Source organism: Flavobacterium gyeonganense (genome assembly GCF_029625295.1).
Taxonomy (GTDB): Bacteria; Bacteroidota; Bacteroidia; order Flavobacteriales; family Flavobacteriaceae; genus Flavobacterium; species Flavobacterium gyeonganense.
This window is the reverse complement of sequence record NZ_CP121112.1, coordinates 1903155-2018497: the sequence shown is the minus strand read 5'-3', so window position 1 is coordinate 2018497 and position 115343 is coordinate 1903155. Positions and strand designations below refer to the sequence as shown.

At 35.0% G+C, this 115343-nt stretch carries 100 protein-coding genes and 5 pseudogenes (2 of these 105 cut by a window edge); 45 read left to right on the top strand and 60 right to left on the bottom strand.

The genetic code is table 11. From position 1 onward, the window contains the following. Nucleotides 1–513: the beginning of an Nramp family divalent metal transporter gene (locus P5P89_RS08735; RefSeq protein ID WP_278011576.1), read on the bottom strand. Its footprint begins 1356 nt before the window's first position; only the first 513 of its 1869 coding nucleotides appear in the window; its start codon is at nt 511–513; its stop codon lies beyond the left edge, outside the window. 73 nt (nt 514–586) lie between these two features. Beyond that, entirely contained in the window at nt 587–979 is a 393-nt protein-coding gene (locus P5P89_RS08730) for a Fur family transcriptional regulator (RefSeq protein ID WP_278011575.1), read from the bottom strand. 96 nt (nt 980–1075) lie between these two features. Between P5P89_RS08730 and P5P89_RS08725 the strand changes: the two genes are divergently transcribed. From P5P89_RS08725 to P5P89_RS08685, 9 genes and pseudogenes are all read left to right on the top strand, one after another. Next, nucleotides 1076–1429: a MerC domain-containing protein gene (locus tag P5P89_RS08725; RefSeq protein WP_278011574.1), complete on the top strand. Its 354-nt coding sequence runs from the start codon at nt 1076–1078 to the stop codon at nt 1427–1429. 10 nt (nt 1430–1439) lie between these two features. Beyond that, a complete protein-coding gene (locus tag P5P89_RS08720) occupies nt 1440–2345 on the top strand; it encodes an NAD(P)/FAD-dependent oxidoreductase (RefSeq protein WP_278011573.1) in 906 nt (301 codons plus the stop codon). Between the two features lie 106 nt (nt 2346–2451). Then, nucleotides 2452–4740 carry a TonB-dependent receptor gene (locus P5P89_RS08715; RefSeq protein ID WP_278011572.1) on the top strand — a complete coding sequence of 763 codons (2289 nt, stop codon included), beginning with the start codon at nt 2452–2454 and terminating at the stop codon, nt 4738–4740. A gap of 40 nt (nt 4741–4780) precedes the next feature. Further along, complete coding sequence (locus P5P89_RS08710) at nt 4781–5245, top strand: thioredoxin family protein (protein WP_278011571.1); 465 nt, start codon at nt 4781–4783, stop codon at nt 5243–5245. An 18-nt stretch (nt 5246–5263) separates the two neighbouring features. Then, nucleotides 5264–6424 (top strand): lycopene cyclase family protein, encoded by a 1161-nt coding sequence (locus P5P89_RS08705; RefSeq protein ID WP_278012002.1) that lies wholly within the window; start codon nt 5264–5266, stop codon nt 6422–6424. A gap of 162 nt (nt 6425–6586) precedes the next feature. Then, complete coding sequence (locus P5P89_RS08700) at nt 6587–6997, top strand: BrxA/BrxB family bacilliredoxin (RefSeq protein WP_269233972.1); 411 nt, start codon at nt 6587–6589, stop codon at nt 6995–6997. 282 nt (nt 6998–7279) lie between these two features. After that, nucleotides 7280–8639: pseudogene (gene trhO, locus P5P89_RS08695) on the top strand (oxygen-dependent tRNA uridine(34) hydroxylase TrhO). 289 nt (nt 8640–8928) lie between these two features. Next, nucleotides 8929–10170 (top strand): annotated as a pseudogene (locus tag P5P89_RS08690) (peptidase U32 family protein). After that, nucleotides 10170–10400, top strand: a complete 231-nt coding sequence (locus P5P89_RS08685; RefSeq protein WP_278011570.1) for a ferredoxin — start codon at nt 10170–10172, stop codon at nt 10398–10400. Before P5P89_RS08690 ends, P5P89_RS08685 begins: the two are co-directional and overlap by 1 nt. Before the next feature lie 57 nt (nt 10401–10457). On the opposite strand, the gene P5P89_RS08680 is transcribed toward P5P89_RS08685, so the two are convergent. Genes P5P89_RS08680 through P5P89_RS08660 form a run of 5 tightly spaced genes read right to left on the bottom strand, consistent with a single transcriptional unit; the run spans nt 10458 to nt 14367 of the window. Then, on the bottom strand, nt 10458–11213 hold the full coding sequence (locus P5P89_RS08680; RefSeq protein ID WP_278011569.1) for a hypothetical protein: 756 nt from the start codon (nt 11211–11213) through the stop codon (nt 10458–10460). Nucleotides 11214–11261: 48 nt separating this feature from the next. After that, nucleotides 11262–11804 (bottom strand): hypothetical protein, encoded by a 543-nt coding sequence (locus P5P89_RS08675; RefSeq protein WP_278011568.1) that lies wholly within the window; start codon nt 11802–11804, stop codon nt 11262–11264. 19 nt (nt 11805–11823) lie between these two features. Beyond that, nucleotides 11824–13161 carry an ankyrin repeat domain-containing protein gene (locus P5P89_RS08670; protein WP_278011567.1) on the bottom strand — a complete coding sequence of 446 codons (1338 nt, stop codon included), beginning with the start codon at nt 13159–13161 and terminating at the stop codon, nt 11824–11826. A gap of 23 nt (nt 13162–13184) precedes the next feature. Beyond that, nucleotides 13185–13769, bottom strand: coding sequence for an ankyrin repeat domain-containing protein (locus P5P89_RS08665; protein WP_278011566.1), 585 nt, complete (start codon nt 13767–13769; stop codon nt 13185–13187). Next, complete coding sequence (locus P5P89_RS08660) at nt 13750–14367, bottom strand: ankyrin repeat domain-containing protein (RefSeq protein WP_278011565.1); 618 nt, start codon at nt 14365–14367, stop codon at nt 13750–13752. Before P5P89_RS08660 ends, P5P89_RS08665 begins: the two co-directional genes overlap by 20 nt. A 359-nt stretch (nt 14368–14726) precedes the next feature. Here P5P89_RS08660 and P5P89_RS08655 point away from each other — a divergent pair. From P5P89_RS08655 to P5P89_RS08630, 6 genes and pseudogenes are all read left to right on the top strand, one after another. Then, nucleotides 14727–16111, top strand: a pseudogene (locus P5P89_RS08655) (PSP1 domain-containing protein). Continuing rightward, nucleotides 16095–16580, top strand: coding sequence for a gliding motility lipoprotein GldH (locus P5P89_RS08650; RefSeq protein ID WP_223682724.1), 486 nt, complete (start codon nt 16095–16097; stop codon nt 16578–16580). The pseudogene P5P89_RS08655 and the gene P5P89_RS08650 overlap by 17 nt, the downstream one beginning before the upstream one ends. Nucleotides 16581–16582: 2 nt before the next feature. Further along, a complete protein-coding gene (locus P5P89_RS08645) occupies nt 16583–18892 on the top strand; it encodes a penicillin-binding protein 1A (protein WP_223682725.1) in 2310 nt (769 codons plus the stop codon). Nucleotides 18893–19060: 168 nt separating this feature from the next. Further along, complete coding sequence (locus P5P89_RS08640) at nt 19061–19762, top strand: CoA transferase subunit A (protein WP_278011564.1); 702 nt, start codon at nt 19061–19063, stop codon at nt 19760–19762. 104 nt (nt 19763–19866) lie between these two features. Then, nucleotides 19867–20522: pseudogene (locus P5P89_RS08635) on the top strand (3-oxoacid CoA-transferase subunit B). 54 nt (nt 20523–20576) lie between these two features. Next, entirely contained in the window at nt 20577–20873 is a 297-nt protein-coding gene (locus tag P5P89_RS08630; RefSeq protein ID WP_278011563.1) for a hypothetical protein, read from the top strand. Between the two features lie 71 nt (nt 20874–20944). Here P5P89_RS08630 and P5P89_RS08625 read toward each other — a convergent pair whose 3' ends face one another. From P5P89_RS08625 to P5P89_RS08575, 11 genes and pseudogenes are all read right to left on the bottom strand, one after another. Next, nucleotides 20945–22549 (bottom strand): fumarate hydratase, encoded by a 1605-nt coding sequence (locus P5P89_RS08625; RefSeq protein WP_278011562.1) that lies wholly within the window; start codon nt 22547–22549, stop codon nt 20945–20947. A gap of 70 nt (nt 22550–22619) precedes the next feature. Next, nucleotides 22620–23366: a hypothetical protein gene (locus tag P5P89_RS08620; protein WP_278011561.1), complete on the bottom strand. Its 747-nt coding sequence runs from the start codon at nt 23364–23366 to the stop codon at nt 22620–22622. A gap of 18 nt (nt 23367–23384) precedes the next feature. Next, complete coding sequence (locus tag P5P89_RS08615) at nt 23385–24824, bottom strand: nucleoside recognition domain-containing protein (RefSeq protein WP_278011560.1); 1440 nt, start codon at nt 24822–24824, stop codon at nt 23385–23387. A gap of 120 nt (nt 24825–24944) precedes the next feature. Continuing rightward, nucleotides 24945–27017 (bottom strand): prolyl oligopeptidase family serine peptidase, encoded by a 2073-nt coding sequence (locus tag P5P89_RS08610; protein WP_278011559.1) that lies wholly within the window; start codon nt 27015–27017, stop codon nt 24945–24947. Nucleotides 27018–27197: 180 nt separating this feature from the next. Continuing rightward, on the bottom strand, nt 27198–28274 hold the full coding sequence (locus tag P5P89_RS08605; protein ID WP_278011558.1) for a winged helix DNA-binding domain-containing protein: 1077 nt from the start codon (nt 28272–28274) through the stop codon (nt 27198–27200). Nucleotides 28275–28361: 87 nt separating this feature from the next. Next, nucleotides 28362–29074 (bottom strand): annotated as a pseudogene (locus P5P89_RS08600) (3'-5' exonuclease). A gap of 87 nt (nt 29075–29161) precedes the next feature. Next, nucleotides 29162–29386 (bottom strand): hypothetical protein, encoded by a 225-nt coding sequence (locus P5P89_RS08595; protein WP_278011557.1) that lies wholly within the window; start codon nt 29384–29386, stop codon nt 29162–29164. Between the two features lie 23 nt (nt 29387–29409). Further along, nucleotides 29410–29886 carry a methylated-DNA--[protein]-cysteine S-methyltransferase gene (locus P5P89_RS08590; protein ID WP_278011556.1) on the bottom strand — a complete coding sequence of 159 codons (477 nt, stop codon included), beginning with the start codon at nt 29884–29886 and terminating at the stop codon, nt 29410–29412. Nucleotides 29887–29998: 112 nt separating this feature from the next. Further along, nucleotides 29999–30814 (bottom strand): NAD-dependent epimerase/dehydratase family protein, encoded by an 816-nt coding sequence (locus P5P89_RS08585; protein ID WP_278011555.1) that lies wholly within the window; start codon nt 30812–30814, stop codon nt 29999–30001. Between the two features lie 83 nt (nt 30815–30897). Beyond that, a complete protein-coding gene (locus tag P5P89_RS08580) occupies nt 30898–31347 on the bottom strand; it encodes a GNAT family N-acetyltransferase (RefSeq protein WP_278011554.1) in 450 nt (149 codons plus the stop codon). Further along, the gene (locus P5P89_RS08575) at nt 31335–32234 is read right to left on the bottom strand and encodes a LysR family transcriptional regulator (RefSeq protein WP_278011553.1); all 900 of its coding nucleotides are present in this window, start codon (nt 32232–32234) and stop codon (nt 31335–31337) included. The genes P5P89_RS08580 and P5P89_RS08575 overlap by 13 nt, the downstream gene beginning before the upstream one ends. Nucleotides 32235–32381: 147 nt before the next feature. Between P5P89_RS08575 and P5P89_RS08570 the strand changes: the two genes are divergently transcribed. Continuing rightward, a complete protein-coding gene (locus P5P89_RS08570; RefSeq protein WP_278011552.1) occupies nt 32382–32777 on the top strand; it encodes a rhodanese-like domain-containing protein in 396 nt (131 codons plus the stop codon). A gap of 53 nt (nt 32778–32830) precedes the next feature. On the opposite strand, the gene P5P89_RS08565 is transcribed toward P5P89_RS08570, so the two are convergent. The 5 genes from P5P89_RS08565 to P5P89_RS08545 all read right to left on the bottom strand — a co-directional run bounded on the left by P5P89_RS08565 (nt 32831) and on the right by P5P89_RS08545 (nt 38790). Beyond that, nucleotides 32831–35242, bottom strand: a complete 2412-nt coding sequence (locus tag P5P89_RS08565; protein WP_278011551.1) for a M20/M25/M40 family metallo-hydrolase — start codon at nt 35240–35242, stop codon at nt 32831–32833. Nucleotides 35243–35251: 9 nt separating this feature from the next. Continuing rightward, a complete protein-coding gene (locus P5P89_RS08560) occupies nt 35252–35599 on the bottom strand; it encodes a hypothetical protein (RefSeq protein WP_163396300.1) in 348 nt (115 codons plus the stop codon). 94 nt (nt 35600–35693) lie between these two features. Then, nucleotides 35694–36713: a hypothetical protein gene (locus tag P5P89_RS08555; RefSeq protein ID WP_278011550.1), complete on the bottom strand. Its 1020-nt coding sequence runs from the start codon at nt 36711–36713 to the stop codon at nt 35694–35696. Between the two features lie 34 nt (nt 36714–36747). After that, entirely contained in the window at nt 36748–38277 is a 1530-nt protein-coding gene (locus P5P89_RS08550; RefSeq protein WP_278011549.1) for a bifunctional GNAT family N-acetyltransferase/carbon-nitrogen hydrolase family protein, read from the bottom strand. A 78-nt stretch (nt 38278–38355) separates the two neighbouring features. Next, a complete protein-coding gene (locus tag P5P89_RS08545; protein WP_278011548.1) occupies nt 38356–38790 on the bottom strand; it encodes a hypothetical protein in 435 nt (144 codons plus the stop codon). A gap of 237 nt (nt 38791–39027) precedes the next feature. Here P5P89_RS08545 and P5P89_RS08540 point away from each other — a divergent pair, with 237 nt between their 5' ends. Further along, nucleotides 39028–39351 (top strand): single-stranded DNA-binding protein, encoded by a 324-nt coding sequence (locus tag P5P89_RS08540; protein ID WP_269233935.1) that lies wholly within the window; start codon nt 39028–39030, stop codon nt 39349–39351. Nucleotides 39352–39419: 68 nt separating this feature from the next. On the opposite strand, the gene P5P89_RS08535 is transcribed toward P5P89_RS08540, so the two are convergent. The 10 genes from P5P89_RS08535 to P5P89_RS08490 all read right to left on the bottom strand — a co-directional run bounded on the left by P5P89_RS08535 (nt 39420) and on the right by P5P89_RS08490 (nt 49726). Next, nucleotides 39420–40112, bottom strand: a complete 693-nt coding sequence (locus tag P5P89_RS08535) for a DUF2461 domain-containing protein (RefSeq protein WP_278011547.1) — start codon at nt 40110–40112, stop codon at nt 39420–39422. Nucleotides 40113–40201: 89 nt separating this feature from the next. Then, the gene (locus P5P89_RS08530; protein ID WP_278011546.1) at nt 40202–40381 is read right to left on the bottom strand and encodes a hypothetical protein; all 180 of its coding nucleotides are present in this window, start codon (nt 40379–40381) and stop codon (nt 40202–40204) included. Nucleotides 40382–40461: 80 nt separating this feature from the next. Further along, complete coding sequence (locus P5P89_RS08525) at nt 40462–40980, bottom strand: ferritin (protein WP_269233932.1); 519 nt, start codon at nt 40978–40980, stop codon at nt 40462–40464. Nucleotides 40981–41058: 78 nt separating this feature from the next. Further along, nucleotides 41059–42537: a hypothetical protein gene (locus P5P89_RS08520; protein WP_278011545.1), complete on the bottom strand. Its 1479-nt coding sequence runs from the start codon at nt 42535–42537 to the stop codon at nt 41059–41061. A gap of 50 nt (nt 42538–42587) precedes the next feature. After that, nucleotides 42588–43217 (bottom strand): chloramphenicol acetyltransferase, encoded by a 630-nt coding sequence (locus P5P89_RS08515; protein ID WP_278011544.1) that lies wholly within the window; start codon nt 43215–43217, stop codon nt 42588–42590. Continuing rightward, complete coding sequence (locus P5P89_RS08510) at nt 43217–43924, bottom strand: HAD family hydrolase (RefSeq protein WP_278011543.1); 708 nt, start codon at nt 43922–43924, stop codon at nt 43217–43219. Before P5P89_RS08510 ends, P5P89_RS08515 begins: the two co-directional genes overlap by 1 nt. Before the next feature lie 72 nt (nt 43925–43996). Continuing rightward, nucleotides 43997–44878, bottom strand: coding sequence for a DMT family transporter (locus tag P5P89_RS08505; RefSeq protein ID WP_278011542.1), 882 nt, complete (start codon nt 44876–44878; stop codon nt 43997–43999). Between the two features lie 87 nt (nt 44879–44965). Next, nucleotides 44966–46387, bottom strand: coding sequence for a hypothetical protein (locus P5P89_RS08500; protein WP_278011541.1), 1422 nt, complete (start codon nt 46385–46387; stop codon nt 44966–44968). A 134-nt stretch (nt 46388–46521) separates the two neighbouring features. Next, nucleotides 46522–48657, bottom strand: a complete 2136-nt coding sequence (metG, locus tag P5P89_RS08495) for a methionine--tRNA ligase (RefSeq protein WP_278011540.1) — start codon at nt 48655–48657, stop codon at nt 46522–46524. 181 nt (nt 48658–48838) lie between these two features. Next, nucleotides 48839–49726 (bottom strand): 3-keto-disaccharide hydrolase, encoded by an 888-nt coding sequence (locus P5P89_RS08490; RefSeq protein ID WP_278011539.1) that lies wholly within the window; start codon nt 49724–49726, stop codon nt 48839–48841. 246 nt (nt 49727–49972) lie between these two features. Here P5P89_RS08490 and P5P89_RS08485 point away from each other — a divergent pair, with 246 nt between their 5' ends. After that, on the top strand, nt 49973–50200 hold the full coding sequence (locus tag P5P89_RS08485; RefSeq protein ID WP_073485872.1) for a CDGSH iron-sulfur domain-containing protein: 228 nt from the start codon (nt 49973–49975) through the stop codon (nt 50198–50200). Nucleotides 50201–50247: 47 nt separating this feature from the next. Here P5P89_RS08485 and P5P89_RS08480 read toward each other — a convergent pair whose 3' ends face one another. The 3 genes from P5P89_RS08480 to P5P89_RS08470 all read right to left on the bottom strand — a co-directional run bounded on the left by P5P89_RS08480 (nt 50248) and on the right by P5P89_RS08470 (nt 52362). Further along, nucleotides 50248–51147: a PhzF family phenazine biosynthesis protein gene (locus P5P89_RS08480; protein WP_278011538.1), complete on the bottom strand. Its 900-nt coding sequence runs from the start codon at nt 51145–51147 to the stop codon at nt 50248–50250. A gap of 76 nt (nt 51148–51223) precedes the next feature. Continuing rightward, entirely contained in the window at nt 51224–51781 is a 558-nt protein-coding gene (locus P5P89_RS08475) for a YdeI/OmpD-associated family protein (protein WP_278011537.1), read from the bottom strand. Nucleotides 51782–51783: 2 nt separating this feature from the next. After that, complete coding sequence (locus P5P89_RS08470) at nt 51784–52362, bottom strand: YdeI/OmpD-associated family protein (protein ID WP_278012001.1); 579 nt, start codon at nt 52360–52362, stop codon at nt 51784–51786. Between the two features lie 285 nt (nt 52363–52647). Here P5P89_RS08470 and P5P89_RS08465 point away from each other — a divergent pair, with 285 nt between their 5' ends. From P5P89_RS08465 to proC, 10 genes are all read left to right on the top strand, one after another. Continuing rightward, entirely contained in the window at nt 52648–52815 is a 168-nt protein-coding gene (locus tag P5P89_RS08465) for a hypothetical protein (RefSeq protein ID WP_278011536.1), read from the top strand. A gap of 66 nt (nt 52816–52881) precedes the next feature. Then, nucleotides 52882–53424: a DMP19 family protein gene (locus P5P89_RS08460; RefSeq protein ID WP_278011535.1), complete on the top strand. Its 543-nt coding sequence runs from the start codon at nt 52882–52884 to the stop codon at nt 53422–53424. 84 nt (nt 53425–53508) lie between these two features. Next, nucleotides 53509–55062 carry a patatin-like phospholipase family protein gene (locus P5P89_RS08455; protein ID WP_278011534.1) on the top strand — a complete coding sequence of 518 codons (1554 nt, stop codon included), beginning with the start codon at nt 53509–53511 and terminating at the stop codon, nt 55060–55062. Nucleotides 55063–55153: 91 nt separating this feature from the next. Next, the gene (locus P5P89_RS08450) at nt 55154–56074 is read left to right on the top strand and encodes a hypothetical protein (protein WP_278011533.1); all 921 of its coding nucleotides are present in this window, start codon (nt 55154–55156) and stop codon (nt 56072–56074) included. Between the two features lie 188 nt (nt 56075–56262). Next, entirely contained in the window at nt 56263–57534 is a 1272-nt protein-coding gene (gene serS / locus P5P89_RS08445; RefSeq protein WP_278011532.1) for a serine--tRNA ligase, read from the top strand. Nucleotides 57535–57619: 85 nt separating this feature from the next. Further along, nucleotides 57620–59401 carry a tetratricopeptide repeat protein gene (locus P5P89_RS08440; protein ID WP_278011531.1) on the top strand — a complete coding sequence of 594 codons (1782 nt, stop codon included), beginning with the start codon at nt 57620–57622 and terminating at the stop codon, nt 59399–59401. Nucleotides 59402–59483: 82 nt separating this feature from the next. Then, nucleotides 59484–59816, top strand: coding sequence for a DUF4286 family protein (locus P5P89_RS08435; protein ID WP_278011530.1), 333 nt, complete (start codon nt 59484–59486; stop codon nt 59814–59816). An 89-nt stretch (nt 59817–59905) separates the two neighbouring features. Next, the gene (rsmA, locus tag P5P89_RS08430) at nt 59906–60691 is read left to right on the top strand and encodes a 16S rRNA (adenine(1518)-N(6)/adenine(1519)-N(6))-dimethyltransferase RsmA (RefSeq protein ID WP_278011529.1); all 786 of its coding nucleotides are present in this window, start codon (nt 59906–59908) and stop codon (nt 60689–60691) included. Further along, a complete protein-coding gene (gene mgtE, locus P5P89_RS08425) occupies nt 60675–62024 on the top strand; it encodes a magnesium transporter (protein WP_163396326.1) in 1350 nt (449 codons plus the stop codon). The genes rsmA and mgtE overlap by 17 nt, the downstream gene beginning before the upstream one ends. A 99-nt stretch (nt 62025–62123) precedes the next feature. Continuing rightward, nucleotides 62124–62909 carry a pyrroline-5-carboxylate reductase gene (proC, locus tag P5P89_RS08420; RefSeq protein ID WP_278011528.1) on the top strand — a complete coding sequence of 262 codons (786 nt, stop codon included), beginning with the start codon at nt 62124–62126 and terminating at the stop codon, nt 62907–62909. A 54-nt stretch (nt 62910–62963) separates the two neighbouring features. On the opposite strand, the gene P5P89_RS08415 is transcribed toward proC, so the two are convergent. Together P5P89_RS08415 and nhaA are read right to left on the bottom strand one after the other, a co-directional pair. After that, complete coding sequence (locus P5P89_RS08415; RefSeq protein WP_278011527.1) at nt 62964–63464, bottom strand: hypothetical protein; 501 nt, start codon at nt 63462–63464, stop codon at nt 62964–62966. A 28-nt stretch (nt 63465–63492) separates the two neighbouring features. Further along, nucleotides 63493–64635: a Na+/H+ antiporter NhaA gene (gene nhaA, locus P5P89_RS08410; protein WP_278011526.1), complete on the bottom strand. Its 1143-nt coding sequence runs from the start codon at nt 64633–64635 to the stop codon at nt 63493–63495. 163 nt (nt 64636–64798) lie between these two features. On the opposite strand from nhaA, the gene P5P89_RS08405 reads away from it, so the two are divergent. The 3 genes from P5P89_RS08405 to P5P89_RS08395 all read left to right on the top strand — a co-directional run bounded on the left by P5P89_RS08405 (nt 64799) and on the right by P5P89_RS08395 (nt 66622). Then, entirely contained in the window at nt 64799–65746 is a 948-nt protein-coding gene (locus tag P5P89_RS08405) for a 2-hydroxyacid dehydrogenase (protein WP_278011525.1), read from the top strand. Between the two features lie 206 nt (nt 65747–65952). Continuing rightward, nucleotides 65953–66324, top strand: a complete 372-nt coding sequence (locus P5P89_RS08400; RefSeq protein WP_278011524.1) for a DUF805 domain-containing protein — start codon at nt 65953–65955, stop codon at nt 66322–66324. Between the two features lie 16 nt (nt 66325–66340). Then, nucleotides 66341–66622: a TM2 domain-containing protein gene (locus P5P89_RS08395; protein ID WP_278011523.1), complete on the top strand. Its 282-nt coding sequence runs from the start codon at nt 66341–66343 to the stop codon at nt 66620–66622. Between the two features lie 54 nt (nt 66623–66676). Here the strand turns inward: P5P89_RS08395 and P5P89_RS08390 are convergent, their stop codons facing one another. After that, nucleotides 66677–68485 (bottom strand): GNAT family N-acyltransferase, encoded by a 1809-nt coding sequence (locus P5P89_RS08390; protein WP_223682775.1) that lies wholly within the window; start codon nt 68483–68485, stop codon nt 66677–66679. Between the two features lie 114 nt (nt 68486–68599). Between P5P89_RS08390 and P5P89_RS08385 the strand changes: the two genes are divergently transcribed. Together P5P89_RS08385 and P5P89_RS08380 are read left to right on the top strand one after the other, a co-directional pair. Beyond that, nucleotides 68600–69361: an exodeoxyribonuclease III gene (locus P5P89_RS08385; protein WP_278011522.1), complete on the top strand. Its 762-nt coding sequence runs from the start codon at nt 68600–68602 to the stop codon at nt 69359–69361. A gap of 204 nt (nt 69362–69565) precedes the next feature. Next, nucleotides 69566–70507: an OmpA family protein gene (locus P5P89_RS08380; RefSeq protein WP_223682777.1), complete on the top strand. Its 942-nt coding sequence runs from the start codon at nt 69566–69568 to the stop codon at nt 70505–70507. A 74-nt stretch (nt 70508–70581) separates the two neighbouring features. On the opposite strand, the gene P5P89_RS08375 is transcribed toward P5P89_RS08380, so the two are convergent. The 10 genes from P5P89_RS08375 to P5P89_RS08330 all read right to left on the bottom strand — a co-directional run bounded on the left by P5P89_RS08375 (nt 70582) and on the right by P5P89_RS08330 (nt 78603). Then, nucleotides 70582–71751, bottom strand: coding sequence for a beta-ketoacyl synthase N-terminal-like domain-containing protein (locus tag P5P89_RS08375; protein ID WP_278011521.1), 1170 nt, complete (start codon nt 71749–71751; stop codon nt 70582–70584). Between the two features lie 101 nt (nt 71752–71852). Further along, a complete protein-coding gene (gene bioA, locus P5P89_RS08370) occupies nt 71853–73124 on the bottom strand; it encodes an adenosylmethionine--8-amino-7-oxononanoate transaminase (protein ID WP_278011520.1) in 1272 nt (423 codons plus the stop codon). A 108-nt stretch (nt 73125–73232) separates the two neighbouring features. Beyond that, on the bottom strand, nt 73233–73850 hold the full coding sequence (bioD, locus tag P5P89_RS08365; RefSeq protein ID WP_278011519.1) for a dethiobiotin synthase: 618 nt from the start codon (nt 73848–73850) through the stop codon (nt 73233–73235). A gap of 180 nt (nt 73851–74030) precedes the next feature. After that, nucleotides 74031–74648 (bottom strand): hypothetical protein, encoded by a 618-nt coding sequence (locus P5P89_RS08360; protein ID WP_278011518.1) that lies wholly within the window; start codon nt 74646–74648, stop codon nt 74031–74033. Further along, nucleotides 74638–75141, bottom strand: coding sequence for an RNA polymerase sigma factor (locus P5P89_RS08355; protein WP_035652894.1), 504 nt, complete (start codon nt 75139–75141; stop codon nt 74638–74640). The genes P5P89_RS08360 and P5P89_RS08355 overlap by 11 nt, the downstream gene beginning before the upstream one ends. A 7-nt stretch (nt 75142–75148) precedes the next feature. Continuing rightward, a complete protein-coding gene (locus P5P89_RS08350) occupies nt 75149–76012 on the bottom strand; it encodes a TraB/GumN family protein (protein WP_278011517.1) in 864 nt (287 codons plus the stop codon). An 87-nt stretch (nt 76013–76099) separates the two neighbouring features. Beyond that, on the bottom strand, nt 76100–76297 hold the full coding sequence (locus P5P89_RS08345; protein WP_278011516.1) for a hypothetical protein: 198 nt from the start codon (nt 76295–76297) through the stop codon (nt 76100–76102). Nucleotides 76298–76332: 35 nt separating this feature from the next. Continuing rightward, nucleotides 76333–76530 carry a hypothetical protein gene (locus tag P5P89_RS08340; protein WP_278011515.1) on the bottom strand — a complete coding sequence of 66 codons (198 nt, stop codon included), beginning with the start codon at nt 76528–76530 and terminating at the stop codon, nt 76333–76335. 222 nt (nt 76531–76752) lie between these two features. Then, entirely contained in the window at nt 76753–77889 is a 1137-nt protein-coding gene (locus tag P5P89_RS08335) for an aminotransferase class I/II-fold pyridoxal phosphate-dependent enzyme (protein ID WP_278011514.1), read from the bottom strand. Between the two features lie 75 nt (nt 77890–77964). After that, complete coding sequence (locus tag P5P89_RS08330; RefSeq protein ID WP_278011513.1) at nt 77965–78603, bottom strand: NAD(P)-dependent oxidoreductase; 639 nt, start codon at nt 78601–78603, stop codon at nt 77965–77967. A 306-nt stretch (nt 78604–78909) separates the two neighbouring features. Here P5P89_RS08330 and P5P89_RS08325 point away from each other — a divergent pair, with 306 nt between their 5' ends. Together P5P89_RS08325 and P5P89_RS08320 are read left to right on the top strand one after the other, a co-directional pair. Next, the gene (locus P5P89_RS08325) at nt 78910–79785 is read left to right on the top strand and encodes a hypothetical protein (protein ID WP_278011512.1); all 876 of its coding nucleotides are present in this window, start codon (nt 78910–78912) and stop codon (nt 79783–79785) included. A 1-nt stretch (nt 79786) separates the two neighbouring features. Continuing rightward, nucleotides 79787–79993 (top strand): helix-turn-helix domain-containing protein, encoded by a 207-nt coding sequence (locus P5P89_RS08320; RefSeq protein ID WP_135222187.1) that lies wholly within the window; start codon nt 79787–79789, stop codon nt 79991–79993. Between the two features lie 65 nt (nt 79994–80058). On the opposite strand, the gene P5P89_RS08315 is transcribed toward P5P89_RS08320, so the two are convergent. The 7 genes from P5P89_RS08315 to P5P89_RS08285 form a co-directional block, all read right to left on the bottom strand. Continuing rightward, nucleotides 80059–80340 (bottom strand): F0F1 ATP synthase subunit delta/epsilon, encoded by a 282-nt coding sequence (locus P5P89_RS08315; RefSeq protein WP_278011511.1) that lies wholly within the window; start codon nt 80338–80340, stop codon nt 80059–80061. Between the two features lie 95 nt (nt 80341–80435). Then, the gene (atpD, locus tag P5P89_RS08310) at nt 80436–81947 is read right to left on the bottom strand and encodes a F0F1 ATP synthase subunit beta (protein WP_163396342.1); all 1512 of its coding nucleotides are present in this window, start codon (nt 81945–81947) and stop codon (nt 80436–80438) included. Between the two features lie 236 nt (nt 81948–82183). Further along, a complete protein-coding gene (locus P5P89_RS08305; RefSeq protein ID WP_278011510.1) occupies nt 82184–83737 on the bottom strand; it encodes an SGNH/GDSL hydrolase family protein in 1554 nt (517 codons plus the stop codon). A gap of 73 nt (nt 83738–83810) precedes the next feature. After that, nucleotides 83811–86639, bottom strand: coding sequence for a TonB-dependent receptor domain-containing protein (locus P5P89_RS08300; protein ID WP_278011509.1), 2829 nt, complete (start codon nt 86637–86639; stop codon nt 83811–83813). Nucleotides 86640–86934: 295 nt separating this feature from the next. Beyond that, nucleotides 86935–88782: a glutamine--fructose-6-phosphate transaminase (isomerizing) gene (gene glmS, locus P5P89_RS08295; protein ID WP_223682069.1), complete on the bottom strand. Its 1848-nt coding sequence runs from the start codon at nt 88780–88782 to the stop codon at nt 86935–86937. Nucleotides 88783–88792: 10 nt separating this feature from the next. After that, nucleotides 88793–90538, bottom strand: coding sequence for a BamH family beta-barrel-assembly machinery protein (gene bamH, locus P5P89_RS08290; protein ID WP_278011508.1), 1746 nt, complete (start codon nt 90536–90538; stop codon nt 88793–88795). Nucleotides 90539–90559: 21 nt separating this feature from the next. Further along, on the bottom strand, nt 90560–91366 hold the full coding sequence (locus tag P5P89_RS08285) for a glycogen/starch synthase (RefSeq protein ID WP_223682071.1): 807 nt from the start codon (nt 91364–91366) through the stop codon (nt 90560–90562). Between the two features lie 78 nt (nt 91367–91444). Between P5P89_RS08285 and panC the strand changes: the two genes are divergently transcribed. The 5 genes from panC (at nt 91445) to P5P89_RS08260 (ending at nt 97353) form a co-directional block, all read left to right on the top strand. Then, nucleotides 91445–92323, top strand: a complete 879-nt coding sequence (gene panC / locus P5P89_RS08280) for a pantoate--beta-alanine ligase (protein WP_278011507.1) — start codon at nt 91445–91447, stop codon at nt 92321–92323. 14 nt (nt 92324–92337) lie between these two features. Beyond that, nucleotides 92338–92688, top strand: coding sequence for an aspartate 1-decarboxylase (gene panD, locus P5P89_RS08275; RefSeq protein WP_223682073.1), 351 nt, complete (start codon nt 92338–92340; stop codon nt 92686–92688). Nucleotides 92689–92852: 164 nt separating this feature from the next. After that, nucleotides 92853–94010 (top strand): alpha/beta hydrolase, encoded by a 1158-nt coding sequence (locus P5P89_RS08270; protein ID WP_278011506.1) that lies wholly within the window; start codon nt 92853–92855, stop codon nt 94008–94010. Further along, entirely contained in the window at nt 94010–95371 is a 1362-nt protein-coding gene (radA, locus tag P5P89_RS08265; RefSeq protein WP_278011505.1) for a DNA repair protein RadA, read from the top strand. Before P5P89_RS08270 ends, radA begins: the two co-directional genes overlap by 1 nt. Before the next feature lie 17 nt (nt 95372–95388). Continuing rightward, nucleotides 95389–97353, top strand: coding sequence for a transglycosylase domain-containing protein (locus P5P89_RS08260; protein WP_278011504.1), 1965 nt, complete (start codon nt 95389–95391; stop codon nt 97351–97353). Between the two features lie 193 nt (nt 97354–97546). Here P5P89_RS08260 and P5P89_RS08255 read toward each other — a convergent pair whose 3' ends face one another. Both P5P89_RS08255 and P5P89_RS08250 read right to left on the bottom strand, forming a co-directional pair. After that, nucleotides 97547–98296, bottom strand: a complete 750-nt coding sequence (locus tag P5P89_RS08255; protein ID WP_278011503.1) for a LytR/AlgR family response regulator transcription factor — start codon at nt 98294–98296, stop codon at nt 97547–97549. Continuing rightward, the gene (locus tag P5P89_RS08250) at nt 98293–99999 is read right to left on the bottom strand and encodes a tetratricopeptide repeat-containing sensor histidine kinase (protein WP_278011502.1); all 1707 of its coding nucleotides are present in this window, start codon (nt 99997–99999) and stop codon (nt 98293–98295) included. Before P5P89_RS08250 ends, P5P89_RS08255 begins: the two co-directional genes overlap by 4 nt. A gap of 307 nt (nt 100000–100306) precedes the next feature. Here P5P89_RS08250 and P5P89_RS08245 point away from each other — a divergent pair, with 307 nt between their 5' ends. Further along, complete coding sequence (locus P5P89_RS08245; protein WP_278011501.1) at nt 100307–101467, top strand: vWA domain-containing protein; 1161 nt, start codon at nt 100307–100309, stop codon at nt 101465–101467. Between the two features lie 22 nt (nt 101468–101489). After that, the gene (locus P5P89_RS08240; RefSeq protein ID WP_278011500.1) at nt 101490–102125 is read left to right on the top strand and encodes a murein L,D-transpeptidase catalytic domain-containing protein; all 636 of its coding nucleotides are present in this window, start codon (nt 101490–101492) and stop codon (nt 102123–102125) included. Nucleotides 102126–102180: 55 nt separating this feature from the next. Here the strand turns inward: P5P89_RS08240 and P5P89_RS08235 are convergent, their stop codons facing one another. Further along, nucleotides 102181–103218 (bottom strand): aldo/keto reductase, encoded by a 1038-nt coding sequence (locus P5P89_RS08235; RefSeq protein WP_278011499.1) that lies wholly within the window; start codon nt 103216–103218, stop codon nt 102181–102183. Nucleotides 103219–103763: 545 nt separating this feature from the next. Here P5P89_RS08235 and P5P89_RS08230 point away from each other — a divergent pair. Further along, a complete protein-coding gene (locus tag P5P89_RS08230; RefSeq protein WP_278011498.1) occupies nt 103764–109664 on the top strand; it encodes a T9SS sorting signal type C domain-containing protein in 5901 nt (1966 codons plus the stop codon). Nucleotides 109665–109738: 74 nt separating this feature from the next. Here P5P89_RS08230 and P5P89_RS08225 read toward each other — a convergent pair whose 3' ends face one another. Beyond that, nucleotides 109739–110200, bottom strand: a complete 462-nt coding sequence (locus tag P5P89_RS08225; RefSeq protein WP_278011497.1) for a regulatory protein RecX — start codon at nt 110198–110200, stop codon at nt 109739–109741. A 300-nt stretch (nt 110201–110500) separates the two neighbouring features. Here P5P89_RS08225 and P5P89_RS08220 point away from each other — a divergent pair, with 300 nt between their 5' ends. Continuing rightward, complete coding sequence (locus P5P89_RS08220; RefSeq protein ID WP_278011496.1) at nt 110501–114589, top strand: glycine-rich domain-containing protein; 4089 nt, start codon at nt 110501–110503, stop codon at nt 114587–114589. A 374-nt stretch (nt 114590–114963) separates the two neighbouring features. Continuing rightward, on the top strand, nt 114964–115343 hold the start of the coding sequence (locus P5P89_RS08215) for a T9SS sorting signal type C domain-containing protein (RefSeq protein WP_278011495.1). The gene runs 442 nt beyond the window's last position; only the first 380 of its 822 coding nucleotides appear in the window; the start codon lies at nt 114964–114966; its stop codon lies beyond the right edge, outside the window.

The following is a 115343-nucleotide window of genomic DNA, read 5'->3' as shown; positions in this document are numbered from 1 at the left end:
TCCAATAATCGCTACCAAAGCAATAATGAACGCTTCCATCTTTTTAATTCCTTTATTAATAAGGAAAAGCAATAAAAACGTATCTAAAACAGTAATTAAAACAGCTTCTAAAAGAGGAATCCCAAAAAGTAAATTAATTCCGATGGCCATTCCAAGAACTTCTGCCAAATCACAGGCGGCAATAGCAATTTCAGCCAGAAAATATAAAATGTAGTTAATCGGTTTTGAATACGTTTCTCTCGAAGCCTGTGCAAGATCACGCTGTGTTACGATTCCAAGACGTGCGCTTAAACTCTGCAGCAGCAAGGCCATTAAATTGCTCATTAGCAAAACCCAGACAAGAGCATACCCAAACTGACTTCCTCCTGCTATATCAGTTGCCCAGTTCCCCGGATCCATATAGCCCACGCTTACTAAATAGGCGGGACCTAAAAAGGCAAGAATTTTTCTAAATCCTGTTTTTTTATTTTCGGTTGCAACCGATTCATGAACTTCCTCTAATGATTTTGACATTCGTAAAATATTGATTTTCCAAATATATATAAAAATTACTTTAGAATAACAATATTTTTAGACAAGCCTAAAATTAAATGTTAGAATTTAAACAATTGGGGCATAAACCTGATAAGGTAAAATTTATATCATTGACTTTATAATTGTGAGGCATAATATAACTTGGTTTCACATTTTCAAGGCAGGTGATTTCAAGACATTTTTCACAGCTAAAATGCGCGTGATTATGAATATGAACCCGCTGTGCATGATGATTGCATTTTGCATATTTTACAGTGCCGTCAAGGTCAACAATTTTATGGACCACATCATCATTTACGAGACGGTCTAATATCCTGTAAACAGTAACGCGATCGCATACATCTTCAATTTGTTTGTAAATTTCCGTATGGGACAGCGCAGTTTTGGATTTTCCAAAAATCTCTAAAACGGCCGTCTTTGCTGTAGTATTTCTTGTTGTTTTCATTTTTTATCGAAATAAAAATAGTATCGCAACAATGTTGCGATTTGGTTTTTATGTGTATATTTGCAACAAAATTGCATTAAAGCAAAAGTAAGTTAAATGAAGAAAATTACAACACCTTTTTACGATTTTTTAGGAATGTCAACTGCTGCTCTTTGTTTAATGCATTGTTTGATTTTCCCGCTGTTAACAATCCTTCCTTTGGGGCTAAATCATGATCCTGTAATTGATTTAGTATTTGCTTCAATTGGGTCTTTTGCTATTTTCAAAATTATAAAAAAATCATCGGTTTTAGTGTCTACGATTTTACTTGTTTCGATGAGTTTGATTTGGATTAGTATTTTAGGTGAGATGCTATTTGACATTCATGTTGACTTCATCTATTTCGGAGGAATAGGAATGATCATCGGGCATTTATTGAATTACAAATTGCACAAAAAACAACATCATTAAAAATTAGATTATGAATCAGAAAAATTTTGAAGTGGTTATCATTGGAGGTAGTTACAGCGGGTTGTCAGCAGCAATGAGTTTAGGGCGTTCTTTGCGTCAGGTTTTGGTTATTGATAGTGGTTTGCCTTGTAACAGACAAACACCGCATTCTCATAATTTTATCACGCATGATGGCGAAACTCCGGCTGCAATTTCGGCTAACGCCAGATTACAAGTCGGATTTTATAAGACTGTTCAGTTTTACAAAGGGATTGCTATTGATGGCGCTAAAACACCAAATGGTTTCGAAATTAAAACAGAATCAGAAGAACTCTTTATTTCCAAAAAGTTATTATTCGCAACAGGAGTTAAAGATTTATTTCCGGAGATTAAAGGTTTCGAAGAATGTTGGGGAATATCTGTTTTACATTGTCCGTATTGTCACGGTTATGAAGTCAAAAATAAAAAGACAGCTATTGTTGCCAATGGCGAAATGGGGTTTGAATATGCAAAACTGATTTCGAACTGGACAAAAAATCTTGAGTTATGTACGAACGGAAAATCTCAATTAAATTCGGAACAAACACAAATTCTTAAAAATCATGGTATTTCGATTTTGGAAGGAGAAATAGATTCTTTCGAACATACTTTAGGCTATATTTCAAATATTGTTTTCAAAAACGGAGAAAAGATTGCTGTAAAAGCCGTTTATGCAAGACCCCCATTTGAGCAGCATTGTCCATTACCGCAAACTTTAGGCTGTGAACTTAACGAGCAAGGATTGATAAAAGTCGATTTTATGCAGAAGACATCAGTTTCTGGTATTTATGCAAGTGGTGATGCTACAACTCAAATGCGTTCTGTGGCTTTGGCTGTTTCTTCCGGATCTTTTGCAGGAGCAGCCATCAACAAAGAACTTATTGACGAGAAGTTTTAATAATCTTTTTTAACGGATTGAAATTGAAATGTTTTAAAAAACTTATTTCATAATAATTATTTGTAAAATTTAATTTTTAGTTTTGTCTAAATTTAATTTTATAATAATGAAATATTTATTTTTGACAATATTAATAATTTCAACTAAAAGCATTTTTTCTCAAAATATTTCCGGAAAAGTAGAAGGTTTTTCCTCTATTGACCCAGAAATTACTATTCGTTTACTGAATACTGACTTTAAAACTCAAACGGATTCCTTAGGATTTTATCAACTCCAAAGTATTCCAAAAGGAACTTATAGAATACAAGTGACCTTGACGGGATTCAAACCTCAAACCCAAAAGATTTCAATTGTGGACGAACAGGATTTAATTTTGAATTTTGAATTGCAGGAAGACAAAAACGAATTGAATGAAGTGGTGGTTTCAGGAACTTTAAAACCTGTAAAACGATTGGAAAGTGCTGTTCCTGTTGAGGTTTATTCACCGGTTTTCTTCAAGAAAAATCCAACGCCAAGTATCTATGATGCGCTTCAGAACATCAATGGAGTCCGGCCTCAGCTCAATTGTGGTGTATGTAACACAGGCGATATTCACATAAACGGTTTAGAAGGTCCGTACACTTTAGTTTTAATTGATGGAATGCCAATTGTTAGCAGTCTTTCGACAGTTTACGGATTATCCGGAATTCCGAATTCTCTGGTAGAACGAATTGAGATCGTAAAAGGTCCGGCATCTTCTCTGTATGGAAGTGAAGCGGTTGGCGGACTAATTAACATTATCACCAAAAATCCAACAAATGCTCCGGTCTTTTCTGCGGATTATTTTACAACCACTTACTTTGAAAGCAATCTCGATTTAGGAATGAAGTTCAATGCCGGAAAAAAAGCCATTTCAATTTTAGGAGTCAATTACTTTAATTACGATCAGGTTATTGATAAAGACCACGATAATTTTACCGATGTGACGCTTTCAGAACGGATTTCAGTTTTTAATAAATGGAGTTTTCAGCGAAATAATAATCGGTTATTTACCATCGCAGCCCGCGGAATGTATGAAGACCGATGGGGCGGAGATGTACGCTGGGAGAAGAAATACCGCGGAGGTGATGAGATTTACGGTGAAAGCATATACACAAAAAGAGGAGAATTGATAGGAAGTTATCAATTGCCGTTTGAAGAAAAACTAATGCTTTCGTTCTCCGGAAACGTACATTATCAGGACAGCCGTTACGGAATAACATCGTATATCGCGAACCAGAAAATTGGTTTTTTGCAATTAACGTGGGATAAAAAATTAGGACGTAACGATTTACTTGCCGGAATTGCCAGTCGTTATACCTATTATGACGATAATACTCCTGCAACCAAAGAAGCTGAAAGCACCTGGCTTCCCGGAGTTTTTGTTCAGGATGAAATTACGTTTTCTCCAAAAAGTCAGGTTTTGCTGGGTATGCGTTACGATTATAATTCTATTCATGGTTCGATTTTGACACCAAGGATAGCCTATCGATTTAAAGCCAATGACAATACAATTTTCAGGTTAAACGCCGGAACAGGTTTTCGGGTTGTGAATTTATTTACTGAAGATCATGCAGCATTAACCGGCTCGCGGGATGTTGTGATTGCGAATAATCTGAATCCGGAGCAATCTGTAAATGTAAATCTCAATTACATTCAGAAAATTAATTTCGGAAACGGAACTTTTATGGGAATCGAAACAACGGCTTTTTATACCAGATTCAGCAATAAAATCATTTCAGACTACGAAAGTGATCCAAACAAAATTATTTATGACAATATTGATGGTTATGCTATAAGTCAAGGAATCAGCACTAATGTAGATCTTAATTTGCCATCGGGATTAAAATTTATTGTGGGAGCAACGCTTTTAGACAACAAAAATGTTGAAAACGGGGTTTCTGAAAAACCTTTTCTAACTGAGAGTTTTACCGGAACATGGAGCGTTTCCTATAAAATTCAGCCTTGGCATTTGTCAATGGATTATACTGGAAATGTGTACAGCCCCATGAATTTGCCTTTGTTGAGTGAGTACGATCCCAGAAGTCCAAAATCACCCTGGTACAGCATTCAGAATATTCAGTTTACCTATTCCGGATGGAAGAATTTTGAAGTGTACGGCGGAATCAAGAATCTTTTGAATTTTACACCAAAACAGAATAATCCGTTTTTGATTTCGAGAGCGAATGATCCGTTTGATAAAAATGTGCAGATATCAGACGGAACTGCTATTGGTATTAATGGTAAAGTGGTTCCTCAGGGCCAAATAATTGACACTCCAGACAATCCATACGGTTTAAGTTTTGATACCACTTATGTGTACGGACAAAACCAGACTATTCGTGGTTTTTTTGGGTTGCGATATACTTTCAGATAAATGCAGATGTCTTGAAAGTATTCGATATAAAAACAAACAAATGAAAAAGCTAGCCATAATTATCTTCTTTCTCGGAATCACCTCAACAGGATTCAGCCAGATTCAAAACAGAACATTTGAAGCAATAGATAGTTTACAGCAGATTCAAAAGCGAAAAATCATTGTTTTTATCCATACAGACTGGTGTCAGTTTTGCCAACATATGAAAAATACAACTTTCAAAAATCAGGAAATTATTCAAAAACTGAATTCAGATTTTTACTTTGTAGGCTTGAATGCTGAGGAAAAAAGGAATATAAAGTTTAATAATCACATTTTTAAATTTCAGCCAACAGGTAATCAAGTTGGAGTTCATGAACTGGCTTTGCAGTTAGGAACTATGAACAACCAGATTGTATATCCGGTTTTATGTGTTTTGAATGATAAAAACGAAATCATTTTTCAATACAATAATTACCTCAGCCCAAAAGATTTTAAACAGCTTTTAGAAAAAATGAAAGAATAAAATTGCTTATTTTTGAGAATGGATTCTCCTCAAATCAAACATTTCAATTACATTTTTACTGGAACAGGCCTTGCAGCTCTGATGACCGTTTATAAAATGGTTTTCTCCGGAAAATTTAGTGATAAATCGATTTTGCTGTTAGACCACAATTCTAAGAAAACCAATGACAGAACCTGGTGTTTCTGGGCGGAAGAGGAAACCGTCTGGAAATCGGTCATCTCCAAAAAATGGAATTCGGCTTTGTTTGCGAATGAAGGTTTTAGACGAAATTTAGATTTAAAACCCTATCAGTATAATCAAATTCGGGGATTGGATTTTTATAACTTCGTTTTCGAATTACTTTCCAAACAAGACAATATTACTTTTATAAACGAGAAAGTTACCGATATCAATGAACTCGAAAACCATGTTTTTATCGGTACGGAAGAAAACAGATATACTTGTGATTACCTGTTCAACAGCATTTATACGAAGGCTTTCGCCGAAAGGCAAACAAAATATCCTGTTTTACAGCAGCATTTTGTAGGTTGGTTTGTAAAAACTGAAAAAGAAGTTTTTAATCCTGAAGAAGCTACTTTTATGGATTTTTGTGTGGAACAAAGAAAAAATACACGTTTTATGTATGTTTTACCAAATTCTAAAACCGAAGCTTTGGTAGAATATACATTGTTTTCAGAAAATTTGCTTCCGAAAGAAGAATATGAAAAAGAAATTGAAATTTACCTGAAAAAACTCGGCGTAAGCCAATACAAAATTCAGGAAGAAGAGCAGGGAAGTATTCCAATGACCTGTTATCCTTTTTGGAAAAGAAACACCAAAAGAGTCCTCAATATCGGAACTGCTGGTGGATGGACAAAAGCCAGTACAGGTTATACATTTAGAAATTCGGATAAAAAATCTTCGGCATTAGTTAATTTTCTTCAGGGTTCTAATTTCAAGATGAAAGATTTTTATAAAAAAAGTAGATTCTGGTTCTATGATTTATTGCTTTTAGATATTCTTCACAGAAATAATGAATTAGGAAGTTCTATTTTTTCTTCTTTATTCAAAAATGGAAAACCATGTCTGATCTTTAAATTTTTAGATGAAGAAACGAATCTGATTGAGGATTTGAAAGTGATTTTAAAATGTCCGAAAATGCCCTTTATAAAAGCTTTATTTAGGACTTTAATGAAATGAAAAACAGGTTTTGTCACCTTAGATTTGAACTTTTAATTTTATGACTTTTAAACTTTCGACTTCATCAATCGAACTATAACAAAACTTTATACTTCAAATTAAGTAGTTGCGTTGAAACTTTGTAACTTTGCAGTTGAAAAGTAAAATTTAAAAAATAAAAATATGTATCCAGAAGAAATGGTAAAACCAATGCAGGCTGAATTGACCTCTGCAGGTTTTCAAGATTTACATAGTGCAGAAGCTGTAGATAATGCTATCAAAGCTGAAGGTACCACATTGGTAGTTGTAAATTCTGTTTGCGGTTGTGCAGCAAGAAATGCGCGTCCGGGAGCAAAAATGAGTTTAGAAGGTGCTAAAAAACCAGATCATTTAATCACTGTTTTTGCTGGTGTTGACAAAGAAGCTGTTGATGCTGCAAGACAACATATGTTTCCTTTTCCTCCATCATCGCCATCTATGGCTTTGTTCAAAAACGGAGAATTGGTTCACATGTTAGAGCGTCACCATATCGAAGGTCGTCCTGCAGAAATGATTGCTGAGAATTTACAGGATGCGTTTAATGAATTCTGTTAATTTTAAAGGTTTGAAATTATATGAAGACTGTCTATTTATTTAGGCAGTCTTTTTTATTAGGAGCTATTCCGGCTGTCCACTATATCTTTTGTGCCTCCCGATAGCTATCGGGACCGCACAAAAGGATGCCGTTTCCATCCGGGCTAAAAAAATCAAAATGCTAAGAACTTTAAGTTTTTCAGCAATTTTAAAATCTTAGAAACTCAGAAGCTTTGCCACTTAGAACCTTTTTTCCTAACTTTGCGGCTTCAAAAAATATTCTCAACTTAAACTGTTTATAGCATGCAACTGTATAACACCTTAAGCGCAGAAGAAAGGGCCATCATGATCGATGATGCCGGTAAACAACGACTAACGTTGTCTTTCTATGCGTATGCCAAAATTCAAGATCCTAAAAAATTTCGCGACGATTTATTTGTAGCCTGGAATAAGCTCGATGCTTTAGGCCGAATTTATGTTGCCACCGAAGGAATAAATGCTCAAATGAATATTCCGGAAGAAAATTTGGAAGCTTTTAGAGCGACTTTGGAAGTTTACGATTTCATGAAAGGCATACGTCTGAACGAAGCTGTCGAACACGATGATCATTCGTTTTTGAAACTCACAATCAAAGTGCGTGATAAAATTGTTGCTGACGGTCTAAATGACGATACTTTTGATGTAACTAACATAGGTGTTCATCTGAAAGCTAAGGAATTCAACGAAATTCTTGATGATCCAAATACAATTGTAGTCGATTTTAGAAATCATTACGAAAGTGAAGTGGGACATTTTAAAGGTGCTATAACTCCGGATGTTGAAACTTTTAGGGAGAGTTTGCCAATTATCAACGAACAGCTTAAAGACCATAAAGAAGATAAAAAATCTGGTCATGTATTGTACCGGGGGAATTCGCTGCGAAAAAGCCAGTGCGTACTTCAAACATCAGGGATTTAAAAACGTTTATCAATTAGAAGGCGGAATCATCAACTATGCGAAACAGCTAAAGGAAGAAGGGCTGGAAAGCAAATTCATCGGGAAAAACTTTGTGTTTGATAATCGCTTAGGCGAAAGAATTACAGACGATATCATTTCGCAATGCCATCAATGCGGAAAACCTTGTGATAATCATACCAATTGTGAAAACGATGGCTGCCATTTATTGTTTATTCAGTGTGATAAATGTAAAGCCGCTATGCAAAACTGCTGTTCTGCGGAGTGTCTTGAAGTTGTAAATATGCCTTTGGTGGATCAGGTAAGATTAAGGGCCGGAAAACAGGTAGGAAATAAAGTTTTCAGAAAAGGAAAATCAGAAAATTTGAAATTCAAGCATTCTGGAGACTTGCCAGAAACTGCTTTAGCAACTGCACAAAAAAGCGCAGATATTCGCCAAAAGGTAAAAATCAAAAAAGTATTGCTTGGAAAAGCAGAGCATTATTACGTCAAAGCGCAGGTAGGACAATTTACAGTTGAAAATAACGAACTGAATGCAGGCGACAAAATTTTAATTTCAGGACCAACAACCGGTGAACAGGAATTGGTATTAGAAAAATTAATTGTAAATGGAGCAGAGGCTCAATTTGCTAAAATGGGAGATAAAGTTACTTTTGAAGTTCCATTCAGAATCAGATTATCGGATAAATTGTATAAAATTGTAAATTAGCGGTTTTTAAAACCCTAATTTACAATGTCTCATTCTTTTCCCAAATTATGGATGTATGCCTATAATCTTACGGGTTTGGAAATTCGACTATCTGTAATGATAAAAAATACCACAATATTTTATAACATAGCCCACAGTTTCAACTGTGGGCTATTTTAGTTACTACAAATAAATTTTAAATATAGACTATGATATAAATCATAGGAATCTAATCTATACCCACATTATTTTTGTCATTTGTTAGACGACTAGCTTCAGAAAACATATCATTTGAATAATAAAATCAAAAATGACAATTAACAACAAAATCGAACTCATGGCTCCTGCAGGAAATTTTGAGTCGCTTCAGGCTGCTTTAGATAATGGCTGTGATTCTGTATATTTTGGTGTTGAGCAACTCAACATGCGTGCAAGATCGACGGTTAATTTTACAATTGAAGATTTAAAAGAAATCGCTAATCGTTGTGAGGCCAAAAACGTTCGAAGTTATCTGACTTTAAACACTATTATTTATGATCATGATTTATCGGTCGTGAAAACATTATTGAATAAAGCCAAAGATGCGAATATTACGGCAGTAATTGCATCAGATCAGGCTGTAATTACTATGGCAAGATCGATTTGAATGGAAGTTCATATTTCAACCCAATTGAATATAACTAATATCGAAACCATTAAATTCTATAGTTTATTTGCCGATACGATGGTTTTAAGCCGTGAATTGAGTTTGCGTCAGGTAAAGAAAATCACAGAACAAATTGAAAAAGAACAGATCAAAGGACCTAACGGAAATTTGGTAGAAATCGAAATCTTTGGTCACGGTGCTTTATGTATGGCGGTTTCGGGAAAATGTTATTTGAGCCTGCATTCGCATAATTCCTCTGCGAATCGTGGTGCCTGCAAGCAAAACTGCCGAAAAAAGTATACCGTTATCGATCAGGAAACTGGTTTTGAAATAGAATTGGATAATGAATACATGATGTCGCCAAAAGATTTGTGTACATTGGATTTTCTGGATCAGGTAATTGATTCCGGAATTCGGGTTTTGAAAATCGAAGGACGAGGAAGAGCACCCGAATACGTGGCAACAGTTATTAAAACCTATCGCAAAGCTATCGATTCCTATTACGAAGGTACTTTCTCGAAAGAGAAAACAACAGTTTGGATGGAAGCTTTAAATACGGTTTACAATCGTGGCTTCTGGTCAGGTTATTATCTGGGTCAGGAATTGGGAGAATGGAGCAGTATTTCGGGTTCAGCAGCAACTCAGAAGAAAATTTACGTTGGAAAAGGAACACATTATTTTCCAAAAGCCAAAGTTGGGCAATTTAAAATAGAAGCTTACGATATAAAATTAGGTGATAAAATACTGGTAACCGGACCAAGTACCGGAGCTGAGGAAATGATTATCGACGAAATGTTTGTGAATGATTTTACCGCAGAAAAAGCAACAAAAGGTGACGATTGTACTTTTAAATTGCCATTTAGAATCAGAATGTCGGACAAACTCTATAAAATTGTTGAGGCGTAATGGTAATCATCACTTTACAAAGAGACAAATGCATCGGCTGTAATTATTGTGTGGAAATGGATCCGGTTCATTTTCAAATGTCAAAAAAAGACGGAAAATCTGTTTTACTTCATTCGCAGAATTCGAAAGGCTTTTTTACTTTAAAATCACCAAATCATGGAATTGCAGAAAGCTGTGAACTGGCCGCAAAAGCTTGTCCGGTTAAAATTATTACCGTTAAGGAAACGTAATACTATACTTTAAAAGCAAACCCTATTTTGTATGGCTACAGAATAGGGTTTTTATTTTTATTCGCTGGAAAAATCAAGTTCATCAAAATCTTCAATTTCAGACAACTTAATCAGTTTTGTTCTACTGATTTTAGTTTCTTTTTTCTCAAAAATTTCATCGTCATCATAAGTGTTTTCATTGATGTTTTGGTTTACGATTTTTTTGCGTGTCAGGAAATTGATACTGATCTCAGTGAGAACAATTGGTCCACGGTTACTGCTTCCATCGTAACCAATCAACTCTAAATCATTATTTTGAAGCCTAAATGTATAAGACCAATATCCATATCTGCCGTGACTGTAGTTAATAAATAGTTTGTTCTTATCGATTTGAAAGTCGAGTTCAGGGGCATAATAAACACCGCCATCTTCGTTTTCTGAAGAAAAACAATTATAATTTTTAACCGCTAATTCGTAGCCGCCTTTTTTATTTAGAAGTACCATAATTCCTCTGCGATTTCGATCTAATTTACCCCGATATTCATGTGTAATAATTTTACTTTTATCTGTACCTTTTATAATTAATACACAATCTTCTAATCCGTCTTTATTCAGATCGCCGTAAATTGTGTCAAAAGGCACATGGTTTTTAGGTATAAAATCGGCAAGATTCTTTTTGACTTCGATAGCAGGTTCTTCGACTTCGGGAATCTCTTTTAAATCGACAACTTCTGCTTCCGGTGATTTTTTATTCGTTTTAGAATCTTTATTACAGCTATTTAATAGATTAAGCAGGAGTATTGTTATAATAGCTAAGAAATATTTCTTACTCATGTCAGGGAATTTTTGTTTTTATGATGAGATTAAATCTTCCGCTTATTATTAAATGCCAAATTTTGCATCAATATGATGCTTTTCGGCATAGGCTTTTCCTACAGCCATTAGTTTAGCAAATTTAGAATCAGCTTCAGTTTGAGTTGCAGCATCAAAATCAGCTATTGCTTTTTGAATTTGTTCTGGTGAACGCTTTTCATCCTTCATTTTAGCAATTGGTAAATAACCTTCTTTTTGTTTAGCAATTACATAAGAAAATAAATCTTTTGAAGCCTGAAGAAGATCTTTATTATCATCGTCTTCTGTTATTTCATTAATTTTTTTCAATTGAATTTCTAAATTTGAGATATCGTATTTAAAAGCATCCTGATAAGAAGAAGGAATCATCTTTTTTTGGTTTTCATCATAAACCTGAGGCTCAGATTCCAGCTTATTGCTGATTTCTTTGCCGCCAAATCGGGATAACAAATTCGAATTTAAAACTGCAATATCAAAAGTTTTCTCGGGTGATAAATTGCTGCAGGAAGTACAAATTAGACTTCCCGCGATTACTACTAGAAATAAGATAGCAGTATTTAAGATTTTTTTCATTTTTAATTCTGTTTATTATTTATCCTTTTAATATTTTGCTTTTCTCGCTTTCAAATTCTTCCGAAGTCAGAATTCCGGCATCTAAAAGTTCTTTTAAATCCAGTAATGCTTTTTTCTTTGCTTCCATAGCATTTCCTGAATCTGTTTTTTGCGGTTCTTCTTTCTGAATTGGTGTTACAACCGTTCCCGAAGGTGCATATTTCAGAATTAGTTCTGTGATTTCATTAAAACCTTTCACGTTTGAATAATCAATCGCTTTTTGTTCTTTTACGTTTACAATTGAAGCATCGGCTTTGTTTTCCAATAAATATTTTACCACATCTTTTTTTCCGTTGGCTGCGCTGTAATGCAAAGGCGTATTTCCGGATTCGTCCTGAATGTTGATGTTTGCCCCGGCTTCAACCAATAATTTTACCATACTTAAATTACCTTTTTTGGTGGCAACATGCAACAAACTTTCTCCGCCATATGTATAAGAACTGTTAAGTGTAAAGCCAGAGTCATTCGAAATAGTAGTCGCACTAACAATCCAATCAAGGTAGTCGTTCATAGAAGAAGTGTCCTGAGCGACAGGTTTGCTGTAATTAACATCAACTCCGTTTTCTAAAAACAAGGAAACAATCTCCTTTTGGTTATTCGCGCAGGCGTACCAAATAGGTGAATAGCCATTATTGTTTGAAGTGAAAACATCTGCGCCTCTTTCGACTAATACTTTCGCCAACATTCGGTTCGTTTCATAACAAGCAATTAAAAGCGCATTTTCTCCCGAATGATTCATGTGATTTATTGCTGCACCATTATCCAAAAGCAAGGTCACCATCGGAATTGATTTGGTATAACAAGCGTATAACAAAGGCGTATTTCCTTGTTTATCTGTTACATTAATATCAGCTCCTTTATCTAAAAGCAATTGGATAATTTCACGGTTTAATTTTGCAGAGGCCAATAATAATGGAGTTTCTCCGTTGTTGTTCAGTAAATTAACGTCAATTCCGGCTTCAAGCAACTTTGTTGCAATTTCAATTTGAGCTGTCTGAACGACTAAATGCAAAAGGCTGTTTCCGTATTTGTCGTTTTTGGTAATTTCTGCACCATTTTCTAAAAGATATAAAGCGGTTTGTTTCTGTTTTTGAAGACAGGCAAAATACAAAGGTGTTTCTCCCTGATGGTCTTCGTAATTAATATCGGCCCCGTCTTCGGTCAGGATTTTTACAATATCCAGATACCCTCTGTGAGCGGCATAATGAATTGCGGTTCTTCCTTTTTCGTCCGTATATTTTACATCTACTTCTTTATTCTGAAGAAGCAATTCGGCTATTTTTCTGTTCCCGTTTTCGCAGGCAATTATAAATGACATTGACATGTATGAGAATTTTAAGTTTATTGTTTCATCAAAAGTTCTACCGTTTTAATTTTCAGATTATCTCCTGAAGCAAGCATTAAGGCAGTTTCATCTTTATCATTAGTAATCGAAATATCGGCTCCCTGTTCTAATAGTAATTTTACTTTTCGGTAGGTTTCTTTTGCCATTTCTGCATCATAGTTGATGTTGTAAGCGCAGACTTTATGTAAAATGGTATTGCCCTGATTGTCTTGTTCATTCACATCCAAAGAAACATTTTCTAAAACTGATTTCAGAATGTCTGATTTCTTTTCGACAATAAAATCAATTCCCGATTTGGGCTGCCCGTAATATTGTGCACAAAAGTTTACATCAGCGCCATCAGACAACAATCTCTCTAAAAACCTGATATCACTTTCCGAACCAGAAACAGAAATGATAAAATTAGTCAATAATGTCCGGCCGTCTTTGTTCACAATATTAAAATCAGGTGAAGAAAATGACGCTAAAGCATCGTACATGTCATAAGAAAACTGCTCCGCAACAGCGTAATAAAAAGCAGTGTTATCCTGATTGTCTGTTTCGTTTGCATCCGCACCATTTTCAAGTAAGAATAGAATCAATTCTTTTTTTATTTCTTTTAACCGCTGATATAAGCGGAGTAGCGCCAACAATGTTTTTTTCGTTAATGTCAACTCCACTTTCAAGAAGCGATTTGATGTATTCTTTTACTTTCTCGGTATCTAAACCATAAGTATTTATTGTTTTGAAGATTAAATTTTCGCCGGCATTGTTTTTATATTGTGTATTTGCACCGAAATCATCAATCAGGATTTTGACTATTTTTGGAGAAATACCTTTTTCAAGGAAATATCCCAGCAAAGTCTGATCGCTTATTTCGTCATTCAGATTATCCATTTTTGACATTATTTCTTTGAAAAAAGAAATCGATTCTTCGTCATCTTTCAAATAAAGGCTCAAAGGAGCAAAAATCGATTTGTCAAAACTGTCCAGCTCGTAAATATCAGTTTCGATAATGCCGGCTTTTATTAATTTTTCTATAAAATCAATTTCTTTGGCTTCAATTATTTTGGCTGAGATTTGAGAAAAATTGTTTTTAAGATATTGTTCATTAAATTTTTCTCCGTTATTTAAAGATTCTCTGGCCTCGTCAAATTTTCCCTGAAAAAGGAAATTTTCAATCTGGTTTTGTGTTTGCATTTGAATATATTTTAAAAAAATTAAAGTTTAGTTTCAACTCATATTTTGTTTGTAATTATGGACTTCACAAACGATGCTGTAAGATAAAACATAAAACTCACAAATATATTTCAGGATAAAAATTAAAAATTACATTTTAACCCATAAAACATGCAGAATACAATTTTTAAACAAAAATATCATAAACCTAAAGAGACTTGATAGCTGAATTATGAAATAAGGGAGAAAAATAAAGAGTGATATTTATTTAACAACCCTTTAGTTTTAATCCATAAAATGCAAACTAAAAAAAATACTATCTTTACCGATCAAACGTTTATGAACTTAAGTTGCACTTTTGCAACACTACATATATAATTATGGCATGTACAAGTTGTTCAACCTCAGATGGCGGCGCACCAAAAGGTTGTAAAAATAATGGGACTTGCGGCACCGACAGCTGCAATAAATTAACGGTTTTTGACTGGCTTTCAAACATGAGTCCGTCTAATGGAGAAGCAATTTTCGATTGTGTTGAGGTTCGTTTTAAAAACGGACGCAAGGAATTTTTAGAAATACAGAAAAATTAACTTTAAGTATTGGTGATATTGTAGCAACTGTTGCATCGCCAGGACATGATATCGGAATTGTTACCTTGACAGGAGAATTGGTTAAAATTCAAATGAAGAAAAAGGGAGTAAATCCGGATAGTAACGAAGTACCTAAAATTTACAGAAAAGCATCTCAGAAAGATATCGATATCTGGTCTGTGGCACGTGATCGTGAAGAACCAATGAAAGTTCGTGCACGTGAACTGGCAATTCAGCATAAATTAGAAATGAAAATTTCGGATATTGAATTCCAGGGCGATGGGTCAAAAGCAACATTTTATTATACAGCAAATGACCGTGTCGATTTTAGAATGCTGATAAAAGATTTTGCTAAAGAATTTAGTACGAGAGTTGAGATGAAACAGGTGGGTTTTCGTCAGGAAGCAGCCCGTTTAGGCGGAATCGGTTCTTGCGGAAGAGAACTTTGCTGTTCGACCTGGTTAACAGATTTCAGAAGTGTCAATACATCGGCGGCTCGTTACCAGCAGTTATCATTGAATCCGCAAAAATTAGCAGGACAATGCGGGAAACTAAAATGCTGTTTAAACTATGAGTTAGATACTTACATGGACGCATTAAAAGATTTTCCGGATTATGATACTAAACTTATTACGGAAAAAGGTGATGCAGTTTGTCAGAAACAGGATATTTTTAAAGGATTAATGTGGTTTGCTTATACTAATAATTTTGCAAACTGGCATGTTTTGAAAATAGATCAGGTAAAGGAAATTATTGCCGAAAACAAACAAAAAAACAAAGTTTCTTCTTTGGAAGATTTCGCTATAGAAGTAACTTTAGAACCTGAAAAAGACTTTAATAATGCAATGGGTCAGGAAAGTTTAACCCGTTTTGACCAGCCTAAAAAGAAGAAAAAACCAAACCGCAAACGTAAACCAAATGCTGAAGCGGCTACTGTTGGTGCTCCACAGAAACCACCACTTCAGGAAAAAAATACCAATAACGCGAAACCTGCCGGAAATAATAATGCGAACAATGGTAACAATTTGATTAAACCAAATAACCCAAATAAGCAAAATCATAAGAAAAAGCATAATTCGAATAAAAACAATGCGAATAAGCCAAATTCAAATGAGAATAAACCAGCTGAACCAAGAAAACCCATAATTATTACTAAAAATGAGAATAAAAAATAGCGGAATTCTTTTTTTGGCAGCTATACTTCTTTTTTCATGTGATAAAAAAAGAGTATTTGATGAGTACAAATCCGTTGGAAGTGCCTGGCACAAAGACAGCATTGTAACCTTCGATCTGCCGGTTTTAGACTCCACAAAACGATACGATTTATTTGTAAATGTGCGTGACAACAACAATTATCCTTTCAGTAATTTGTTTTTAATTGTAGCTATCGAAATGCCAAACGGATTTACGAAAGTTGATACATTAGAATATCAAATGGCAAATCCTGACGGAACGCTTTTAGGAAATGGTTTTTCGGATATTAAAGAAAGCAAACTGTATTTAAGAGAAAATGTTAAGTTTAGGGGCAAATACAAGGTGCACATCAAACAAGCCGTAAGACAATCAGGAAAAATCCCGGGAGTTCAGGAATTAGAAGGTATTACAGATGTAGGTTTTAGAATAGAACAAAAAGATCAGAAATAGTTATGGCTGCTAAAAAAAACAATCAAACAAACAGTACAAAGGATATTAAATACTATCAAAAAAAATTCTGGAGAATCTTTGCTTATGGATTATTAGGTGTTTTGGCCTTTTTTCTATTTGCGTCATGGGGGCTTTTTGGTTCGATGCCTTCTTTTGAAGATTTAGAAAACCCGGATTCTAATCTGGCTACTGAAATCATTTCCTCTGACGGAGTGGTAATTGGAAAGTATTTTAAAACCAATAGATCGCAGCTTAAATATTCAGACTTACCAAAAAATCTGGTAGATGCTTTGGTTGCTACGGAAGATGCTCGTTTTTATGAACATTCCGGTATTGATGGACGTGGAACTTTGCGTGCAGCTTTTTCTCTGGGAACTAACGGAGGAGCCAGTACCATAACCCAGCAATTAGCAAAACAGTTATTTCACCGTGGAGGGTCCAGCTTTCTGCCTTTTAGAATAGTACAAAAAATAAAAGAGTGGATTATTGCCATTCGTCTGGAAAGACAATATACCAAAAATGAAATTTTGGCGATGTACTGTAATGTATATGATTTTGGTAATTACGCAGTTGGGGTAAGTTCAGCTGCTCAAACCTATTTTTCTAAAGATCCTAAGGACTTAACTATAGACGAATCAGCAATTTTAGTTGGAATGTTTAATAATTCATCTCTTTACAATCCGTTGCGAAATCCTGAAGGAGTTAAAAACCGTCGTGATGTGGTATTGGGCCAAATGGTGAAAGCCAAGATGATTACGGAGGCTCAAAAAGAAAAATATAAGGCATTACCAATAGCTTTGAAATTTAAATTAGAAAGCCACCGTGAGGGTATGGCAACTTATTTCAGGGAATATCTTCGTGATTATATGAAAAAGTGGATGGCAGACAACAAAAAACCGGATGGATCTGATTATGATATTTATAAAGATGGTTTAAAAATCTACACCACTATTGATTCAAGAATGCAGGCCCATGCCGAAGAGGCGGTTGCAGAACACATGAAAAATTTGCAACAGCAGTTTTTTATTGAAATGAAGACCAATAAAAATGCTCCTTTCGTAAATATTACAAAAGCTGAAACCGACAGAATCATGATGCAGGCTATGAAGAATTCTGTTCGTTGGGCTCAGATGAAGGAAATGGATAAGAGTGAAGATGATATTATTGCATCTTTCAAGGTAAAAACAAAAATGAGAGTCTTTACCTGGAAAGGAGAGCGCGATACTACCATGACACCATTGGATTCTATTCGTTATTACAAACACTTTTTGCAGTCGGGCTTAATGGCGATGGAACCACAAACAGGTGCAATTAAAGCATGGGTTGGCGGAATCAATTATAAATATTTCCAATACGATCACGTAGGGCAGGGAGCAAGACAGGTAGGATCTACTTTTAAACCATTTGTGTATGCGACAGCTATTGAGCAATTGAATATGTCTCCTTGTGATTCTATTTTAGACGGACCGTTTATGATTCGCAAAGGACGCCATCACGTAACAGAGGATTGGGAGCCAAGAAACTCTGATTACAGATATCGCGGAATGGTTACTTTAAAACAAGCTTTAGCAGCTTCAATCAATACCGTTTCTGCAAAATTAATTGACAGAACAAGTCCGGAAGCTGTTGTAGAACTTACACGAAAATTAGGTGTTAAAACTGAAATTCCGGTGCAGCCTTCCATCGCATTAGGAGCTGTTGATATTACTGTTGAAGATATGGTTGCCGCATACAGTACATTCGCAAATCAGGGTGTGTATGTAAAACCTCAGTTTTTAAGCCGTATTGAGAATAAAAGCGGGGAGGTTATTTATGAACCAATTCCAGAATCGCATGACGTTTTAAATAAAGATATAGCGTTTGCTGTAATCAAGTTGCTTCAGGGAGTTACAGAAACAGGCTCGGGTGCACGTTTGCGTACGCAGGGCGGAGGTAACGGAGACAATCGCTGGACAGGTTATCCATATATGTTTACAAATCCTATTGCGGGTAAAACCGGTACAACACAAAACCAGTCTGATGGATGGTTTATGGGAATGGTTCCAAATCTGGTTACCGGAGTGTGGGTAGGCTGTGAAGACCGTTCAGCACGTTTCAAAAGTTTAACTTATGGTCAGGGAGCTACAGCTGCATTGCCGGTTTGGGCTTACTTTATGAAAAAATGTTATGCTGATCCGGCACTTCAGGTTTCAAAAGCAGAATTTGAACGTCCGGCAAATCTTTCCATTAAAGTAGATTGCTATACCAGACCTGCTGCTGTGGTAAAAGATTCCACTCAGACAGAACAAAATACAGATGAGTTCGAACTATAGTTTTAGCTTTTTTTAAATATGAAAATATCCTTTTGTTGATATCTTAAAGTAGATAAACACAAAAGGATATTTTTTTGATGTATTTAGATTTATTTTTACGAAATCGTTATAATTCAATCTAAAAATCTTATTTTTATCAAAACTACTCAGTAATAAAGACAGTTTGTTATGATTACAAAAAAAGTAAACAATGTCCAGGAAGCTATAACAGGTATCGAATCCGGAATGACCATCATGTTTGGCGGATTTGGTCTTTGCGGAATTCCTGAAAATACCATTGCAGCCTTAGTTAAAACCCAAATTTCAGATTTAACCTGTATTTCCAATAATGCAGGTGTTGACGATTTTGGTTTAGGATTGCTTCTTCAGAAGAAACAAATCAAAAAGATGATTTCCTCTTATGTTGGTGAAAATGCGGAGTTCGAACGTCAGATGCTTTCGGGTGAACTTGAGGTTGAACTCACACCACAGGGAACTTTGGCAGAAAAATGCCGTGCAGCCCAGGCCGGAATTCCTGCTTTCTTTACTCCCGCAGGTTATGGAACAGAAGTCGCTGAAGGAAAAGAAGTACGTGAATTCAACGGTAAAATGCATATTATGGAAGAAGCTTTTAAAGCCGATTTTGCCATTGTAAAAGCATGGAAAGGAGATGAAGCCGGAAACCTGATTTTCAAAGGAACAGCCAGAAACTTCAATGCCTGTATGGCAGGTGCAGCAAAAATTACGATTGCTGAAGTCGAAGAATTAGTTCCTGTTGGAACTCTGGATCCGAATCAAATTCATATTCCCGGAATTATGGTGCAGCGTATTTTTCAGGGAGAAAAGTTTGAGAAGAGAATCGAACAACAAACAGTACGACAGAAGAATTAGATAATAAGATAATTTGTCAATTAGATAATTCTTTACGCATGTTTTAAAATTATCTAATTATCAAATTGACTTATTGGCACATTTAAAAATTTGACACATTAATTATGGCACTTAGTAAGGAAGATATAGGAAAACGAATTGCAAAGGAAGTTAAAGACCGTTATTTTGTCAATCTTGGTATCGGGATTCCGACTTTGGTGGCGAATTACGTAAGAGATGATATTTCTGTTGAGTTTCAAAGTGAAAATGGAGTTTTGGGAATGGGGCCTTTTCCTTTTGCGGGAGAAGAAGATGCCGATATTATCAATGCGGGAAAGCAAACGATCACTACGCTTCCCGGAGCGAGTTTTTTGATTCGGCTTTTAGTTTCGGAATGATCCGAAGCCAAAAGGTTGATTTAACAATTCTGGGCGCTATGGAAGTTTCTGAAAACGGTGATATTGCCAACTGGAAAATTCCGGGCAAAATGGTAAAAGGAATGGGAGGCGCCATGGATTTGGTGGCTTCTGCCGAAAATATTATCGTTGCCATGATGCACGTGAACAAAGCAGGAGAATCAAAAATCCTGAAAAAATGTACTTTGCCATTAACCGGCGTAGGCTGCGTTAAAAAGGTCGTAACGGAACTTGCGGTTCTCGAAGTAACAGAAAAGGGTTTTAAGCTCTTAGAACGAGCGCCAGGTATTTCTGTCGAACATATCATTGCTTCAACGGAAGCTGATTTGATAATTGAGGGGGAAATTCCTGAGATGAGGTTTTAAAAGAATCTTTTCGCTTATTCCTTAATATTGGGTATTTTCAAAACACAAAATTAAATGAAAACATTTTTTATTTTAATATCATTTCTATTTCTGACCAGTGCAGATGTAATACATAAAGATACACGCTTAGAAATTGATAGTAATGGAAATATAATTGGTTTGCCTAAAGAATTTAATCCCGCGAAATTTGACTGGAATAAGAAAAAATTGAGAATAAAGAATAGAGAAGTGATTTTCCCAAAATGCATGAATTACTACTTTGCGCAAAATAAAAACACGAAACTGAACTTATCAGCTTCCTGGTATTATTTGATTCATGGTTGGGATAGTAAATGTGCTTTTAGGATATAAAAATACCGTAAATTCAATAGAATTATGAATTTACGGTATTATAAAAAGTTAATCTGTAATTAAACTAAGCTTTACAGATTCTCAAAGAAATCATTTCCTTTATCATCTGTAATGATAAATGCTGGGAAATCTTTTACAGTGATTTTTCGAACAGCTTCCATTCCTAATTCTTCAAAATCAACTACTTCTACTTTTAAGATATTGTCCTGAGCCAAAATAGCGGCCGGACCTCCGATTGAACCCAAATAGAATCCGCCGTATTTGTTGCAGGCATCCGTAACTTGTTTCGTACGGTTTCCTTTGGCCAGCATCACCATACTTCCGCCATGTTTTTGAAATTCATCCACATACACATCCATACGACCGGCTGTTGTTGGTCCAAAACTTCCTGAAGCCATTCCTTGAGGAGTTTTTGCAGGCCCTGCATAATAAACCGGGTGATTTTTAAAGTATTCCGGCATTGGTTTTCCGGCGTCTAATAATTCTTTAATCTTTGCATGCGCAATATCACGTGCCACAATAACAGTTCCGTTCAGTTTTAAACGAGTTTTGATAGGGTATTGTGATAGTTTTGCTAGAATATCGGCCATTGGCTGATCTAAATCGATTTCAACCGGAGCTTCTAAATGTGGTGCTGTTTCCGGTAAAAACTGTTTTGGATTCGTTTCTAACTGTTCAAGGAAGATTCCGTCTTTTGTAATTTTTCCTTTAATATTTCTATCTGCAGAACACGAAACGCCTAATCCAACCGGGCAGGAAGCTGCGTGACGTGGCAAACGGATCACACGAACATCATGCGTAAAATATTTTCCGCCAAACTGAGCTCCGATTTCGCTTTCCTGACAGATTTTCTGAACACGTTCTTCCCACTCTAAATCACGGAATGCCTGACCGGCCATATTTCCTGAAGTAGGGAGATTGTCGAAATAACCTGCAGATGCTTTTTTAACCGTAGCCAGATTTGCTTCCGCAGAAGTTCCGCCGATTACCAAAGCCAAATGATAGGGAGGACAGGCAGAAGTTCCCAAATCTTTGATTTTTGCACGAATGAAAGCATCAAGAGATTTGTCGTTTAATAATGATTTTGTTTGTTGGTACAAATAGGTTTTATTGGCAGATCCGCCTCCTTTTGCCATGAATAGAAATTCATATGAAGTTCCTTTTTTAGCATAAATATCAATTTGTGCCGGAAGATTTGAACCAGAATTCTTTTCTTCAAACATCGAAATCGGTACAATCTGCGAATATCTCAAATTACGTTTTTGGTAGGTGTTGAAAATTCCTTTGCTTAACCATTCAGCATCATCAGCACCGGTAAAAATGCTTTCGCCTTTTTTGGCCATAACGATTGCAGTTCCGGTATCCTGACAGCTTGGCAATTGCCCTTCGGCAGCCACTGAAGCATTTTGAAGTAAATTATAAGCCACAAAACGATCATTATCTGTTGCTTCCGGATCGTCGAGAATATTTCTTAGCTTTTGTAAATGTGTTGTTCTCAACATGAACGAAACATCTGTTAAAGCTTCTTCGGCTAATAATTCTAATCCTTTTGGGTCAACGGTTAAAACTTCACGTTCTCCAAATTGTTCCACTTTTACAAAATCTGAAGTAATTTTGCGATATTGAGTTTCATCCTTTAGAATAGGATAAGGATCCTGGTATATAAAATCAATCATTTCTTGGTTTTTTGGCAAAGTTAAAAATTATTTACCTAAGAAAGAATTTGAATTATAAGTGTTTCGGAGTTTATTGTTGGTTATGAAACTCATTAAAGCTCATCTTCTTTTCAAAATAAGGTTTATCTTTTGCTGAAAGAAGTTTCTTTTTCCAATGAGTTCCGTTTAGCAAAAATGAAATGGAATCAGAATAGGTTACAATTCCGGAATCTTCATTGCTATCATCTCCGGGTTCAAATGAAACTGTCTTGCAATAAAAACTTTCAGGATCTTTTCCTGATGCATTGCTTACAAATTCAGTCCACGTTCCCCAACCGCTGTCTGACATCGATTGCCATTGATGAACAAGCTGTAAATTATGGTTTTTCAAATAGTACAGATAATTTTCATGCGTATAACCGCAGGCAGGATATCCAAAACCAATTTGTATAAAAGAAGAATTTTTGCCTGATGCATTAGTCAAACCTGAAGATCCTCCCCATTGGGCACCTTTCTCGTAATTGGTAATAGTGATTCTTGAAGACGTGATTTTGGTTTTATTCTGATAAAAATCAAGTCTGAATTTCGATGTTAGGATACTGTCCTTATCGGCTTTCAGTTCTGTCAAATTTGCCAGAATATGAGTGAATTCGGCATTTTTTTCATTTGAAAGGAAAATGGTATCTGTTCGTAATATATTTTCTTCTGTTTCTGGTTTATCAGTAACAGTGGGAAGTTCTTTTGCTTCAGCAGAATTTACATCTGCAATCAGACTTTTTTTCTGTTCTTTATGACAGCTTGCGAGAATCAATAAGATAAAAAGATGTTTAATTTTCATATTTAAAATCTCCAAATTTTAAAAAAACCAGGTCGCCACAAAAATAGCCGTAATCACACAAATCAAATCCACCAAAAGCATTGTACCAAGAGCATAGCGTGTATTTTTAATATTTACCGAACCAAAGTAAACCGCGATCACATAAAACGTACTTTCGGCGCTGCACTGGAAAATACTGCTCAGTCTTGCCGTTAAGGAATCGGCGCCAAAAGTATTCATCGAATCAATCAAAAATCCTCTCGATCCCGCAGAGCTGAAAGGGCGCAGCATGGCTACAGGTAGTGCATTAGTAATTTCTTTGCTCACTCCCATATTAGAAAAGATAAATCCGATAGCATCACTGATAATTTCGAACAAACCGCTATTTCTGAATAACGAAATCGCAACCAGCATTCCCAAAACATAAGGAAAAATAGTAACTCCGGTTTTAACGCCGTTATTAGCTCCTGTTACAAAAGTGTCAAAAACAGTCGTTTCGGCTTCTTTGAATTTTTTTTCATGGGTAAATGAAAAGATCAGAGTGAAAGCGATTATTGCAATTAATATTAATCCCGATAGGTTAGAAGTGAAATAGTTTTTTCCAATTAAATCCAGATGGTTCACATACATCAATAATCCAATAATAGCCGAAATTAAGGTCATTAAACCAATAAGCAGCGAAGCGCTTTTAAAATTGATTTTTTGTTTTACTCCCACAATCAGGAAAGCAGCAATGGTTCCGATAAATGATGTAATAATACAAGGCAGCATTACATCAGCAGGATTGCTGGCGTTGGCTGCAGCACGATACCCAATAATCGAAGTCGCAATCAAAGTTAAACCCGAAGCGTGAAGGCACATAAACATAATCTGTGCATCACTCGCTTTGTCTTTTTCGGGATTTATCTCCTGTAAACTCTCCATGGCCTTGAGTCCAAATGGTGTTGCAGCCGAATCCAATCCTAAGAAATTTGCAGCAAAGTTTAAGGTCATGTACGATATCGAAGGGTGATTTTTAGGAATAGTTGGAAACACTTTTACAAATACCGGACTCAGGACTTTAGCTAAATTTCCGGAAGCTCCCGAAACGATTAAAAGTTCCATTAACCCACAGAAGAAAGCCAGATAGGCAATCAATGGCAGAATTAAATCAACGAGAGTATTTTTACAGGTTGGCAATAAACCATCTGATTTTTGAAGACCGCTGTAGATTTTTACAGTCTTGTTTTTGTAAACATAAGTCGTGTCAGAATTTAGGGTGTCACGGTTGACAATCATGGTTTGCTCCGGAGCAGTTTTAATGCTGTCTTTGATGAAAGCGGGAAGTTGTTCAATGTATTTTTCAGAAACCAAAATGGGATCATCCTTCTTTCCATTCAAAACAGAATCAATCGTATAGGTATTCGCAGTAAATAAACTCACCACAATAAAGACAATTGAAGAAATAAAAATCGTCAACCAAAATCTGCTTAATACCATAAATTATTTTTTTTGTAAATGTAATTATTTTAGAAGAAAATAATAAACCGCAGATTAGTAGATTTTAAATTAAATAATCTGCCAATCTGCGGTAAATGTTTCTATTCGTTAATATGTGCATTATACTTTTAGTTTTTTCCATAAATAGGAATAATATAAAGCATAAAATTTAGCTCTTTGCTCGTTGGTTGAAGAGCCGCCATGTCCGCCTTCAGTATTTTCGTAATAGTAAATTTTATCACCTATATCAATCATTTTAGCAGCCATTTTTCTGGCATGACCCGGATGAACACGATCATCTCTGGTAGAAGTCATAAAGAATACTTCCGGATATTTGGTGCCTTTATTTACGTTTTGATAAGGGGAATACTTTTTAATAAAATCCCAATCACTAGTGTCAGGGTCTCCATATTCACCCATCCAGCTTGCTCCGGCTAATAATTTGTTATAACGTTTCATATCTAACAACGGAACCTGACATACAACTGCATTGTATAAATCAGGACGCTGGGTAAAAGCAACTCCCATAAGTAATCCACCATTACTGCCTCCCATAATGCCTAAATGTTTACTGGATGTAATTTTTTTTGTAATTAAATCTTCGGCAATTCCATGAAAATCATTGTAAATATTTTGCCTTTTTTCTTTCAATCCTGCCTGATGCCATTTTGGTCCAAATTCTCCACCACCTCGAATGTTTGCTAATACAAAAACGCCTCCTTTGTCTAACCAGGCTTGGCCGATAACGCCAGAATAAAAAGGTTGTTCTGAAACTTCAAATCCACCATAAGCATTTAGTAGAGTTGGATTATTTCCGTCATATTTAATGTTTTTTCCCGCAATCACAAAATATGGAATCATTTCACCATCTTTCGATTTCATTTTAAATTGTTCCACTTTGTACTTGCTGCCATCAAAATATGCAGAAAGGGATTTTACCTTTTGAACTGTATTGTTTTTTGCATTAGCACTAAATAAAGAAGTAGGAGTGAGGAAGTTTTGATAATTAAAATAGTAATCATCACCAAATTCATCAGTTGCTACGATTTCGATTGTTCCAAATTCAGGAGCATTGGTTTTGGCTCTATTCCATTTACCATCTGTGTAAGAATAAGAATAAAGCTCACTTTTTACATTGTTTAAAATGTTCATTAACAAAAAGTTTTTGGTACTTGAAATTTCCGAAATGCTACTGTAAGCATCCGGTTCATAAATAAGCTGCAAGTCTTTTTCTCCTTTTAATAATGAAGTAAAATTGAGGCTAATAGCAGAACCTTGCTTGAAGGTTTTGCCATTAACTGTCCAATCTGATTTTAAATTTATTATTGCCTGATTATTTAATATTGCACTAAAATTAGCATCATCAGGAATATCCAGTTTTACCAATTTATCGTTAACCATTACAAAAGATTTTGAGGTGTAAAATGTTTCTCCTTTTCCAATAAAAAGATAACTCTTTTCACCATCCCGAATTAAGTATCCATTATCCGAAACATCGGCAACATCTCCTTCAAATATTGTTTTTGCTTCAGATAATTTGGTTCCTCTTTTCCATAATTTAACAACTCTTGGATAACCAGAAGAGGTCATGCTTCCTTCGCCAAAATCGGTTCCGACAATTAAAGTATTTGCATCAAAGTAACTGACACTATTTTTAGATTCTGGAAGTGAAAACCCATTTGGAATAAATTTCTTGGTAACTGCATCGAATTCTTTAACCTCAACAGCATCACCACCACCATTAGAAAGGCTTACTAAGAAGCGGTCATACTTTGGATACAAACCTTGTGCACCCTTATAAACCCATTTAATATTATCTTGTTTGCTCAAAGCATCAATATCTAAAAGTGTTTCCCAGACAGGATTTTTACTATAGTAACTTTTCTTGGTTGTTCTGCGCCAAATACCTCTAACATGCTCGCTATCTTGCCAAAAATTATAAATATAATCTCCAAAAACTCCTGGGTAAGCAATCTTATCTGTATCGTTTAAAACAGCAAGACTTTTAGTGTAGATATCTTGATATTCACTTTGATTAGTAAGAACGTCTAACGTGGCTTTGTTTTCTTTTTCAACAAAATCCAATGCTTTTTTTCCGTCGACTTCTTCCAGCCATAAATAAGGATCTTCCTGAGCGGTCATAGTGTAGATATTCGTTAAGAGGAATAAAAATGCAATTATTGATTTTTTCATTTAGTATTTATTTTTGTAAGTAGTTCGTTAGGATATAATTAAAAGCTTTACTATTTAAATTCAAATATAACAAAACCATTCTGAAAGAATAAAATCTTAACAATTCTATTAATTATAAAAGAGCATTACAAAAGTAGTTTCGCAGTCAAAACAAATGAGTTACTTAAATCATTATGAATTTTATTCAATAAAAATTTTCGTTTCCAGATAATTTTCAAAAGATTTTATTCCTTCAAAAAGTAGTTGCTTTTTGTTCATTTCGGTTTGATTAAAAAAGTCGGTTTCAATTTTGACATGATCTTTTTTGATGGTTCTTTTCCAGGTTCCGATTACTTTTCCGTTTTCTACAATTGAAGGTTTAAAAATGCCGTTTTTGGTAAAAGCTTTTGCTTGATGCTCTAATAAAATGGAAGATTCGCGGTTTTTATACGAAATCAAATACTCATCAAAGGCAGCAAGAAAATGGATGCTTTCGCGGAAATTATCGGGATTAGAATAATTTTTTCCGAACCAATACTGCTGATTATCAATAGCGAAACTGTTCAATTGCAACGAAATGGTATTAATTACGGATTTGCAAATTGTTGCAGAAAAACCGGACCAATGTGAAAAATCTGAGGCTGTTGCCGGACCACGGCTTTCAAAATAAAGTTGTGCAAGTTTAGCTAAAGCTTCTTCTTTGGTTAATTTGTTTTTTGGTTTAGGAACTCGTTCTTCCAGTAACGCATACGTCATTTTTTTGCCTTTCATTTTGCCATTGCATACTAAACCATCTAATTCAGCATACATCATGATCAGGACAGGACTTAATTTATAATCGCCGGAAAACGTTTTGACATTCAATTCCTTTATGATTTCTTCCCGGGTTAAATGATTGTTTCCGGCCAATATTTTTTCTATTGCTGAGTTAATCTTGTCAAATTCTTTTTCGTCACAACCATATTTTTTCGTTTCGGCAAGAATAATACGTTTGACCTGTGGTCCGGAAAGATCGAGCATCCAGTAAATATCTTCTGCAGCAACCAAATGCCAGGTTGGTCGTAAAATATGGGTACGGATTATTTTTCCGGAATTAATGGCTTCTTCGATTTCCTTTTCAGTAGCATCACACCTGGAACCAATCGCCCATTTTGCCATTGCATAATCCTGAGCCTGTATGGCACCAAGATGCCTGACAATTTCCTCTGGCGAATAAGCATTGGTTTTGTGTAATTTTTGGGAAGCAAGCCTAAGATTTGAAATTTCCTCGTGTGTCATTTGAAACATTTTTTAAACCATATAAGTTATGTAAGTTCATTTAAATTTTGCATTTCAAAATCTTAGTAGCTTAGTATCTCAAATAAACTATACATGAATAATTTCTTCCTCAATCAATAAATCTTCCCTGCGTAAGCGAAGGAAAATCTGCGCGACAGCAATCGTATCTTTTTCACAATAGGTTACGATTCGGTCAATGTCTTTTTCTACATAAAAAACGTGTGCCACCTGGCTTCCGTCGATATCACCTTTTGGAGAAGGAACTCCGAGGATTTTAGTCAGTAATTTTAAAGAAGTAAAGTGTTTATAATCACCAAACTTCCATAATTCTAAAGTATCCAGATGCGGAATTTCCCATGGTTTTTTGCCAAATAAATTCAGTTTGTCCGGAATTGCAATTTGGTTGATAATCATTCGGCGTGCGATAAATGGTATATCAAATTCTTTAGCATTGTGTCCGCATAAAAGATGCTGAGGCTGATTGAAATGATTGTTCAGCAGATTATTAAAATCTTTCAGGATCTTTTTTCATCCCCAAAAAAAGAAGTTACCCTGAAATTCCGAATATCTCCTTTGATCGTAAAGTAACCAACCGAAATACAGATTATCTTTCCAAACTCAGCCCAGATTCCGGCACGATCGTAAAATTCTTCGGGAGTAAAATCGTCTTTCCGCTGATATTGTGTTTTTAAATCCCACAGTGACTGCATTTCTGCATCGAGTGAATTAAAGTTTTCTTCTTCAGGAACGGTTTCTATATCAAGAAATAAAATGTTGTTGAGGTTTATTTTTTCAATCATTTTTTTGGAGACTTCTTAGATATTTGATGGTTAGACTTACTTAGATTTTTTTTACAAATATGCATAAAATTCTTACTATTATTAAATTTATTTTATGAATTTACAATTAACACCTAGCTTATCTGCTTCTTCTAAGAAATATTTAGATAAATTTTCATCAGCAATTTCCAGAATTATTTGAATGTCATCTAAAAGATTATCTAAATTAGTTTTAGCTTCTTTCAAACCTAATCCTAATATTTCATTTTGCAACTTTACAAGTGAAACTCCTTTTAAACCTTCTCTCCAGCTTTCCATAACTATTTTTGCCATAATGAATGGGTTATAAATTGTAACTAAAACAAACTTTGCTGTGCAGTCGGGCTTTCGTGCTCCAAAAGCCATTTTTTACGCCATATTTCTCCGGCGTAACCCGTAAGGGAGCCGTTCGTGCCAATAACCCGATGGCAGGGAACCACAATCCAAAGCGGATTTTTGCCATTTGCAGATGCTACAGCCCGAATCGCTTTTATATCTCCGAGTTTTTTAGTCTGATCCATATAGCTGACTGTTTTTCCGTATGGAATCTCGAGCAAGACTTTCCAGACTTTCTGTTGAAATTCAGTGCCTTTTGGGTTTAGTTTTAAGTCGAAATAGGTTCTTTTACCCTCGAAATATTCGTTTAACTGCGAAACAGCTTCACTCAGAACTTCAGGAATGGTTTCTGAGACTTCGTTTGTGCCAACATCTGAAACAGAAATTACTGAAATACCATTTGTATCACCAATAATTTTGGTGATACCGAGAGGCGAATTGATATAAGCTGTTTCCATGAATTTAGTTTAAACACAAAGTTCGTAAATGTTTTTTAATCATATAAGTTATATAAGTTCAGTTAAGCTTTATGCAACTTTGCTTTATATGAACTTATATAACTTATATGGTTCAATAATTTTCCAGTTTAAATAGATAATCCAAAACGGTTTCAATTTTTTTGCTTGAAATAACCTTTTTAATTTTAGATTTTTCAGCGCTGAAATTCGGTAAAATAAGGTTTTGTTCTTTCGCTTTTTGCGTATAGTAATCTTCTCTTGTTGGATGAAATGGCGCAACCGCATTAAAAACATCATTCCATTTAGATTGGTTTATGATTTCTTCAATGATGCTGATGCAATCGTTTTGATGAATCAGGTTTACGGGAGCATCTGCATTTGCTAAGTTTTCTTTTCCGGATAATGAAGTAACAGGATGACGATTCTCTCCAATTAATCCGCCAAAACGCAGAATTGTGGTTTCAAAACTTTGATTTTTCTGTAGCATTTTCTCTGCCAAAAACAATTGTTTACCACTTTCAGTTTCCGGATTTGGAGTTGTTTCTTCCGTAATCAAATCGTTTGCATCTCCATAAACTGAAGTTGAACTTATAAAAAGCACTTTTTTGACGGATGATTTCTCTACAAACGGAATCAGGTTTTTGATTTTTTCGACAAAAACTTTCTTTTCAGAATCCGGATTGACAGCTCTCAGTTTTGGTGGAATATCAATAATCAGGACTTCGCTTTCTGCTAAAAAAGCATTGATGTTTTCAGAAACACTTTCGCTTTCAAGCGCAACTAAAAACGGATTTATCCCGGCTTCTTTTAAAATCGGAAGTTTATTCTCTGAAGTTGTGGATCCGTTTACTGAATTTCCTTTTTCAATTAATCTTTTTGCCAGAGGAAGTCCGAGCCATCCACAACCTAATATGCTTATTTTTATCATTTGTATGAAAGTTCAAAGCTATAAAGGTACAAAGTTGTAAAGGATGATTTTACTCATGAAAATGATTTCTTTTAATCGTAAGATTACAAATCCAGAAAAAAACAAACCTTGTCTTTCCCTTTTGCACCAATTCTGTGGTAGAATTTTATTGCCCTTTCGTTAAATTGGGGTGTACGCCACTGCATGTTCACGCAATTTTTCTCTTTTCCGATTTCTTTTAGTTTATGGATGAGAACCTCTCCAATTCCAAAATTTCGGGCATTTTCTTCTAAAAACAGACAATCCATGTACATATAATATCCGGCACTCCAGGTTGAAAAATCAAAAGTATAGGATACATAACCAACGATTGTTTGTTTTGCAGCAACAACTAAACAAAACAATTTAGGATTTTCATTAAAAAGTTCTTTTTTCAAGCCCTCTTCTTTTCCTTCAGGATCATAATCGGCTTTCTCGAATTCAGCATGTTTTTGACAGAGAACAACTAATTTTGTCAGATCGGCTATTTCGCAGTTTCTTATTAAATATTCCATTGCAGATTGATTTCGTTTTGTAGAAAGTTAATAAAATGATTGAAATAGTCCGGGTAATTTTCATTTGCTCTTGTGGCGATAAAGTGTTTTCTCTTTAAGCCATTTTTTCCAACTTTAATTGCTTTGATCGGACTGGATCTCAAGTGAGGCTGAACGGCCCATTTTGCCATTGACATTACACCCATATCGGCTTTTACCATTTCAAGGGACGCTTCTGTTAAAGGCATTGGGGTTATTTTCTTTGGAGTCACTTTGGCTGGAGCCAAAAGAAACTGATGAATCGTAACGGTTTCCATAGGGAGCGAATGAATAATCAGATGTTCATTGATAAAATCTTCTGCCACAACATACTTTTTATCTGCCCAGGTATGATTTTCAGAAACAACCATCATAACCTCGTCCTGAAAAAGTTCGGTGTATTTTATATTGCTGTCTTTAATCGGATCACTTATAATGGCGATATCAATGGTGTTGTCTAAAAGTTTCTGCAACGGAATATGAGTTGCTTCAATCACTATTTTCAGCTCCACATTCGGATACAAAAGATGAAACTGCTTCAAAACCGACGGAAGCCAATGATAACTAGAGAAACACTCCGTACTGATTCTAATTTCGCCATATTCCCCAAAAACCATTTGTTTAATCTGGGTTTCGGTTTCTGTGAGTTTGTTCAGGATTTCGTTGGCGAGATCGTAGATTTTTTCGCCTGCTTTGGTCAAAACCAGTTTTTTATTGGTTCGTAAAAAAATGGCCGTTCCTAATTGATATTCTGCTTCCTTGAGTTGATGACTTAGTGCAGATTGTGTCAGATGAAGTTTGTCGATAGCTTTGGTAATGCTTCCTTCTTCGACAATTGCTTTTATCAATTTTAAGTGACGTATTTCCATTTTTAATCATTTGATACACAAAGAAACAAAATTTTAGACTGGCTTTTGTATGAAAAAAAGTAATGAGATTTATGAATTCTTTTCGTTTTTATAAGAATGTAAACCATTCTAATTTTGAAAAACAAAAAACTTTAAAATACTAAAATAATGGAAGCACAAATTAAGCATTACGAAAATAAGCTGGCCTTTGAAATGGATCCGTCAGATTTATTTGAAGCCCTGAACAATGGAGAAAAAATAGTTGTAATGGATGCCCGAAGAACTTTTGGTTATGAGAAAGAACATATTCCGAACGCAATTAATATTCCTCATCGGGATATGAATTTAGAATCAACAAAACATTTGGATAAAGATGTTTTATACGTGACCTATTGCGACGGAATTGGCTGCAACGCTTCGACAAAAGGGGCTTTAAAAATGTTGAGACTCGGATTTAAAGTGAAAGAATTAATTGGCGGACTGGAGTGGTGGAAGCTCGACGGATATGCAACTGAAGGCTCAGAAGGAGCGAAAGGCGGACTGAAGATTGAATGTGTCTGTTAAATATAAAAAAGGCAGACTGTTTTGATAAGTCTGCCTTTCCTTTTTAGAAATCACTATTGATTGATTACTTCTTTCTTAATTTTCATTACTGGTGGCAGACTATCTATTTTAACGGTTGCACTGTCTGTTACAGGAGCGGTTTCTATAGGTTTTACCGGCGGTGAATATCGTTTTATTTTCTGCTGAACCAAAACAGCATCATTCAGAACAAAAGGTGTTGGCATCATCCAGTTGCTTCTTGGTTTGATATTGAACAACGGATTGGTCATTAAATCGAAAGAGCTTTCAATCATATCCATATCAAAAACAGATGATTTATTGATGATGAATTCCATTACAAGAGGTTCGTTTCCTACCACATAGTAGCATAAGATTTTGCTGTCCTTTCTCTCCAAAAGGTTTCCTTTTTCTACGGAAGCCGAAACGCCATTGGCTTTAAAATTGTAAAAAGACATTTTTGGATTGGCATAAATATCGTAACGGTTGACTTTACGGTTTGGTGTAATTTTTATTTTAAGATATCTTTTGCTTCCTATTACACTGTCTCTTACAAAGGAAATAGTTGGCTTTGGAACTTCTATTTTAGGAGCAACAGCACTGTAAGTAAAAGGGGTGTTGTATTTGCTGGCTATTGGAAGACCGTTCAAACCAACTGCTTTCTGATTTATATTCCCAAGATATGATTTGGTCCAGTCGTCGAGGTTAGTATCATAAGTAGTCCATACAGCAGAATTTTTGTCGGCATTATAAACGTATAATAAACTGTTTGATTTTGCTTTTCCAGGTTCATAATCTGAATTTACACCCGCATATACAAAAAAGCTGATCGACAGGATGAAGAAAAGCATGGTCCAGATTCCCTTTCTTACAAAAGATCCAAATACAGGAAGCAGTAATCCGAAAAGTAAAACAGTTAGTACGGCACTTCCGTAAAGGATTTTTAAACCTAAACCAATTGGAAACATCACAATAAACGGTGCCACAATTGCCAGAGCCGGAATACTGAATAATAAATTCAAACCAACGCTGTAATGATGAGTGAAGACAAAAATTCCCAATAAAAGAACTCCAAAATACACCGGGATAATCAGGAAGCCTGCTCCCGTTAATTGATTGGCTAAAACAATATTGATGATAATCCATAACAATAACGGCGCTACGAAATGATTCATCGTAATTTTTTCTTCAGAAAAATGATGGTAAAAAGCAAAACAAATCGCAATACTAAGTGTTACAAATGCCCCAATGTACGCGTGCCCATTGTAGGTAAAGCCATTTAGTAAATCAGAATACTGCGGATAAATCTGCAGAATGATTTTCCATCCCAAAAAGGTTACAAGACCGGCAATGATGATGGAACCTAACAAAGGAACAAATCCTTTAAAAATTTCCCTGAAAGAAATGAGATGTTTTACTTTTCCAACGAAAATAAAGAAAACAAGCAGTCCTAAAGCAATAACGCTCATTGGGAAAACCCATGAAAAAGGATAATTTATAAAGAATCCGAATGGAACATTAAAATAAACATTGTCTTCTGTTGTGTGAGTAGAGTTTAAATCAATATTAGAAAAGTATTTTAAAAGTGGCATCAAATAAGATCCCTGGTGTGTTAATGTGGTTTTGTTTAAATGCTGAATATCGTCTTGCTGCGTGTGGTAATTGTAATGGCCATCGATGAAAGCAAAATTGAAACCCTGAATATTTCCCTGTTCCCTAAAAACGGTTAAATCGGTGTCATTTGGAAGCATTTTGTAAATGCTGTACATCAGGGAGTTTGAAACAGGATACTTTGTTTTGGCATTCGAAAATTCTTTTACAAGTCCTTCGTTTCCTTTGTTGGTTTCCATCAGCATGTAGCTTGGGCCAGAAGAGCCTCTTGCTTCAAAATTTAAGACAAGTCCAACATCTTTTGCCCATGGGTGTTTATTGACGAATAGGGCTGCGCCATTTAAACCTAATTCTTCAGCATCAGAAAAAAGGATAATGATGTCGTTTTTATGTTTTTCGTTAGCGTATAAAAAGGCTCGAACACCTTCAAGTATTGTAGCAACTCCCGAAGCATCATCACTCGCTCCTTTAGAAAAAGAGTGCGGTGCGCTGTCATAATGCGAAAGCAACAATAAGGCTTTTGAACTATCAGTTCCTTTTATACGCGCCAGAATATTTTTGGATTTTACCAAAAGACCTTTGTCGTTCAGGGTAAAACCTTCCTGAACCGAGGTTTCGAGACCAATTCTGTTTAATTCCAGTTTAAGGTAATTGGCAACTAGTTCATGATTGGTTGAGCCAACAAAATGGGGCTTTTGGGCTATAATCTGAACCTGATTTAGTGCTCGTTCAGTTGAGAATTCAGCAAGCGCTTCTTCATCTTTAGAGATATACTGGGGCATCATTGAGGCATAAATGATGACCAGAATTCCTAAGACTCCTAAGAAAGCCAGAATTGAAGTAGGATTTTTTTTCATATTGTGGTATTAAATTTCTTTTTTTACGAGCATAAAATAATCATTGTCCAAAGACCGATATCCCTGATCGTATAGAAAATAGTAGGTATTACCTGTTTTGGTCTGCAAGATATTGGTAAAGAAATCAAAATCAAAACCTTTATTGAGCATTTTTTCCCTGGTTGCCTTAGATTTTCCTTCTGTGTTTAATTCAGACAAAATTCGGTAATTTTTACGGAGTTTATTATTCACATTCCGCATAAAGTTGGTACTATCCTTGTTTATTTTATTATTGTAAGCATTGCGGCAGCTGTCTGAGCAGAATTTTTTGTCTTCCCGGCCTACAATTTTCTCAGCGCACTCGAGGCATGTTTTCATAGATCTGTCTTAATTTGAATAGGCAATTTGGTTTTTATTTTAAGCGAATGAATGTTTTGTATTTGTTGTCAGGGCTATGACGAAGTATTTTGTCTTACCAGGTTGTAGTATCATCGTAATCAGGTTTATCTAAATATTCAATAACAAAATCACTCATTTTAGGTTTTAATTCTTTATACAGTTCATCATAAACTGGTGCTTTGTATTTATGAATCGCCTTAAAAACATATTCTTCATTAGCTTTAAAATATGAAGTATCAGGATAATTTTTTTTGTCTAATAATTTTTTTAACAGTAATAAACTTTTATTGTTTTGGTATTTTGCAATTGCACGGCAATAATATTTTAAATCTTCATAAGAAAATTGTTTTCTCTTTGTTATTACTGAATTAAAATACTTATCAAGTACTGAAAAATAAATCTCAACCGGATTTTCTTCAATTGCTTTAAAAATCCAATCCTCACAAGGGTTTTCCAGTTTATTAAAAATGCTTTTTAAAAATGCTAAATCTTGTTTTTTCTTAAATTTAGATAATGCATAACAAGTACCTATCTGATCTCCACATCTGTCCGTTTTTAATTTTGATCTTTGTTTTATTATCGAATAATATTTTTCATTAGCTTCTATATCTACAATCATCCAATTTGAAACATCTAAATAAGGATGTTTCAATAATACACTATCTACTAAAATCCTTTTTTGAACCTTAGTAAGTTTTCTACTGTCTTCAGCCTTTCTAATTAGTAAGTCTGAAACCATAAAATCATCGGCAGCATCTTCGTAATACCACCACGTAATTTTCGTTGTATCACTTAAATGACATAAAAGAATTTTAAAATAATCTTTATCATTTTTGTTAACCAATGTTCTGTACGCTATGACCCTTAACACAGGATCTTCACATTTAAGAAGTTTTAACAACTCTTCTTTTGTACAATTTTTAGTTATATAATTTCGTGCAATTGTATCACGTGATGGCAGTTGTTTTTCTGATGCCAGCTTTTTAAGATGAATTTGTAGTTCAGGCCTAAAATCCGAAATCGAATTCGGATAAGGATCTCTTCCACAACTGAATAATACTAAAACTATAAAAAGAAGCATTATTTTTTTCATAATTTGTCTGTTGGTTTATATAAAGTAAATTTCATTACTGATTTAATTTTTTTATTTCATACAAATCGTTTCTTCTATCTTTCAGTGTATGGACACTTCCATGCTCATGCAATTCTTTGAGTAAATTCAGATCTACATCTACAATCAATGTCATTTCTGTATTTGGAGTCGCTTCGGCTTTGATACCGTTGCTCGGAAAAGCAAAATCCGAAGGGGTAAAAACAGCAGCCTGTGCATATTGGATGTCCATATTATTTACTTTCGGAAGATTCCCTACACAGCCTGCAATCGCCACATAACATTCATTTTCAATGGCACGTGCCTGCGAACAATGTTTTACACGGGTGTAACCATTTTGTGTATCGGTCAAAAAAGGAACAAAAAGGATATTCATGCCTTCATCTGCCAGTAATCTTGGAAGTTCCGGGAATTCGACATCATAACAGATCAGGATTCCGATTTTACCACAATCGGTGTCAAAGGTTTTAAATTGGGATCCTCCTTTCATTCCCCAGTGCACCACTTCATTTGGGGTAATGTGAATTTTGGTATACATTTCAGAAGTCCCGTCCCTTTTGCACAAAAAGCCGACGTTATACAAATTGCCATTTTCTAAATAGGGCATACTACCGGTAATGATATTGATGTTGTATGAAATAGCCAATTCCTGAAAACGCTTTCTGATCGGGTCAGAATAGCGGGCGAGCTCCCTAATAGCTTCTGCTTCTGATAAATGATTGTAATCTGCCATTAGTGGCGCAATAAAAAGTTCCGGAAAAAGAGCAAAATCGCTTCCATATCCTGAAACCACATCGATAAAAAATTCTGACTGTTCGAAAAATTCTTCCAGATTATTCAATTGACGCATCTGCCATTGTACAAGACCCAGACGAATGACGCTTTTTTCGAGGTTAATTAGTTTTGGACTTTCATCATAATAGACATTGTTCCATTCAAGAAGTACAGCAAATTCTTTTGATTCTTCGTCTCCTTCCAGATAATTTTTCATAATACGCAAAACGTGAAAATCATTGCTCAGCTGAAATGAAAGCACCGGATCGTGTAATTCTTTGTGTCTTACTTTATCAATATAATTTTTTGGCGTCATTTTTTTTGAATGCTGGGCATAATTCGGAATCCTTCCGGCAAAGACAATAGCTTTGAGATTCAATTGCTCGCACAATTCTTTTCGGGCATCGTACAAACGTCTGCCCAATCGTAATCCTCGGAAATTAGGATGAATAAAAACATCAATACCGTATAAAATTTCCCCATCTGGATTATGGGTAGAAAAGGTATAATCTCCAACAATCTGCCTGTAATTGTGCCTTTTGTCTACTAATTTTTCATCAACAATAAGGGATAATGCAGAGCCAACCACTTTGCCATCTACTAAAATTACCAGTTGGCCTTCTGGAAATATAGAAAGCAATCTTTCAATATCATTTGCTCTCCAATAAGAATTGGCCATATCCGGATAAGATTCGACCATAGAGTTTTTGAGTTCTTTATAATCTTCAAATTTTAAATTTCGTAATTCTACTTTGTTGATTTTTGTCTGCATGTATGTTTGGTTTTGCTCTGTTTTCAATTTAGAAATTGAAGTATAAAAACTGAATTTATTATTAAAACTGACTAAATATTAGGAACTGCCATATGTTATTTCCTGATCTCTATAAATAAAATAGAAAAGTAATGAAGCGTTGGTTAAGCAAAGAATCAAGCCATATCTGATTTCTGTCAAAAATGGAAACGATAAAGCTAATGCGATTAAAGATGTTATAATTATAAAAAGATTTATAAGGCAAAAGAATATCAGGTTATAATGTTTTCGTAAAACGCAAATAAATATGGTTATATTAAGAAACATAATTGCTGTAAAACCTGAGAAAACCGGTTCAAAAGACATTGCTAAATCATAGCCACTCAATGAAAAATCTTTTTTGGTTTTTTGAAACGCAATCTCCTTTTCCTGATTCGTTTTAGCAGCCGAATAAGATTTTATAAATCGGGAACTTTTAATATTTTCATCTGAACACATTTGAAAAAAAGGCAAAAAGAAAATTAGCAAGCTCATAGTTGCTAAAAATCTAATGATGGATTTTCTCTTGTTTTCTAACTGCATTTAATGTTCTAAATAGTATATTTCTCTCAAATATACTAAATTAATTTCCATTTACAAACGGTTACAAACAGTTACAACCGAAAGTAAATAGTTCATAACCGACTAATTTTTGAGACTCGCCACATCTTTGCATCGTTGAATTTGACGAACGATTCAATTTATATAAACCTTTAAAAAATAGTATACGCCATGAAAAACAAAGTACAATTAATCGGTAACGTAGGTAATGACCCTGAAATCAAAACATTAGACAGCGGAAGAAAATTAGCGCATTTAAGTATTGCTACCAATGAGAAATACACTAATGATAAAGGTGAAAAAGTGGAGCAAACCGAATGGCATCGTGTTACTGCCTGGGGCAAAACGGCCGAAATTATCGAAAAATATGTAGTAAAAGGAAAAGAAGTCGCCGTTGAAGGAAAACTGACACACAGAAGCTATGACGATAAAAACGGAGAGAAACGTTACGTTACAGAAATTGTGGTAAACGAAATTTTACTGCTCAGCAAATAAGATTTCAATTGTTGGTTAAACCCGACAGGCTTTAAAAAACCTGTCGGGTTTTATTTTGAAAACAAATTTTATAATATCGAATCGCCATTTATATCAGTTGTCAGTACCTCGCTCATATAATCAAAAAATGGTCTCATGTTTTTGAATGTGTCTAAAGCCTGTTTTAAGAAAAGCGCGTTCAAGACTTCTTCATCTGTAAAACGTTTGATTACCAAAAATTGTTTGAAACGGAGGAGGTCAATTGCGGGATGATCTACATCAAAGCCTGCTGGTTTTGTTTTGAGTTGCTCTCCTTGTAAAGTTCCAAAATTACTGATGAAAGATTTTGAATTTAAAATTTTCCGAAACGTTTCCGGATCCTGGGCAAATTCAGTTCTAATCCTCTTTAGATCTGCCGCATTAGGTCCCCAAAAACCACCTGCAAAAAAGCTGTTTCCTTTTTCAAGATGAAAATAATAACCGCCTCGTCTTGCTGCTGTTGCACGTGTATAGCTGCCTCCCCAAAATGTTTTAAAAGGTGTTTTGTCTTTAGAAAAACGAATATCACGATAAATTCGGTACACACTTTTTTTACCAGATTTGGTTTCCAGGATATCAGTTTTAGAAAGTTCCTGTAATAAAGCATCTGCAAAAGCTTCAATATGGCTTAATTCAGTTAGATATTCCTGTTTATGTGCTTCAAACCAGGGTTTGTTATTGTTTTCTTTGAGCAGCTGTAAAAAATCAAGAGCAGATTGTGGAATTATGATTTGGTTTTTCATATAAATTTTAATGTCTTTTAAAATCAGAAAGGAACCGCAATTTAAACTAAAAAACCCACCAAAGAATCTGGTGGGTTTCATATGTATTGTTAAGCAGTCTTTTTTAATAAATCAAACATAGGACAGCGTGAGCAGCGTTTCTTTTCACTTTTTTTATATTTCTCACAGCAAGAAGATTTACAGTTTTCAATCTTCTTAAATTTATCAAGGATAGCTGCGTTTTTCTTTTTATCCTTTTTCTTATCCTTGTCTTTTTCTTTCTTGCTCAATTTTCCTCTGTATTAAAAAACAGTGACAAATATAAACAGAAAATATTATTTTTATATATTCTAAATAAACTTTAACGTTTTTATTTTGGGTTAATAGCAATTGAACTTGTAACAGTTAACTGCTGAATATCACGGTCAAACAAGTAAAGCCCACCCTTATCTTCACCAATTAAGTTGATTTTGTCCAAAATAGATTTAGCTGTAGCTTCTTCCTCGATTTGTTCAGAAACATACCATTGTAAGAAATTGTGAGTAGCATAATCTTTCTCTTCAAAAGTGATGTGTACCAATTCGTTAATCGATTGTGAAACAAAAAGTTCGTGATTGTAAAGCTCCTCAAACATTTCTTTAAATGTAGAATAGGAAATTCTAGGTGCTTTTAGATCAGTAACCTGAGCGTGTCCGCCACGTTCGTTAACATACTTTACCAGTTTAAGCATATGTGCACGTTCTTCATCAGACTGGGTGTACATAAACTGGGCGATTCCTTCTAATCCGTGTACTTCGGCCCAACAAGCCATTGAGAGGTACGTTTGTGAAGATTCTGCTTCTATGCGAATTTGTTTGTTTAAAGCCGTTTCAATATTTTTTGATAGCATAATGTGTGTCTTTTTTTGTAAAATTAACGAAAAAAATTCAAACCATTTTTGTTACTGAAAAACATAAGACCATTTCGGTTAATTCTTAGAAAATTTTAAGTTCTCAAATTGGTAAGGTTTTGAAAGAGAGGCTCTATTGATGATTGGATTTCTTTCTTCATAATAAAATCCGTCTGTAAATTTCCGCATGATGTATTGTTTTGAAGCCACATCGTAATAGCCTAAAATGTAATACTCTTTTAGTTTAATAATATTTTGCAGCGAAATATTTTTATTGGTACTTAAATAATAAAAAACATTATCAATAGCCAAAGGTTCTGATTGTTTGCTGTTTACAAATTCTAAATCCTGATTAAGCATCGCGTCAAAATAGGCCATTTTACTTTGGTACTCGGAATAACCGCCATATCCATTATCAAAAAAATCTGCCAATAAGTTGCTCTGTATATAATCGTAACCTGAAATCTGATATTCTGCAAATCCGCCAAAAGAGACGGAGGTGTTTTTATGGTTTTTAAAAACGGTTATTCCTGCGTTTAGTGTAGAAAGCTGTTTTAAAAATTTCTCGGTCGTTTTTATTTGTTGAGGCTTTTTATCGTTTATCTGTAGAAAGAAAGGCGAATTTTTAAAACGGATTGAGTCTTTTTTTGAAACAGAGATACTTTTTAACGTTTTTTCTGAATCAAAATCTTTGATGTTGAATAAAAATTCCTCTTTAGAAGTTTTGATTTGAAGGATTTTATTTTCGTAAATGAAAGAATTAGAGGATCTGGATTCCTTGTCAGATAAGGGCTGAATAAAGTTTTTCTCGGTAATATTTGTGGTGGTCAGGTCAAGATCTAAAACCTGGGTCTTTTTCAGGCTGTAATCAAAACTCAAAAAGAGATGACCCTCTGAGATATACATTTTGGTTTTATGAACTGTTTTGTCTAAAGTATTAAAACTATCAGGATCCATTTTTTCAATAGGATAATATCGGATAACGGTATTAAAAGCCAAATTTTGTCCTTTATCATTCTGAAACAGTATTCCGGATAAATCGAACATTTTCACTTCAGCTTTTCCGTTATTAAACTCATAAAGTAGCAGACGCTGTTGATTTGTTTCCTTACACAGTATATAAAACATATTGTTTTTTTGGAAAGTGGTTATAATGTATTCAGTAGTTGTAGGCAAATCAAAATTTAAAGCCCTTGAAGTTTTGGTTTCAGGAAAATATTTAATGATTCTGATGTTTCTTAAATTATCGGTTGCCCAGTAAAGCAGTGGATTTCCGTCATCGCTGATACTATGTCCTATTAAAGATCTGTTTTCTGCCATTTTTATAGAATCAGTAAATTGATACTTTAAGAACAGCGATTTATTGTATTTTAAGATATTGATGAATTTATCATCGGATGCAAAAACATAAATATCATTGGTTTTTACATCTTCAGTATTCAGGACCTGACCATTTTCTAAAGGTCTGTTTAAATTTAAGGCAAAAGAATTTAATACCGTCTGACTTAGCATGACAGTATTATAAAAGACACACAAAAGAAATAGCAGTTTTTTCATATGTTTTTGCTTTCAAAAATCATTCCAAATATTTGTTTATCAGTTTGTTCCTAATGGTTCATCAATTCCTGAAAAAGATCAACAAACTGACCTACGTGCAAGCCATCCATTAATCCGTGGTGGACATGTACAGACATTCCCATGGTTTTTTTTCCGGTTTCTGAAATCATCATTTTTCCAAAAGAAATTTTAGGGCAGCTGTCCGGATAAGAATAACTTCGTGCGTGCGAAATCGAAGTAAAATTTAACCATGGAATTGCCGAAAAGTGAATCAAATTATCATCATCAAACGATCTTGTAAAAAGTCCCGTGGTATTTTGGATCCGATCAATTTCTGCATGAGCATTCTTTTCAAAAATCTTAAAATCAGGATTATATTCAATTAATGAAAACCCGAAAGTATCATCTTTACGGCCAATAGTAGCCGATGCATCTACACGATCATTAATGTAAATCTGATTTTCAGCAATTCGGTATTTAAAATTTTCAATCGAATTTACCGCTACCAAGGTTTTATGCAGGTAAAAGATAAAAAAAGAAGTTTTTAGGTTTTTAGCGGTTTGATAAGCTTTTGTACAATTAATTTCGACAGTAATGCCAAAAAAGGGTTCTTCCATTTTACTGAAATGTTCAAAATGCTCTTTTCTATTCCAGTTTTCTAAATCTAAAAGGGTTTTCATTATACTAAATTAGGAACAACTTCTGTTATTTTTTCAAATGAGCTAAAATGCTCGTGTTCTACTTTATGATTGATTTTCTCATGCTCCCATGTGGTATGAAACGGAATATGAACGGCATATCCGCCAATTCCTAAAACCGGCAATACATCTGATTTTAAAGAATTTCCAATCATCAAAAATTCATGTGCCTGAATGTCCAGACGCCCTAGCAATTTTTGATAATCAATTTCCTGTTTGTCTGACATTACTTCGATATGGTGAAAATAATGCCCAAGACCTGAACGGTGTAATTTACTGTGCTGGTCTTTTAAATCGCCTTTTGTAGCTACGACCAGTTTGTATTTTCCGTGCAAAGCCTGTAATGTTTCTTCGATTCCGTCTAAAAGTTCGATAGGTTTTTCCAGCAGTTCTTTTCCGTATTGGATGATTTTTTCAATGACTTCAACCGGGATGGTATTGTTAGAAATTTTCATAGCTGCTTCAATCATAGATAAAATATACCCTTTGATTCCGTAGCCGTACAAAGGCAAGTTGTCTATTTCAATTTTAAATAACTCCTGCGAGATTCCCTGATGAGAAAGATAATCTTCCATCAGGGCGCAAAATTTATGTTCTGTTTCCTGGAAGTAAGATTCGTTAACAAACAAAGTATCATCGGCATCAAATGCGATTACTTTTAAATTGGGTATTTTATTTCTATGTAACATGGTATATTTTGTTTCAAGTTTGAAGTTTTCTTTGTTTCACGTTTCTGATAATAAAATCAAAATCTTCAATTTTTAAGAAAACAGTTTCTTTAATATAATTGTCTTATCGTAAAAAGTAATCCGGATTCCAAAAAGTAAAATGATTCCTCCTAAAACCATTTGTAAAGTTATTTTTTCTTCCAAAAACAACCAAGCTAATATTGAAGTAATTACTGCCTGACTTAACAAACTAAGCGAAACTCTTGTAGCACGCATATGCTGTGTTGCATAACTAACCGAAAGCCACGCACACAACTGGCAGATTACAGCCTGTAATACTAACACAAACCAGCCTGTATCTGAAAATCCAGTAAAAGGCTCATTTAAAGCATAACACAAAATTCCCAAATAAATACTCGAAGCAATTAAACTGATTGTCATGAAAGTTAAAACATCAATCTCAGAAAGTATATTTTTGCTGACCAGAAGATAAATTGAATATAAGATCCCGGATAAAACAGCAAACAGAAAAGCCTGATCGAAATTCAATTCCACGAAAAATTTAAAGCCAACCAAAGTCACCATTCCGAATAAAGAAACTACAGTTCCAATCCAAAAGTTGGTCGCAGGTTTTGATTTCAGAAACAAAAAAGAACCAACACCAACCCAGACCGGAGACAAATTTGTCAATAAAGATGCCTGAGTAGCACTCGAATCCTGAATGGAAATATTCCAAACTGCAACATCTGAGGCGAACAAAATTCCGCAAAGTGCTGCTAAAAGGGTGAATTTTAACGTTGGAAGTTTAAAGTTTTTACTTAAAAGCACATAAGGCAAAAGCAAAGTAACTGCAAAAAACATCCGGTAAAAAGCAGAGATTAATCCGGGCGTTAGTTTCAGTTTTACCAGTATCGGAAAAATAGAAATGCAGAGAATGCCGCAGATTAAAGCCAATCTTGGTTTTGTAAGTTTCATATTGTTTTATTAGTCGAAATGTAAAATTAGTATTTTGAAAGTGTTATCAGAAAAAAACTCCCGAGTTGCTAAATCGGGAGTTCTTTATTAATCTGCAAATTTTCTAAAGATGTATTCTTTTGTTTTATTATCGTAATATCCCAGATAGTAATCATCTAATTTGAATAAAATCTGTGATGAAATAGTGACGTTTTTATCAAAAAAACTACTGATTTTATCAGATGCCAATGGCAGTAATTTTCCTTTAATACGGTTTCCTGCACTATCAAACAATCCTTCGGTTTTAACTACTCTTCTGTTAGAACTGGATGTAAAATCTTCCATTGATGTACTAAATACGATATCTTCAGTAAGCCCAAATTCATTTATTGTAGTCAGGTCGGCTGATTGTTTTAACTCCGATACACCTCCAAAAGTAATAAATGTATTTTCACCAGTCTTATAACAGGAAAGACCCAAAGATAAACTGTTTGCTTTAAGAATAAACAGCGGACTGCTTGCCAAAGTTCTTTTGCCTCTTAAACTGCCGCCCTGCTCAAAAAATTCAGAATTTTTAAACCCAATTGGTTTCGTTGAATTGGCAAAATATTCTTTTAAAACGTTGTCCTCTAAATCTTTTATTGTGAAATAAATAATGCCTGATGAGGTTTTTAGCTGATATAATTTATTATCAAAATAAAAGGAATTTGAATTTAAAAATTTTCTATCGCCAACCAAATATTGCTTTTTTATCATCTTTTCGGTAGCAGTAAAACTTTGTAAGTCAATTAAAATCACCTGAGTAAAATCGATGTTGGTGTCAAGAGTGATTACAAGTTGCTTATCGTTCAAATAGCATTTTCTTTTTTTGGCAGCATCTATTAATGATGTTTGATTTTCAACATTGATATTTTGTAAAGAGAAAGGCGCCTCAAAAGGGAGTAAACTTTCGGAAAAAGCCGTATATAAATCTGATTTTTTATAGTCTAATGTGAAAAAATGAAAACCTTCTGTGGTAATCTTTTTTTCGGTATAATTGCCGTCGCTGTTAAAAACATAGAGTTTGAAGATATCACTGTCTTCTACAACTGTCAGGATGTAAAAGTTTTCGTCCTGACTGAATTTTTGTATAACTTTTTGGTTTTTTAAAACCAGTTTACATTCTTTGAGGAGACTTTCTCGACTATTAGGATTAAACACTTGGGAAAAAATGGTTTCATAATTATTAGATGACCAGAATAATCTTGTATTGCCATTACTGCTATTATAACCAATTATATTAGTGTATGTTTTAGGATTCGGTCTTTTATCCGTGATGCTGTCTGTAATTTGCATCTTTTCATTCAGGTAGATAGCTTTTATTTTTACTGAGTCCCTCACAAACAATGTAACTGCATTTTTTTTGGGATCAGCAATTTGAAAAACAGTACTACTTTTTTTCAATTCCAGAGGTATCGAATTTATAATTTCCTGTGCGAAAGCCGATATATTTATGAGAAGTAAAAAGCTTAAACAAATTGTTTTTTTCATGATTTGTTTTTTTTAGTTTATTAATTTGCGAATACTATATTTTTTTAGATATAATAAGTTCAGACCTTTAAAATGAAAAGCGTGAATCAATTATGTCTAACTGATTCACGCCATTTTATTTTATTTATAAAACTTTAGTTTACAGTCGATCCGTTTGGTGCATCAGCATCCGGATTTACAAATACCAGTTTTCCTTCGGCATTTGTTGTCATCAGGATCATTCCCTGACTTTCAACACCACGCAATGCTCTTGGAGCAAGGTTTGCTAATACCGAAACACGTTTTCCGATGATTTCTTCCGGAGAAAAACTCTCCGCAATTCCGGATACAATCGTACGAACATCGATTCCTGTATCTACTTTTAACACTAAAAGTTTATTGGCTTTTGGCATTTTTTCTGCTTCAAGAATAGTTCCGATACGGATATCCATTTTCGCAAAATCCTCAAACTGAATCAAATCTTTTTGAGCTTCAGGCTGTTTGCTTTCGGCAAGATTAGCGGTTTTTGTTGCTTCCAATTTATCTATTTGTTTTTGTATTTCTTCGTCTTCGATTTTAGCGAAAAGTAATTCCGCTTCTCCAATTTTATGACCTGCGGGAACTAAATCTGAGTTTTCAGAGATATCATTCCAACCTAATGTTTTATCCAAAATAAAATCAGTAGCACCAGGATGATTTTCTTTTAGGAATTTACTGAAACCTTCAAAATGCTCTTTTAGATCACTCAATTTCAGAATCCCTGAAAGTTTAGCTGCTGTAAAAGGCAAAAATGGTTCAGCCAAAACGCTCAGAGCAGCTGCAATCTGCAACGCAACATACATTTGAGTTTTTACACGCTCCGGATTGTCTTTCATTACTTTCCATGGCTCCTCATCAGCAAGATATTTGTTTCCTAAACGGGCCACATTCATCAATTCACCCAAAGCTTCACGGAATCTGTAACGCTCAACCGAACTTGAAATTACAGCCGGATATGCTTTTAATTCGGCTAAAGTTTGTTCGTCAACTTCTGAAAATTCGTTTGGTGTTGGAATAACTCCATCATAATATTTGTTGGTTAAAACCACAACACGATTAATGAAGTTTCCGAAAATGGCAACTAATTCGTTGTTATTTCTTGCCTGAAAATCTTTCCAGGTAAAGTCATTATCTTTTGTCTCAGGAGCGTTTGATGTTAAGGCATAACGCAAAACGTCTTGTTTTTCCGGAAATTCTTCTAGATATTCATGTAACCAAACCGCCCAGTTTTTAGAAGTCGAAAGTTTATTTCCTTCCAGATTCAAAAACTCATTTGCAGGAACATTATCTGGTAAAATATAGCTTCCTTCTGCTTTAAGCATTGCCGGAAAAATAATACAGTGAAAAACGATATTGTCTTTTCCGATAAAATGAACCAGTTTGGTGTCCTGGTCTTTCCAATACGGTTCCCAGTCTTTTCCTTCACGGGCAGCCCATTCTTTTGTAGAAGAAATGTAACCAATTGGCGCATCAAACCAAACATATAGTTTTTTTCCTTCGGCACCCTCAACCGGAACATCAATTCCCCAGTCAAGGTCACGTGTTACGGCGCGAGGCTCTAATCCGGCATCAATCCATGATTTTACTTGTCCGTACACGTTCGTTTTCCAGTCGTTTTTGTGACCTTCCAAAATCCATTCACGTAAGAAAGCATCATAACGATCCAAAGGTAAAAACCAGTGTTTCGTTGATTTCAAAACTGGAGTTTCTCCGGTAATGGTCGATTTCGGATTAATCAGATCGGTTGCATTCAAACTCGAACCGCATTTTTCGCACTGATCACCGTAAGCTTCCGGATTGTCACATTTCGGACAAGTACCAACTACAAACCGATCTGCCAAAAACTGATCTGCTTTTGCATCGTACAATTGTTCTGTAACTTCTTCAATAAAATCACCGTTATCATACAAAGTCCTAAAGAATTCCTGAGCCGTATCATGATGAATTTTAGCCGAAGTTCTGGAATAGTTATTAAATGATATTCCGAAATCAGCAAACGATTTTCTGATAATTCCGTCATATTTATCGATAACTTCCTGTGGTGTAACGCCTTCTTTTTTAGCTTTCATCGAAATGGCAACACCATGTTCATCACTTCCGCAAATAAATGCGACATCTTTTCCCTGCAGTCGAAGGTATCTCGAATAAATATCAGCAGGCACGTAAACCCCCGCCAAATGTCCAATATGGATTGGTCCGTTGGTGTAAGGCAATGCTGCTGTAATAGTATATCTTTTTGGATTCTGTATCATGATTCTATTTTATTGAGTGCAAAAATAAGCAATAGAATTATTATTTGAAGCTATTTCCCGCTATCCGTTGCAATCTTTTGCTTTTTAAAGGAAAAAGCAAAAGGATTTTCACTGCAAACGAAGTTCACTGAACTCCACTGAAAATATAAATTAAGTGAAGTAATCGGGGCTAAGAAATGATCTATTTAAAATAATTTTCAAACTCAGCAGGCATTTTGCTTATTGATTTAATTTTGATGTTTTTATAGTAAACTTCGCAGGCTTCACTTTGCAATTGTATCTTTCCTTCGGTTAGAGGCATGAATTTTTCACCATCAAAATAACGGGAATTTTGCAAAACCATGACTACTTTGCCGTTAATGATATGAAGACTTTTACCTTCAAAGCAAACCAATTCTATTTCTGTCCAGCCGTTATTAGGTGTCTCAGCTTTCATTTTTCGCATGCAAAACCCGGTATTTTCAGTATGTGTCCCAAACGGAAGAAATGGCTGGTCCTCATCGGCAACAGCATTCATTGATCCTTCCGGAAGATAGGCTTTGATATCAATTGCTGAGTTAGCGATGTTCCAGTAATCGCCAAAATGGCCTTCCATTATTTGGAATTCCTGTGATAACATCCAGGCACGCCAGTAATCTACGCCCGCTTTGCCCTGCGAATGATAAAGTACTCCGGCATCCTTCAGTTTTTCGGTTCTGGGCTCCCATTTTTTATTTCCAAATTTGACTTTCAGCTTCAGGCGATAGTCTTTGAAATCTTCTTTGGTAAAGACGCAGCCATAATATTCGCCTGAAACTTTAAGGACAGGTTCTTTGTTTTCCTGAATCACCGTAAACATATTGTTGACATTTTTATTATAGCCAACAGGTGGTATTTCGTTTCCATTAACATCAGTTGGGACTTTGCCGGAATATCCGTTTTTGTGTTTGTAACTTAGATACATTTCCCATTTGCTGAGGTTGTTGTCCAGTAAATTTATCCAGCCGTCTTCGAATGAGTCTGTTTTGTTGGTTACAGAGGTAAAGCTAAAGAGAAAGGCAAATGCTATTAGAATGGAGTATTTTTTCATAAATGGTTTGATAGTTTAGATAAAATGATTTCTCAAATCTACAAAATAATGTCTCAATGAAATTGTGTTATTCATTCAAAATCAGATCCATTTCTACAATTTATCCTAATCATCAGCAGTCCTAATCTATTGGAAATTGAAATACATATTTTAAATAGAACCAGTTTAAACTAACATTAGAAGTAAAATCTTCAAAATATATTTCGCAATCTTTGTCATCCAAAAAAACAGCAAAAACAAATTTTTATGAGCAAGACAAAACTTATCATCAATAAAAACGGATCAATCAAAATTGAAGGTGATTTTGAAATTATGGATCCGGAAGGAACTCTTTACGGACTTCAGGGAAGATCAGCATTAGGCCTTTGCCGTTGCGGATTATCAAATAACAAACCATTTTGCGATGGCGGGCACAGAAATAACTTCGAACATGATTCTGTAGCGTTTGATTTGCCTCCGATGAAAACGAATTAAGAATATTCATGTATAAAAAAAAGCGACATCTTAAAATGCCGCTTTTTTTATATATAAAGTTCCCCTTTCATTGTAATAATCGAAGAACCGCCAACCAAAATATCATTTTCACGATTCATTACTTCAATTATAGAAGGCTGATTCAGCTTAACTCCTTGTAGAATTTTATATTCCTGATTGGGTTTTGTGTATTTCTTTTGAGTAAGGAATCCAATTAAAGGCCCGGCAGCAGTTCCCGTTGCAGGATCTTCATTGATTCCAATTACAGGGTTGAAGAATCGGGTTTCGGCAATGTTGTCATTCTGATCTGAAATAGTAAAACAATAAAACCCGTCAGAATGGTATTCTTTCGAAATCTCGATTAAAAGTTTATTGTCAGGAAGAATTTCGTTCAGAATCTGGCTGTTTTTTACAGGGACCATCGTATGGGCAACTTCTGTTTTTACAATTGTCGGAACAAAGGCATTCACATCTAAATCCTCAATTTTTAAACCAAGGGCTACCGCAATTTTATAAGTTGGGATTTCCTGTTGGATAACTGCTGATTTTTGATGCATCTGTACCACCGGATATTGTGTAACTGGATCAAAACTTACGGTTACCGGAATCGCAGAATGTTTCATGATCACAAAACGAGTGCTTTCTGATTGCTCTTCAAATATGGGCATTTTTTTAAATAAGGCGCCACAGACTGCACCCAGCAAATTATGTCCGGCACCGTCTATTTCAATTCCGGTTGGGGTAAATGAACGAACATTTAATGCTTTTTGCTCTTTTGAATAATAAACAAATGAAGTTTCAGAGTAGCCAAATTCTTTAGAAATATCCTTATAAGTTTGAAGGTCTAAATTTCCATTAGTAAAAACAACAGAAAGAGGATTTCCTTTATAACTTTCGTTTGAGAATACGTCTAAAACATAATATTCAAGGGCTTTTCTTTTTTTCATTGTTATCTTTTATGAAACTTTTGCAGTGAATAAAGTTACTATTTGTTTGCTGACGACAGGTTTTTTTAAGTTTTTTTTATAAAATTCGTTTGTGCTCTGCACTTGCAGTTATCGCCTTTTCAAGTCTTGATCTTTTGGTTTTTTCCTGTTTGGCACTCATAATAACATGAATCACAACTCTTTTATAAGATGGTGCCTGCTTTTCAAAAAAATCCCAGGCAGGTTTATTGGCTTTGAACAGTTTTTCTAATTCAGGATCGAGAATATAAGCTTCTTTTTCATGTGAATAAATTCCGGATCTTTCTTCAGATTTTAATTCGAAAGCTTTTTTCCCTGCTTCGGTCATTAATCCGGCTTTAGTGAGCTGTTCGACTTTTTTAATATTGATAACACTCCAGATACTCGATTTTTTTCTTGGTGTAAACCGAATCGAATAACTTTCATTGTCGATAGTTTTTCTAATACCGTCGATCCAGCCAAAACAAAGTGCCTGATCTACAGATTCTGACCACGACATGGTTGGTTTTTTGGTACTCACTTTATAGAAACCGACTACTAATTCGGTTTCGGTTTGGTGATGTTTTTCAAGCCATGCCCTGAATTTTTCCTGGGTTGGGAAGAAGGTTGCTTTCATATTTAGTCATTTAATCCTTTCCCGTTAAGAATGTGCGGAATGGCTTTTTCAATTCGTGACGCTCTGGTTTTAGATTGTTTGGGTGCCGAAAAATGGAGCATATAAGCTCTTTGACGCCCTGGAGTCAATGCTTCGAAAGCGGTTTTTAAATCTGGATTTTCATCTAATTTGGTTTGAAATTCTTCGGCAACAGTGAATTCTTCCGTCTTTTTGAATTCAAATTTTAAACCTGCCTTTTCTACTTCAACAGCTTCATAAATATAGGTTTTCAGGGCAGGTTCCAGTTCAGTGATTTGCTGGATATTGGTAAACCGGATCTGGCGTGCCGACTGTACATTAGCAGTTTGCTGCACCAGAATACGGTCTGTGTCTTTTAACAAGGCACCTTTGAAAAATAAAAGCGCGCAATATTCCTTAAAATCATGAATTAAAACGATGTTGTTTTTTTGAAAAGTATAACAGGGAACTCCCCATTTCAATTCTTCGGATAGCTGGCAGTCCAGAACAATTGTTCTTAGTTTTTCGGTTTCTTTCTGCCATTTTTCGTTTTTACTAAAATAAAAATCAACTTTAGGATTCATTTGATTTCCTTGTTTAAAGTCTGTAAAAGGTTGTATTGTCTGCATAAACAAAAATACGAATAAATAGGAAATGGTTTAATGAGGAAATTGCGATTGTCTAATGCATTAATCTTTAAAACTAAATCTTCTTATGAAAACGAGATTGCGTTAGGGATAGAGGCGATATCCTTTTGCCGGCGAAGCAAGACAAAAGATAAAGCCGAAAGCCTGGCCCGGAGGGAAACGCCCAAAATATATTACCAATCGTATCATTATTTACCCGAAATTTGCAAAAACATTTGTATCATGGCTAAAGGACCTGAAAAAAACACTAAAAACAAGGCGCTGCATACTAAACTGCTAAACCGCAAAAAAGCTAAACTTCAGGAGGAGAAAAAACAACGAGCCTTACGTTTGAAAGCCCTGGTTGTCAAAATGAATAACGAAAAGAGTAATGAAGGGGAAAACATATAGATCAGAATGTTTCTCTCCTGTTTTATTTTAACCCAACTTTGCAAACAATCCTTAAACACAATTAAAATGGAAGAATTCGGCAGAATACTAGTTTCAGAAACGGCAATTAACGGTGGTAATCCGCAGGATATAATCAATTCTAATATTTCGGTAATCAATTTAATGCGCGAAGAAGGCGTTGATGACGAATTTATTCATGAAGATGCGTTATTGAGTTATTACCTCGATTATTACACTTCAAAATATACCGAAGGGAACTTTGCTAAATTTGTATATGATTCCCGATGGAATAAAGAACTTAATGAACTTATCGAAGAAGGTCTTGCGCTGATTGGTGCCGAAAAACATTTAGAATTATTTCAGGCGCAGGCAAAAAGGGTTAAATTACTGAGCAGTGTGAAAATTGGTAAATTCTTAAACGGCAAATTTGAAGGGGTTAATCCAACAAGGGATTTGCTGAATAACAATGCATTTTTCGACTTGGATGAAAATCTAACTGAACTCAATGCAAATTTCTTAAAAAACCATCCGGACTTTGATGTTCTTTCTGTAGACGATATGTTTGCTGTGCTGGAAGAATTTACAGGACATGAGATTAAGCGTTCCTAATTGTATATTTCGATTAGGGTTATTTTTATTGTATTCAACTTTCTTGTAAATTCGCTATCAGTGAATTAGTTATTAAAAGCCAAAATGAAATACTCATATTCCGCGATTTTCCTGATTGTATGGTTTTTTAGCTTTCGGTTAGGTTTTTCTCAAAATAAAATCAGTCTTTTTTCAGAGATTAATTACAATTCGATTCCGTCTGTTTCTTTAAATGAGTATAAATCGGTTCAGGAACGTGATAAAAAGTTTCAAAATCCCAACATTGCTTTAGGAGTTGCGATTTCTGGCGGAGGTTCAAGGGCACAATTTTTTAGTATGGGTGTGCTTTTAGGATTAGAAGAAATTAACGAAGAGAATTCCCAACGTAATTTTTTAAACGAAATCGATTATTTCTCAACGGTTTCAGGTGGTTGTTATTCGGCGGGTTATTATTTAACGATCCTGAAAAATAAATTGTATCAGGGGCACCAGTCTTTTAATGAATTTTACTTTTCCAAAGCCGATGCTTACAAGGATTATGTCAATAAATCGGCTAGTATTTTATCTCTTCTCAATAATAATAAAAACGAAAAAGGCGATAAAATTTCCATGAGCCAGCAACTGGATCTGGAGGTTTTACAATATGACTGCACAAATCCTGACAATCCTGATAAATGCAAAACCCAGATGCTTTTGTCTGATTTTTTTATTCCGAAAGAAAGCAGCAAAGCCCCTTATTTACCAATGATGATTGCCAACGGAACAGCCTATAATAACGGAGAACGGATTGCATTTATGCCTCATGTTATAAGAGGACTCAATATAAATTCGTCCCTAGCTCCCAATAAAGCTACGGTTTGTTTAGACGAAAATGAGGTAAACGATGGTTACGAGTTTCCGCTTACTTATGGAATAACGGCGAGTTCTGCTTTTCCGGGTGTGCTTCCGAAAACGAAATTCGGAATCAAAGGACAAAATAAGATTTTATGTATTATTGATGGAGGTGCTTCAGATAATACGGGGTATAAAACATTACTGGAACTCCTTCATAGTGATAGTAAGGTAAATGATAAAAACAAAAAAGCACTATTTATTGATTGTCTCGGCCAGGGAAAAAAGGAGCCTTACATAACTGACGAAAAAATCAAATTGATTTCATTGCTCGAAACGACTTCTTTATATACGGTTCAGACCCGATATATGACTTTTGACAGGGATATTGAAAATGCATTTGAGAGATATAAAATACCTGTCTCAAATTATCAGATAATTGGCTTTACCACTCTCAGAGACCATTTGCTGAAAATGAAAAAGGATGAATCATATCAAACAATTATGGCTGAACTAAAAAATGCTGATGATGATTACAGTAATTGGTTAAAATTTTATGGAAAATTCAAACACGATTTAGTAGAACAGTTTGGCGAACTTAGTTTTACACGAGACAAAGATGGCGAAATAATCCTGGCCACACTTACTCATAACAAGTTTAACGAATTGACGGCAGCCAACATTCTGATCTTATATGAATTTGCTTCTCATGTTGAAACCAAACTAAAAATAACACCGGAAGAAAGAGAAATGCTCTTGTTGTCCGGACGGTTAGCCACTTTTTTAAAAACCAAAGAATTAAAAAATCTGCTGACTGAAAATAAGTAGTTGATGAATAAAGATGTTTGCCAAATTTATTTTTTAATGATGTTGTAAGAAAATTATATATTTGGAAGCCCTAATTCTAAAATCAACAACGATGAAAATCAAAACCTGCTTAATTCTCATTGGCACTTTTTTATTTTTAAGTTCCTGCGAAAAAAATAAAAACAAAGCCATTGATGAAAAGGCCAATCTGGCAGCAGATGTGCAGTCTGAAAATGTAAAATCAAAACCAGTCGAAAAGCTTATTTTTAAAGACAATGAAAGTATATTGCTGTCTGAAGAACTGGATTTGAACCTCTTAAAAAAAGCAGCTGTCAATTTAAATATCAAATATTCTGATTTACGAATCAGCGAAACAACTTCTGTTAGTTATAATAATGACATAGCCTTTTTTGTCATCACTTATGTGGTTGATACGGAGGAGCACGGTCATGAAACAGAAGAATATGATTTGGGAGATTATCTCGAAAGAAAATACCTTTTTGTCAATAAAGCAGATGGAAAAATCATTGCTCAGGAAACAGATCCTAATCTGAGCTATAATGAAAATGAAGCAATGCAGTTTTCGAAAACATATATTCTCAAAGATTTGATTCAGTTAAACGAAAATATAACCGGAGTTGCATTTTATACTGAGGAAGCTTCAGGAAGCCGTGTAAACTTATATTCCCAGCAAAAATTTACGATTCTTGCATTGGTAAACAATAAAATTAAAAAATTGTTATACGAATATCCTATCCGGAAAACACAAGGCGATTCAAACGGCGGAGGCTCTTTTGAATTGGAAACTTTAGAAACAGGTTTAATAGTTTCTGATGAAGAAACAAACGGTTTTCGGGATTTAATAGTTTCAAAAAACTTTTTGTATGAAGTCGCTGTAGAGGCTGATGAGGATATTGGTACCGCTGAAAAATCTACTATCAAGACAAAAAAAGAATCCGAAAGACTAAAATACAATGGTCAGATTTATGTGTTTAAGAAAGATGACCGATATAGATTTCTGGATTATGATTAAAGATTTGATTTCTAAATTTTAGTTCCTTAACAAAAAAACTTCGCGAATCTTTGCGTGACCTTCGTGCAACTTTTGAGAAACATCCTTTAAAATACATTCTTTCCCCTAAAACTTTGTCGCAATCTTAGGAAACATTTCCTTAAATTTGCTTCCGTTATAAAAAATACAATAGTTATAAAAACCAAGCTATGTTACAAATCGCATTTATTAGAGAAAATCAGGAGAAAGTAATCAGGGCTTTAGCAAAACGAAATATCGATGCTAAAAGCGTTGTGGAAGAAGTGGTGCAACTAGACGAAAACCGTCGAGCTGCTCAGGTAGAATTAGACAACACTTTATCTGAATCTAATAAATTGTCCAAAGATATAGGCGAATTAATGAAAGCTGGCGAGAAAGCCAAAGCGGCAATCTTAAAAGAAAAAACGGTTTCATTAAAAGAAAAAAGCAAAGAACTGGGTGAAAAAGCAGAAGCTTTAGCAGCTGAGCTGACCAATAAATTATACACTTTGCCAAATCTTCCGGCTGATATTGTTCCAGAAGGAAAAACGCCGGATGACAATCTAAATGTTTTTGAAGAAGGAGATATTCCGGTTTTACATGAAGGTGCACAGCCACACTGGGAACTGGTAAAAAAATACGATATCATCGATTTTGAACTGGGTGTAAAAATTACCGGAGCAGGTTTCCCGGTTTACAAAGGAAAAGGTGCCCGTTTACAGCGTGCCCTGATCAATTATTTTTTAGATAAAAATACAGATGCAGGTTACAACGAAGTTCAGGTGCCGCATTTGGTAAATGAAGCCTCTGGTTACGGAACAGGACAGTTACCGGATAAAGAAGGGCAGATGTACCATGCAACTGTTGATGATTTGTATTTAATTCCGACAGCTGAGGTTCCGGTTACAAATTTATTCCGTGATGTGATCTTAAACGAAAGTGATCTTCCGATTCTTCACACGGCTTATACACCATGTTTCCGTCGTGAAGCAGGTTCATACGGAGCACACGTACGAGGATTAAACCGTTTACACCAGTTTGATAAAGTAGAGATTGTACGTGTTGAGCATCCTGATAAATCTTACGAAGCCCTTGACGGAATGGTTGAGCATGTAAAAAACATTTTGCAGGAATTGAAATTACCATACAGAATTCTGCGTCTTTGCGGTGGCGATATGGGTTTCACTTCAGCATTGACGTATGATTTTGAAGTGTTTTCAACGGCTCAGGACCGTTGGTTAGAAATTAGTTCTGTTTCTAATTTCGAAACATTTCAGGCAAACCGCTTGAAATTACGTTTCAAAGACAAAGACGGAAAAAATCAGCTGGCTCACACACTTAACGGAAGTTCATTAGCCCTTCCACGTGTTTTAGCCGGAATTTTAGAAAATTACCAAACACCGGAAGGAATTGTAATACCTGAGGTTTTACGCCCTTACTGCGGATTTGATATTATAAACTAATTTTAGTAATTTAGGATTAAACCTAACAGGCTTTTAAAACCTGTTAGGTTTCTTAATTGTTAAAATCCCACATTAAAAACTGAATATGAAAAACATCTGTATCTATATCGTTTTGTTGTGGTCTTCCTTTACATTTTGCCAAAATGAGCAGCTCGCTCAGTATTATTACGATAAAGGCGATTTCGAAAAAGCAAAAATCAGTTATGAACAGCTTTTAAATGCTTCACCATCTAATACACAGTATTTTTTAAGAACAGTTGAATCGTATCAGCAATTGCAGCAATTTGCTAATGCTGAAAAAATGATTCAGGATCGGTATAATCGTTACAAACAAGGTGTTTTTTTAGTAGAATTGGGTTATAATTTTCAATTGCAGAAAAACGAATCGAAAGCCAAAAATTACTACGATCAGGCTATTGAAAAAATCAAAACGAATCCTAATGACGTTTATGGAGTCGGGAATTCTTTTGAGAAAAAAGTTTTATTGGAGTATGCTTTAAAAGCCTATCAAACTGCGATGCAGGTACAGCCGAATTACAATTTTAATTTTCAGATTGGAATGTTGTACGGACAGTTGGGAAAAACGGATCTGATGATTGATCTTTTGTTGACTGAATCTTTTAAAAATCCACAGAATACGAATCTGATTCAGACACAATTATCGCGGTTTATGAATGGTGAAACTGATAATACTTCTTTTAAGGATGCGATGCGGAAAGCTTTAATCCTGAAAACACAACAAGATCAGGATGTATTCTGGAATCATTATCTGAGCTGGTTTTATGTGCAGCAAAAAGAATTCGCAAAAGCTTTTATTCAGGAAAAAGCGATTTACAAACGTGAATCGGAATCTTTAATAAGCATTGTAAATTTAAGTCAGTTTGCACTAAATGAAGATGATACTGAAACAGCGGCAGAAATTTTAAATTTTATTCTGCAGAATACAAAAGATCAGGATTTGCTGATCCGTACGAATGCGAGTCTGATGCAGATTAAAATTGATAAAGCATCAGAAATAGATTACCCTGCAATTAATACTGAGTTAGAACATTTGCTTGCAACTTATGGAGTAAGTCCTTTTACCTTATCTTTGCAAATAATTCAGGCGCATTTCCTGGCTTTCAATCTGAAAAAGACAGAAGAAGGAAAGACCATTATAAAAAAAGCTTTAGAACTCAATTTAAACGAGTACCAGAAAGCAGATGCGAAAATGGAACTGGGTGATATTTTGCTTTTGGAAGAAAAGTTTAATCAGGCACTGATTTACTATTCGCAAATTCAGTTGGATTTAAAAAATGATGTAATGTCGCATGAAGCAAGTTTAAAAGCGGCCAAAACAAGTTATTTTAAAACCGATTTTGAGTGGGCTTTAAAACAATTCAAAGAATTGAAATCGGCCAATACACAATTAATAGCGAATGATGCCCTGGAATATTTTTTACTGATCAATGACAACACAGTTGCCGATTCGACACAAACTGCTTTGAAGCAATTTGCCAAGGGTGATTTTCTGCTTTATCAGAATAAAAAACAGGAAGCTATTACACAATTTCAAAACATTCTAAAGTCATTTAAAGGACAGGAAATCGAAGCTGTAACAATGTTGCGTTTAGGGAAAATCTATGAAAGTCTGAAAGATTATAATTCGGCTTTAAGCCAATATCAGCAAGTGATTGACCATCATAGCAATGGAATTTATGTAGATGAAGCACTGTTCTTTGCTGCAGAAATTTACAACGATGAACTGAAAGAAACAGAAAAAGCAAAACCTTTGTATGAGAAGGTAATTTTTAATCATCAGGACAGTATTTACTTTGTTGATGCAAGAAAAAAATACCGCGAATTGAGAGGAGATAAAAATTTATAAAATAGATTTTTGGATCATTAGAAGATTAGATCATTACAAGTCTAACAGTCTAAGAAGTCTAACAATCGAACAATCTAAAAAAATGATTATTTACAACGTTACCACCAATATACACGAAAGCGTTCATGACCAATGGTTAAATTGGATGCAGGAAAAACATATTCCTGAAATTCTGGCTACAAATAAGTTTTCATCGGCACGAATTGTAAAAGTTCTGGTTGAAGAAGAGATGGGCGGAGTTACTTATTCTGTACAATACACAACAGACAGTAAGGATACTTTAGAAAAATACTATTTGGAGGATCAACCAAAATTTGATAGAGAAGCTTTAGAATTGTTTGCGGATAAGATGCTTTCTTTCAGAACAGAATTGCAGGTTATTTCAGAACATTACGATTTCGACTTTAAGTCTTAATTCAAAAAGTTTGAAAATAAAGCTTTAAGCCTTTAGTCTTCGCTGCAAAAAGAATACTTTTGCACCCTCGTGGCAAAACAATAAAGAAAATGGAAAAAGTAAAAGCCAAAAAACATTTAGGACAGCACTTCCTTAAAGACGAAAGCATCGCAAAAGCAATTGCGGATACGTTGAGCTTAAAAGGATATGATGAGGTTTTAGAAATAGGACCAGGGATGGGTGTGCTTACTAAATATTTACTTGACAAGGAGGTAACCACACGAGTAATTGAGATTGATACTGAATCTGTTGCATATCTCGACGCCAACTATCCAAAATTAAAAGATAAAATCATTTCAGAAGACTTTCTGAAATACAATATAAACCAGATTTACGAAAACAAGCAGTTTGCCATAATTGGTAACTTTCCTTATAACATATCTTCTCAGATTGTCTTCAGGACATTAGAATTCAGAGATCAGATTCCGGAATTTTCCGGCATGTTTCAAAAGGAAGTTGCAGAGCGAATCTGCGAGAAAAAAGGATCAAAAACCTACGGAATTCTGTCTGTACTGGCACAGGCTTTCTATGATACTGAGTATTTGTTTACTGTTGACGAAAATGTTTTTATTCCTCCGCCCAAGGTGAAATCGGGTGTGATGAAAATGACCCGAAAGGAAGATTACAGCCTTCCTTGCGGTGAAAAGTTGTTTTTTACGATAGTGAAAACGGCTTTTCAGCAAAGACGAAAAACATTACGTAACAGTTTGAAAACATTAAATTTATCAGATAATTTGCGGGAAGATACTATCTTTGATCTTCGACCAGAGCAACTTAGCGTTGATGAGTTTATTGTTTTGACTCAAAAAATAGAAGCCGATGGAGTTCAAAGTTAGCAAAGAATTAATCCAGCAATTAGAAGAGCATATTGTAAATAAAAATGACAATGAACTTGAAGTTTTATTGAACGATTTGCACCATGCCGATATCGCCGAAATCCTGGATGAACTGGATTTTGACGATGCAACCTATATTTTTAAGGTTTTAGATAGTGATAAAACCGCTGAGATTCTTCTTGAATTAGAAGATGACCTGCGAGAGAATATCTTAAGCCGACTCTCACCAAAAGAAATCGCCGAAGAGCTTGATGAGCTTGAAACGAATGATGCAGCAGATATTATTGCCGAACTTTCGCAGGAAATTAAAGCTGAGGTAATCTCAGAATTAATTGACGTTGAACACGCAAAAGATATTGTTGATTTGTTGCGTTATGACGAAAATTCTGCGGGAGGTCTGATGGGTAAAGAGCTCGTAAAAGTAAACGAGAACTGGAATGTGTTGACCTGCGTGAAAGAAATGCGTATTCAGGCCGAAAACGTATCCAGAGTACATTCGATTTATGTGGTTGATGATGAAAACCGCTTAAAAGGAAGATTATCTCTAAAAGATTTACTGACTTCTTCGACCAAAACCCAAATTGGAGATGTGTATATCCGAAAACTGAATTTTGTAAACGTAGATACCGAAGATGTTGAGGTAGCCCGTATTATGCAAAAATACGATTTGGAAGCGATTCCGGTTGTAGATGAGCTTGGACGTTTAGTGGGAAGAATTACAATTGATGATATCGTAGACGTAATCAAAGACGAAGCTGATAAAGATTATCAATTGGCAGCAGGTATTACCCAGGACGTTGAATCAAATGACAGTGTTTTAGAATTGACAAAAGCCCGTTTGCCATGGCTTTTAATTGGTATGGTTATCGAAATTGTGGCTTCTTTTGTTTTGAAAGGAAATGAACAGACATTTCAAAAATATTCGACTTTAATCATTTTTGTTCCTTTACTTTCTGCAACGGCAGGAAATATTGGTGTTCAGGCGTCGGCAATCGTGGTTCAGGGTTTGGCAAACGGTACTTTGAAAGATTTTAGCAGAGGATATTTTAGTAAAGAAATCTCAGTTTCAATGATATCTGGAAGTATTATTTCATTGCTTTTATTAGGGTATCATTCGATTATGTACCAACAGTATTTAGTTGGGCTGGCCATTTCGATTTCAATGATTGTGGTAATATTATTTGCTGCAACATTAGGAACCCTTGTACCGCTTTTTTTGCATAAAAATAAAATAGATCCCGCTATCGCGACAGGACCATTTATCACCACAACCAACGATGTATTTGGAATTATGCTCTATTTTGGAGTAGCCAAATTGATTCTGGGTTTTTAATTTTTCCAACAAATTAACAGCTTGCAGTGATTTAAGATCTTAAAAATCTGTGTAATTTGTGGCTTAAAAAAACACGCTATTAATCAGCAATAAATAAGCATGAAAGTACATATTATTGGAGGAGGAAACCTCGGGGTTTCTGTTGCCGTTGGGATTGCCAAATTTTCTAAAAACAATGAGGTTACTGTTACCAGAAGAAATACTGCGAGTATTCAGTATTTAACAGAATTAGGAATTACAGTTTCATCTGATAATAAGCATAATATTCAGGAAGCCGATGTGGTTATTCTGACTGTAAAACCGTATCAGGTAGATACTGTTCTGGCAGAGATTTTACCAGTAATTTCAGGAAAAACTATAGCATCTGCAGTAAGTGGTTTGTCTTTGGAAATGCTTCAGTCAAAAACGAATAATGAATTTCCGGTTGTGAGAATCATGCCGAATATAGCAGCTCAGTTTGGTGAGTCAGCGACTTGTATTTCATTTCCTGAAAAAGATAAGGAAAAAGCTTTACCAATTGTAGATTTGTTTCACGACTTAGGAACTGCTCCCGTAATTGATGAGAAACTAATGGACGCAGCGACTGTTTTAGGCGCCTGTGGTACGGCTTATGCTTTAAGATATATCCGTGCTTCAATGCAGGCAGGAATCGAAATTGGATTTGATTCTCAGACGGCTTTGGCCATTGCTGCACAAACTGCAAAAGGAGCCGCAAAAATGTTATTAGAGGAAAAAGTTCATCCTGAACAATTAATCGACCGTGTTACTACGCCTCAGGGATGTACAATCGTAGGTCTTAATGAAATGGAACACAATGGTTTCAGTTCGTCTTTGATCAAAGGAATCAAAACTTCTTTGAAACAGATTAAAGGACTTTTAAAATAAAAATATCAAATTTCCTGAAATTCCAAATTCCAATTTTCTGTTGGGATTTGGAATTTACTTTTTAACCAATTCAATATATTTTGCATCACATTCTCCAAGTTTGGTGTAGTAATTCATAGCATTTCCATAATTCTGCAGGGTTAGGGTATCTTTTTTATAAGCAAAACCGATTCCGATTGGTATTTCTAATTCTTTGTTTATCTTTTTAGGATCCGAAATAGTATCTGTTTCATCTTGATGACTGATATCCCCTTCGTATTCATCCCATTCAATACCTTCTAAAACCAAATATTTTTCTCCTGATTCATTAGTAGAGAAAGTGGCCTTGCCTGTTAATTTTCGGTTATTCGTTTTTAATACATAGGAATAACCATTACTGGCTTTTGCTATTTCTACAGAAATACCACATTCATCGCCTTGATAAATTCCCACTATTGATTCCTCATTTTTAATTGTTTCAAGTGTTGCAATAGTGCCATTGTTGTTTTTAACCGGAATTGATATCTCTTTTTTGTTTTCGCACGCAAAAATTATCAATACTGAAAATGAAAACAACAGGAAAGGAGTTTTTTTAATTTCATAACTAAGTGTTTTTTTGCGCTAAAATGTATTTCAAATAAATAAATCCAAAAATCCCTGAAAGCAGTGATGCAATCAGAATGGCTATTTTCGAAAAAATAATGGTTTCAGGATCTTTAAATGCTAAAAATGTAATGAAGATAGACATCGTAAAACCAATGCCGCCCAACATTCCGGCACCCAGAATATGAGTCCATTTTAATTTTTTGGGTAAAACACATAGGCCAGAGTTTACTCCAATAAAAGAAAAGAGTAGGATGCCCAAAGGTTTTCCAACAACCAATCCTAAAATGATACCAAAGGTATTGGGGTGGTTGATGCCTTGATGCCAATCAGACTCTATAATAATACATGTATTGGCAACAGCAAATAAGGGTAATATAAAAAAGGCAACAGGTTTGTGTAGAAAATGCTGTAACTTGTACGATGATGTTTTTTCGCTTCCATCCCCAAAGGGAATTACGAAAGCTAGGATTACCCCTGTAATGGTGGCGTGTACTCCAGAACTAAGCATAAAATACCACATAATAAATCCCCCAATCAAATAAGGAATTAGATTATGGATTTTCATTCGATTCAAAATAAATAAGAGAATCCAGATTCCAAGTGCTATTCCAAGATTAAAAAAAGCTATAGTAGAGGTATAAAAAATAGCAATAACTATTATGGCTCCCAAATCATCAATGACTGCCAATGCTGTTAAGAACACCTTTAATGATACAGGGACTTTATTTCCTAAAAGCGATAAAATTCCGATTGCAAATGCAATATCTGTGGCCATTGGTATTCCTGCTCCGTTTTGTGTTTCAGTTCCGTAATTTAAAGCCAAAAATAATGCCGCAGGAATTAACATTCCTCCAAATGCTGCTATTATTGGTAATGACGCATTTTTTATGCTGGATAATTCACCATGGTATATTTCACGCTCCAGTTCCAATCCAATCAGTAAAAAAAATATTGTCATTAATCCGTCATTAATCCAGTGTGTGATGGAATGTCCGCCCAGATCTTTTTCCCAAAAAGCAATGTATTCTGTGCTAGATGATAAATTAGCAATTGTAAGTGAAAGAACAGTCACAAATAACAACAACAGTCCACTTGATTTTTCGTTTTCAAAAAAGGCGTTAAAGGTCTTGGTCAATTTCATTTTAGCAGTTTATGTGTATTAAAATGTTTCTGAAGTATCGGCAATGTTGTTTTTCAAAGTTAAAAAAAATTAATCCAATAAAAAGATATAGTGTTTTGTTTGGTCTGTGCAGATTACTAAATAAAAGAATAAACTGTATTTTTGTTCATCTAAATTTTAAAATATGAGTATAAAAATTCTACATATTGACAGTAATCATCCCATTCTTTGGAAGCAATTAGAAGAAGCGGGTTTTAAAAACCATGCCGATTTTACCTCTTCAAAAGAAGAAATCGAAGCTAAAATTCAGGATTATAACGGAATTGTAATTCGAAGCCGTTTTAAAATCGACAAACAGTTTATTGATAAAGCTGCCAATATGCAGTTTATTGCCAGAGTTGGTGCGGGTCTTGAGAGTATCGACTGTGATTACGCACTAGAGAAAGATATCAATCTTATTGCCGCTCCGGAAGGTAATTGCAACGCTGTTGCAGAACATACTTTAGGAATGATTTTATCCCTTTTTAATAAACTAAATCAGGCAGATAGTGAAATCCGATCAGGAGCATGGAACAGGGAAAGCAACCGTGGTCATGAACTTGACGGGAAAACGGTTGGGATTATAGGATACGGAAACATGGGAAAAGCCTTTGCTAAAAAATTAAGGGGTTTTGATGTTGAAGTCTTGTGCTATGACATTGCTGATAATATGGGTGATGAAAATGCAAGACAAGTTTCGTTAGAGGAATTACAGCAAAAAACAGATGTTTTAAGTCTACATATTCCATGGACACCGGATACAGACAAAATGATCGACCTGAATTTTATTAATGCATTTGCAAAACCAATTTGGATTATAAATACTTCACGCGGTAAAAACATCGTTACTGCAGATTTAGTGGAAGCAATGAAGGCTGAGAAAGTTTTAGGAGCAGGTCTGGATGTTTTGGAATATGAAAAATTATCTTTTGAAACACTTTTTCAGGATAAAAATACACCCGAAGCTTTTCAGTATTTACTTGATGGAAGAAAGGTCATTCTTACACCTCATATAGCCGGATGGACATTTGAAAGCCATGAACGTCTGGCTCAGGTTATTGTAGATAAGATAAAAGCAATTTATGCAAAATGATTAATCCCTAAATTTATTAGCTTCTGGCTTTTTAAAGTTTTAATAACGAGTTTTTTCTTCTAAATTTAATCGGGATAATTAGTTTTCTATATTAATTTTTAATAATATTGTTTCTGTTTTTTAGAGAATGAATCTAAATAATTTTTTTAAAACTGGAGTAACCGAAAATCCAAAGAGTAGGAATTAACAATTAATTTGATTTTATTATGATTGAATGGTACAAAAAGGTAGTTTTTGAAAACTATGCGAATTTTAACGGTCGTGCAAGAAGAAGCGAATATTGGTACTTTGCTTTATTAAATGTTATTATTAGTATAGTTTTAGGCTTCGTTCTGGGCTTTATTTCACCAACTCTAGGACTTGCTGCCAATCTTTATAGCTTAGCTGTATTAATTCCTTCAATAGCAGTTGCTATTAGAAGAATGCATGATGTTGGAAAAAGCGGATGGTACATTCTTATACCAATTTATAATTTGATTTTGGCATGTACAGAAGGAGAAAAAGGTTCTAATGAATATGGTCCAGATCCAAAAAATGATTTTAATGAAATCAACGAAATTGGAAACGTTGAAGGATAATTAAATAATTATAAAAATGGAAACTAAAAGACCAACAGAAGACTGGAATAATCCTCCAGCTCGTAGAGAAGAAAATAAAAAAGTTCTAGCAGGAGTCCTTGGTATCGTATTAGGAGGATTTGGTGTGCATAAATTCGTTTTAGGCTATACACAGGAAGGAATAATTCAATTAGTAGTAACTTTAGTTACTTGTGGAATGGGAAGCTTAATTGGTTTCGTTGAAGGAATTATCTACCTGACTAAAACAGACGAAGACTTTTATCAGACCTATCAGGTTGGTAAAAAAGGCTGGTTCTAAAATATAAAAAAACCCATTTCAAGCGAAATGGGTTTTCTTTTTTATAGGTTTTTCTTAGCTAATATCTTCTTTTTCAGATAATTTTCGTTCCAGTTCGATCTGAAACTCTTCGATAACTGGTTTCATTGTACTTTCCGGAATATCTGCAATCCTTATGTACATTAAGCCGTCTACAGCGTTATTGAACAGAGGATCTACATTAAATGCCACTACACGTGCATTTTGTTTGATGTACTTTTTAATCAGAACAGGTAAACGTAAATTTCCAGGTTCCAGTTCATCAATAATTTTGTCAAATTTATTCAGGTCTGATTCCGCTTCATCAAAAATAAAGTCTTTGTCAGCATCTTTCAGCTTTACCTTATAAGCCTTTTTCGGATGGATATACTGCGCGATATACGGATCATAGTAATTGGACTTCATAAACTCAATCATTAACGATTTTGAGAAGTCAGAGAACTGGTTACTGATGCTTACTCCGCCCAGCAAATATTTGTGTTCTGGGTAACGCAAGGTCGTATGAATAATTCCTTTCCACAATAAAAATAGAGGCATCGGTTTTTGCTGATAATCTTTGATGATAAAAGCACGGCCCATTTCTATGGAATTATGCATCATGTCGTGCAGTTCAGGTTCAAATCTAAAAAGGTCATTAAGATAAAAACCTTCGAGCCCATATTTTGGATAAATTTCAGAACCTAATCCCATTCGGTAGGCGCCGGCAATTTTTTTAGTATCCTCATCCCATAAAAACATGTGATGATAATACTGGTCAAACTGGTCTAAGTCGATAGATTCATTCGTTCCTTCGCCAACCTCACGGAAAGTAATTTCACGTAAACGTCCAATTTCATGTAAAATATTCGGAATTGATTTTGCTGTGGCAAAAAAGACCTCATAATTTTTACTTTGCAATAAACGACAGTCACTATTTCTTAAAGCCTGAACTTCATCAATCATTTTTGCTTCATTAGCAGCAGTAACAATCTTTTTAGGCGCTTTCGTAATTTTTAAATTAGATGTATCCAGTAATTTATGTTCCTTTTCGAAAGGATTAGCCAGCATGTAAGTTTTCTTTCTTAAAAACTCAGAGTATTCTTCGAACGATTCGATTTCATTTTGTTCGTTTACCGAAATTGGTTTTCCAATACGAACCTTTATTACACGGTCTTTTTGTGTAAGAAGTTCTGATGGTAATTTTGCTGTACGTAAAGTATCATCAATTTTAGAAAGCCAATAGAATAATTTACTGTTCTTAGCATGAAAATAAATCGGTACAACCGGAACTTTTGCTTTTCGGATCAGTTTGATAGCGCCTTCTTCCCATGGTTTGTCAACTACGAGTTTTCCGTCTTTGTAAGTCGAAACTTCGCCGGCAGGGAAAATTCCCAAAGGTTTTCCGTCGCTTAAATGACGTAAAGTTTCTTTAATGCCTATTACACTCGATTTTGCATCCTTATGATTTTCAAAAGGATTAACCGGCATAATGTATTTTTTCATCGGGATAATTCTGTGTAATAAGAAGTTGGCGATAATCTTGAAATTAGGCTCTCTTTCAAGCATCAGTTTCAAAAGTAAAATACCATCAATTCCTCCAAGCGGATGATTTGAAATCGTAATGTAAGCACCATCTTTAGGCAGACGCTTTAAATCTTCTTCAGGAATTTCGAATTTGATCTCCATCTCATCCAAAATACCGTTTAAAAAAGCAACATCTTCTAAATGTTTATTGTGATCGTAAATTTTATTGAGGGTGGATATTTTAAGAACCTTCATGAGAATCCAGCCTGAAAAAGTACCGAAAACTCCGTACTTGTCAACATTTATTGCCTTTGCAACTTCTTTCGCGGTAACTAAACCCATGTACTTTTTTAATTTATTAGAACAGCGAACAAAGATAACAAAAAACTCTACTTTTAGCGTTTGTTATGTAAACTTTCAGCATTTTTATTACTTTTGAAATTCTAAAAAAATCCAATGAAAATTATTTCTTATAACGTAAACGGAATACGCGCTGCTATTTCAAAAGGCTTTATTAACTGGCTTCAGCAGGCCAATCCTGATGTAATTTGTCTTCAGGAAATTAAGGCTACACAAGAGCAAATTCCAACAGAAGAGATTACAGCTGCAGGCTATCCCTATCAATATTATTATCCGGCAACTAAAAAGGGATATAGTGGTGTAGCCATTTTATCTAAAATAGAACCTAATCAGGTTGTTTACGGAACCGGAATTCAACACATGGATTTTGAAGGCCGTAATCTGCGTGCCGATTTTGATGATGTGTCTGTAATGAGCCTGTATCTGCCATCAGGAACGAATATCGAAAGATTAGACCATAAATTTATGTTTATGGATGATTTTCAAAACTACATAAATGAGTTAAAATTAACCATTCCTAATATCATAATTTGCGGAGATTACAATATTTGTCACGAAGCGATTGATATTCACGATCCGGTTCGAAACAAAACCGTTTCAGGATTTTTACCTCAGGAACGCGCCTGGCTTGACGGATTTATGAAATCCGGTTTTATCGATAGTTTCCGCCATTTCAACAAAGATCCGCATCATTATACGTGGTGGAGTTACCGCGCAGGAGCCAGAGGAAATAACAAAGGCTGGCGTATCGATTACAATCTGGTAAGCCAGCCTTTAGAGCATAGGTTGAGACGTGCCGTTATTCTTCCGGATGCCATACATTCAGATCATTGTCCGGTTTTAGTCGAAATCGAGTAATTCTGGTATTGTTATTGTTACACAAAGGCGGGTTCTAAGTTCAATGATTGGTTAGTAAAGTTTAAGGAGCTAATTCCTGCTTTCCACTGCAATCTTTGTGGTTTTAAAGAAAAACTACAAAGGATTTACGTTTCAATCAGGGCTAAGACATCACGGTAAAAAGCACATTTAAAGAATAATAACCTAATTATAAATACCATAAAAATGATTAAAAAAGCCTCACTTGGATTGCTTGTTCTGGCACTTTCAACGTCTTGTGTTTCCAAAAAAATCTACAACGACCTTGAAACAAAATATTCAGACTTAAAAAAAGAAAACCGTTCTATTGCTGATGAAAACAGCGAATTAAAAAAAGCAAAAAGTCAGTTAGAATTAGACCGTGATAAATTAACGAAGGACTTAGCAAGTGCAAAAGATGATTTAGCAAAACAAAAAGCTGATCTTGCCGCGGCACAGAATAAATTCAAAGTTTTACAGGATTCTTATAATGCACTGGAGAAAAATAGTAACGATGCGTTAGAGAAAAACATGAATAAAAACCGTGATTTGCTGGCTGAATTAGAAGCTAAATCAAAAAAACTGGCTGAAGAGCAGGCTCGTTTAGATAAAACCGCAAGTCGTCTGAATGAACTTGAAGCTATGATTGCTGCAAAAGAAGAGGCAATGAGAAAGCTAAAAGAAACATTATCTAAAGCTTTAAATGGTTTCGAAGGGAAAGGACTTACAGTAGAGCAGAAAAACGGAAAAGTGTATGTTTCCATGGAAAACAAATTACTTTTCAATTCAGGAAGCTGGGCAGTGGGTTCTGAAGGCAGAAAAGCGGTTGTAGAGTTAGGAAAAGTATTGGGCGACAACCCTGATCTTTCTGTTTTGATTGAAGGACATACTGATGATGATCCTTATGCAGGTTCAGGACCAATCGCAAACAACTGGGATTTATCTACTAAAAGAGCGACTGCTATTGTAGCTATTTTAAGTGAAAATGCTAAAATCAATAAACAAAAATTAACTGCTGCAGGGCGTAGCGAATTTTCTCCTTTAGCAAGTAATGCTACTCCTGAAGGAAAAGCTAAAAACCGTCGAATCGAAATCATCTTAACACCAAGATTAGATGAAATTGCCGACATGCTAAACAGCATCAACTAAGCTGAATACTATAACATTCAAAAGGCTCAGAGTTTTAACTTTGAGCCTTTTTTTATTGAAATGATTTTATAAGTTTATGCTTTTTCAATCAAAATACTCACTGCATTTCCTCCAAAACCAACGGCATTGATTAGCACCTTTTTTATGGATTTGGTCTGATTTTGAGCTTTTGTAAACGGGACATTGATAAACTTGTCATGTTGTATCATTAAAAGAGCCAGTTCTAAACTTAAAATTCCTGAAGCGCCAAAAGTGTGACCGATTTTCCATTTGTTGGTAGTCAACAATGGTACATTTTCTCCGAATACTTTTTCGATTGCACGCAGTTCTGTTAAATCGCCTTTTATGGTTCCGGGAGCATGCATGACAATTACGTCTATATCTTTTAAATCAGTTTCTTTTAAAGCCATTTTCATCGATTTCTGAAAGCAGTCCGCTTCTGCAGAAATCGAAATATTATGCTCGAGGATTTCAGTTGCATATCCAACACCTGTTATGTACGCTATTGCATTTTCTGCTTTGCCAGCTTCCATACAGCAAACTCCGGCTGCTTCACCCAAAATCATGGTGTTTTGTGTTTTTTCAAAATCAAAAGCCAGGTTAGGCCATGCTTCTTCATTTTGATCAAGACGCGAATATATTTTTAAAGCCCGCATCTGAGCAATCGTAAAATCGGTTAAGGGGGCTTCACTTCCGCCAACTAAAAACTTATCTGCCATTCCTGATTTGAGCCATGCAACACCATTTAAAATTGCATGAAGGGCCGTAGAGCACGTTATGGAATGCGAAATTTCAGGACCTGTACTTTGCAAATCGTGTGCAATCCAGGAAGAAATATTTCCTAAAGTCGTGGTAGGCGAGGCGAGAGTCTGCGCTTTTCCAGTGTCGACATATTCTTTATAATGTTTTTCGAATAAATCGGTTGCCCCGCGTGAAGAGCCTATGTTGATTCCGAATGTATCTCCTGATTTCCAGCCTGCCTGCTTAACAGCTTTTCGCGAAGCAGCTAGAGCAAACAAAACAGAATCATCCAGAAATTTATACTTAGAATCTGATTCCCGAACTTCATCTATAATTTGTTTGGAATCAGCTTCAAGTGCTGCTACAGAAGTTTCCTGCTGATCTAAGAATTGCTGCGAAAAGCAATGCTGATCGTTAAGGTATTTTTTCCAGACTTCTTCAGCATTATTTCCTAATGAAGAAATAGATGAAAACGCTGTTATGCAGATTTTAGTAGTATTCAAAATATTGTTTTTATGCTTGTTGCATTTTAACCACAAAGGTCGCAAAAGTTTACAGAAGGTTTAAAATAAATACTCATAAAGTTCGCAAAGCTTTTCAAAAATTACACCATCTCTATCGCTGCTTCAATTGTAGCATATACCTTTTGAAGCTGTTCGTCTGTCATGATGTAAGGGGGTAAGATATAAACGATATTTCCCACAGGGCGCAAAATAACTCCTTTGTCAATAAAGAAATTATACAATTTGGTGCGCATAGAGCCATAATAACTTTCTTCAGTAACTGATTTTATTTCAACGGCGAAAATAACGCCTAATGTTCTGGCTGTAATTACTTTTGGGTGGCTTTGGATTTTCTTCTGAAATTCTAAATGACTTTTATTGATTCTGTTAATATTAGCCTGCATTTCTTCAGTCTGAAGTAAATCGATACTCGCCAATGCTGCTGCACAGCCTGTTGGATTAGCCGTAAATGTATGTCCATGAAATAAGGCTTTATTGATATCGTCATCATAAAAAGCATCAAAAATATCCTGCGTAAAAGTCGTAATCGCCATCGGAATTGTTCCTCCTGTTAAAGCTTTAGACAAACAAATCATGTCCGGATCTTCATCGACATAATCCATTGCGAAGTTTTTTCCGGTTTTGCCAAAACCTGTCATGACTTCATCGGCAATGGTTAGGACTTTATTTTCTTTGCAAATTGCAATCAGTTTTGCCAAAGATTCCGGCTCGTACATCACCATTCCGGCCGCTCCCTGAACCAAAGGTTCAAAAATAAATCCGGCACAATGATGATGCTGAATTACATTTTCCAGCGCCTCAAAACTTACTTGTTCCTGACCTTTCACCGGAACCGGAATCCGGACAACATCTATAAACATCCCCTGAAAAGCCTGAGTGTAGAAAGAGATTCCACTTGCTGCCATCGCTGCAAATGTATCCCCGTGAAACGCATTTTCAAAAGCAATTATGGTAGTTCGTTTTTCGCCTTTATTGTAGAAATACTGCAAGGCTACTTTAATGGCAACTTCAACTGCGGTGGAACCATTGTCTGAAAAGAAAATTTTCTGTTGTTTCTTCGGCAAAATTTCCATCAATTTTTCAGCCACTTTTATGGCAGGTTCGTGTGTAAAACCACCAAATAGAACATGTTCTAAAGTTATGAGCTGTTTGTAAATCGCATTGGCAATAAATTTGTTACTGTGTCCAAACGGATTTACCCACCATGATGCAATAGCATCTATATATTCTTTATCGTTTTCGTCCCAAAGCAAGGCGCCTTCGCCTCTGGAAATAGCAATAGGGGTTTGCGAAGTTTTGTGCTGTGTATAAGGATGCCAGAGATATTGGCTGTCTTTTTCTGTTAAAGTCATTTTTTTAAGAATATAGAAAATAGAGTATAGAATAAAAACTACACAATATAATTTTAGACAAAGATAAGAAAGTCTATTTTCTTTACTCTATATTCTATATTCTTTGCTCTATAACTTTAATAGATTTTCTCTAAACAAGTCAGCATATTCGCGAATTACATTTTGGTCAAAATAGGGTTCTTCGTCAATTCTTCCAATGCATTTAATTCCGGTTTTATTCAGAATCAGGCTTTCAGTTGATTGATTTTCGCTTCCGCTAAAGATAATTCCATGAACTTGAAATCCTCTGTTTTGAATTGCTTCAATAGTCAATAGCGTATGATTAATGCTTCCCAGATAATGTCTTGAAACTATGATCACTTTATAATCTGGCTGGATCAAATCTGCTATGGTATCTTTTTCGTTTAGCGGAACAAAAATTCCTCCTGCACCTTCAATTATCAGGTGGTTTTCAGTTTTTGGTTCCTGAATTTCTTTTAGATCAATTTCAATTCCGTCAATTTCAGCAGCAAAATGCGGACTCGCTGGGGTGTTTAATTGGTAACTGTTTTCGAAGATTTTTGTTTTTGAATTAGAAATTCGCGTTTTTATTTTATGACTATCGGAATTGTCTAAATCTCCGGCTTGTATAGGTTTCCAATAATCGGCTTCTAAAGCTTCAACTACAATTGTCGAAGCTACAGTTTTACCAACATCGGTTGAGATTCCTGTAATAAATATTTTCATAGATTGTTGTTTCGCAGAGATTGTCATTTCGCAGAGATTCACTAAGAAAATGCACCGATTCGCAAAATAATTTATTCTTCGTGTTGCTTTGTGTCTTCCTTTTTGAATCTCTGCGAAATAATATTCCCCGCAAAAATACCAATAAAAACAACAAACCCATCGATTATGATGGGTTCAATTCTATTCTTCTTTTAATTCGTCGATTAACTTTTTAATTTCTTTCGCATATTTTCCGTAAAAGCATTTCACTGTCCAGTCCACAGATAATCCCATAAATAAAATACAAAAGGCAACTATGAAAAAAACACTCATCAATTGTCCATTACTAAAATGCTCTATTTGAAATCCACCAGGTTTCATTGAAAGTTTCTCATATATATAACCAAGCAAAAACAATACTAAAAATGGTGTTAATGCAAAGCCGAACGTTTTGTACAATTCCATATTCAGCCTTATGTCGAAATAAGTTTCATAAAGACTGTCTCTGGTTTTTAAGGTTATATTATTTAACCTTTTATAAAAGAAATACAACTTAGCCAAATAGTAAATGCAAACGGCTAAAAAGATACTGAAAAGCAAGTAAAAAGGCGCAATCCATTTTTCAGGAAATTCGTACATGTAAGGTATCGCTCCTAATATAACTACACATATTGTCTGGCCAATCAAATCATTTCTCAAATTTCTTCTGATCTTGCCTAATGGTGTATTGGCCGATTTTATTTTTTCTAAATTATCTGGAAGAACGACATTATCAGTCTTTTCATTATTCCATGCGTTTTGTATATCGTTAAAATCCATATCCTTGATTTTTAATTATTTCTTTTAATTTTTCTTTTGCTCTGTTTAATTTCACTCTTGCATTTCCTTCTGAAATCCCAAGATTTTCGCCAATTTCCTTATGAGAAAAACCTTCTAACTGATAGAAAATAATGGCCTTGTCAATTTTTTCCAATTTTTGAACTGCTTTATAAAAATGATCCAGCTGGCTTTCTTTAATATGTGAATCGCCTTCATCATCTTTAATATTCTCCGAAGCGATTTCATATTTGTCCACTTTTCGTTTTTCTTTTCTAAGAAAAACGATTGCCGTATTGACTGCCACTCTATACATCCAAGTCGAAAACTGGCTTTCGTTTCTAAATGTATCATAGGATTTCCAAAGCTGGCAGACGATTTCTTGAAACAAATCCTGCTGATCGTCATAATTGTCCATGTACATTTTTGAAACTTTGTACAGAATTCCTTTATGGCTTTCTATCCGATTTAAAAACTCTTGTTCTTTCTCTTTCAAAATAGTTTTAATTCATTACTGGTTTTACACTATATCCTGCTTTTCTTAATAAATTAATTACTCCAAACTCTCCTCCCAAATGCGCTGAGTCCACCGCGAAAAAAACACTTTCATTCTTCATCATTTGAGGCATTTCTTTTACCCAGTTCTTATTTCTGTCATCTAATATAGCTTTATTAGTGCTTTCACTTGCCATTTTTTTGTCTGTTAGAATTGCAAACAAATCATTTACATTTTCCTCTTTATATGCTTTTACAAATTTTGCAGTTACATCTGCATCAAACTCTTTCAAAAACACAATCATTTCATCATTTGTATAAGCGCCGTCAATTGCCAGTAACTGAGATTTTACCGTTTCTAAACCTCCAATTTGCATGCTGTTCTGTTTGGCCCTTGTCAAAAACTCCATTTCATATTGCTTTAAATCTTTACAACCATAATTTTTCATTGACACTAATGACATTGCCCCTGTCAAACCATAATTATCAATCTGAGATATACTTAAACCAGTAGATTTCTTTAAAATATCTTCGAGTTTAGCCAATTGTGGTGCATTTAACTTTTTGGTGATCGGTTCTGTTTTCTTTGACACTTCCTGCATCTCTGCGACTTCTTTAGGATCTGTTAAGTTTATTTCGAGCACCAACTTATTTGATGCATCAAATGCTTTTTTTGCTTTATCAGAAAGAAAATAATCATCTGAACATATCATGTGAACCGTTCCGTACAGATAAGAAGGCTTAGACAATCCATTTCCTGAGATTTCCCATAAAAGTGAATTTTCAAGTTTTGGAGCTTTTGTTTGTGCCTGAACAGCTGAACTAAAAATTAGTGTGATTATTGCAACTACTGATTTGATTAGATTTTTCATTTTTTTGATTGATTTAAGTTGATTATTGATTGATGATTAAGATTGCGGTTGATGATTGCGGTTGATTTGATTGATGATCGGAATTGCCTATTGTTTTCTGTATTTTTTTCGTTGCCAAGAAGCTAACGAAGCAAAAAAGAAACATAGCATGACAAGAAGTAAATCCTTATTTGGTTTGTCTAAAATAAATTGGTTTACAAGAGAATAAGCTAGTCCTGCAGACGATAGTTGAATAAATACTAAGTTTAATATTTTTTCACCTTTTGAAATTGAATTTGTTTTCATAATTGTTTGATTAATGATTGATTATTGAGATCCTGTTATTTTTTAGTGTACTTTTTTCGAAGCCAAGAAGCAATCGACACAACAAATAAACACGCCATTGACACAAGCGAACCGTTGTCTGGTTTACCAAAAATAAATTGATTTGCTAAAACATATCCAAGTCCCAAAGAGGTTAAAAAGATAAATATGTAAGCTGATTTTTTTTCGCTAACAGAAGTTGATGTGGTTTTCATAATTATTTTGATTTATTTGATTACGACTCGTAAGTGAACAAACAATCAAAACGTTACAAAAAAAAATATTTTTTTTTAAATTTTTCAGAAAGTGAGGAAACATAGCACTTCAGAAGAGAATATTTTTTTATCACACAGAGATTCACAAAGAAAAAAACACAAAGATTCTCAAAATTAGCTTTGTGAATCTTTGTGTTTCTTTTGCGTATCTCTGTGAAATAACTAAAAGATCAAATCTCTAAGAAATTCTAAAACTTGACTAATTTCTTCTTGCGTATTATAACTATGAATACAAAAACGAAGTCGTTCCTGACCTTCCGGAACTGTAGGCGAAAGAATTGCTTTTACATCAAATCCCTTATCTTGAAGTTGCTGTGCCACTTGCTTCACTTTTTCATTCCCGGGAACAATAGCCGATTGAATAGCCGATTTGCTCCGAACAAACATTGGCTTTAAGCCCAATAAATTTTTCTGTTGATTAAAGAAAATAATATTTTGACGTAATTTTTCAATCGCTTCTTTTTCTACTTCTAAATGCTGGTACGCAATCAAGATTGTAGCAACAGCATGCGGAGACAAACCTGTTGTATAAATAAAGCTTCTGGCGAAGTTTATTAAATATTCTTTAAGTTCTGAATTTCCTAAAACGACAGCACCGTGACATCCCAGCCCTTTTCCGAAAGTCACTATTCGGGCAAAAATTCTGTTGTGCAAATTTAGGGATTGTATTATGCCTTCTCCTTTATGACCAAAAATACCAAGAGAGTGTGCTTCATCAACTATCAGATAACAATTGTGTTTTTCTGTAAGTTCTGCTAATTCTTCCAGGTTTGGACAGTCGCCATCCATTGAAAAAACAGTTTCAGTAACAATATAAATATTTGTCTCAGGAAATTTTAAAATTAACCGCTCTAAATCTTCAAAATCATTATGGCTGAATTTGTAAGATTTAGCATTTGATATAGAAATTCCATCGCGAATTGAAGCATGACATAATTCATCATATAAAATAACATCATTTCGCTGCGGTACAGCGCTAAAAAAACCAAGGTTGGCATCATAACCCGAATTAAAAATTAAAGCTGATTCTGCTTCATGAAATTCTTTTATAAGTGTCTCTGTAATTTGATATAGATAATGATTTCCGGAAAGTAGTCGCGAACCTGTAGCTCCATTCTGAATTATATCATTTTCAATCAAATAATGATGTGCCTGTTTGAAAATGGTTTCAGACCTTGAAAATCCGATATAATCATTTGAAGAAAAATCAACACGGTTATTAAAACTAGGTAATTGTCTTAACGCGTTGTTTTGCTTTCGGGTTTCAAGCTTTTGAATAAGATTTTCAGGTAATTTCATAAAAGCAAAGTTATGAAATTGAACTTAGATTAAAACAACAGCGGGATCAATCACCCGCCATTGCAAATCTGATTTTTAAATATTCGTTATAAAAGGCGATTTTCTAACGAATTTTTCCTCAATCATTTCCTGAACCATAAAGCTAGCAATGTCAAAAGAGCTGATTTTATCTCCCGGACAGTCTTCAAGATTTACAATAATTTCGGAACTGGTATCAGTAAATTCAATAAACGGGACACGAACCAATGTCCAGTTTACATCACTTTCAGTTAATAAATTGTAGGTAAGTTGACGGTCTTGCTGAATTTCAGGATAATTGGTTTTCATCCAGTCAGTTGCAGCTATAGTTTTTTCTTCCTTTTTATCAAAAGGGGTATCGATATTGATACCTGCCAGCAAAACATATCGCTGAATAGTAAGGTCAGTCATAATCTTTAGAACATTTTTAGTTGCATTACTTGCAACCATGGGTTCACCTGGTCGTTGTCCGATAGTGCTAACTACAGCATCGCAATCCTCAAGTAAAGATCTTATATTGCTTTCGTTGATGGCATCACCCTCAATAATTTCGACTTTTGAATTTTGAATTGTAAAGGTTTCCGGGTTTCTTAAAAGAACTTTTACATTAATTTCTTTTTCTAACAACTGGTTTACAAGATATTTTCCAGTTTTGCCGCCTCCGCCTAATACGGCAACTTTTTTTATATTTATCATGATACTCTTTATAAAATTTGACATAAATAATTGCACTTTATCATTGTGATAAAGCGAAAGAATAAAAGCTTACTACGCTTTTATGATGAATCAATATTTTATAAACAGATTTTAATAATTCAAAAATACACAATAATACTTTTAATCAATTAAATTCTAATGATGCAAAGTCCAAATTGCCAATAAATATTATGAATCAATTCTTTTTTAATATTATATAACCAAGATAAAATCGTTTTTTAATAATTAATTATTGTTTTTAGATAATTAATTATAAGTTTGCAATAAATTAAAATCTAAATTATTATGAATCCAGTCAAGCATTTTGCATCTTTACTTTACTTTGCTGTAATATTTGGTATTATTGTTTACAGTCTTTTTTTTCTAACAGCCGTTTCTGGAAAATTTTTTGGAAAAGATGGGCAATATGTGGTAAAAAGCGGTAATTCAACATATACAATGGGAAGCAAAACTTCCGAAGGCTATTATGTACCTGCCACACTCACTTTGCAAATTCCTGATTCTATAAGAAAAAGTCAAGGAGGTTTTGGGGTATATGCAGGGGACTCTTATCCTCAGATCAGCAGCACATACCTAAAGGATAACAAAATAGCAAAAGCTATAAACGTCTACAATGTTGGCTCTGAAAGCAATTATCGTATTTCAGTAGGTGCTGATGGAAGTGGAAATTATCTGCACAAACAAACCAAAAGGTTTAAATTCATAAGATATGCTCCTCAAGGAGATTCTGCTTATTTAAAAATATTGACTAACGAATCTTCTACCAACGCCATGTTAGCAATAAGAGAACATTTAAACAGTATTGTTTTGATTCTGAAAATGATTTTTCTGGCGCTTATTTTAAGAGAACTGGCTAAAGAAATTTATTTTTCAAAACCTCTTTCAACTTACATTAAAGGATTAGGATATGTTTTTCTGTTCTCGCAATTAATCCCTATAATTTACAGCTTCTTTGATGCTAATTTATTTGGTTATATATTGATCGAACCACAAGTTTTAGCATCTTTGCAGAATACTTATTTCCAAAATATCAGAGTTACATTTAATCCAACTATAGATGTCGAATTTTATGCCGTATTTTTAGGAAGTATTTTGGTGCTGCTAACCAAACTGATTGAAAGAGGAAGATCACTAGAAGAAGAAAACGAATTAACTATTTAATATGCCAATTATCATCAACTTAGACGTAATGCTCGCTAAACGCAAAATGCGCTCAAACGAACTGGCAGAAAAAATTGGAATTACTACAGCTAATCTTTCTATATTAAAAACAGGAAAAGCAAAAGCAATTCGTATTTCAACATTAGAAACCATCTGCGAAATATTAGAATGCCAACCAGGAGATATCATGGAATATGTAAAAGAATAAAAACAGAAGACGACAAAAAAAGCCAAACATTAATGTTTGGCTTTTTAAAATTATTTTAAATTGTCTTAGTCTGCTAAAACAATAATTTTATTGTCTTTCATCTCAATAGTTCCCGAATTAATTTCCAAAGTATAAGTCTGGTCATTTACTTTCGTGAATTTACCTGCAACTTCTTTAGAAAAACTGAAGCTTGAAGCCGCAATTTTAATAGTTCCTTTTTCTAGAATAGAAACTATAGGAGCGTGATGATTCAATATTTGAAAGCTTCCGTCAACTCCAGGCAATGTAACAGATGTTACTTCTCCTGAAAATAATTTTGCTTCTGGTGATACTATTTCTAAAATCATAACTGTTTTTTAAAAATTTCAAATTATAAAAAAATTCCAAATCCCAATTTTGGAATTTGGAATTTTATTTTTGATGTTGATCAAGCTTTGCCTGATTACGCTTCAGCTAACATTTTCTCTCCAGCTTCGATTGCATCCTGAATAGAACCTTTCAAGTTGAAAGCTGCTTCTGGAAGGTGATCTAATTCACCATCGATAATCATGTTAAATCCTTTTATAGTATCCTTAATATCAACTAATACACCTGGAATACCTGTAAATTGCTCTGCTACGTGGAATGGCTGAGACAAGAAACGTTGTACACGACGTGCTCTAGATACAGAAAGTTTATCTTCTTCAGATAACTCCTCCATACCAAGAATCGCGATGATATCTTGTAATTGTTTGTATTTTTGAAGAATTTCTTTTACTCTTTGTGCACAGTTGTAGTGCTCATCTCCTAAGATATGTGGAGTCAAAATTCTTGAAGTAGAATCTAACGGGTCAACCGCTGGATAAATACCTAACTCAGCAATTTTACGAGACAATACTGTTGTTGCATCTAAGTGGGCGAAAGTTGTAGCCGGCGCCGGGTCAGTTAAGTCATCCGCAGGAACGTAAACCGCTTGTACAGATGTAATAGATCCTTTGTTTGTAGATGTAATACGCTCTTGCATTGCACCCATCTCAGTTGCCAATGTTGGTTGGTAACCTACCGCAGATGGCATACGTCCTAAAAGTGCTGATACCTCAGAACCTGCTTGAGTAAAACGGAAGATATTATCAACGAAGAATAATACATCTTTTCCTTGGTCTGATCCAGCTCCATCACGGAAATACTCAGCGATAGATAATCCTGAAAGGGCCACACGTGCACGAGCTCCAGGTGGCTCATTCATTTGTCCGAAAACGAAAGTAGCTTTAGATTCTCTCATTCCTGGCATATCTACTTTAGATAAATCCCATCCTCCATTTTCCATAGAATGCATGAAATCATCACCGTATTTAATAATTCCTGACTCTAACATCTCACGAAGCAAGTCATTTCCTTCACGTGTTCTTTCACCTACTCCAGCGAATACTGAAAGTCCACCGTGACCTTTTGCGATATTGTTGATCAACTCCTGAATCAATACTGTTTTACCAACACCTGCACCACCGAACAATCCAATTTTACCTCCTTTTGCGTAAGGCTCGATCAAATCAATTACTTTGATACCTGTAAATAAAACTTCAGATGAAGTTGATAAATCTTCAAATTTAGGAGCTTGTCTGTGAATAGGCAGACCGTTTTCTCCAGTTTTAGGTAATTCACCTAAACCATCGATGGCATCTCCAACAACATTAAATAATCTTCCGTATACATCCGGACCGATTGGCATCTGGATTGGATTTCCTGTTCCAACTACTTCATATCCTCTTGACAAACCGTCTGTTGAGTCCATAGAGATTGTACGAACAGTGTTTTCTCCAATGTGAGATTGTACTTCTAGAACTAATAATGTTCCATCTTTTTTAGTGACTTCTAACGAATCATAAATTTTTGGAAGTTCAACATCTTTACCGTTGAAAACTACGTCAACTACTGGTCCAATGATTTGAGCAACTTTTCCTATTACTTTTGACATTACTTATGTGTTTATTAAATAGCTATTTAGGTTTATCGAAAATACCTCTTTTTTCAGAGCGCAAAGATAATTTTTTAAAATATAAAATCAATAATTTTTTTATAAAAATACTTAGTTTTTTGTTATACTATTAAAACCGGAAAACTCAAATATATAATAATATAAATTAAACATTAATAAAAAAACCACTGCATTATAAAAACGAGTGGCTTTTTCTACTAAAAAAATTGGCTTTATTATAATGTTTTTGGAAATAGAACTTGGTAGTTGCCTATATCTACACCTTTTAAATTTGAACCGTATTTTAAATTAATTGCTTCGATAAATTTATTGGCAATAAAAGCATATCCTCTTGGAGTAGGGTGAATTCCGTCTAAAGAAAACATACCACCTGTTACAAATGTTGCATTTAATGTGTAGTTATTCATTGAAATCCCATTAGGTTTGTTTAAATCAGCCATAATTGATTCTGCATCAACAATCGCCAAACCATTTGCTTCAACAGCTGCTTTTATAGTAGCATTATAAGCCGCTGTAGCAACTCCAATTTCTGCCACTTCAGAAGGAAGTAAGACATATCTGTCTGGCAAAGGAAACGTAACTCCCAATTGCGATAATGATGGCGATGGCGAAGCAATTCCGTCAGCAGCAACAGTTGGTGCTTTTCCAATTCTGGAAGAAGCTCCTAAACAAATTAAATCTGTAGGCAATGCTTGTCTGGCTCTTCCAAAAATCTGTCCCATAACTGTAGCAGTAGTAGCATCTAATCCTCCACCCATTAAAACTGCTTTTAAATTTGCTGAAAGATCAGGTAACGTTTCATCTACAATTAATAACGGATTATTTCCTGTTGTAGTCAAAAGATTTATTCTGCTTCCTTGTCCTAAAAAGGTCAAAGCGTTATGTAACGGTCCGTACAATTGTGTATTCAAAGTATTGACCAAACTAACTCCGCCAGAACTTAAATTGGCTTGAGTAAGTTGATTATAAGTAATAACATGAAAATGAGGGAGAGTTGTAATAACGGGTAAATTAGCCACAACTCCTTTTCTTCCACCGGCAACAAGCTGTGCAACTAAACCTTTATAGGCTGCATCAAAAGTTGCAGGAGGTGTTAAAGGATTTACCGCTGGATCTCCACCAGCAGTTGCATATCCTAATTCATCATTTCCTCCAATCCATAAAGAGAAGAAAGTGGGATTCTGACTTAACGCATCTGCTAAAACTGTAGTCGTAGCACTTGAAGCAAAACGAGCAAAATAAGGATTTGCTGTTCCCGCAGTTATTCCTGCGACACTACCGTAACCAGGCGCCAGTAAATGAAAACTTTTAGCACCAGGTACTCCTAAATTATTAAATGTTCCAGACAAATGTGCCGTAACTTCTGTTGTTGGCACTCCGCTTACTGGATCAACCGTTGAAGCAGGATGCTCTGGTGTTACGGTGGTATTAAAATAAAAACGAGTTCCGGTTATAACATTTCCTCCTAATAATAATCCACCTATATTATCATTTGCATAAGGGGTTTTAAATTCTCCACCTCCAACTAAAGCAAATTGTTGTGCTATAATATTCGGATATGCCCCTTCCTGACCTTTAATAAAAAGAGCATTGTCGCTGAAACCTGCTGCAAAAGAATCTCCCAGAGCGACATATTTTGAAAAATCTGCAGAGCCGGAAGTTAAGGGTAACCCATCAGATGAATTGTTCTCTTTTACAGTTTCATCATCACTATTACAAGCTGCAAAGGCTAAAGAAACCAATAACAGCCATTTGAAATTTTTTATCATAATTTATATATTTTAAATTATTGCTTGCCAAAGTTTGACAAGTAAAATAATGTGTTGGTTTTGCAATTTTTAATTATGGATTAATAGTCCAGGAAGCAAAATATTGTTGACCGATTGAACCTGCTCCGATTACTTGTGTATATTCTTTTCCTCCCAGGTTTGATGCTCCTAATTTGAAAGTAGATTTTAATTTTGGTAAGCTGTAATTAATTTGTGCATCAATTACTGTAGCGGATTCAATTGTACCGTCAGCAAAAGTTGATTGCCACTCATATTCGCTATTCCATCTTGCGCTCAGATTAAAACCAAAATTTTCAAATAATTTCTGATTTCCGATAGAAGCTTTAAATCTGTGTTTAGGAGTGTTAAAACCTGCTTCAAAACTTGGGTCTTTTGACTGATCAAAATCAAACTGGGCATAATTATAATTTAATCCCAATTCAAAATCAGCAATTATTTTTTTAGAAAGACCTACCCCAAATCCAAGCGAATGAATTTCTACATTTGAATTTGTATATATTTGATAAGCTCTGTATTCTCCATTTATTAAACCACGTACAGATTGAAATCCCGGGTCAGCAGGGCCTCCAGCTAAATTAGGACTGTCCTGAGCCGTTCCATAATAAGTAGAAACAACGTTAAGGTTACCAATGAAATCATTGTAAATATTATAGTATCCGTTAATATCTATTGAAATATCTTCAAAAATAGAACGGTATCCCAATTCAAAAGCTTTTACCTGTTCCGGTTTTACAAAATTAGCTCTTGTCTTCTTTAACAATTCAGCTGCAGCAGTTGGATTGGTTCCTGCCAATGCGCTAAAAGCCTCAACTGAACTTGCAAGATAAGAGTTTTTATAAGCATCTTCTCCGGTCATGTTTTTTGTTGTGCTGTTTGCATAACCCTGTCCTTCTGCACTTAGGGTAAAAGTTTCGCTAAATCTTGTCAGGTTGTCTGGGGCGGAACCTATTAATACAGCTCTACCTATATTAAATCCTATGTATTGATCTTGTGTGGTAGGGTTTCTGAAACCAGTTTGAAAAGATGCTCTGAAATTGTGGTTTTTCTTCTCTCCTCCTGAATATACAAACGATATTCTTGGGGAGTAGTTTCCGTCAAAGTTTTTAGATTTATCATAACGAATAGATCCAGTAAATTTTAATCGGTCATCAACAAATCTTTTAGTTAATTGCGTATAAGCACCATATTCGTTATAACTGATTGGTCCGTCTGCATCAGTGTAGATTCTGCCATGAGAATTTAACTCATATAATCTGTAAGATCCTCCTACCTGAATTTCAGCAAATTTGATAAGATCTTTAAAGTTGTAATTTGCATCAGAATGGTAAATTTTTGAGTTGTCCACCAATTTTGATCCTGTAAGAACGCTCTCGTCTGCAATTACTTGGTTGAAAGCATTTTGGAATTCCGGAGTTCCTGGTAAAAAGCGTCCGCTATCAGCAGTTGTTCTTGCGGCAGCGTGAGCTTGCTGAGGTGTCATACCCCCTAAAGTTCCCTGTATGTAAGCACCTGCATACTGTCCAAACCACGTATTGTCATCTTTCCATTTTCTGTTAACATTTATCCCGGTAAAAACCATATCATATGAATGTCCACCATCTTCTGTGGTCATGTATCCTCTTAAGAAAAAATTCTTTCCTTTAAATTCTAATTTATGCTGTTGCATAAAAAAATCATTTAAGTAATATCTATTAGCTCCCTGATAAACGGCATTTCCAAAACCAAACTTACTTTGCCAGATAATTTCTAATCTTTCATCTCCAAATGGTCTTCCGTGAAAAGAAAAGTCAATTTTAGTATTAGCAGCTTTATTGTCTGTAAGGTCTGTCTCATTATATCCCGTTCTGCTCACATTGCTGTTTGGTAAAAGATTAACTGCTCCGGCAGGTATTATGCCTAATGCTGCTAATCTTTGTCCTACCCCTTTAATATTTGTGGTAGCTTCGTCTCCATAAACATTTATACCGTCATAATTTGGGTTCGTTCTGTCTATTCCTGCTATTGTTTTATCGTTATAATCCGTTGCATACCAATCTGTGGCTTCCATGTAGGTGAAATTTGCTTTAGCGGCAAAATATTTATTAAAAGCGTGTGCAAATCGTATTCCCAAATCGTAATAGCTATTTGTTCCGGCTGCCTCCTGAGAAGTCGTTCCGTATTTAAAATAAGCTGAAATTCCCTGATGAGTAAATGGGCTTTTGCTATTCATAAACAGAATTCCGTTAAAAGCATTGGCACCATATAATGCAGAAGAAGCACCCGGGAGTAGTTCAACGCTTTGCACGTCAATCTCAGATACTCCAATCATATTCCCTAAAACGAAATTTAATAGTGGAGATGAGTTGTCCATTCCGTCAACTAATTGGAGGAAACGTGTATTCGCTACAGTGGCAAACCCTCTTGTGTTAACAGATTTAAAAGTCATACTGCTGGTATTCATTTGTACCTCTTTTAAATTTTCAAGGCCATCATAAAAGGATGGAGAAGCGGTTTTTTTAATATCCTGAATTCCCATTCTTTCAATTGTTACAGGAGATTCTAAGACACGTTCCGCTGTTCTGGAGGCTGAAACAACTATTTCGTCAAGTTTAGTTTCTTCTTCATTCAAAATTATCTTTACATTTTGATTTGATGATGTAATATTAACAGTTTTTGTTTCGAAACCTACAGCAGATATTTTAATAGTAAAAGGAGGTTTTGATGGTGTGTTTAATTTAAATGTCCCATCAAAGTCTGTTGAGACTCCGGTTGAACTTCCAACGACATTAATATTGGCTCCGGGAATTGATTGTTTGTTGTTGTCTGTAACAGTTCCGGTAATGGTACTTTGTGAAAAAGATAATCCACTGATAAACAACATAATTAGTAAATATGCTCTCATTGGTAGTTTTTTTGTTAGTTCGTATAGCCAAAATACAAATAATTTTAATATTAATAAAAAAACGTTAAAAAAAATTAATATTTATCATAAATATACTGTTTATTTTAGGTATTCAACATGTGCATTTATTAAATTAAAATCAAGAAAGAAATGCTAAGAATGAAAAATAGTATGCATACATAATAATTTTAAGAAAAAAACTGAATTAATCTTAAAAATTGCATCAAGAAGAAAAAAATGTGATAATAAAAAAGCGAGATGAAAATCTCGCTTTAATTTTTAGTGTGTTATGAAATTACTCTACAGTAACTGACTTTGCAAGATTGCGGGGCTGATCAACATTACATCCTCTCATTACGGCAATATGATAAGATAAAAGCTGTAAAGGAATTGTGGTAATTAATGGGGACAGTGCATCAGAAGTTTCCGGAATTTCTATAACATAATCTGCTAATTCACGAACCTGGGTATCACCTTTAGTAACTACAGCGATAATTTTCCCGCTTCTCGATTTGATTTCCTGAATGTTACTTACAATTTTATCATAATGTCCTTGTTTTGGAGCGATAACGATAACAGGCATTTGCTCGTCAATTAACGCAATCGGACCGTGTTTCATTTCTGCCGCAGGATATCCTTCAGCATGAATATAAGATATCTCTTTTAATTTCAATGCGCCTTCTAAAGCCACAGGGAAATTATATCCGCGTCCTAAGTACAAACAGTTTGGCGCATCTTTAAAAGCTGCCGCAATTTCTTTAGCTCTTTCGTTTGTTTCTAATGCTTCGGCTACTTTTTCAGGAATTATTTCGAGTTCTTGTAAAAAGGTATGGAAGTCAGTGTTTGATAAGGTCCCTTTAGCTTTTCCTAATCTTAAAGCGATCATTGTCAAAACTGTAATCTGAGTTGTAAAAGCTTTAGTAGAAGCTACTCCAATTTCAGGCCCTGCATGTGTGTAGGCACCAGCATGACTTTCTCTTGAAATGGATGATCCAACAACATTACAAACTCCAAATACAAAAGCACCGTTTTCTTTTGCTAATTTAATAGCAGCCATGGTATCAGCAGTTTCTCCGGATTGGGAAATAGCGATAACAACATCGTTTTTATTTATGATTGGATTTCTGTATCTAAATTCAGAAGCATATTCTACTTCAACAGGGATACGTGTAAATTCCTCAAAAATATATTCTGCAACTAATCCTGCATGCCATGAAGTTCCACATGCTACAATTAGAATTCTTTGAGCGTTCAGAAATTTTTCAATATTATCTTCGACACCGGCCATCTGAACTATTCCTTCATTGGCGTGAAGTCTTCCTCTGTAAGTATCTTTGATAACATTTGGCTGCTCATAAATCTCTTTTAGCATGAAATGATCGTAGCCGCCTTTTTCAATTTGTTCCAAATTCATTTGAAGTTCCTGTATATAAGGATCAACTAATGAATCATCTTTTATTTTTCTGATTTTAAGAGGCTTGTGTAATCTGATATTTGCCATTTCTCCATCTTCCAGATATACCGCATTTGAAGTGTATTCGATAAATGGGGAAGCATCAGAAGCGATAAAAAATTCATCTTCTCCAACACCTATAGCTAATGGACTTCCTAATCGTGCAGCCACAATCTCATCCGGATTCTTTTTGTCGAAAACTGCAATAGCATAGGCGCCTATTACTTGATTTAAAGCAATTTGTACTGCCTTTCCAAGTTTTATATTTTCATTTTTCTGAACCTCTTCAATAAGATTTACTAAAACTTCAGTATCCGTATCCGATTTAAAGCTGTAACCTCTCTTGATTAATTCTTCTTTAAGCGGAGCATAGTTTTCAATAATTCCATTATGTATAATGACTAACTCTCCGGAATTTGAAAAGTGCGGGTGGGAGTTTACATCATTAGGAACTCCATGGGTTGCCCAGCGTGTATGACCAATTCCTATAGTTCCGTTTCTTGTGAAATCTGTTTGAGCCTTTTCTTCAAGATCTGAAACTTTTCCTTTTGTTTTGCAAAGTTTGATGTTTTCCTGATCGTATAACATTACGCCGGCACTATCATATCCTCTGTATTCGAGGCGCTTTAATCCTTTAATAACAATAGGATAAGCCTCTCTGTGACCTATATATCCAACAATTCCACACATATGTTATTTTTTAATTTGGTTTCAGTTTAGTGTAGTAAATTTGAAGTTTTACTCTTTTAGCATAATTAGCCTCATCGCTTTCGAGGATATTGCTTCCAAATAATACTGTTCCTAATGGGCTCATCACTGATGCTGTTGGTATTTCAGTTAAAAAGCTTTCATCGTTAAGTTTAGGTAATACTTTAGTTTTATCCAGTTTTGATGAAGACGTTATATCGATGCTTTCAGTGACAGCTAAGCCTAATTTTACATTTGCAACATCAGCATTCTTAATAAGATTCCGAATGTGATTTGTAATCCTTATCTTGTAAGTAGTTCCTCTCTTGCTTGTTGGATCTAAATTAATCATACCATTGAAAATAGTTCTATTTTTTTTAGGATCGCCATTAACAGATGGAGTACGATCTGCAGTATAATCAGCTAGTACAGTATTATTTGTTAAATCATATAAATAAATTCTGCCCGGTTCGGTTGCAATTGTTTCTGGGTCATTTCCAATTAGACTTGCCATTTTTTGTGAATCAATAGTAAAAACTAAATTAGCTTCATTTGCAAGCCATTTTTTATAAGTAACATTGTTTCTAATCTCGTCTAATTCATCAGATACACCATTGGATCCTGTTACAGGTTCTCCATTTACATAATGTACTAAATCGGTTTTATCAAAAAGCTCAATTACGACCATTGATCCCTGACCTCCTTTTAAATACAGCTTTTCGTCTGGGGTAACATCATCTGCGGTAGCAGTTGTATAATCAGAAACAGGATTGCTTTCTTCTAAAAGGCTGACAGTATTTACGTTAGTGTTGCTGTCTCCGGTTAAATTAATAACAAAAGTTTTTGCTACAGCCTCAGTATCTTTCTCAGCTGTTTTAGCTTTATAAAAAACTGTTATTTTTCCTTTATTGAAATTCATCATAGCCATTCTGCCTGCAGAAGTTCCTGATTTTTCAACTTTAAAATATAATCCTTTAAAGTAGTTTTTAAATACATCGGGGGAGGCTAATTTGCTTGCTGGCGCATCAAATATTTTGGCTTTGAAAAAATCCTTATCCAAATGCAAACGCATTTCAGGGTCGATTATTTTAGAGGATTCTGCGGTAGTGGTAGTTGCTGCAATTTTTTCTATTATCGGTTTAGAACTAAAAAAGAATTGATCATTTTCCGCTGTATTGGTTGAGTTATTTAATCTTAATCCAAATACATTAGGGTTAGTTGTAGCCTGTGTTTGAAAGTCACCGTTTCTATCAGTATTGTAAAATTGACTAATATCATAATTATTAGCATTATAGTTGTTTAGTAGAATGCCTGATTCGTAAACGCTTAATTTAAATATTCCGGTTTCAGGCCCATAAATAGAATCTAATACATAAGTTCTTTTGCCTGCTGTACTTGTTGTAGTTTTAGTTGCATCTATAAAGTAAGGAATATTTAATGTTACACTGTCAATAACTGCTCCAAATCCCAATGTAGGGGCATAAGAGGCTAAGTTAACCTGAGTGTTAAAACTTGCTGTAGTTGTGCCAAAAACAGGATTCTCATAAATTCCCAATGCGTTTATTGGCAAATTATTAGAGGCAACAGGAGTGACTTTTTTATTATAAGCGGTAACAGTGTAATGTTGTGCTTCCAAATCAAAATTATCATTGTTCCCAATTAAGTCTTCGCCAACTGTATTGAAATCTTTATCGCAGGAATAAAACACAGTAACTGTTGCTATTAAAAGAATTTTCTTAAAAAAAGAAGTATTGTACATGTTTAATAATAATGTTAAAATTTAAAGCCCCATAGTTTTATAGAAATTTGTATACGCTTCTGCGAATGCATCTTTCGTGGTGAAAGGTAAAAAAGGTTTTCCTGAAGATTCTATAAATTTTGTTAAACTTGGCGACACGTTTTCTGAAGCTATTATTACGGCATCAGAATGTAAAATGCTTGCTTTCAGAATGTTTTCGTAGTTAGGGGTTTCTAAATCAGCAATATTCTCATGAGGTACACCATCAAATTTTACTTTATTGATCATTTCCAAATCCAGGTTTTCATCAAAAGACTGGCCATAAACAGAGGTCACAATCTTGGTTTCAGAAAATAAAGCTTCGTTTTTATAGTAATGTTTCATGTAAATTGGCAGCATAGCAGCAAGCCATCCATGAACGTGAATTATATCCGGAACCCAATTCAGTTTTTTTACAGTTTCAACTACACCCTTTGCAAAAAAGATGGCTCTTTCATCATTGTCAGGATATAAAACACCTTCTTCATCAGCAAAAGTTGCTTTTCTTTTGAAATATTCATCATTATCTATAAAGTAAACCTGTATTCTTTCTTTCGGAATAGATGCTACTTTGATAATCAATGGCATATCTAAGTCGTTCACTACCAAATTCATCCCTGAAAGCCTGATTACTTCGTGTAATTGATGTCTTCTTTCATTAATGTTTCCATATCTAGGCATGAAAATTCTTATCTGACCGCCCTGATCGTTTATCATTTTAGGCACATCGTAAGACATTAATGAAACCTCATTTTCAGCCAAATAAGGCACGACTTCAGATGATACATATAATATCCTCTTCTCTTTCATAATAGTATTTTACTTAATTTTTGGTAATAAAAACGTTGCAAAATTACAAAAATTTATGCAGTTTATAACTAATATATTATGTTTGCACTAAATTTTAATAATACCGCCATGCATATTTTCTACGGTAAAGTAGCGCTGATAGCCTATTTGAAAACTATCAAAACAGCAAATTCAACTGTAGGATTTGTGCCAACAATGGGTGCTTTACACCAAGGTCATCTGGCTTTGATGCAACGCTCACTTAAAGAAAATGATGATACTGTTGTGAGTATTTTTGTAAATCCTACACAATTTAATAATCCTGATGATCTTGAAAAATATCCTCGAACACTTGAAGAAGATGTAAGGAAAATGAGGGGTTTAAGTGATAAAATAATTTTGTATGCTCCTTCTGTAGATGATATTTACGAAGGAAATACAATATCACAATCATTTGATTTTGATGGATTAGAAAATCAGATGGAAGGGAAGTTCAGGCCTGGACATTTTAACGGTGTTGGAACTATCGTTAAGCGATTGTTTGAAATTGTTTCACCTACAAATGCGTATTTTGGGGAGAAAGATTTTCAGCAATTGCAGATTGTGAAAAAACTGGTTGAAAAAAACAATTTGCCGGTTAAAATAGTAGGTTGTCCTATTTTTAGGGAAGAAAACCAATTGGCAATGAGTTCGCGAAACGAACGTTTAACTTCTGATGAACGAAAAGAAGCAGCCATTATTTATAAAACCCTGACCGAAGCTAAAGAAGTATTCAGTACTAAAAGTCCTGAGGAAACTATAGAATTTGTAGAAAACTCCTTTAAGGAGAATGAAAGATTTGACCTCGAATATTTTGTAATTGCTGACGAATCGACATTGTTACCAATAGAACATAAAATTAATGATAAAAAATACCGTGCATTTATAGCGGTATTTGTTAATTCTATAAGGCTAATTGATACCATTTCATTAAATTAATTTACCTTTGCAACATGCAAATTCAAGTTATAAAATCAAAAATTCATCGTGTTAAAGTAACTGGGGCTGATTTAAATTATATCGGCAGTATTACTATCGATGAAACTTTATTGGAAGCCTCAAATATTATTGAAGGCGAAAAAGTATCTATTGTTAATATTAATAATGGAGAACGTTTTGAAACTTACGCTATAAAGGGTGAGAGAAATTCAGGAGAAATTACGCTGAATGGACCTGCAGCCAGAAAAGTTCAAAAAGATGATATTATCATTATTATATCCTATGCAACCCTGGAATTTGAAGAAGCTAAAACCTTCAAACCATGGATTGTTTTTCCTAATGAAAATGATAATTCACTAACTTAATCACTACTTCTTTTTAATCTTTTTTATTTGTCAAATTTATTTTGCACAGAGCAGATTTCTTTTGTCTTAAATTTCTTTTCTTTTTAAAAGGCCTCTTTAACAAAAAAGCAAATAAAGTATTATATTGCCATCATATTCTAATACTTTTTAAATTTCCCCAATTCATGAAAAAAGTTTATTTGTTTTTTGCTTTATTACTCTCTGTATCAGTTTTTTCACAAAAGAAATTCGATACCGTTAAATCTGAAAAACTAGGTGCTGACAGAAGAATAACTATTGGGCTTCCTGCTTCTTATGAAACAAGTCCCTCTAAGAAATACCCTGTTTTGTATTTACTGGATGGAGATTATCTGTTTGATGCTTTTTCAGGAGCTCTAAGCTATGGTGTTTACTGGGATGATTTACCTGAAATGATTATTATCGGAATTCACCAAAATCACGACGGAGAACGCCATGATGATTCTACAATCGATCAAAATCAGGGTGTTCCGTTTGAAAAAGGTGCAGAATTTTTTGAATTCATCGGAGCTGAATTAGTTCCTTATATTGAAAAACAATATCGTACCGCTCCTTTCAGGATTATTGCAGGACATGATATAACAGCCAGTTTTACAAATTTCTTTTTATATAAAGAAATTCCCCTTTTTAATGGCTATATATGTTTAAGTCCTGAGCTTGCACCAAAAATGGAAGTACGTATACCTGAGAAATTTGCGAAGGTAAAAGAACCATTTTTTTATTATTTATCAGCCGCTGACGGAGATATTACTAAAATAAAAGAACCAATAGAAAAGTTAGCCGGCAATATTAAAATTGCTAATAATCCTTTGGTCAACTTTAAATATGATGTGTTTAAAAATTCGACTCATTATTCAGAAGTTTTATATTCTATTCCAAATGCTTTGTATCATATTTTTGAGGTTTACAAACCTATTAATTCGGTTGAGTTTAAAGATAAGATCGCTGTACTCCAATCTGGATATGCTAATTATTTAGAAAATAAATACAATACAATGTCAGAAGTTTTGGGAGTCGATATTCCTGTTAGAATAAATGATTTTAAAGTTGTTGAAAATCTTATTTTGAAAAGAAATGCCTACGATGAGTTAGAGAAAATGGCAGAAATTGCAAATGTTGATTATCCTTTGGCAATGTTGGGAGAGTATGAATTAGGTTTGATGTATGAAAAAAGAGGCGATCCGAAAAGAGCATCAAAAAGATATCAAAACGCTTCACAAATGCAGCCAATTGGAGAGTTGACAAAAGATATGATGTATGAGAAAATTGATGAAATGAATACGCTTGCCAAAAAATCAAAATAATGTCTAAAGTTAAAACTTCCTTCTTTTGCCAAAACTGTGGTACACAATATGCGAAATGGCAGGGGCAGTGCAACGCCTGTAAAGAATGGAATACTATTGCCGAAGAAATTATTCAGAAGCAGGAAAAAGTAGCCTGGAAAAGTGAACCAACCCCAACAGGAAAAGCACCGCGTCCATTAAAAATTAATGAAATCGATTCGGCTCAGGAAATCCGAATGGATACTACTGACGGTGAACTGAACCGTGTTTTGGGTGGCGGAATCGTTCCCGGATCTCTAACGCTTTTGGGGGGAGAACCGGGAATTGGTAAAAGTACCCTTTTGCTCCAGATTTCATTAAAATTACCTTACAAAACTTTATATGTTTCCGGAGAAGAAAGTCAGAAACAAATAAAGATGCGTGCCGAACGAATCACACCGGACAGCGATAATTGTTATATCCTCACGGAAACTAAAACACAAAATATTTTCAAACAAATTGAAGCAATTCAGCCTGAAATTGTCATTATTGACTCTATTCAAACTCTTCATACTGATTATATTGAATCTACGGCAGGAAGTATTTCTCAAATCAGGGAAACTACTGCCGAATTAATCAAATTTGCAAAAGAAACCAATATTCCGGTGATCTTGATCGGGCATATTACCAAAGACGGAAACATTGCCGGACCAAAAATCCTGGAACATATGGTGGATACCGTTTTACAATTTGAAGGCGATCGAAACCATGTGTACCGAATTTTACGATCGCTGAAAAACCGTTTTGGATCAACTGCTGAATTGGGCATTTACGAAATGCTGGGAAGCGGTTTACGAGAAGTAAGCAATCCATCGGAAATTTTGATTTCGCATAAAGATGAAGAAATGTCCGGAACTGCAATTGCTACAACTATGGAGGGTATGCGTCCGTTGATGATTGAAATACAATCGCTTGTTAGCACAGCTGTTTACGGAACGCCACAACGAAGCACAACGGGTTATAATGCTAAAAGGCTTAATATGATTTTGGCTGTTCTTGAAAAAAGAGCCGGTTTTAGATTAGGCGCAAAAGACGTTTTCCTGAATGTGACGGGTGGAATTTCTGTTGATGATCCGGCAATTGATTTGGCTGTTGTGGCTGCCATTTTATCCTCTAATGAAGATATTCCGGTAACAAAAGGGTTTTGTTTTGCCGGTGAAGTAGGTCTTTCCGGTGAAATTCGACCTGTTAACCGTGTAGATCAGCGGATTCAGGAAGCTGAAAAATTAGGTTTCAATACTATCTTTGTATCCAGATATAATAAAATTGCCCTGAAAAATACAGGTATTAAAATTGAACTTGTAGCTAAAATTGAAGATGTGGCAAGTATTCTGTTTGGTTAATTTTTATAAATTTCTTTATGCGATTTCCAAAACAAAAAATAGTCAAAGCTCTTAAAATACTTCTGGTAGTGTTTATTTTGCTTTGTATCGGATTATACTCTTTTCGTAATTCGCTTTTAAAACAAGTTATTGCAAAGGTAACGCACAAAATGGTGGTTGATTACAATAGTGATTTTTCAATAAAGGAAGCTTCTTTTGATGGTTTGTCGGGAGTTAAATTTACTGATATTGTTTTAGTTCCAAAAAATGCTGACACTCTTTTCAATATTAAAAAAGTAGAAACTACTATCAGCCTCAGTAATTTGCTAATTGGTGATGTACAGTTAGGAACTTTAAAAATCAATGATGGTTACATTCAATTGGTTAAAAAAGGGAAAATAAGAAATTTTGATGCCTTTTTGAAAAAAAATGATACAGAAGAAACATCAGATGAAAAACGTAAATACGCTGATGTTGCTTATCGCATTATTACAAAATTACTGAATCTGGTTCCAACCGATATGAAACTGGAAAATCTTGTTTTTAAAATTGATGATAATGGAAAAAAAGCCACGATTGCTATCAATAAATTGGTTTTAGACAATAAACAGCTCACAACGAATTTACATGTTCAAAGCAAAAATTTTGACCAGCGATGGAATATAAAAGGTTTTGCAGACCCGAGAAATAAAAAGGCTGATATTCGTTTTTTTAATCTGGATACAGGAGCCATCAGGGTTCCTTATTTAGATGAAAGTTACAACTTAAAAGCAAGTTTTGATTCGATACGCTTAAATGTGGCAAATATTGATAAAGACGGTAGTGAATTGCATATTGACGGTTACACTTCTATTGCCAATTTGAAAATTAATCATCCAAAAATTGCCAATAAAGACGTTGTTATCAAAAATGCACGATTTGACTATCGCTTTTTATTAGGATCTGATTTTATTTCGATTGACAGCACATCAATAATGCAGCTGAACAAAATAAAAGTGAAACCGTATGTTTCGTATAATACAGAATCGGATACGGTTTATACTTTAAAAGTTGATATTCCAAAAATGAAAGCTCAGGATTTTATCGTATCCTTACCTGATGGATTGTTTACGCATTTTCAGGGAATGGAAGCGACCGGAAACTTCGATTATAAACTGAATTTTAAATTCAATAAAAACAAACCAAATACTTTAGTTTTTGATAGTAAACTCAATAAAGAAAATCTGAGGATTACCAAATACGGAGAAGCAAACCTGAACAAACTAAATGGAGAATTTGTGTATCGTGCGATTATTCAGAATGTGTTGCAGCGTCCTGTTTTAGTAGGGACTGCAAATCCGAATTATACGCCTTTGGATCAGATTTCGCCTTATTTGCAAAAATGTGTTTTGACTACCGAAGACCCGTCTTTCTTTTCGCATCGCGGATTCATCAATGAAGCTTTCAAACAATCGATTCTTAAGAATATTAGAACGAAAAAATTCTCGCGCGGCGCCAGTACCATTAGCATGCAATTGATCAAAAATGTTTTCCTAACCCGGGAAAAGACACTTTCGCGAAAGCTGGAAGAAATTTTATTGGTTTATATTTTAGAAAATAACCGAATTGTAAGCAAGGAAAGAATGCTGGAAGTGTATTTCAACATTATCGAATGGGGTCCAAATGTTTACGGAATTGGAGAAGCGAGTCAGTTTTATTTTCAGAAAAGTCCTTCTGAATTAAGTGTTGATGAATGTCTGTATCTGGCTACGATCATTCCGAAGCCGCGAAAATTCATGTATCAGTTTAACGATCAGGGAAATCTGAAAGACTACGCATTGCAAAATCAAAAATTCTTAAAGAACTTAATGTTTCGCCGCGGTCTTTTAATTCCGGAAGATACGCTTGGGCAATTGCCTGTTTATATTTCGGGGAATGCACGTTCTTTAATTCGAATCAAGGTTCCGGATTCAACTGCAGTTCCGGTTGATTCTTTGTCGATAAATGATGAGTTTGATTTATAGAGTTTAATGAGATATTGATATAGTTTGTCATTTCGACCTTTGTGGGAGACTCGAGCGATAGCGACAGACGAAGTAAATCACATTCGGGATTCGACAAAGATTGGAACCACACTTTATGGAGTTTCTAGTGTGATTTCTCCCTCCGGTCGAAATGACAAGATTGGGTTTAAAACTTTGTGTTTTGCTTCAAAAATTACTTAAAATTCTTCAAAAAATCATCTTTATAAGTTGGCGAGACTTCAATTTCAGAACCGTCGTTAAGGGTAATAATACCGCCTTTATTATACGATTTTACATAATTCATATTGATGATATGCGATTTGTGAACGCGTATAAAAGGCAAAGGCAAAATTTCTGAAAAGTGTTTTAAAAACCGGCAGACCATTTTTTTGTTTCCGTTATTCAAATACAAATCAGTGAAATTCCCGTTTCCACGCAGGCGAACGATTTCTTCCATTTTTACGACTTCAAATCCTTCCAGAGTGGGCAGAATAACCTGTTGTTTTTCAGGTTTAGATTCGTGGAAATTCTCGACAATAATTTTATTCCGGTTAAAGATTTCATGATTCATAATTTGATGATGAACTTTGTTTACTGCTACAATCAATTCTTCGATAGAAATAGGCTTTAGTAAATAATAAGCGGCACTTTGATTTAAAGCTTTTAAAGAATATTCAGAAAAAGCTGTTACAAATATGGTTTCGAATTGCAAATCTTTACAGGCTTCCAGAACATCAAAAGCATTTCCGAAAGGCATTTCGACATCCAGAAAAACCAATTGTGGCCGAATTTCATGTAACAACGGAACCGCTTCCTTTATATTCTGTGCTTCTCCAACCACTTCTACCTGCGGACAATATTTGCTCAGATAATTTTTGAGCACTTCGCGCGCTGCGAGTTCATCTTCTACAATTACGCTTTTTATTTTTTGAAAAGTCATCATATCGTATCGATTAATGGAAAAATGATTTCAACTACAGTTCCGGACTCCGGTAATTCTTTTTCTTTGATTGCAAAAGAAATGTTCTTTTTATACAATTCATTTAACAGGCTGATTCGTTCTTTTGTATTGTTCAGGCCTCGTGATTCATGCACTTTCTGATTGCTTGTTTTGAGTTCCCGGCTTCTGGTTAAACCAATTCCGTTGTCTTCAATACTTACTTTTACTTTTCCGTTATTCAATTGAAATTTGAGATGTAAAAATCCCTTTTTGTCCAGATAACGCAAGCCATGCCAAATCGCATTTTCGAGATGCGGCTGAATTATCATATTGGGTACAAAAATAGTTTCGGCATCCAGATTTTTATCCACCGTAATTTCAAAATCAAATTTATCCTGAAAACGCAAATGTTCGAGATCCAGGTATTTTTGTAACCGTTCTACTTCTTTATCCAAAATAATGAAATCGTTATTCGAGTTTTCCATCATATCACGCATCAAAGTAGAGTAGGAAGTAAGGTATTTATTTGCTTCTAGTTCCTTATTTTCAGAAATAAACTGATTCACACTATTTAAACTATTGAAAATAAAATGCGGATTCATTTCCCGGCGTAAAGACTGTAAAGCGATTTCTTTGTTTTTTGTTTTGATAGAATAGAGTGATTTTACAATAAAAAGAAACAGGACTAAAAGCAAAATAACAGATCCAATTAAAAAATAATTGAAGGCATTTTTTTTGGTAATTAATTCATCTTTAAGGGATTTTTCTTTTTCTAACTGCCGAATTTTACCTTCCGTAATCTGGAATTTTTTAGTATTAATTAAGGTTGTGTCAGACTGAATTAACTGATCGAAGTTTTTAAGAAACCCTTCATAAAGCGCCATACTTTCTTTTTCATTTCCTTCAGCTTTATAATATTGCACTAATTCGGATAATGTCTTTTTTGCTTCCGCCGAATTCCCTTTGCGTGAAGCTAAATCATAAGCTTCTTTCAGGGAGGTAAGTGCTTTTTGGGGCTCTTCTTTCTTAAAATAAAGAGAAGCCAGCGATTGTAATTGTTTTATCTGGGTATTAAAATCCTGTTTTGTTACTGCTTCCGCCAAAAGCTTTTCGTGGATGCCGATTGCTTTTTCAAACTGATTATCTGAAGCGTAAACTTTGGCAATTTCGTTTTTGATTTTAATTACAGCTTCAGGTTTGTCTTTGGCATACGCAAGGGCTTTTTTATAGCTTTCTATGGCAACCTTTTTGTCTTTTAGGTCTAATGAATTCTGCGCTTTCTGGACATAAGCTTCCGTAACTTCCTTGCTTTTATTTTCTTTTTTCAGCAATTCAATATTCGAATCGACATAATTGGTCTGACTGGCCGGATTTGCACTATTACGTAAACGATTGGCATCATTTATATTGATTTTTTCTTCAGAAGCATCTTTTGCCAATGAACCTGCAGTTTCATAATTTTTAATTGCTAAATCAAAGTTTTTTTGGTTTTCCTGAACTTTTGCAAGACTTCTGGTAACACGCGTTTTATCCTCTGTAAGCTTAAGTTTTGTATAACTTGTCAATGCTTTTTTATAATATTCCTCTGCCTTTACATTATTCCCTTTATTTAGAAATTCATTTGCCAGCGTTTCATAATTTTTGGCAATTTGTCCTTCATCGTTTATATCCAGGGACTTCTCTAAGTTTTTTACCGCTTTGCTCATTTTCGATACACGGACCGCTTTCTTTTTTGAAACAGTATCCTGTGCTGCTATTTTAAAAGGTAGCAACAACAATATAAATAACGAAAAAACAGTGATGGTTAATAAACGCCTCATATTATTACAATTATGTTACTTGAGTTCCGGCAATTTCGAACGTTGAAAAATAACAAATGTAAAGTAAAGTATTTTATGTTCCGTTTACAACTTGTTTCACCAAGTCAAAACACATTTTCACCATTTCTTCAAAAAACGGGGATTTTAAGTTTTTAAGTTTGATCTGTAATCGAACCTTTAAAATCAGAAAACCATGAAATCGAACTTTTTTATCTCAGCAATTTTGGCAACTGTAATCAGTTTTGTAAGCTGCAATTCATCCAATGTAAATCCAAAAAAACATATTAGAATTGAAAGACCCGCTGCAACAGAAAATGCAAAAATACAAGTTGCTCTTTTATTGGATACTTCCAGCAGTATGGACGGATTAATCGATCAGGCGAAATCAAGGCTTTGGAACATCGTTAATACATTAACAACATTAAAATACGAAGGGAAAACGCCGGATATCGAAATTGCTTTGTATGAATATGGAAATGACGGATTATCGAAGCAATCCAATTACATCCGACAAGTAACACCGCTTTCGACAGATTTGGATTTGATTTCTGAAAAGCTGTTTGCTTTAAGAACCAATGGCGGTAATGAATATTGCGGAGCAGTAATACAGGATGCCACCAAACAATTAAAGTGGGCGAGAGAAAAGAGTAATATGAAACTCATTTATATTGCCGGAAATGAAGATTTTAATCAGGGCGGGATCAATTATAAGGAAGCGATTAGTGACGCTTTGAAGAATGATATTTACGTTAACACTATTTTTTGCGGCAATAAAACCGAAGGTATAAATATTCTCTGGAAAGATGGTGCCGATTACGGAAAAGGGAAATATTTTAATATTGATTCAAATCAGGCTGTACAATATATCGCTACTCCGTATGATGATGAAATTTCAAAATGTGATGAAAAAATAAACAAAACCTATATCAATTACGGTTCAAAAGGATATGAGAGAAAAATGAATCAAAATATGCAGGACCAAAACGCAAAAAAAGTTTCGGCATCCAATTATACAGAACGCGCTGTGAGTAAATCAAAAGCCATTTATAAAAACGAAAGCTGGGATCTGGTTGACAAAGTAAAAGATGATGCAACGGCTATTTCGAAAATCAGGAAAGAAGAATTACCTGTTGAGCTTCAAAACAAATCGGCAGAAGAGATAAAAACTTTTGTGGCTCAAAAATCAAAGGAAAGAGAAACTATCCAAAAAGAAATTACGGTCTTAGCCAAAAAGCGTCAGGAATATATTGATGCCGAGTCTAAGAAAAGTAAAAAGCAAGATGATTTAGGTAATGCTATTAATACTTCAATACTGGGTTTTGCACAAGTGAAAGGTTATAAGGTTGAAAAATAGCAAAGTATCCAATCTGTGTAATATGAGAAAGAATATTTTAATCTTGCTTTTAATTGGAATTTTTGGCGCGGGTTTTGCATGCAGAAATGACAAGGAGAAGGATTTGAAAACTATAAATGTAAAACCGGTTTATTCTTATGAAGAGAATCTAAAAAAGGAGGCAGCTGTTGTAAAGAGATTTTTGGGGGAATCTCTGAAATATAATTCAGATGTCGCTTTCTTTTTAGACATGAAGATAGAATCAGGAAAAAACCGGTTTTTTATTTACGATTTAAAACATGATAAATTACTCGATAAAGGGCTGGTAGGACATGGTTCAGGATCAGAAACGGGTATTGTTGGTAAACTAAAGTTTAGCAACGTAAAAAATTCCAATTGCAGTTCTATAGGAAAATATGCAATTGGCGGTTCTTACACCGGAAAATTTGGTAAATCGTATAAATTATATGGTTTAGAAAAAACAAACAGTAATGCTTTTGACCGAAATATAGTCCTTCATAAATATTACGATGTCCCTTTTGAAGAACAGCCTTATCCTATCTGCAACAGTCTTGGCTGCCCAATGGTAAATGAAAAGTTTTTTGGAGTTATCGAAAAGCTCATTGATAATTCAAAAAAAGAAAATCATTTTGGTTATGTATTATTAAATGAACCCTAAAAATAAATCCCGATAACTGCAAGGTTTTCGGGATTTTGTATTTAATGATTCGTATTTAAGGAGCAGGATCCGGAATAATAGCCTGAACTTCTTCAATCTCAGCTAAAATCTCTTTTGAAAGGGTTACATCAACAGTTGCAATATTTTCTTTTAACTGATTTAATGTTGTAGCACCAATAATTGCACTTGTTAAAAAAGGTTGCTGTAATACAAAAGCTAAAGCCAGTTCAGTCAAAGTCAATCCGTGTTTATGAGCTATTTCCTGATATAAACGAGTTGCCCGAGTGCTTTCTTCGCTGTTGTAACGTTTGTATTGCGGAAAAAGATTGATTCTGGCATTTGGGTGCGATTCTCCTGTTAAAAACTTACCCGATAAAACGCCAAAAGCTAATGGCGAATAGGCTAACAATCCAACATTTTCATGCACAGAAACTTCGGCAGAACCGACTTCGAAAAGACGGTTTAATAAATTATATGGATTTTGAATCGTTTTGATTCTTGGTAAGTTTTGGTATTTGCTTTCCTCCAGAAAACGCATCATTCCCCAGGCATTTTCGTTTGAAACACCAATATGTTTTATTTTACCTTCTTTAATCAAAACATCAAAAGTTTCCAGAACTTCCCTGAAATTATCTTCCCAGGCTTCATCCTGAACTTTAAATCCCCGTTGACCAAAACAATTAGTTTTGCGTTCCGGCCAATGCAGTTGATATAAGTCTATATAATCTGTCTGCAGGCGTTTTAAGCTGTTTTCCAAAGCATACTTGACACTTGCCGGAGAGAAATCCAATTTCTCACGCATGTAGCCAAAATTTGGATTTGGTCCTGCGATTTTTGAGGCCAGGATTATTTTATCACGGTTACCGGTATTTTTGAACCAGCTACCCACTATTTTCTCGGTACTTCCATAAGTTTCTTCACGTGCCGGGACCGAATACATTTCGGCTGTATCAAAAAAATTGACACCATTTTCAAATGCATAATCCATTTGCTGATGTCCTTCAATTTCTGTGTTTTGTTCCCCAAAGGTCATTGTACCCAGGCAGATTTTGCTTACTGATATAGCTGTATTAGGGAGAATAGTGTATTTCATAATTTGTGGTATTGTATAACTTCTCAAAGATACAACCGTATTTTTTAAATGAAAAAGCCTAAAGTTAAAAAGGACTTAAAGTTTTCTATGTTTCGATTGGCTAAAAGAAATTTAACTTTTAGATCCTTTTTAGTTATGAAAAAACATGGAATGTTGAAAATCAGATGTTTTATGTTTTTATATGTAGTAATAAACTTATTTTAAATAACAAATCACCTCATTTTTACTGTAAGTAAATACTTCTGATTCTTACTTTTTTTTATTCAAAACAGGTCGCTCATCGACTAATAATGTCTTTCATCTAAAAGGTCAGAAAATCCATAAAAATCCTGATTTTACAAGCTAATTTTGTTTCATAATCTAAGTTAAAATAGATTACAAAAATCAAACCTTCTTACGGGTTTTTACGTAGGTATAAGAAAATATAAATTTTAATTGAATTCAATTTTTATGCACCTGAAACCAGGAGTAATATTAGAAGAAATAATCAACAAAATTTAGCTATTAAAAACTATTCTTTTTATAAGAATTTAAAAATTTTTTTTATGAAGAAAATTTTACTTATTCTGCTTTTTGCTGTCTTTTACACTAGTGTAAATGCACAATGTTCCATCACCACAACAACCAATGCATCTGCTCTTGCTTGTGGCACTGCGCCTGTATCTGCATGCGGTGGGATTTTATATATTGGTAATGGCACAAATGCTATGAGTTTGAACATGAATGCCGATTTAGATCTTACATGTTTAGGGGCGATTCAGTTTATTGTTAGAAATAATGCTACTTTAGATTTTTCAGGAGGTAACTATGATTTAAAATTAGCTTCGGGTTCTTCTGTTATATTTCAAAGTGGCTCAAATATTAATAGTGGTGGTAGTTGTAGTGCTTCTGACAGAATTTATATTGGTGGTGCTGTTGTGGCCAATTGTAACGGCAGTGGAAGTATACCATCTTTTACAGATGTTATTGCAAATGGAGGTATAAATCAGGCAGGTATTTTGTCAGGTAATCAGTATATCTGTACTTATGGTACCACCACCACAACTTTTAGTTCTACATCATCAGGGGGCACGTGGTCTAGCAGCAACACTTCAATTGCTAGTGTAAATTCTTCGACAGGGTTAGTCACAGCTGCTGGAGCGGGTACTGCAACAATAACTTATACCCGATCAGGTGCATCAGCTACCCGAAATGTATATGTCGCTAATGGACCATCTTCCAACGCAGTTGTGTCAGGATCAACAACACTATGTCAAGCTACAATAGCTAACTATACTGCAACCGCAGTTGCCGGTGCATCTTCTTATACATGGTCTTATGGAGGATCTGGCGCAACTATTACTCCAGCTGCTAATGGGCTATCTGCAAGTATCTCTTTTAGTTCGACTGCCACTTCAGGTAATCTTAAAGTTACTACAACAAACGCCTGTGGTAGTGCCGGTGGAGGAAATGAAGTGTGGATTACGATTAATCCAATAATTACGTCTGCTCCTGTCGCAACTTCTATAAGTGGTAACTTACAATGTGATTATGCTGAGCCTAGATGGAATACTGTATCTAATGCAACGGGATATTATTTAGATATCGCTACAGATAGCGGGTTTACAAATTTTGTAGCAGGATACAATAATTACTTTGTTTCAGGAAATAATGGTAGTAGTCCAGCATATAATCTTCCGGCAGGTGTTCTATATTATAGAGTTAGAGCATACAACAACTGTACAACAACAGCAAATTCTAACACTGTAAGTTTTCAAACAACAGCTCCTGTTGGAGGTTCGGTTTCTCCGGCGCAAACTATTTGTGCAGGAAATTCTCCAACATCCAATCTTACATTAAGTGGATATACAACTACAAACACGGCAATAGTAAAATGGCAAAAAGCAAGTGATATAGGATTTACTTCTAATGTATCTGATATTTCTGAAACAACAAATGTTTTGTCTATTGCTAAAATTGGTGTTTTAACTACAAGTACTTATTTTAGAGCTGTTGTACAAAATCAATTTGGTTCCTGGTGTATGTCTAACTCGACACCAGTATTGATAACTGTTAATAATTCTATTTCAGCGGCTTCATCAACTCCAACGGTTTGTATTAATACAGCATTAACCCCAATAACACATACTGTAATTGGCTTTACAGGTATTGGAACTGTGACCGGTTTACCATCTGGAGTATCCCCATCTTTATCAGGCAATACATTGACTATTAGTGGTACTCCTACTGTTTCAGGAACTTTTAATTACACTATTCCATTGACGGGTGGTAGTTGTGGAGGCACAAGGAATGCTACGGGGACTATAACAGTTACAGCAGTACCACCAACACCAGGAACAATTAACCAGCCAACCAATAAATGTGCAAGTACAACAGGAAATACTTTTAGTATAACTTCAGTACCGGGAGCTACATCTTACACTTGGTCTGTAACAGGAACTGGCTGGGCAGTAACAGCTGGAGGTACAACTGCATCTGCAACCATTACAATTGGTTCTGGAGTAGGAACGGTTTCAGTAACGGCAACTAATGCTTGTGGTACCAGTTCTGCTTCAACTACAGGAAATATTACTCCAAATACAGCTCCTACAATAACTGCAATTTCTTCACCATCAGCATTGTGCCCAGGAGGTTCATTGAATCCTTCAGTACCAGCGGTTACGAACAATGGTTCGGCAGTTACGGCTTCAGGTTGGGAGATTTCGACAACTTCAGGCGGCAGCACCTATACCGCTTTATCGCTTCCTTATACAGTAGCTTATGCCGATAATGGCAAGAACATTAGATACTATGCCACTAATGGTTGTGGCAGAACAAATAGTAATGTTGTAGCGATAATAGTAAATAATGTCCCTACAGTTGCATCAATTTCTTCACCATCAGCATTATGCCCAGGAGGTTCATTGAATCCTTCTGCACCCGCGGTTACGAACAATGGTTCGGCAGTTACGGCTTCAGGTTGGGAGATTTCGACAACTTCAGGCGGCAGCACCTATACCGCTTTATCGCTTCCTTATACAGTAGCTTATGCCGATAATGGCAAGAACATTAGATACTATGCCACTAATGGTTGTGGCAGAACAAATAGTAATGTTGTAGCGATAATAGTAAATAATGTCCCTACAGTTGCATCAATTTCTTCACCATCAGCATTATGCCCAGGAGGTTCATTGAATCCTTCTGCACCCGCGGTTACGAACAATGGTTCGGCAGTTACGGCTTCAGGTTGGGAGATTTCGACAACTTCAGGCGGCAGTACCTATACCGCTTTATCGCTTCCTTATACAGTAGCTTATGCCGATAATGGCAAGAACATTAGATACTATGCCACTAATGGTTGTGGCAGGACAGATAGTAATGTTGTAGCGATAACAGTAAATCCTCTTCCGGGTACTCCAACCGCTATTGCTGCAACAGATGCGACTTGTTCTAGTTTTTTAGCAAATTGGAATGCAGCCACTAATGTAACAGGATATTATTTAGATGTATCTACAGTGAATAATTTTTCAAGTATTCTTCCTGATTATAATGGTTTAGATATTGGGCTTGTAAGTTCTTATAATGTTACAGGATTAACCAAAAAAACAACTTATTTTTATCGATTGAGAGCATATAACAGTTGCTCTACAAGTGTAAGTTCTAATTATATTCAAATAAAAACACTGGATGTTCCTACGGCTGTAATAAGTGGGACAACAAATGTGTGTAAAAACGCAGCTTCACCTATTATTACTTTCTCGAATTCTGAGAATAGTCCTATAACAGTTACTTATAATATTAACGGAGGCTCAAATTCAACAATAAGTGTAGGTGCAAATACTACAGCAACAGTTAGTGTTCCAACAGGAAACCCAGGAACATTTGTTTATAATTTGGTTAGTGCTGTTTATCAGTCAGTAACAGGTTGTCTTACTAGTTTGTCTGGTTCTGCAACTGTAACAGTAAACCCAAGTCCAACGCCAACATTCACAACCGCTCCACAGGTGCAAACATGTGCAGGAGAACATATGACTTATACGACCCAGAGTGGACAATCTAATTATATTTGGACTGTCTCAGGAGTTCTGAATACAGATTACAGACTTATTGCAAGAGGTACAAGTACAAATTATGATATTGTGATTGAATGGTTAACTGCGGGTTCTAAAACTGTTACCGTTAATTATAATAATTCCAATGGTTGTAATGGTGCTTCAGCAGCAACTTATGCTACAAATGTAACTGTCATTGACAGAGGAAGGGTAAATGGCGGTGCGCATATTTGTAAAGGAAGCCCTTTGCCAACTTTAACCTTGCGAAATGATGCAGGAAATGCACCTTATCCGGATTCTTCATTGGTTTTAATGTGGCAATACAGTGACGACTTAAATAATGCGACCTGGAATGATATTCCAGGAACTGCAGGCCAAATATCTTATACACCAACAGCATTTCCGGGTGCATTTAGAACGTATCAGGTTATATTGAAAAGCGGTATTTGTACAAAGACTTCTATAGAATCCAGAATTAATATAGACGCCTTTAATGCGCCAACTTTAGGTACAACAACTTATCCAACTTGTTCAGTTGCAACGGGTAGTGTTGTTTTAACTGGTTTGCCATCTGGAAACTGGACAATTAATCAAACAGGAACAACAACCGCTACCTATACCAATACTGTTGCTAACACTACTAGTTATACTGTTGTTGGATTGCCAGCAGGTACTTATACTTTTACAGTTAAAGAAGGAAATTGTACTTCTGATGCTTCTGCAATTTTGAATATGACTCAGGTAGCCAACATTTGGGATGGTACAAAATGGTCAAAAACAGGAGATGCTACATTGCCAACTGCAGGAGATAAAATCGTTTTTGAGGGTAATTACACTGTAACAAGTGATATATCGGGTTGTAGCTGTACAGTAAATTCGGGCAATGTAATTGTAAATTCAGGAAGAACATTAACTATTAAAAATGAGGTAACAGTTAACGGAGGTACTTTGACATTTGAAAACAATGCCAGCTTGTTACAAGATGTTAATACGACTGTAAATACTAATGTTGGTCCTATCATCTACAAGCGAAATTCCCAGCCGATGAAGAATTTCGATTTTACGTATTGGTCATCGCCTGTAGAAGGTCAGACGTTATACAATTTATCGCCTAATACGCTTTGGGACAAATACCAGTCTTATAGTGGAAGTGGCTGGAAAATCGAGACATCAACCAATGTTATGCAGCCAGGAATCGGTTATATCATCAGGGTGCCAAAGCCTTTTGCGTGGCCGGATCCTAATGCAGCCAGCTATGTACAGCCAGTGCAGTTTATAGGCAAGCCAAACAACGGGAACATCACCAGCAGCCAGCATATGGATAAAGGGAAATACTACCTGATCGGGAATCCTTATCCATCGGCCATACATGCAGATGATTTCTTGTTCAGCAATGTAAACAATAGAAATATTTTAGGGGGGACCATCTATTTCTGGACCCACAATACCGCTATTAAGGTTGTCAATTCTAAGCTTGCTTATGTTTCAGATGACTATGCTAGCTACAACCTGACAGGAGGAGTTGCTACTTCAGCTGTAAGTGATCCAGGGTATAATGATAACCCTTCATTGGATACAGGCAGAAAACCGACCGGCTATATAGCAGCAGGGCAATCATTTTTTACGATGGCTGAAGATGGTTCAGGCTATGTGGAGTTCAATAACTCGATGCGTTATGGAGGCACGAATAATTCCCAATTTTTCAAACCGGGCAAAACATCTAAATCCGCAGCGATTGAGAAACACCGCCTTTGGCTTAATCTGAGCAATACGGGAGGTGCATTCAAACAAACGCTGATTGGATATGTTGACGGTGCGACAAATGGTTATGATACAAATTTTGACGGAATGACTTATGACGGCAACAGTTATATTGATTTTTACAGTGTCAATGAAACTTCCAGGCTGACGATCCAGGGACGTGCCTTGCCATTCAGTGATTCAGATGTTGTTCCTTTGGGCTATCGTTCGACAATAGCGGGAGATTTTACCATTGCAATCGATCAGGCAGATGGCAGCCTTTCAAGCCAGAGAGTTTACCTTGAAGACAAGCAGACCGGAACAATAAACGAATTGACGGCGAAAAACTATACTTTTACGACCAAGGCAGGTGCATTCAACAATCGATTTGTACTGCGTTACAAGAACACAACATTAGGAACGGGAGATTTTGAAACGGTTGATGATGCTGTTTGGGTTGTTGCCCAAAACAAAACCATTACAGTAAATTCGACAACAGAAAATATTGACAAGGTATTTATTTATGATATTACGGGCAAGCAATTGTATAGTAAAGATAAGGTAAGCAATCTTGAATTGGTTCTTCAGAACCAGCCCTTTGCGCAACAGGTTTTACTGGTAAAAGTAGTGCTGGAGAATGGCTACCAGACGACTAAAAAAGTGATCTTTAAATAAAACTACAAACCATAAAACAAAAAATCCGATAACGTAAGTTATCGGATTTTTTTATTAGTAGATTAATAATTGACTCAACTCAGCAGTTCAAGTTCTTTTACCTTATCATAAACTAAATTGCTTTCATAACCTCTTCGAAGTAAATAATCGCAAAATTTCTTTCGTTTTTTTAAGGCATTTCGTTCTGTTAAGCTTTCCCAGCATCTTTGAGAAAGCTGATCAAATGTTGCTGCGTATTCCTCAGCTGAAATTTCTTTTAAAGCAAAATTAATATTGGCTGAAGAGATGTGTCTGGTTTTAAGTTCATTTACTATTCTAATTTTTCCCCAGTTTTTAATACGGTGCTTACCGCGTGCAAAACTGCAGGCAAAGCGTGTTTCATTTAAAAAATTATCTTCAATTAGTTTGACAATAATAATGTCGATTTCATCCGGAGACATTTTTAAAGAATATAGTTTAGTTACGACTTCATCATGGCAACGGTCCTGATAGGCACAAAAATGTTCTAGTTTTTGTAATGCTTCTTTGATGGTCATACTTAAAAATGAAAAAGATTAATTAAAAACAAAAGTAACTTATTTAATATAATTGTGGAAAAGCTTTAATGAATGTGAAAAAGTAAGAAAATTTAACATATTGGAATTATTTTTTTTATACTTTTGAAATACCCCATTATAAGCAACTTAAATTCAGTTGTTTAGTAAGTATATTTTTTTTGAGGAAAAGTAGCTGTTCCAGACAAACCCCACAGTTCTGACAGTATTGGCTTTTTCAAATACCACTCATAAATATTTAGAAGAATTAATTGATTTTTTTAATCTTAAAACTCTGTTGTTATGAGACTAAAACTACTTTTTCTACTGTTTTTTGTTTATTCTATTATTTGGGCTCAGCCACCTCACACATATACAACGCCAGGGAATGGTGCTTTTAAGATTCCTGCGGGTGTGACTACATTAAATGTTGAATGTTGGGGTGCCGGCGGTGCCGGCGGTGGAGTTTATAATCTTGTTTCTCTTTTTGGAGGAGGAGGTGGTGGTGGTGGTGCATATAGTAAAGTATCTACATTTGCAGTAACTCCTGCAGCATCGTTAAGTTATAAGGTTGGTGCCGGAGGAGCTGGTGTGAATGGAGCTGACGGGCAAGATGGTGAATCGACTAATTTTTCTACAGTAACCGCAAATGGAGGATCCGGAGGTAAACATGGAAATACGGCTAATGGAGCCGGTGGAGCCAGAGCATTAGCTTCAACAGGAACAGGAACCTATTATTCGGGTGGTGCAGGAGCATTGGCAAGAACAATTTTAGTAACCGTATTATCTTCAGGGGGAGGTGGCGGTAGCGCAGGAACAGCTGCTAATGGGAATAATGCTTCTACCAATCTTTTGGATGCAAATGGAGGAGCAGCCGTTACAGGCGGCGGCGCTGGAGCTAGTGGAATGACATTAGTTGGAGGTGGTAATGGAAATAATGGTAGTTCACCTGGCGGCGGCGGCGGTGGCGCATTGGGATTACTAAATTCTAATTTTAGAGGAGGAAATGGAGGAAACGGTCAAATAAAAATTAATTACACCTGTCCAACTTATGGATTTACTGCACCAACTACCGCAGATAACGTCTGTACTTCAATAGCAACGACTTCATTAGTAAGATTAACCGGTTTGCCTAATGGAGATTATGTCGTAACATATAATCGTAGTAATCCAGGTCAAAACGGATTAACCGCTACAATGTCGGTTACTGGAGGAACAGGAATAGGAACCTTTACGGCGGTTGGATTAACTACACCAGGTTCAAGTACAATAACTATAACTAATCTTACTTCAGAATCTTGTACAAATAGTGTAAATACAAATAATGCCGTAACAATTAATGTTTATTCTGCAAGTGTGGGGGGGACAATAAATACGCCTCCGGCAATTTGTAGCGGAGGTACAAGTGGTTCATTAACTTTGTCAGGATATACAGGAACGATTACCGGATGGGAATATTCAGTAGATCCTTTTTCTTCGTGGACACCAATTTCTAACATTACAGATGCTCTTTCACCTGGAATATTAACGCAGACTACCCAGTTTAGAGCACTTGTTAAAAATGGTACATGCAACCAGACCACTTCTGCTGTTACCACGGTAACTGTAAATCCTTTACCTACGATTGCTACAACAGGAACACTTGATAATATTTGTTTTAGTGCAAGTTCACAAACTGCCACTTTGCCCTACACGGCCACAACCAATACACCTGTGAGCTATAGTATTGTTTGGAGTGCAGCTGCCAATACAGCGGGGCTTGTAAATCAGGGAACAACAGCCTTTTCATTTTCATCAGGAGGAGGAAATCTAAGTACAATTGCAATACCGGCAGGAGTTACTGCAGGGGCCTATACGGGTACGATGACTATCCAGAATGCCAATTGTTCATCAACTCAGGCAATCCAACTTACGATTAATGCCACAAGTGTTGGTGGAACAATCAGTACACCTGCTGCTATTTGTAGTGGAGGTACAAGCGGTCAGCTGAATTTATCCGGTCATACAGGTACAATTTTAGGCTGGGAATATTCGGTAGCTCCTTTTTCATCTTGGATACCAATTTCTAATACAACTACATCACATTCGCCAGGAGTATTGACTCAGACAACTCAATTTAGAGCACTTGTTAAAAATGGTACATGCAACCAGACCACTTCTGCTGTTACCACGGTAACTGTAAACCCTTTGCCTACAATTACTACAACAGGAACAGTGAATCCTATTTGTTTTAGTACGGGATCACAAACTGCCACTTTGCCTTACACGGCCACAACCAATACACCTGTGAGCTATAGTATTGTTTGGAGTGCAGCTGCCAATACAGCGGGACTTGTAAATCAGGGAACAACAGCCTTTTCATTTTCATCAGGAGGAGGAAATCTAAGTACAATTGCAATACCTGCCAATGTCGCTGCCAATACGTATACGGGTACGATGACTATCCAGAGTGCCAATTGTTCATCAACCCAGGCAATCCAACTTACAATCGTACCGAAGCCATCTGCACCTATACCAGGTACTATTACTGAACCTACATGTATAACACCTACTGGAAGTTTAACGTTAAGTGGATTGCCATCTTCGGTTACCTGGTTAATAAAACAGACAGGTCCCGCATCCACAACTTATACGGGTACAGGTACATCATATCCAATTTCTAATCTTCTTCCGGGAAATTATCAGTTTACTGTTGAATATACCGGCAGTTGTATTTCTGACGCTTCTACTACTGCTGTAGTAAATAGTCTTGTCACTAATACTTATAATAGCAGCTGGTCGAATGGTACTCCAACAATAAATCAAAATCTGGTTTTTGCTTCAAATTATTCTTCAGCCGGAGGAGGATTAGGAAATATTAGTGGTTGTTCCTGTTTGGTGAATTCCGGAGTTACAGTTGTAATGAATAGTAATGATACATTAACGATTCAAAATGCAGTTGTTAATAGTGGCGGGACACTAACTTTTGAAAATAACGCCAGTTTGTTGCAGAATAATGCTGTTGCCGTCAATTCTGGCAATATTATTTACAAAAGAATTTCAACTCCAATGAAGAACTTCGATTTTACTTATTGGTCATCACCCGTTGCCGGACAAACTTTATTTGAATTATCTCCTAATACACTTTGGGATAAATATCTTTCTTATACTGGAACTGGATGGCATCAGGAACAATATGGTGCGTCGGTTATGGCTAAAGGAATTGGCTATATCATCAGAACCCCAAAAGCAGGAAGCTGGCCAAATGGAGAAGTTGTTACTTTTCCGTATTCGCAGGCTGTTGCGTTTATCGGGACTCCAAATAACGGAAATATTACCGGGCAATCAGTCAACGCCGGAAAATTTTATTTAATAGGCAATCCGTATCCTTCCGCGATAAGTGCTGATGCTTTTTTGTTTGACAATCCTAATAACAGTGCAATTTTAGGCGGGACTGTTTATTTCTGGACTCATAATACTCCTTTAAAAATGATAGGTCCACAACAAGCTTATTCTTCAAGTGATTATGCGACTTATAATGGTGTTGGAGGAACTTTGACTGCGCCTGCACCATCTGGTGGGGCCTTGCCATCCGGAAAAATTGCTGCAGGGCAGTCTTTCTTTGCTTTGGCTACTGCAAACGGAACAGTTATGTTTAATAATGGTATGAGGATTCAGGGAAATAATAATCAGTTTTTTAAACCTCCGAAAACATCTAAATCAAGTTCATTGGAAAAGCATCGTTTATGGCTTAATATGACTAATGAAGGTGGTGCTTTTAAACAATTATTAATTGGATATATTGAAGGCGCAAGTAATGGATACGACAACGATTTTGACGGAATCACCTTTGATGGCAATGCATATATCGATTTTTATAGCATTAACGAGAACAGTAAACTTACTATTCAGGGGCGAGCGCTCCCTTTTAATAATACTGATATAGTGAATTTAGGATATCGTACAGTTATATCAGGAAAGTTCAAAATTTCAGTAAATAATGCTGATGGAATGCTTAGTAGTCACCCTGTTTATTTAGAAGATAAGTTAACTCATACCATTACTGATCTAACTCAAAATGATTATGTTTTTAACAGCAGTGTAGGTGTTTTTAACAATAGATTTGTATTAAGGTATGCTAATGCAACATTATCCACTGACGAATTTGAACACGAAAATAATGTTTTGGCCTGGTTGGATAAGAAGACCTTAAGAATTAATTCTACAGAGAAAACTATTAATAAGGTTTTTGTTTATGATATTACAGGAAAATTAGTTTATAGTGATTTTGAAATTTTAGCATCCGAAGTAGCAATCAGTACTCTCAAATTCAAAAATGAAATTTTATTACTTAAAATCGTTTTAGCAGACAACCATATAATAACCAAAAAAATTATAACTTTTTCGGAATAACTAAACCCTAATGATAGTGACGAATTCTTTTATTTATTATTCAAAAAACAGTAGAAAAGTTTATTTACGTTTTACAAAAGAAAAAAAACTGACAAAAGCTTATAAGTGATTTTAGTTTGTTTTTTAAAGTTAATCATTTTCTCAACTTTTATACTTTCAATTGTAATTTTTATAATGTTGATTTTCAATTAACTATTTAACTGTAATTTGTTAAATAAATTTGTAAAATGTATTTAATCGATTTTTTTTGCACTTTAACGATTATTGAATGAAAAATTGTTATCTTAATTGAGCTCTTTGATAATGCGAAAAAAGGACATTTTGAACCTTTTTTTTGTTAAAACTGAATTATTCATTTAAAAAATTTAATTGAGATGAAAAGGATTTTTATTACGGTAGGTATACTAGTGAGTGTATGCTCGTTTGGACAATCAACAACAAATGCATTGAATGGTGCAATCTCGGAAACAAACATTCAACTTTTAAAGCCATCGAAAACATCAAAACCCAGTGTGCTGGAAAAACACCGTATTTGGCTAAACATGACAAACACCGGAGGAGCTTTTAAACAATTATTAGTTGGTTACATTGAAGGGGCGACGAATGGATATGACAGTGATTTTGACGGCATAACTTTGGATAAAAATTTGTACATAGATTTTTACAGCATCAATTCGAATCGTAATCTCGTGATTCAGGGACGTGCTTTGCCTTTTAATGATTCTGATACTGTGCCTTTAGGATATCGTACGAT

Excerpts from the sequence above, each read along its gene's own strand:
- P5P89_RS08730 (WP_278011575.1), bottom strand. The coding sequence starts at position 979 with ATGAAAACAACAAGAAATACTACAGCAAAGACGGCCGTTTTAGAGATT.
- P5P89_RS08725 (WP_278011574.1), top strand. The coding sequence starts at position 1,076 with ATGAAGAAAATTACAACACCTTTTTACGATTTTTTAGGAATGTCAACT.
- P5P89_RS08720 (WP_278011573.1), top strand. The coding sequence starts at position 1,440 with ATGAATCAGAAAAATTTTGAAGTGGTTATCATTGGAGGTAGTTACAGC.
- P5P89_RS08715 (WP_278011572.1), top strand. The coding sequence starts at position 2,452 with ATGAAATATTTATTTTTGACAATATTAATAATTTCAACTAAAAGCATT.
- P5P89_RS08710 (WP_278011571.1), top strand. The coding sequence starts at position 4,781 with ATGAAAAAGCTAGCCATAATTATCTTCTTTCTCGGAATCACCTCAACA.
- P5P89_RS08705 (WP_278012002.1), top strand. The coding sequence starts at position 5,264 with ATGGATTCTCCTCAAATCAAACATTTCAATTACATTTTTACTGGAACA.
- P5P89_RS08700 (WP_269233972.1), top strand. The coding sequence starts at position 6,587 with ATGTATCCAGAAGAAATGGTAAAACCAATGCAGGCTGAATTGACCTCT.
- P5P89_RS08685 (WP_278011570.1), top strand. The coding sequence starts at position 10,170 with ATGGTAATCATCACTTTACAAAGAGACAAATGCATCGGCTGTAATTAT.
- P5P89_RS08680 (WP_278011569.1), bottom strand. The coding sequence starts at position 11,213 with ATGAGTAAGAAATATTTCTTAGCTATTATAACAATACTCCTGCTTAAT.
- P5P89_RS08675 (WP_278011568.1), bottom strand. The coding sequence starts at position 11,804 with ATGAAAAAAATCTTAAATACTGCTATCTTATTTCTAGTAGTAATCGCG.
- P5P89_RS08670 (WP_278011567.1), bottom strand. The coding sequence starts at position 13,161 with ATGTCATTTATAATTGCCTGCGAAAACGGGAACAGAAAAATAGCCGAA.
- P5P89_RS08660 (WP_278011565.1), bottom strand. The coding sequence starts at position 14,367 with ATGCAAACACAAAACCAGATTGAAAATTTCCTTTTTCAGGGAAAATTT.
- P5P89_RS08650 (WP_223682724.1), top strand. The coding sequence starts at position 16,095 with ATGAGAATAAAAAATAGCGGAATTCTTTTTTTGGCAGCTATACTTCTT.
- P5P89_RS08645 (WP_223682725.1), top strand. The coding sequence starts at position 16,583 with ATGGCTGCTAAAAAAAACAATCAAACAAACAGTACAAAGGATATTAAA.
- P5P89_RS08640 (WP_278011564.1), top strand. The coding sequence starts at position 19,061 with ATGATTACAAAAAAAGTAAACAATGTCCAGGAAGCTATAACAGGTATC.
- P5P89_RS08630 (WP_278011563.1), top strand. The coding sequence starts at position 20,577 with ATGAAAACATTTTTTATTTTAATATCATTTCTATTTCTGACCAGTGCA.
- P5P89_RS08625 (WP_278011562.1), bottom strand. The coding sequence starts at position 22,549 with ATGATTGATTTTATATACCAGGATCCTTATCCTATTCTAAAGGATGAA.
- P5P89_RS08620 (WP_278011561.1), bottom strand. The coding sequence starts at position 23,366 with ATGAAAATTAAACATCTTTTTATCTTATTGATTCTCGCAAGCTGTCAT.
- P5P89_RS08615 (WP_278011560.1), bottom strand. The coding sequence starts at position 24,824 with ATGGTATTAAGCAGATTTTGGTTGACGATTTTTATTTCTTCAATTGTC.
- P5P89_RS08610 (WP_278011559.1), bottom strand. The coding sequence starts at position 27,017 with ATGAAAAAATCAATAATTGCATTTTTATTCCTCTTAACGAATATCTAC.
- P5P89_RS08605 (WP_278011558.1), bottom strand. The coding sequence starts at position 28,274 with ATGACACACGAGGAAATTTCAAATCTTAGGCTTGCTTCCCAAAAATTA.
- P5P89_RS08595 (WP_278011557.1), bottom strand. The coding sequence starts at position 29,386 with ATGGCAAAAATAGTTATGGAAAGCTGGAGAGAAGGTTTAAAAGGAGTT.
- P5P89_RS08590 (WP_278011556.1), bottom strand. The coding sequence starts at position 29,886 with ATGGAAACAGCTTATATCAATTCGCCTCTCGGTATCACCAAAATTATT.
- P5P89_RS08585 (WP_278011555.1), bottom strand. The coding sequence starts at position 30,814 with ATGATAAAAATAAGCATATTAGGTTGTGGATGGCTCGGACTTCCTCTG.
- P5P89_RS08580 (WP_278011554.1), bottom strand. The coding sequence starts at position 31,347 with ATGGAATATTTAATAAGAAACTGCGAAATAGCCGATCTGACAAAATTA.
- P5P89_RS08575 (WP_278011553.1), bottom strand. The coding sequence starts at position 32,234 with ATGGAAATACGTCACTTAAAATTGATAAAAGCAATTGTCGAAGAAGGA.
- P5P89_RS08570 (WP_278011552.1), top strand. The coding sequence starts at position 32,382 with ATGGAAGCACAAATTAAGCATTACGAAAATAAGCTGGCCTTTGAAATG.
- P5P89_RS08565 (WP_278011551.1), bottom strand. The coding sequence starts at position 35,242 with ATGAAAAAAAATCCTACTTCAATTCTGGCTTTCTTAGGAGTCTTAGGA.
- P5P89_RS08560 (WP_163396300.1), bottom strand. The coding sequence starts at position 35,599 with ATGAAAACATGCCTCGAGTGCGCTGAGAAAATTGTAGGCCGGGAAGAC.
- P5P89_RS08555 (WP_278011550.1), bottom strand. The coding sequence starts at position 36,713 with ATGAAAAAAATAATGCTTCTTTTTATAGTTTTAGTATTATTCAGTTGT.
- P5P89_RS08550 (WP_278011549.1), bottom strand. The coding sequence starts at position 38,277 with ATGCAGACAAAAATCAACAAAGTAGAATTACGAAATTTAAAATTTGAA.
- P5P89_RS08545 (WP_278011548.1), bottom strand. The coding sequence starts at position 38,790 with ATGAGCTTGCTAATTTTCTTTTTGCCTTTTTTTCAAATGTGTTCAGAT.
- P5P89_RS08540 (WP_269233935.1), top strand. The coding sequence starts at position 39,028 with ATGAAAAACAAAGTACAATTAATCGGTAACGTAGGTAATGACCCTGAA.
- P5P89_RS08535 (WP_278011547.1), bottom strand. The coding sequence starts at position 40,112 with ATGAAAAACCAAATCATAATTCCACAATCTGCTCTTGATTTTTTACAG.
- P5P89_RS08525 (WP_269233932.1), bottom strand. The coding sequence starts at position 40,980 with ATGCTATCAAAAAATATTGAAACGGCTTTAAACAAACAAATTCGCATA.
- P5P89_RS08520 (WP_278011545.1), bottom strand. The coding sequence starts at position 42,537 with ATGAAAAAACTGCTATTTCTTTTGTGTGTCTTTTATAATACTGTCATG.
- P5P89_RS08515 (WP_278011544.1), bottom strand. The coding sequence starts at position 43,217 with ATGAAAACCCTTTTAGATTTAGAAAACTGGAATAGAAAAGAGCATTTT.
- P5P89_RS08510 (WP_278011543.1), bottom strand. The coding sequence starts at position 43,924 with ATGTTACATAGAAATAAAATACCCAATTTAAAAGTAATCGCATTTGAT.
- P5P89_RS08505 (WP_278011542.1), bottom strand. The coding sequence starts at position 44,878 with ATGAAACTTACAAAACCAAGATTGGCTTTAATCTGCGGCATTCTCTGC.
- P5P89_RS08500 (WP_278011541.1), bottom strand. The coding sequence starts at position 46,387 with ATGAAAAAAACAATTTGTTTAAGCTTTTTACTTCTCATAAATATATCG.
- metG (WP_278011540.1), bottom strand. The coding sequence starts at position 48,657 with ATGATACAGAATCCAAAAAGATATACTATTACAGCAGCATTGCCTTAC.
- P5P89_RS08490 (WP_278011539.1), bottom strand. The coding sequence starts at position 49,726 with ATGAAAAAATACTCCATTCTAATAGCATTTGCCTTTCTCTTTAGCTTT.
- P5P89_RS08485 (WP_073485872.1), top strand. The coding sequence starts at position 49,973 with ATGAGCAAGACAAAACTTATCATCAATAAAAACGGATCAATCAAAATT.
- P5P89_RS08480 (WP_278011538.1), bottom strand. The coding sequence starts at position 51,147 with ATGAAAAAAAGAAAAGCCCTTGAATATTATGTTTTAGACGTATTCTCA.
- P5P89_RS08475 (WP_278011537.1), bottom strand. The coding sequence starts at position 51,781 with ATGAAAGCAACCTTCTTCCCAACCCAGGAAAAATTCAGGGCATGGCTT.
- P5P89_RS08470 (WP_278012001.1), bottom strand. The coding sequence starts at position 52,362 with ATGAATCCTAAAGTTGATTTTTATTTTAGTAAAAACGAAAAATGGCAG.
- P5P89_RS08465 (WP_278011536.1), top strand. The coding sequence starts at position 52,648 with ATGGCTAAAGGACCTGAAAAAAACACTAAAAACAAGGCGCTGCATACT.
- P5P89_RS08460 (WP_278011535.1), top strand. The coding sequence starts at position 52,882 with ATGGAAGAATTCGGCAGAATACTAGTTTCAGAAACGGCAATTAACGGT.
- P5P89_RS08455 (WP_278011534.1), top strand. The coding sequence starts at position 53,509 with ATGAAATACTCATATTCCGCGATTTTCCTGATTGTATGGTTTTTTAGC.
- P5P89_RS08450 (WP_278011533.1), top strand. The coding sequence starts at position 55,154 with ATGAAAATCAAAACCTGCTTAATTCTCATTGGCACTTTTTTATTTTTA.
- serS (WP_278011532.1), top strand. The coding sequence starts at position 56,263 with ATGTTACAAATCGCATTTATTAGAGAAAATCAGGAGAAAGTAATCAGG.
- P5P89_RS08440 (WP_278011531.1), top strand. The coding sequence starts at position 57,620 with ATGAAAAACATCTGTATCTATATCGTTTTGTTGTGGTCTTCCTTTACA.
- P5P89_RS08435 (WP_278011530.1), top strand. The coding sequence starts at position 59,484 with ATGATTATTTACAACGTTACCACCAATATACACGAAAGCGTTCATGAC.
- rsmA (WP_278011529.1), top strand. The coding sequence starts at position 59,906 with ATGGAAAAAGTAAAAGCCAAAAAACATTTAGGACAGCACTTCCTTAAA.
- mgtE (WP_163396326.1), top strand. The coding sequence starts at position 60,675 with ATGGAGTTCAAAGTTAGCAAAGAATTAATCCAGCAATTAGAAGAGCAT.
- proC (WP_278011528.1), top strand. The coding sequence starts at position 62,124 with ATGAAAGTACATATTATTGGAGGAGGAAACCTCGGGGTTTCTGTTGCC.
- nhaA (WP_278011526.1), bottom strand. The coding sequence starts at position 64,635 with ATGAAATTGACCAAGACCTTTAACGCCTTTTTTGAAAACGAAAAATCA.
- P5P89_RS08405 (WP_278011525.1), top strand. The coding sequence starts at position 64,799 with ATGAGTATAAAAATTCTACATATTGACAGTAATCATCCCATTCTTTGG.
- P5P89_RS08400 (WP_278011524.1), top strand. The coding sequence starts at position 65,953 with ATGATTGAATGGTACAAAAAGGTAGTTTTTGAAAACTATGCGAATTTT.
- P5P89_RS08395 (WP_278011523.1), top strand. The coding sequence starts at position 66,341 with ATGGAAACTAAAAGACCAACAGAAGACTGGAATAATCCTCCAGCTCGT.
- P5P89_RS08390 (WP_223682775.1), bottom strand. The coding sequence starts at position 68,485 with ATGGGTTTAGTTACCGCGAAAGAAGTTGCAAAGGCAATAAATGTTGAC.
- P5P89_RS08385 (WP_278011522.1), top strand. The coding sequence starts at position 68,600 with ATGAAAATTATTTCTTATAACGTAAACGGAATACGCGCTGCTATTTCA.
- P5P89_RS08380 (WP_223682777.1), top strand. The coding sequence starts at position 69,566 with ATGATTAAAAAAGCCTCACTTGGATTGCTTGTTCTGGCACTTTCAACG.
- bioA (WP_278011520.1), bottom strand. The coding sequence starts at position 73,124 with ATGACTTTAACAGAAAAAGACAGCCAATATCTCTGGCATCCTTATACA.
- bioD (WP_278011519.1), bottom strand. The coding sequence starts at position 73,850 with ATGAAAATATTTATTACAGGAATCTCAACCGATGTTGGTAAAACTGTA.
- P5P89_RS08360 (WP_278011518.1), bottom strand. The coding sequence starts at position 74,648 with ATGGATTTTAACGATATACAAAACGCATGGAATAATGAAAAGACTGAT.
- P5P89_RS08350 (WP_278011517.1), bottom strand. The coding sequence starts at position 76,012 with ATGAAAAATCTAATCAAATCAGTAGTTGCAATAATCACACTAATTTTT.
- P5P89_RS08345 (WP_278011516.1), bottom strand. The coding sequence starts at position 76,297 with ATGAAAACAAATTCAATTTCAAAAGGTGAAAAAATATTAAACTTAGTA.
- P5P89_RS08340 (WP_278011515.1), bottom strand. The coding sequence starts at position 76,530 with ATGAAAACCACATCAACTTCTGTTAGCGAAAAAAAATCAGCTTACATA.
- P5P89_RS08335 (WP_278011514.1), bottom strand. The coding sequence starts at position 77,889 with ATGAAATTACCTGAAAATCTTATTCAAAAGCTTGAAACCCGAAAGCAA.
- P5P89_RS08330 (WP_278011513.1), bottom strand. The coding sequence starts at position 78,603 with ATGATAAATATAAAAAAAGTTGCCGTATTAGGCGGAGGCGGCAAAACT.
- P5P89_RS08325 (WP_278011512.1), top strand. The coding sequence starts at position 78,910 with ATGAATCCAGTCAAGCATTTTGCATCTTTACTTTACTTTGCTGTAATA.
- P5P89_RS08320 (WP_135222187.1), top strand. The coding sequence starts at position 79,787 with ATGCCAATTATCATCAACTTAGACGTAATGCTCGCTAAACGCAAAATG.
- P5P89_RS08315 (WP_278011511.1), bottom strand. The coding sequence starts at position 80,340 with ATGATTTTAGAAATAGTATCACCAGAAGCAAAATTATTTTCAGGAGAA.
- atpD (WP_163396342.1), bottom strand. The coding sequence starts at position 81,947 with ATGTCAAAAGTAATAGGAAAAGTTGCTCAAATCATTGGACCAGTAGTT.
- P5P89_RS08305 (WP_278011510.1), bottom strand. The coding sequence starts at position 83,737 with ATGATAAAAAATTTCAAATGGCTGTTATTGGTTTCTTTAGCCTTTGCA.
- P5P89_RS08300 (WP_278011509.1), bottom strand. The coding sequence starts at position 86,639 with ATGAGAGCATATTTACTAATTATGTTGTTTATCAGTGGATTATCTTTT.
- glmS (WP_223682069.1), bottom strand. The coding sequence starts at position 88,782 with ATGTGTGGAATTGTTGGATATATAGGTCACAGAGAGGCTTATCCTATT.
- bamH (WP_278011508.1), bottom strand. The coding sequence starts at position 90,538 with ATGTACAATACTTCTTTTTTTAAGAAAATTCTTTTAATAGCAACAGTT.
- P5P89_RS08285 (WP_223682071.1), bottom strand. The coding sequence starts at position 91,366 with ATGAAAGAGAAGAGGATATTATATGTATCATCTGAAGTCGTGCCTTAT.
- panC (WP_278011507.1), top strand. The coding sequence starts at position 91,445 with ATGTTTGCACTAAATTTTAATAATACCGCCATGCATATTTTCTACGGT.
- panD (WP_223682073.1), top strand. The coding sequence starts at position 92,338 with ATGCAAATTCAAGTTATAAAATCAAAAATTCATCGTGTTAAAGTAACT.
- P5P89_RS08270 (WP_278011506.1), top strand. The coding sequence starts at position 92,853 with ATGAAAAAAGTTTATTTGTTTTTTGCTTTATTACTCTCTGTATCAGTT.
- radA (WP_278011505.1), top strand. The coding sequence starts at position 94,010 with ATGTCTAAAGTTAAAACTTCCTTCTTTTGCCAAAACTGTGGTACACAA.
- P5P89_RS08260 (WP_278011504.1), top strand. The coding sequence starts at position 95,389 with ATGCGATTTCCAAAACAAAAAATAGTCAAAGCTCTTAAAATACTTCTG.
- P5P89_RS08255 (WP_278011503.1), bottom strand. The coding sequence starts at position 98,296 with ATGATGACTTTTCAAAAAATAAAAAGCGTAATTGTAGAAGATGAACTC.
- P5P89_RS08250 (WP_278011502.1), bottom strand. The coding sequence starts at position 99,999 with ATGAGCAAAGCGGTAAAAAACTTAGAGAAGTCCCTGGATATAAACGAT.
- P5P89_RS08245 (WP_278011501.1), top strand. The coding sequence starts at position 100,307 with ATGAAATCGAACTTTTTTATCTCAGCAATTTTGGCAACTGTAATCAGT.
- P5P89_RS08240 (WP_278011500.1), top strand. The coding sequence starts at position 101,490 with ATGAGAAAGAATATTTTAATCTTGCTTTTAATTGGAATTTTTGGCGCG.
- P5P89_RS08235 (WP_278011499.1), bottom strand. The coding sequence starts at position 103,218 with ATGAAATACACTATTCTCCCTAATACAGCTATATCAGTAAGCAAAATC.
- P5P89_RS08230 (WP_278011498.1), top strand. The coding sequence starts at position 103,764 with ATGAAGAAAATTTTACTTATTCTGCTTTTTGCTGTCTTTTACACTAGT.
- P5P89_RS08225 (WP_278011497.1), bottom strand. The coding sequence starts at position 110,200 with ATGACCATCAAAGAAGCATTACAAAAACTAGAACATTTTTGTGCCTAT.
- P5P89_RS08220 (WP_278011496.1), top strand. The coding sequence starts at position 110,501 with ATGAGACTAAAACTACTTTTTCTACTGTTTTTTGTTTATTCTATTATT.